Source organism: Tenacibaculum litoreum, assembly GCF_964513915.1.
Lineage (GTDB): Bacteria > Bacteroidota > Bacteroidia > Flavobacteriales > Flavobacteriaceae > Polaribacter > Polaribacter litoreum.
Window position 1 is genome coordinate 57,672 of sequence record NZ_CAZEQS010000004.1, and the last position, 115,343, is coordinate 173,014.

Consider the following 115,343-nt stretch of genomic DNA (forward strand, 5'->3'; position numbering starts at 1 on the left):
GATATATATAACTCACCTGCTATCCCTAAAGGAACAGGCTTTTGGTACTTATCTAATACATAAACTTGAGTATTTGCAATAGCTCTTCCTATTGGAACATTATTGCTTTTATCTACCAAAGGGTTATATTCATGTACTACACAACCAATTGTAGTTTCTGTAGGGCCGTATTCGTTAAATAGTTGAATTTTACCTTCAAAAAAGTCCATCATATCACTAGCTAACTGAGAATCTAAAGCCTCTCCACCTACAATCAATGTTTCTAATTTGCTTTGGGTTCTTTCTTTCTTAAGTAAAAAAGAATCTTTAATCATCTTTAAATGCGAAGGAGTCGCTTTTAATACTGTTACTTGGTTGTCTTCTAAAACGTTTTCTATCAAAAACTTTTCATCTGTTTCTTGATAAATTTTCAAAGTACTCCCTGAAATAAGTGGTAAAAATATTGACGTTAAAGTAAGATCAAAAGCAATAGAGGTATATAGAGGAAATGTTGAATTTTCATTAATGTTATAGGCCTTTGTTGCCCATTCTAAATAATTCATTAACGAACTATGTGCTACCTTTACTCCTTTAGGTTTTCCTGTAGATCCAGAGGTGTAAATCATATAAGCTAAGTGATTAGCTCCTTCAATAACATTCATTCCAACATCGTTAACTCGTTCTAACAAAACCACCTCTCTCTCTTCTATGCGTATAGGCTTCCAGCCTTCTGTGATGTATGAGTTTTTACTTATAGTTTCTGTAACCAATGCTATTTCTGCTCCACAATCTTCAACTATAAACTGAATTCTATCCTCAGGATAATTTGCTTCAATAGGAATGAAGCATCCTTCTGCTTTTAATACTGCTAAAACAGAAACTACAAAGTCTATGTGTTTTTCGAAAATAATTGCTACAGGAACGTTTCTTTTTACTCCTTTTTCTTGAAGTTTCTTCGCTAATAAGCTTGATTTTCTCTCTAAATCAGCGTACGATAACTCAGTGTTTTTATTCACTGAAACTGCTACTGAATTTAGACATTTTTTTGCCTTAGAACTTATAAGCTCATGTACTTTTAACGATGTATATTTTTCTGCTTTTTTATTCCTAAAAAAATAATTTTCCATCGTCTCTTCAGAAACTAATGTCAAATCAGCAATTGATCTATTTGGGTTGGTTACTACCTGATGTATCAACTGTTTATAATGTTCTGCAAAAGCGATGATACTTTCTCTTTTAAACAATGCTTTTGCAAACTCAATATAATATTCTATTTTCTCAGGCATCTCAATAATTTCTAAAGTCAAATCAAACTTTGCAATACCTGAATCAAAGAAATAAGACGTTGTTTTTAAACCATCCGTTTCCAGTATTGGAATGTCCATATTTTGATATACAAACATTGTATTAAAAAATGGACTACCACTAGGGTCATTCTTAATGTTTAAATCTTTTATGAGCTCACTAAAAGGATAGCTTTGGTTTGTTAAATCATTAAGAACATTCTTTTTTATTTGTTGAAGGTACTCTGTAAATGGTATTTCTCCTACTGGAAAATTACGAAGTACTAAATTATTTACGAACATTCCTAGTAGTCCTTGTAATTGATAATGTCCGCGTCCTGAAACAGGTACTCCTACAACGACCTCTTCTGACCTAATATATTTTGACAGCGTAATTGTATAAGCTGCCAACAGCACTACATATAAAGACACATTCTGCTTATGAGCTACTGCTTTGAGTTCATCTGTCAACTCTTGGTTTATACTAAAAGAATATTTTTCTCCTTCATAGTTAAAAATACTTGGTCTTTTAAAATCTGTAGGAAACTCTGATTTAGATAAGTCTCCACCTAATCTTTCTAACCAATATTTTTGCTGTGCACTCCCTTTTTTTGTTGCTAAGAAATTACTTCTCCATGCTGCATAATCTTTATACTGAATTTCTAGTGCATCAACAGAATTACCTTGATACACATTATAAGCTTCTTTGAGTAATAAACTCATCGAAATACCATCTATAATTATATGTGGTGCATCTATGAATAGAACATGTTTGTTTTTAGACTCTTTTAATAATTCTATTCGAAATAAAGGTGCTTGATGTAAATCAAATGGAATTACCCTATTTTTCAATTCCGAATCAAGATTCTTACTTTCTATTTCTGTTACCTCTAAAGTTAGGTTTACCGAATCAACATATGCCTGATATGGTTTCTGGCTTTTAAGTGTAAAATATGTTCTTAGCACTTGATGTCTTGCAACAACCTCATTAAAAGCTTTTTCTAATTTTTCAACATGTAGACGTCCATTAAAACAAATTGCCAAAGGCACATTATAAGCTGTAGCTTCCGGACTTAACTGCCAAAAATAATATAGCCTTTCTTGCATTGAAGTAAGTGAATACCATTCTTCTTTTCCTTGTATTGGAATTGTCTGATAAATAGTTCTACTTTTATTATTTTCTAATACCTCTACTATATCTTTAACCGTTTGCTTCTCATACAATTGATCATAACCTAATTCTATATCAAACTCTTTTTGAATGGTATTTAAAACCTGGGCTCCTTTTAGTGAATTTCCTCCTACCTCAAAAAATTTATCAGAAATTCCAAAATTCTTATGACCTAGCACTGTTTGCCACGCCTTAATTATTTTACTTTCTACAGGAGTTTTTGGTATATCATGATTTTCTTTTTCACTTAAGGCTTTATAACGCTCATCAATAATTCTTAAAACATCATCAAATTCTGAATTACTATAACGTTCAATTAATTTATAACGCTGTACTTTTCCACTTGTAGTTTTAGGAATCTCTTTTACAGGTATTATTACATCTGGTTCAAAGCCAAACACAAAATTAATTTTCTTCTTTACAGCTATAAGGGTATCGATAAATTTTTCAGGGGACTTTTTGAAATAAACAAAAACAATGGTTTTGTTTTCTCCTTTAGAGTTAACATGTCCTGCTACAACTACTTTTCCTAGTTCTATATCTAAAATACCATCTAAAATTTTCTCTAAATCATGTGCATAATAATTTTGTCCATTAATAAAAATTACATCTTTTAGTCTTCCACTAACAAAAAGATTTTCTTCATAAAAGAACCCCATATCACCTGTACTCAACCAACCATCTTTACCTATTGTTTTATGGGTTGCTATTTCATTTCCATAATATTCAGAAGTAACGTTATTTCCTTCTATTTGAATTTCTCCAATTACCCCTTCTTTTACTGGAACTTTACTTGAATCTACAATCCTAACACGACATCCTTTTATAGGTTTACCTACATTAACTAATGATAAAGATTTCTCTTTATTTATAACGTGAACACGGTCTCCCATTCCTAGATATTTCCTATCAACTTCAATAGACTTCACACATTCTATTGGGTTTGAAAATGTAACTGCTAAACTAGCTTCTGCTAATCCATATACTGGAAAAATAACATTACTTCGAAGTCCGTAATTAGAAAACACATTATAAAATTCATTACATAAATCAGCGGAAATAGGTTCGGCTCCATTAACGATTATACGCAGACTTGATAAATCAAGATTCTTAATACTATCTTTTTTAAATCGTCTTATGAGGTAACTATAACCAAAATTAGGAGAAGCAGAGAATGTTATTTTGTGCTCTGAAATTTTTTCTAACCATAACAAGGGACGTCTAATAAACAGACTTGTTGACATTATATAATGATTCCACCCGGCTAAAAAAGGGGTTAAATGAAACCCTATAAGCCCCATGTCGTGCGTTAAAGGCATCCATGAGAAAAACAAATCACCTTCTGAAGGAGCATTAATCCCATCTATTATCCCTCTGATGTTTGTTATTAAATTCTTATGAGTTAAAGTAACCCCTTTAGGGTTTCCTGTAGAACCTGATGAAAACTGTATATAAGCAATATCATCTTCTTTTATATCTGCAGCAATGGCTTCTTTTTCAACTGAGAAAAGATCCTCTATAAATAGCGTACTCTCTTTTATTGTTAAAAACAACTCCTCTGTTTTAGATAAAACTGCTTCCTTTGCTATTCGAGATAAATACTGTGGTGAAACTATCAAGTGTGGTTTCTTTAACAAACCCCATACTTTAAAAAGTTTATGAAAATGGTCCCCTGTTCTTCCTTGTGCAAGTGGTACAGGAATTATTCCTCCTAATAAACAAGCCCAAAATACTACAATAAAAGTTTTATTATCTTCTATTTGAAACACTAATTCTTCTTTCGGTTGAATCCCCTTACTTTGTAAAAAAGCTAAAACCTTGTTTGCTTTTTCTCGCAATTCTTTTCCATTAAAAAAAGTTTCGTTATTACTTCCTTCAATAAAAGTAACTAAAAGGTTATCGTTTTTTTTGTTATTTAAAACATCTATAAGAGTATACATTCTTGAGTAAATTGAGAGTTAAAAAGGAATTTATTCTACATGCTTATACTTAAGAGAGAGGTTATAGCCTCATTTTCAAGACTTCCATGTTTACTAAGTTTTTCTTTTGGATGAATAAACTCTAAAAACCTTTGGTAATCATTGAAACTCTTTTCTCCAAAAGTTACCGTTTCAAAAAGTTTGTAAAATTGATTTGTTGATTTTTGATTAATCTCAGCGTTTTTAAGTCTAAATTTTAGACTTAGCTGAATACGAATTCCTCCATCATGAAACCCTCTATGTAATTCAGACTGTTTAAATATTACGATATCTCCTGGTGTAGGGTTTTCATACTTATCTATACTGAGATTCTTTTTGGCTAAAGGTAGCACAAGTCCCGAAGCTACTTTTACAATTATTAAATCTGTGTCTTCAGGAATTGAATTTCCAAAAAAATGGTAAATCTCTTTAGAGTTTTCTCTAGAATAAATTACAGGAATCTCTGTAGGGTCTCCAAACTGAGTATATAATTCAGGGTTTTTACCCTCAGAAACAATCTCTAAACCTGTCGATTCAGAATCGTTATAAATAGGTATCCAAACATTATAACAATCACCATCTACTAACGAGCAGGTTCCGTCTGTATGCCACCCCATATTACTAGACTTCATTCTTGAATCCATTGTTGTACTACTCGCAAAAAAGATAAATGAATTTAAAAACTCTACCTCTTTCCCCAATTCTTCCTTAAAAAAAAGCTGTAACTTTTCATATATAGGATCTATATTTTTAAGTTCAATCATGTTTTTAGATTGAGAACTTTCTATGTTCTCCAAAACACTCTTCTTTATAAGATCTAACTCTTCTTGAACAAAAAAGTGTTCACGATGATATGTCGCATTATTTGTCATAATAGTAGTTTTTTTTGATAGTAAACTGTAAGTAGTAGTACTTAAATATGTTAGCTTAACAAAGCTTTTTCTTTTGTATCTGTTCTAGTAAGTGAGAAGGTATCACTGCAGTTATATTTTGACGTAATGAGTCAATTCTTACAATAAGTTTATTGTGATTGTCAGCTTTTATAATTTCACAATTTAATCCATTCAACGAACCATAAGAAATTCTCCTAATCTCTCCTACCTTAGGAAGTTTTGAGTCCGTTTCTATCTCAGAAATATTTTCATCCCCGATAAGTAGTTTTATTTGAGTAATTTCTTTCTCGTTAACACGAGCATAGTCTTTCCCAAAACGAATATATGCACAAGCTCCATTTACAGACAGGGCTTGATGAAATTCTAATGATGAATTAATATTTACAAAAACATATGATGGAAATAACGGTTTTAGAATTGTTTTTTTTCTATCACTCCACTGTCTAATCGTTTTTACTTGTGGTAAAAAAGATTCTAAAGAAATTTCTTTTAATGATTCATGTACCTTTTTCTCCCAACAAGATTTAACGTACAATACATACCAACCACAATCAAATTTCATAACAATACTTATTTACTAAAACACAGCTTCGCTATTCCCTATCACAGAGGGCTTATTTATTTTTTAAAAACGTGGTAAATATAGTTCTCAAAAAAAAAAAGAAAACTACACAAAAGGGTAGTTTTCTTTTTTTGTCCTAATTTACAGTAGTTTACTATCTATAATTAAGTGCTTATTTTCCTCATAAAACTCTATAAGTCCATTATAAGGTAAACTTATTGGTATCGTCTCTGATCCTAAGTAATTAACTGATTTTCCTACTACGACTGGTTTAATTCCTAATAAAAAAAGCACTCTTAATAATTTACTATCACATTCTGCAAAAGCAATATTGTTTTTATTTTTGCATACCGGAGCTATAGCACAAAGCATTAATTTTTTAAATAGGCCAATATCTTTTACCCCTTTTTTTATTGCAAATCGTCCTATATGCCATATTTCATGTAATTCTTTGTCCTCAACAACCATTAAAGGATTGATCCCAAAAATACTTTGGATTGGGAGTCTATCTACATAATTCCATTTTAAAACACGTATCGCTCCTGTTATTTCTCCAGTATGATCTTTACAAACAAAAATCTTAGAATTTTTTATATACCTTATCTCTTCTTTATAAACAGACAAAATATCTTTTTCTTTTATTAGTTCTCCTTTCCCCTCTGAATGATGTTTGAAGTTTTCTTCAACTACAAATTTTGATAAATTAAATATTTCTTTTGTTGACAGTCTTTCTAAATAGTTTTTCATGAGTATTGTTTTTTACACACTCAAAACTAACTAGTTAAAACCTTTAACTTACTACACAAAATAGTAGTTCATATTAATAAGAAAGCAACTTCTCTTCAGAAATAATGTTATATTAATAAAAAATATTGCTTATTACTAAATTATTTGCTTAATTTGGCACCAAAGCCCCCCTACTAATCTATGAATAACGTGAATGACTTTTTTTCATCGCGAAACACTGTATACCATGTTTCTGATGAGGAGAAAAAACAAACAGAAAACTATGTAGAGGCTATTAAAGCCTTTGCAAGGACGACTTACAAAAGTATTTATGTAATTGACTATCAAAAAAAAGGATTTGAATTCGTTTCTGAAAATCCTCTTTTTCTTTGTGGCCATTCAGCCAAAGAAGTCGAAGAAATGGGGTACCTTTTTTATTTTAATTATGTAATACCCGAAGACTTACAATTACTTTTAAAAATAAATACTATAGGTTTTGATTTCTATGAGGGAATACCTATTGAAGAAAGAAAATTTCATTCTATTTCTTATGATTTTCACCTGAAAAATAAGGAGGGGAAAGTTCTTTTAATAAATCAAAAACTTACTCCTTTATTTCTTACTAATGAAGGAAAAATATGGAAGGCTATTTGCATTATCTCTATTTCTAATGAGCAAAACTCTGGAAACATAAAAATATCTAAAAAAGGGGAAAACAAGATTTTTAAATATGATTTAAAAGGCGACTTTTGGAAAATAGAAAAGAAAATAGAACTATCAAATAGAGAAAAGGAAATTTTAAGATATTCCGTTAGAGGTTTTACGATAAACGAAATGGCTGAAACAATGTACGTTTCTCCCGATACAGTTAAATTTCACAGAAGAAAACTATTTGAAAAGTTAGAAGTAGCAAATATTTCAGAAGCAATTGTTTTTGCAACTAACAATAAACTAATTTAACTTCCGAACAGAGAAGAAAAATAAAACTCAGGAAAACTCTTAACCTCTCTTTTTGTAGCAATATTAAAAAGTATATGTACGCACATCCCTGCAACACTCCACGAACCTACCGATAATTGAGGGGGAGATAGTTTTTCTTTTTCGTTTATATAATCATGTATGATATTTTCCAACCATTCTTGAGGATCTCCCCAAAATCTCATATAACTAGAAACATATTCAACTACGCTTAATTCACTAAACTTTTCTCCTTTTTTAACTAAAGACTTTAAAGAAATACTATCTGGTGTAATTACCGTAACTAAACTACCCCAACCTAAATTATAAGGGTGTAAAACTGGAATATTTTTTTGTTGACAGGTTTCATCAAAAAGTAATGGAACATCTGATGAGAAGTCCAATGCATTAATAGCAGCCTTATGCCCATCTATTAATTCATTGATGTTTTCTTTTGTTAAAAAGCAATTATGAATTTTAATGTTTGCATTACTATTTATAGATTCTAACCTCTCTTTTAACGCCTCAACTTTATTTACTGATACATCTTTTTCTCTGTAGTTTTGTCTATTTAAATTAGAGCTTTCTACTTGATCTCCATCAACTATAGTTATATTTTCAAAACCAAAACGTAACGCACACTCAGCTATTATACTTCCTATTCCGGCTCCTCCTAATAAAACTGGAAAATTTTTAATAATTTCCTGTTCATTTTGATTAACATATAGCCTATTCCTATCATACCTGTGTTTCATAACAGTTAATTTTGATACAAAAATAGGTTATCAAGAAAAGAAATTCCTAAACAAAAGGGTAGTTTTTACTTTCACAATGAGAAAACAAAAAATAAACCTTTAAAAACCAAATATATAAATTATGACTCCTTATGTTAATTAACACAACATTAACAATCTTGTTTATAGTGAAAACCTTAAATACAAACTTTAAGACGTTAATTACTAATGTTAGTTTAATTTTTGTATTAAACTTCACATATTAATTTAACGCATATCATATCCTTTTACTTCTCCTAATAAAAAATTCAGCTACCTTTTTAAAAGATAGCTGATGAAGATTCTTTTAACTTGTTAGTTCAGTTAATACAAAAGTATTAGGACTTTATACACTTTTTCAATACTTGTTCTGCCCTTTGTACATTAAACTTAGGGTAAAATTTTTCTTTTATTATTTCCTCCTTACCTAACTCTATCGCCTTTTTAACATTATTACAAAAAGGCTCTGTAGATTGACCAAAAAAACGTGCTGCTCCCATATCTGACTCTGCTTTACTTAAAATAACTCTTGGATTGTTAGGTGCTATTTTAAGTGCTTTTTCATACAATCCCGCATTTTTCATCGACATGGTCATTCCATATTTCTGTCCATCAAAAGCCATATATGAAACATGTAATAATGCTTGTGTAATTAGTATTTCAGGGTTTTCAGGTGAAATCGATTTTGCGGTATCCAAAAACTCTTGTGCCTTATTTAATTTGGCAATTAACGTTGCTTCTTCTTTTATTTGAAAACTTTCTACTATATGAATCATTGCTGCATAATAAGACGGTAACCAATTTTCTTTTTCCGCTTTAGAAATACGCTCAAATAGTTGAGCCGCTTCCGTTGTTTTGTTTCCTTTCCATAACTCAAATGCCTTTACCATTCCTTTTTCATATTGACTTTGTGCTGATATGCTTACTGTAAATACTAATACTAAAACTGTAATAATTTTCTTCATGTTAATTGATTTTAATTGATACTTCAAATATCTTGTGATTGTTATTGTTTATATAAAATACTATACTGATCTGTTGTTTTTAGTGGCTGAATTGTTACTGCTTATAAGTTGTTTAACTGATTATCCTTTTTATCATCACTAATCGTCCAAAAGAACCCTACAAAGAAGAAACTATCAGCTGATGGTATCATAGCTTGTCGATTAAAGGTACCTGCAGAATTTGGCGTATTTTTATAATTATACCCAAACACATTTTGTGTTCCTAAAACATTGTTTACCGAGAAGTACAAGATTTTTTGCTGACTTATTAAGTACGCCCAATTTAAGCTTACTGAATTGTAGTTTTTGGTTTTCTGATTTAAAAATCCATTTATATTAGGATTTGTATAACTTCGTCCAGAGGCAAAGCTGTAACTCAATCCAACCTGACTTTTCCAATCTTCTATCCAATGTTTTGCAACAACTGACAGGTTATGCTTTGAGGCAAAATTAGGAGTTGCTTTTACTTGGTAGTTTTTATAATTTCTTTCAGTGTCTAAAAATGAATATGACACCCAATAATCTGTATTTTTTACATTTTTATTATCTCTCCAAAAAACATCTATTCCTTTAGAATATCCTTCTCCTAAGTTTGAGTAATTTGAATATGGTAACGCTCTTTCAGTATCATATTTAACTAAATCTTGATACTTTTTATAATACCCTTCTATTCTTAAAATCTGTTTGTTTTTTACATACTGGTAATTCGCTATAAAATGAGAAGTATTCTCTGCTTTAAATTGCGTGTTGAATTTTAGGTATTCATTTTTAGGGCTCTGATAAAAGCGTCCGTAAGCAAATGAAAACTGTGCATTTTCTCCCGGTTTATAGGCTATAGAAGCTCTTGGTGAAATGGTGAACTCATCTAACAATTCAGAGTTTTCCATACGTACACCTACTTTCGTTGCTAACTTTTTACTAAAAAAGACGTCTGCTTCAATAAAACTTCCAAAGATATTATTGTCAAACCCATAAGTAGCATTTCCATTCGTTTCACTAGCATAATCTTCAGAAAAATCAGTTAAAAAGTATTCTGCACCAAAATTCAGTTTAAACCGGTTTGAAAACCTCTTTTTCAATGTTACTTTAACATGAGCTGAGTTTTCATTATCTACAACCTTATCATCCAGTATATTCATCTTTGAATTATCATTAGTAAACGATGTTCCTCCTGAAACTGTCCAGTTATTCGCTAAATGTTGTTTATAGGATCCGTTGAAATACAAGTTTCTATTTTTCAATCCAAAACGAAATCCATCTTCATAATTAATATCATCTTGAATCATATCAAAATCAGCATAACTATATGCTCCATATAATTTTAACAAAGACTCGTTTTTAAACCTAAATCGGTATACAGCTTCACCATTTAGCGACTGAACTGGCTTATTCCAGCTATTTCTGTCAGGAAACAACTTTTGATAAGGTGCTAAATTGATATACGAAGCGTTCACACTTAGTGAATTCTTTCCAAATACTTGTGTGTTTCCTACTCCTAAACCAACTGTCATTAGTGAAATATCTGTCTTCTCTTTTATTGTTTCGTCATTAGTATTTAGTAATAAAACACTTGACAATGCTTGACCGTATTCCGCAGAATATCCTCCTGTTGAAAACGTAATTCCTTTAAATAAAAACGGAGAAAATCGACCACGTGTAGGAATGTTGGGTGCAGAAGGACTATACGGTGTAAACACTCGAATTCCATCAATAAAAATTTGTGTTTCATCCGCTTCCCCTCCACGAACAAATAAACGCCCATCTTCACTTACCGAGGAGGTTCCTGGTAATGTTTGCAAGGCTCCAACAAAATCTCCTAAAGCACTTGCGGTTGTTACTACATCTAGAGGTTTTAACGCAGTTACTTTTGCATTATCTCCTGCTTCAAAAGTTCCTGCATTTATAGTTACAGCATCCAACGTATTTACATCTTCACGAAGAATTATTTCCAAATTTTTAAACGTTGATACTTCAGCTGTTTTTATGTACGTTTCAAAAGAAATAAAAGACACTATTAATATTTGTTGTCCTTTTTCTGAAGTTGTGAAAGAGAAGGTTCCTTTTTCGTTAGACGAAGTTCCGTCATAGGTTCCCTCTAAATATATATTGGCTCCTTCAATAGGATTTCCTTTAGTATCAGTTACTTTTCCTGAAATAGTAGTTTGTGCAATTAATAATGTATGTATTAAAAAACATACAATAAGTAATAAATGTTTCATTCTTGTTAGTTTTTGACACTACAAAACTGCTTTCTTTTCAAACTTTAACACAAAAAGAAATACTCAACTGTATAATTTTACAGATGAATTGTTTCGCTTACCAAAACTAAGATTACTTAACTGCCTTCATTTTACCTTTCTTGCTTTTGATTATTCAAATCTTGCTAAATTTTAATACGTAACACCTACAATACTTTTGATAATGTTGTACTTTTACATAGTATAAATTAACAACAATGGCACACGATTTAAGTGACTATAGAAAATCTTACGAAAAAAGAGAGTTACTAGAGAATAACTGTCCTGAAAATCCTATTGAATTATTTAGAGATTGGTTTTTTGCTGCAGATGAATCTGAAATGGTAGATGAAGCAAATGCTATGACCATTTCTTCTATTGGGTTAGATGGTTATCCGAAAAGCAGAGTTGTTTTATTAAAAAAATACACTTGGGAAGGTTTTATTTTTTATACCAATTACAATTCAGAGAAAGGAAAGGCTATTTTAAATAACAACCATGTGTGTTTATCCTTTTTTTGGGCTGGTTTAGAACAACAAATAATTATTAAAGGAAAAGCAGAGAAGCTTGCTGAGAATTTGTCTGACGGATATTTCGAATCGAGACCAGATGGAAGTAAATTAGGAGCTTGGGCTTCTAATCAAAGTGAGGTGATTACCTCTCGTAATGAGCTAGATAACAATCTTGCTTCTTTTGAAAAAAAGTTTGAGAATCAAGAAATTCCTAGACCTAAACATTGGGGTGGTTTTTTAGTAAAACCAGTTTCTGTTGAGTTTTGGCAAGGACGTCCTAACCGTATGCACGATCGCATTAGATACACTTTACAAAAAGATTTTTCTTGGAAACTTGAACGTTTAGCTCCTTAGTTTTATATTTACATAGCTTTTTATAATTAAATGAAAACACTTTATATCGTTCGTCACGCAAAATCATCATGGAGTTATGATAGCGTTAAAGATATTGACAGACCTTTAAAAGAACGTGGTATTAACGATGCCCATCTTTTATCTAAATACCTAGCGAAAGAAATAAAAAGACCTGATGTGTTTCTTTCTAGCAGTGCCAACAGAGCGCTTCATACGGCTGTTATTTTTTGTGAAAACTTCGGATATCCTTTATCCAACCTTAAAATAAAACGTCAGTTGTATAGCTTTAGTGATGGCTATTTGGTTAAAACTGTAAAAGCTCTTGATGATAGCTTTGATAGTGCTATTGTTTTTAGTCATGACCACGGTATTAATAGTTTTGTAAATAAGTTTGGAAGTAAACCTATTGCACATGTAACTACTTGTGGTGTTATTGGAATAGAGTTTGATATAAAACACTGGAAAGATATTAAGAAAGGAAACACAATTTTAGTAGAGTTTCCTAAAAACCATAGATAAATTAGTACATTTTGAAGATAAAGAAGTACGGCGCTATTGATATTGGATCTAATGCAGTAAGGTTATTAGTAGCCAACGTTATTGAAGAAAAAAACAAAGAACCTCAATTTAAAAAATCATCCTTAGTTCGCGTGCCTATTCGTTTAGGAGCCGACGCTTTTGTCTCTGGGAAAATATCAGAAGCTAATACTCAAAGAATGCTTGACGCAATGCAAGCCTTCAAATTAATCATGAAAATTCATGGTGTTGAAAGATACAAGGCCTGTGCAACTTCAGCAATGAGAGAAGCCGAAAATGGTGAAGAAGTTGCCGCTACTATTTTAAAAAATACTGATGTTAAGATTGATATTATTGACGGAAAAAAAGAAGCTGCCATAATTTCATCTACAGATTTAAATCAATTAATAGAATCAGATGCCACCTACTTATATGTAGATGTTGGTGGTGGTAGCACAGAATTCACCTTATTTTCCAAAGGAAAAATAATCAACTCTAAATCTTTTAAAATAGGTACTGTACGTGTACTTAACAATACAAAACCTGAAAACAAAGCACTTTTTAAAAAGGTTCAAAAGTGGATTGAAGAAAATACTAGTGACTACAAACGCATTTCTTTAATTGGTTCAGGAGGAAACATTAACAAGCTATTTAAAATGTCTGGTAGAGATAGCGGTAAACCTATTTCTTACATCTATCTTAATGCTCAGTATCAATTTTTGAAAAAGATGAGTTATCAGGAGCGTGTTTCAGAATTAAGTTTAAACCCTGATAGAGCAGATGTAATTATTCCTGCTACAAAAATATACTTATCTGCTATGAAGTGGAGTGGTGCAAGAAAAATTTATGTTCCTAAAATTGGGCTTTCAGATGGAATCATCAAAAGCTTATATTTCAACAAGCTTTAAATATTATTTGTGACTCTTTTAAAATTATGGTGTCATATAATAGGTAATTGGAGTAATCTCTTATTTACTATGAATACTCTAACAAGTAATCAAAAAATTAAACCGAGCTGTACAGCTCGGTTTTTTTTATTTTATATAAGAATTTAAATTCTCTACACTCATCATTGGTAAAAACTCAATTAAACTATACTCAGCTACCCCTTCAACAATCAACGGATCTTTGCTCAATATCTCAACAATTTCCTCTTCTGTACATAAGTTAGATAATACAACTCCTCCTTCACGAGGTACTTTTGGTCCGCCAATCACAAAACTTCCTTTCTCATATTGTTTTGCTATATAGTTTCTATGTGATTCTGTGTATTTATTAACCTCTTCTATGGGTTTAATAAAGTTAAAATTGATAATAAACATATTTATTCTTGATTAAATTTTTCTGACCATTTTGACGACCATTCTCTTAAAGGCTCAAACAAAACAAATAGTTCTTCACCTATATCTGTTAGTTTATACCCTTCTACAACTTTTTCTATAATAAACGTTTTCTGAAGTTCTTTTAGCCTCGTATTTAATGTTGTTGGAGAAATGTCTCTGCAAAGTTTTTCTAAATCACTAAATGATTTTGGAGCGTCATTTAAATGCCAAATGATACTCATTGTCCAATTACGTCCTAACAAATCAAAAAGTGCCATAATAGGCTTTCCTGATTTAGAACCTCTTACTGATTTTCCTGGTTTTGGTATATTCATATTGATCTCAAAACTACAATTTTTGTAGTTAACTACAAAAATTGTAGTAGTTATTTTTTTAAAAAGCCGAATGAGTTATTCATTCGGCTTTTATAATATAATTTAGAAGACTATTCTATTTTCTTCGTATCTGAATTTTATCTGTCTTCAACTCTTTCTGTATCCAACTTCTTAACTCTTTTTCATTTTTGACAATTACAGAATCTTTGAGTTTATTATTCCACTTTACAGAAACTACAGTGGTTGTATCTACTTTTATAAAATCACTCGATGATAATACCTTTGCCAAACTCATTTCTTTAATATCATTAAATCGAATTTTTGCTTCTGTACTAATTTTACTAAAAGGAATTGAGTTTTTATCTCTATATAAAGCTTCTTGTTCAATAGTTTGATTTAGGTTAGAGATAGTTCTTTTCAAATCATCAATCTCCATATGTAAACCTTTTATCACATTATCTTTTTCATCCAATTCTTTTACAGCTCTATCATAAGCATCCACTACTCTATCAACACTTTTGGCTTTGTTTTCATTAATAACTAAAGAATAAGCATCTATTTTAGGAAAAGTTTTTAATTCGTTTCTCAAAAAAGATTCTGTTGCATCGCTTACATCTCCATTAAAAAATAATTTTATCGTTTTTTCTTTAACTTCTAGTTTCTCACGTTGTAACCATAAATTAGGGTTATCATACACCTTGGCTTTTAAGAATTTCTTATAACTCGCATCAATAACACTTTCATTATACACCCCTACAAAGGTAAATACAGCTGGAACCATTACTAAGAATGCAATAAAAGATGCGGTTTGAGCTATTCTTTTACGTTTGGCTGAGTTTACATAACGAATCATGGTAAACCCTAACAATTTCAACACTAAGAAAGTTGCTAAAGCAATAAAAATGGTGTTGATTGTAAATAAATACATGGCTCCTAAAAAGTAGTCAAAATTACCTATTGCCAAACCATATCCTGCAGTACATAAAGGTGGCATTAAAGCTGTTGCAATTGCTACACCAAAGATTACAGAAGCAATCGTACCTTTTTTAGTTCTTGCTATAATTAATGCCAAACCACCAAAAAAGGCTATTAATACATCACGAATATCTGGTCTTACCCTACCTAATAACTCCGAAGTTTCTTCACGAAGTGGAAATATAAAGAAAAACAAAAATGCTGTTAATAAACTTAACACAATCATTGTTGCTAGGTTTGTTAACGATTTTCGTAGCGTATCAATATCGTTAATAGCAATAGACATTCCTACTCCTAAAATAGGTCCCATTAGTGGAGATATTAACATGGCTCCAATTACTACAGCTGTTGAGTTTGCGTTTAAACCAATAGATGCCACAAAAATAGAGCAGATTAAAATCCAAGCTGTTGCTCCTTTAAAAGAAATATCGCTTTTTATTGCTTCTATTGTTTCATCTTGGTCTGTATCATCTCTAAAATCAAGAAGTTCTAAAATAAACTTCTTTATCTTCTCCCATAAACCTTTTGCATCCTGCTGTATCTCCTGCTTTGACTGCTCAGCAGCTTCTTCTTGTTTATTTTCTTCCATAAATTTTGATTTTTGTTAACTTTGGAAAGATACGAAATTCCCAAATTAGAAAAGATATAAAAAACGCTTGAAGATTCTAAGTCTCCAAGCGTTTTACATACCCTTAAAGAGTTTATTCTTATTTAATATCTAATTTGTTTTTCAACTTTGGTGCAATTGCATCTTTATGTAATAAAACAGATATTGTTTTTAATTTAAAGTAAGGAACTGACATATATACATAACCTTGGTTTCCCTGATTTTTACCCCAAGAATTCTTTACTTTAAAATAGGTGTTTCCTTTTTGGTCTTTTACCAAACCTACAATATGCATTAAGTGGTCGTCTGTTGTATTAAAGTTTTCAAACTCACTTTGACGTAAACTTGGTGTAATAGTTCTTTCTTCTACTATTTCAGTCAATGCTTTTTTGTTTTCTGTACTACTAGCGGGAATTACTGCTACTCCGTTTTTTGATGAAAATGTTTTTTCTGAAACATCACAATCTAACTCTACTGTATATCCTTTTTTAATTGCGTCTTCTGTTACTGCTACTAATTCATCTAAAGAAACATTATAAAATGCCCCGTTTGAAAAATTATCTGGAATGTTTAAAATGAATTGGTCGTATTTTTTTGCATGTTCAAAAGAGCTAATCGTTACATAATTTGAAGGATCAATATTTACATACTCTGCAAAAGACTTAGGAGTATATTTTTTTCCTTCAAAAGTAAACTCTTCTTTATTTTTTCCTAAGTATACATCCAAAACACTTTCTACTGATTGCTTCCACTTTGGACTTAATTCTCCTGCTGGATTTTTGATATAAGCATCCAACATCGATTTTAACACCGCAATCATTTCTGCATGATTATGTCTATCTTGTCCTAGATCTAAACCTGTAAAAACCTGCTCAGGCACTAACCCATATTTTTCTACAGAATTAATTACATCGTGCGCTAACCCACCTTCGCTAAATTGTGCTTTTCCTTGGCGGTATAAGTAATTATTTGCTTTATCAGAATACGTATTACGAACCGTATACATTTCAGATAAATCGATGTTTTTACCTGTTAATCTGATAATTTCTGATTCTAAAAAAGAGGTTGTAGAAAAACTCCAACACGTCCCTGTTCTTCCTTGGCTTTTTACTTCTGTATCTTCAATATCTTTTACTGTTGAGAATTGATATTTTTGCGCTGAAGTTGAAGTTATACTTAAAAAAGTGAATGCTGCTCCTAATAGAATTTTTTTCATATTTAAAAATCTTATGATAATTTAAGCAAGCAATTTACTCTTTTTAAAAGATTATTAAACTTCAAAACTGTTAAAAATCTACAATAACACCTATACGAGGTAAAGCTCTTCCTGTTGTGCTTTCTATTTCTTCTAACAAATATCTAGAACTATCATTAGGATCGGTTACTCTTCCGTTTTCGTCTTCAAGTGGTAATAAAAAAGGTTGTTGTTTAGAACTACTAGCATATATATTTTGAACATCTAAATACAAGTTAATAGCTGCTTTTTTTAAGAACCATGTTTTATCTACACGTATATCTAACTGTGTATATGTATCTAATCTTTTTGTATTGAGTCTAGAGTAATCTAAAATTCCTCCGTTTTGCACATCATAATTATCTTTTAAAGAAGAAGCTTGTAAATCATATGGTGTATAAGGTTTTCCTCCAACTAATCGAAATTTCGTTCCTATTTCCCAGTTTCTATTTAATTTTTTCCCTGCTGTAATTGTTAGTAAGTGTTTATTATCCCAAGTTGAAGGAATGTACTCTCCTTGCGCGCCTTTAAATTCACTTCTTACAAAAGTATATGATGCAATTCCGTACAATCCACTATACGATTTTTTTTGTGCTAACAACTCAAAACCATATGCCCTACCCTCAGATGTTGAACTTACTGCTTCGTTTCCTATAATACCAAAATCAGCACCTAAGTTTGCTAGACTTATCTGGTTTCTTATTGAAAATGGATAGTTTTTATATCCTTTATAAAACCCTTCAAAAGTTATTTTTGAACTTGTATCAGGCTTATAACTCAATCCACTTACAAAATGATCTGATTGTATATACTTCAATCCATTTTTATTCTCAAACTCACCTACATTATTTTTATATCCTAATACAGTATAGGATGGTAATTGATAATAACGCCCAACTGAAGAACTAATCGTCCATTTTTCAGATAAATTATAACTTAACGACAATCGTGGTGAAAACTGGTTGAATGGGTTTTTCATTTCTGAATTGTAATCAATTCCGTCCATTCTAAACCCATAAGAAACTCCTAGTTTTTCATCTAAATATCTTTTCGATACTTGTCCAAAAACCCCATATTTAACAAAATCTATAGCTGAGTTAAAATCGTAAATAATAACTCCATCTGAGTTAGCATTTTTCTGATAGTTACTATTCGTATACCTTGCTGTTTCTAGGTTAAAACCTAAGTTAAAATCAATCTTGTTAGCACTCTTAAAGCTATTTTCATATCTCAACTTGTTTTCTATCTCCTTTGATGAATAATCTAACAATAAGTTTGCTGGTATTTCTTCATTTAAAAAGTATTTTACTGCCTTGTTTTTCCACTCATTCCTACTTAACACAACCAAGTGTGTTGAGTTTGGAGCAAAGTACTTATAACTTGCTCCTACCGTATAATTCCATTGGCTGTTTACGGGAACAGAATTTAAAATAACTTTATTTCTCTTTATCGTTTCTAAATCTGTTTCTCCATCGTTTACCTCTTTATTAATTTCAAAATCATCAATGGCTCCCAAAGCAACTATTGATAATTCACTATTTTTTGATAATTGCGATTTAACATTTACTTGAAAATCGCTATAGGTTGGTAAAAAAGGTAGTTTTATCAACTTAAATAAAAACTGTAAATACGATTGACGTGCAGAAAACATAAAGGTTGTATTCTTTCCTAAAGGTCCGTCTAACGTAATTCCTGCATCTGAGGTTCCAATAGTAGCTCTAGTATTTAACGAAGTCGGATTACCTCTTTTTTGAGTAAACTCTATAACAGAACTCAAAGAGTTACCTCTATTGGCAGGAAATGCACTTGAATAAAAATCAACTTTACGGATTAAATCTGCATTCATAATTCCTACAGGTCCACCTGTAGCTCCTTGTGTTTGAAAATGGTTAATTACAGGAACTTCAATACCGTCTAAATAAAATTTATTTTCAGAGGTTGCTCCACCTCTAATAATAATATCATTTCTAAATCCAGGATTTGATGCTACTCCTGGAAAAGACTGAATTACTTTCAGCACATCTCTGTTTCCTCCAGGGTTCTTTTCTATTTCTGCTATACCCAAACTTTGAAGCGATAAAGGACTATCTACAGACTCTTTAAATAATGGTGCTTGTATTTGAACTTCTTTTAACTGTGTTGCATCTTCAATTAACTCTAAGGTTATATAAGGTGAGTTATCTTTTGTTACTAAATACTCATCTGAAATTAACGTTTTATAGCCCACAAACGAAGCTTGTATTTTATTATAGCCTAAAGGAACGTTATTCAAGACAAACTCTCCTTTTTCATTTGAAACTGCTCCTATTTCTGTTCCATACACTAAAACATTTACAAAAGGAAGTTCTTCTCTTGTTTTAGAATCAATAATCTTTCCTGATATTTCCCCACTATTTTGAGATACACCAACAAAAGACTGAAGTAAAACTAAGAGTATCAACACTTTTCTCATATCATACTATTTAAGACTTAACAAAAATACATATTTTGTTTAACAAAAAACAAAAAATATTAAACAATATAATTATACAAACAAAAAAACTCAATCGATATGATTGAGTTTTTGTGGGGAGAGCAGGATTCGAACCTGCGAAGTCGTAAGACAACGGAGTTACAGTCCGTCCCATTTGGCCGCTCTGGAATCTCCCCAAAGCTTTTAAAAAAAGCTTCTCAGTAAAATCGAGAAGCTTTACTAGTGACCGGGCTGGGGCTCGAACCCAGGACCCTCTCCTTAAAAGGGAGATGCTCTACCAACTGAGCTACCCGGTCATTTTTTGCTTTTGCTTTTCTGCGTTTGCGGGTGCAAATATAGAAGCTTTTATTGTTCCCACAAACATTTTTTAGAAGTTTTTTTGAAAAATTTTTAATGTTTTTTGTTACCTATTAATTAACAGAAAGTTACCTAAAGATCATTTAAGTATGCTTTTCTTACTTTTTTAAATAAATTCGATGAATACACAAAATCTACCACTGCTTCGTTATCTGTTTTGAAGATTTCTTTGTGTGATCCTTCCCATGCTTTGACTCCATTTTTTAGAAAAACAATCTTATCCCCTATTTCCATCACCGAATTCATGTCGTGTGTATTTATTACTGTAGTAATTTTATACTCATCGGTAATTTCTTGAATTAGGTTGTCTATTACAATAGATGTTTGCGGGTCTAAACCTGAATTAGGCTCATCACAAAATAGATATTTAGGATTCATTACAATCGCACGAGCAATTGCTACACGCTTTTGCATTCCTCCAGATAATTCAGCTGGGAACTTTTTATTCGAATTTTCAAGGTTTACACGATTCAGCACAAAGTTTACTCTATCTAACATTTCATCTTCTGGTTTCTTTGTAAACATCTTTAAAGGAAACATTACGTTTTCTTCTACTGTTTGTGAATCAAACAAAGCACTTCCCTGAAATACCATTCCTAATTCTTGACGAAATTGACGTTTATCTTCTATTGTCATATCAATATTCGCTAAACCGTCATACACGATTGTTCCTTCTTCAGGTGTATGCAAACCAATTAATGACTTTAAAAATACTGTTTTACCTGAACCACTTTGACCAATGATTAAACTTGTTTCTCCTGGTTTAAAAGATGTTGATATACCTTTTAAAATCTCAACACCATTAAATCCTTTATGTAAATTATTTACTTCTATCATTAGGTTAATAACATTTGGGTTAAGAAATAGTTCGCTATTACAATAAGCACTGTAGTCCAAACTACAGACTGTGTACTTGCTTTTCCAACTTCTAACGATCCTCCTTTTACATAATATCCGTGATACGAAGGTACTGTAGCTATTAAAAAGGCAAAAACTACTGTTTTAATTAATGCATAGGTTATAAGAAATGGGTCAAAATCCATTTGAACTCCTGCTATGTAATCTGCCCCAGAAAATAACCCTGATAAAACTCCAGCTACCCATCCTCCAAAAATTCCTAAAAACATTCCTAAGATTATTAAAAACGGATAAAAGAAAACTGTAGCTATTATTTTAGGTAAAACTAAATAGTTAAGTGAGTTAATTCCCATTACCTCAAGTGCATCAATTTGCTCTGTAACACGCATAGTCCCTATACTTGAAGTTATATATGAACCTACTTTACCTGCTAAAATAATAGAACAAAACGTGGGTGCAAACTCTAAAATCACTGATCGTTTCGCCGCAAAACCAATCAACGATTTTGGTATAAACGGACTTTCTAAATTCAATGCTGTTTGTAAGGCGATTACACCTCCAATAAAGAATGATATGAAGGCTATAATACCTATAGATTTATGCCCTAACTCATCTACCTCTCTAAATAAAGCTTCACGAAATACTCTTGCTCTTTGAGGTTTAGAGAAAACCTGCTTTAGCATTGCAAAGTATTTACCAATATGCTCAATGTAATTCATTAAACGAAATATATTTTCTTTTTTGCTAAAGTATTAAAAAACCATTAACTCATGGTCCTATTTACAAGTTTTAGCTTGCTTTTTATGTACCTTTGAGTTTTAATTTTGAAAAAATAAAATGAGAAAAATAGCTTTTTTAGCAGCTATAATATGTTTAACAAGCTGCTCTGTTAACAAAAAAACAAATACTCAAAAACCAAAACTTGTCGTTGGTGTTGTTATTGACCAAATGCGTTACGATTACCTAACTCGTTTTGCTAATAGATATGGAAATGATGGTTTTAAACGTTTACTTAAAGAAGGGTACTCTTTAGAGAACGCTCACTATAATTATATTCCTACCTACACAGCCGTAGGACATACTTCAATATATACTGGAACCACTCCTACCAATCATGGAATTATTGGTAATTATTGGTATGATAAATATTTAAAGAAAAGTATTTATTGTGTTGATGATAATAACTACAATACTGTTGGTAATGATGGTGAAGGAGGTAAAAAATCTCCTTACAGAATGTTCACCACAACAATGACTGATCAATTAAAATTAGCCCAGAACATGAATGGTAAAACTATTGGTGTTGCTATAAAAGATCGTTCTGCTATTTTACCTGCGGGTCATACTGCTAATGCTGCTTATTGGTTTGATGGTGGTGATAAAGGTCAATGGATTTCTTCTTCTTTTTATTTGAAAGAATTACCAACTTGGGTACAAGAATTTAATGCTTCTGGGAAAACAGACGAATACTTAAGTAAGCCTTGGGAAACTTTATATGATATTAGCACCTATACTCAAAGTATTGAAGACGACAACGATTTTGAAGCTACTTTTAAAGGACAAGAAAGACCTGTGTTTCCTCATGATATTCCAACCTTAAGAAAAAGTAATAATAATTACAGCATCATCAAGGCTATTCCTGCTGGTAATTCTATAACTACTGACTTTGCCAAAGCTTCTATTATTGGTGAAAATTTAGGAAAATCTGAGTACACCGACTTTTTGGCGGTTAGCTATTCTTCTACCGATTACGTTGGACATCAGTTTGGAGTAGCTTCTAAAGAAATTGAAGACACGTACTTACGTTTAGATCAAGATTTAGCAGAATTATTTAAGTTTTTAGATACACAAGTTGGAAAAGGCAACTATACATTATTCTTAACTGCCGATCATGCTGCAGTACAAGTTCCTTCATACTTAGAGTCTTTAAAAATACCAGCGGGTTATGTAAAACCTGTAGCTTTTAAAAACTTTTTAAATGAAATTACAGTAAAGCATTTTAATTCGGATGAAATCATTGAAAACATTTCTAACTTTCAAGTTTTCTTGAATAAAGATAAAATTAGAGAGTTAAAATTAGATTATGAAACTGTAGCACAAACTATTGCTGACGAAGCTATTAACCATAACAGAATATACAAAGCTGTGACTTCTAGAACCATGCAAACTACCACATTTACCAACGGGATTTTGCATGTTTTACAAAATGGTTACAACCAAAAACTTTCAGGTGATGTAATTTTAATTCCAAATCCATCAACTATTGCTAGTAGTTCAAGAAAAGGAACTACTCATGGTTCTGGATACTCATATGACACCCATATTCCTATGATTTTCTACGGAAATGGAATTAAACAAGGGGTTTCTAAAAAGAAATATGAAATTGTAGATATCGCTCCAACCATTTCTAATTTATTACAAATAGAATTCCCTAATGGATGTTCTGGAAAAATTATAGAAGAAGTTCTTGAATAAAGAATTTAGAAGGTAAAGACAAGAAAACAGAAAACGCCATTTTGACAAACTCAAAATGGCGTTTTTAATTAATTCATATTCTCAAATCAACACATCGTTTAATTTGGGTTGTTTAATATAATTAGTGCTGCAATAACTCCTGGAACCCATCCGCAAAGTGTTAGCAAAAACACTATAATAATAGATCCACAACCTTTACCTATAACTGCTAACGGTGGAAAAAAAATTGCTAATAAAACTCTTAATAAACTCATAGTACTTTTTTAGTTAGTATACTTAAAAGACGAGTTAATTAGAATTTTGTTACACTTATTTTAATAGTGTAAATAAGCCCCATCATAACAAGTGAAGTGATTATTCTTTTTATAATTCTATTTTGACTAAGTTTTAGCTTATTTTTTTGTGAAAATTTTAAAAAAATTTTTTATTCCTTCTAATCTATTTGGCACATAAATAGTTGTACCATGCTCTTCATTATCTTTTATTTGAAAATATGCTCCAATAGGTAATAACAACAATCCAGACCACCCTAGTATTGTTATAAAATACCCTAAACAAATAATTATTCCTTTCTTAACATTTGGAATACTCCCAAGAATGGTTTCTTTGTTTATAGCTAGATATACTAGCTTTTCTTTATTATAAATTACTTCTAAAGTGTTTATAAAACTTAACTCAACCGTATTAAAACTAATAGGAAGTGAATTAAAAAACTCTTCTTCATTTTTAATTAAGTTCTCTTTTTTTAAAACTCCTAATAAAGTTTTGTGCTTTTCATCTGGTATATAGTATTGAAAATGAACTATTTTTTTATTGGTTACTATATCAAGGTTTAACCTATTCCTCATTAATGGATGTATATCCAGGTTATTATATTTTAAATCAATCCTTTTTACTTTATTAAATACTTCAGGTTTTGTATTTATAGCTCTACCACCATTTAAAATATCTGGCCCTCCTATAAATGCTAATAAAGCAGCAATGCCTACATAGGCTAGCGTATATAAAATAAAATTACTTTTAGACATGTTAACTTTAGTTTTATTAGTCCTCTTTTTCTGGAGGAAATGGGTATTCATCTAAAGGTAACCAACTATCCCCTTTCATTGCTAAATACTTTTCTAAACTTCCTAATTGATATGCAAAGTCATAAATAAGTTCAATTGAGATTTCTTTGATATCTAAGGTTACAAAAGATATTCCATCTGCATAGTCAGTATTAATCAATTCAATTTCTGTATTATTATTATTATTATTATTATTATTAAATTTATAAACTAATTGTTCAACTGCTAAAGGCGAATAAACTACTTTTTTTATTTTCATTTTTAATATTTTAGACCATCTATTAATATAACTTTTACATTAGGGAACATTGTACTACAATCTTGTATCACTCCCTGATAAGACATACAGTAAGGTAGTTCTACCCTCCGCTCCCGTACGAATCCTTTCGTGTGGTAAAACGCTACACATCAAAATACGTTAGTTTAAACTATTTCAAAAATGACAATATAATCTAAAACTTCGGTAGTACTTTTTTTAATTCGCGTTGTCGGGTTTACATGAGTTTTATTACATAAATAAACTCCTTCTACATCAACTTTCCAAAGAAAATAGCATTCATCAATAATTTGTTAGTTCCAAACCAAAAACCTCTAAAATTGGTATTGTCTGTAAAAACGATTACCCTTCCACTACCTAAGCGCCCTACTTTAAACGGAACGGTGTTTTTCAATTCCTTTAAATTCTCTTTTGAAATATAACCACTCAATAACGGATTGTTAGTGTACTGAATTGGATTGTTATAACTCTTAGCGTCAGGTTGAATAAACTGTTTTGTATTTCTAAATAATGCTATTTTTTCATTCTTGTAACCAAAATTGATTGGGTGTGAACGATCAATCTTAGCTTCAAAAATAGCTCCTCCTATTACTTGCGCTCCCGATTGTAACGAACGGTTTTCAAATGACACATTCTTTATAGAATCTATTTTAGCTTTATTAAACTTTACATTAATAAACCCTCTGTTAGATAACCAATTTACTGCATTTCTATATCCTACTAACACTCCTCCATTACGAACCCATACTTTTAGTTTCTCTACTAGATTCTTATCAATAGAGCGACTATTAGGAACAATAATCGTCGTATACTTATCTAGGTTTACTCTCGGAGCATAATCGGTATCTAACTTTGTTAGTTTCATATCGTAACGTTGATCTAACAAATGCCAAATCTCTCCTGCATCGTAACTCGTTACTCCTTTTCCAACCAACATCGCTACTTTTTGCTTTTTAACAGCTTCAAAATTTCTACTTCCTAAATCAATTCCTTCATTCAATCCTGTAGATACTCCTTTAATTTCAATATGATTTTCATTCGCTATTGTACCTAAGAAATCAAATAATTCATTTCCATTTAATTTTTGATTTTGAGCTGGAATAAAAATAGTTCCGTAATCATACGAATTACCATCGTTTACAAACTCTTTCATCGCTACCTTCGCTCGCAATCCTTTTTCTAAAATCGTATTTAACGCTTTAGGTGTGTTGTACTCATTCCAAGAAAATAAGTAGCCTACACTACTTTTTTGTTGAATTATTCCTTGTTTTGATTGTAATTGAGTCACCTCAGCTCCTGCTTTTGATAATGAAACATTATCAGCAAAATCAACTCCAAATGCATAATTAAAAGTCCAAGCAGATACATCATAAAACAAACTATCTTTAAATGTAGTTCGTACATCAAACATTGCTTTTACCAACCTGTGATTTTTTTGATTCATAGGCACGACATAACTATACCCTTTTTTGAAACGTTTTCCATTCGATGTAAAATCTTCTTTTAACTCGTGAAGTTTTATTTGATGACGTTGTAAAACCTCAGCTAAATGATTTGTCTTTGCAGCATCTTTTTCATCACCAAACACTATTGCTTTTTTCGTTTCTGAGCTTCTTGAATTTTTATAAAAACCTTGTTGATATTGTAAGATTTTAGTTCGCATATTTTTAGCAGCTTCTAGTGTTGACAATGCTGCTGTAAACTGATTTCGAATTGTAAACGGAAAGGTTAATATTCCATTTTCACTTTCTTGTGCATGCCCGCGAGAACTTCCTTGTTCAAACAAAATTCCGATTCCTCCATTAATATCTGGAAAAGTTGATCCTTTTCCGTAGTAAAAATCATCAAAACTTTCCTCTGAATAATACGTTGAACCAATTTTATCAAATGCTTTTGCATGATACGTAGCAATTTCTTTAGTTAACTCTTGATTCATTTTTGGAGTTAAAGGATTGGTTCTACTAGGAATTCCTGGCTGGAAAAAGAAGGTAGAATTCGTTCCCATTTCATGATGATCAGTTAAAATATTCGGCAACCACTTATGAAAAGTTTGAATTCTTGCTCTACTCTCTGGTAATTGAACTGGCAACCAATCGCGATTCATATCAAACCAATAATGATTGGTTCTTCCTCCGGGCCAAACTTCGTGATATTCTCTATCATTTGGATCTGGATTAATATTATTTGCCTTATTCGTATTAGTCCAATAAGCAAAACGTTGTAAGCCATCAGGATTCATTGCTGGATCAAAAAGAATAACTGAATTATTTAGTAACTCCTCTATTTTCTGTCCTTCTGCTGCTGCTAAATAATACGCTGCTGCCAACGCTGCATTTGAACCACTTGCTTCGTTTCCATGAATAGAAAAACCTTGATACACTACAATAGGGCTATTAGAAACGTTTACAGAAGCATCATTTGTTGCTTTTATATGCCTCTCTCGTATCGCTTCTAAATTCTGATGATTTTTAGAAGAAGTAATTGTTAACAACACCAACGGTCTTCCTTCATAAGTTGTTCCTCTATTTTCAAGCACTACTCTATCTGAAGCTTTGGCTAATGCCTTCATATATTCTACCAACTTATCATGTGTTACATGCCACTCTCCTACTTCATGTCCTAAAACTGATTTTGGAGTCGGAATATTTTGGTTATATGAAATACCTTTAGGTAAATAATAACTCAAATCGACAGTTTGAGCTGTTAGTGTAGCACTGATAAATAGTAGTGATAGTAATAATTTCTTCATTTTTTTCTTGGTTTCATTTTGCGATTGATTATAAAATTAGGCAGTAAATAGCACTAATAAACAAAATCCCGCATAAACCGCGGGATTTATTATTCTTTAAATCTTTATCTATTTAATTATCTATTTCTTTTATCTTTAATAGAACAACCTATTGCTCTTGTATCTATTTTTGTTGGTTTTTTTCCTTTTATCAAAGCATCTACAGCATTTTCAACAAAACGTTCTTTTACATTGTTTTGATCTCGAGAGTTATCGTCAATAGCTCCAATATATTCTACAATTAATTTTTCTTTCTTTTTATTTAAAATATATACATGTGGTGTTCTTGTTGCTCCATATTTAGGGTATACTTTCTGCCCTTCATCAAACAAATAAGGAAATGTAAATCCTTTTTCTTTGGCACGTACCTTCATTGCTTCAAAACTATCTCCTTTTGATACATCTGGGTCATTCGGATTGATGGCTATTACAGGAAAACCTTTCTTTTTATATTTTTTATCTAGAGCAATTAATCTATCTTCATTGGCTACAGAATATGGACACATGTTACAAGTAAATACGACAATAAACCCTTTTGCATCTTTATAATCTGCTAAAGAAACCATTTTACCATCTATATTTTTTAATGTAAAGTCTGAAGCTTCATCTCCTACTTTATAACCTCTGGAGTTGTCATAAGTAAATGCTGAGATAGATGCAACCACCAATAACATCAATATTATTTTAATTGTCTTCATAATTATTTAATTTAAAAAGATTTGTAATTCGTTTTGTAACTCTACATAGCTAAAAGTTCGTTCATAAAATTTTCTCTTTTGACTATTGTAAATTAAGGTTGCTGGTATTGAACCTGACCAGTTTTCTGCAATATCTGGTATCCAAAATTGCTCATTTGAATCTTCAAAATGAAGTATTTTAGATTGTAGTTTTTTCTTTTGGATAAATGGTATAAGGTTCGTTTCTATTTGCTTAGAAAAATCTAAACTTACCAAAACAACCTCAACATTTTTATCTTTATATTTCTTATGAAGTTTTTCAAAAGCAGGTAGTTCTTTTACACAAGGCATACACCATGTAGCCCAGAAATTAACTACATAAGTTTTATCATTATTTTTATGTAAAAAAGGTTTTAGCTCTTCGTAATTTAACGTAGTTATTTTACTGTTTTTGGTTGTTTCCTTAACCTGAGCTTTAGCTATTGTTCCACTAAAAATAGCAATTACTATAATTATGAGTAAGAATTTACTTCTAAACATTTTTAAAACGATTTCTCTCAAAATTAACTGTTTATCACATTAAAAAGATAGAATTAACTAAATATTAACAAGAAAAAAGCTCGGAAATACAATTTCCGAGCCCTTCTTATTATCCTTTATTTGTTGTACTAACAAAAAATTTCATTCAGTAATTTAGCCAAACGTAAACCTCCTTTTTGTAACTGTTCTCTAACTACAGGAAAATATACATACGAATAACGATAGCGTAAATTTTCTCCAACTTCTACAGATTTATATACTTCCTTAGTAATCTTATGTGTATCATGCAACCAATCTACAACACTTCCTTTTTGAATTAATTTAATTTGCTCTTTTGATAAATCTCTAGCATTATCAGCAAGTTCAATATAACTCATATCCCACTTATTAATCAAGTTTTCATCCCAAACTCTATGTAAATTAGATCCTTTTCCATGCCATTGAACCTGAATTTTATTACCTCCTAAATCTTCTTTTTGTCCAACATGCATAGGTTGATGTAAATCACCTACCAAGTGTACTAACATCTTTAAATAAAAACGTTTGTCTTCAGTTGAACTATTTTCATCTTTTAATACTTTTACACATTGCTCTATACCAGTAATCATATCTCCTTTCGGATTTTTTTCAGTATCTTCATAACGAGCATCTAATGGCATATTTACATAATGCCAAGTATAAAACTTTCCATATTTCTTTCTATCAGATTTTATTTCATCTGCATAAGTAGATACAAATGCTAAGCTTTCACCTTGTAGTAATTTTTCAATTTTCTTTCTAGCTTTCTTAGTCAAGTGTTCTTCTGCAATCTTTCCAGTAGCTCTGTGACCTGTTGGCCCCCAAACATCTTTATTGTTAGCTATTGATGAAATACTCACTAACAATGCAACTAGTACTATTAAAAATTTTGTCTTCATGAATGGTTTAAATTAAAATCGGAAGCTAAATTATAAAATATAATCATCAAAAATTTGGATTTAACAAATTTTAATTTATATCTTTATGATATCATTTTAATATCACTTTAATTAAAACAAATATGAAGGCAGAAAAAATTATCAAACCAGCAAACGGGTACGTAATGTTTTTTATCGTACTTATTCTTTTTATTAGCGGAATCGCTTTAACAGTAAAAAACGAAAATCCAATATTTATATTAATCTCTGTATTAGCATTTATTTTGGCATTAGGTTTCATTTTGGTAAACCCTAATTCTTCAAAAGTTCTATTATTCTTTGGAAAATATGTAGGCACAGTAAAACAAAATGGTTTATACTGGGCTAATCCTTTATATAAAAAGAAAACTGTTTCGTTAAGGGCTAGCAATTTTGATAGTGAGCGTTTAAAGGTTAACGATAAACTAGGAAACCCAGTAATGATTAGTACTATTTTAGTATGGAAAGTTACCGAAACTTACAAGGCTGCCTTTGATGTTGATAATTATGAGAATTTTGTTCGTGTACAAACAGATGCTGCTGTACGCAAATTAGCTAGTATGTATCCGTATGACAATTTCGCAGATGAGGGACACGAAGAAGATATTACACTACGTTCTAGTGTAAACGAAGTAAGTGAAGCTTTAGAAAAAGAGTTAGAAGAACGATTAGCCATTGCAGGTATTGAAGTTTTAGAAGCACGAATTGGTTATTTAGCCTATGCACAAGAAATTGCAAGTGCTATGTTAAAACGTCAACAAGCTACAGCCATCGTTGCTGCTCGACATAAAATTGTACAAGGAGCGGTTGATATGGTAGAGATGGCTTTAGAAGAACTAAGCAAAAAACAAATTGTTGATTTAGATGAAGAACGCAAAGCTGCGATGGTTAGTAACTTATTAGTTATTTTATGTGGAGATAAAGAAGCTTCTCCTGTCGTAAATGCAGGGACTTTAAACCATTAAACTTAACTTACAAATGAAAGAATATAAAATTATACATAGAAAATTTAGTTGGTCTAATGGAAGACAAAAGTTTGAAGATGAGATTAACAACTATGCGAAACAGGGTTGGCGAGTTGCTAGCACATACCAAGTAAGTGATGGCAATATTGAAGTCATTTTAGAAAGAGATAAAAACCGATAAATGAAAGTTTTTAAAGAAGAACAACGGTTTACACAATCATGGTTAATTATTCTTATAACAATAAGTATAATTGTTCCTATTACTCTTATTATAAAAGAGTACATGAAAGAAAATTCAACTATGAGCTCAACCGAGTTTATATTAACGTCACTTGGTATTACCTTATCTATTACGTTTATATTCTTCTTTAAATTAACAACTAAAATAGATGAAATTGGGATTCATTACCAGTTTTTTCCTTTTCATCTTTCAATTAGAAAAATTACTTGGACAGAAATTAATAAAATACATGTTAGAAAATACGAACCAATTAGCGAGTATGGTGGTTGGGGATTAAAAGGTTGTTTTCTTTGGAACAAAGGAAAAGGAACAGCTATTAATGTTTCTGGAAATATTGGCATTCAAATAGAATTAAAAAACGGTAAAAAACTATTGATAGGTACCCAAAAAGAACAAGAAGTTAAACGTGTATTAGAAAACTATCAATACAAAATCAATTAACGTGACACAAGTTATAACAATCATTATAGTATATATCTTAATTTTTATGATCTCTTTACTATAAATTAAAAGAATTTTGAAATTGTATTTTTGTAACCATTTTTTGCGTTTCAAAAAAACACTATTATAAAACACAACATGGCAAAAAAGAAAGCTTTTGCACTCCGCATTAATGAAGAAATGTTAAAAGCCATTGAAAAATGGGCTTCTGATGAGTTTCGATCTACCAATGGGCAGATCGAATGGATGCTTATGCAAGCACTTAAAGAAGCCAAAAGAGAGCCAAAAAAGAAAGAAGAATAACAACAAATCTTAAGAACTTGTTAAAAAAAACGTCCAATTTTATTGGGCGTTTTCTATTTTGTACATTGTACAAACTTAAATTACAAGCAACTAACTCTTATGAAAAAACTTTTTTATCTATTATTTATAACCTTCTCTTGTGCTACTTTTTCTCAAGAATTCTCAATGGGTTTAGTCAAAAACATGAAACCCAGAAACATTGGTCCTGGTGGAATGAGTGGACGTGTCACAGCAATTGACGTTGTTGAATCCAATCCTGATATTATGTTTGTTGGTACAGCCTCGGGTGGGATTTGGAAATCTACTTCAGGAGGGATTAAGTGGGAACCTATTTTTGATAAAGAAGTAACAGCCTCTATCGGTGCTTTAGCCATACAACAATCTAACCCTAGTGTAATTTGGGCAGGAACAGGTGAAGGAAATCCTCGTAATAGTTTAAATGGTGGTTACGGAATTTTCAAGTCTCTTGATGGCGGAAGATCATGGAAATCGATGGGGTTAGAAAAAACACGTCACATACACCGTGTGGTGATACATCCAGATAATCCAGATATTGTTTACGTTGGTGCTATTGGATCACCTTGGGGGAAACATAAAGAACGTGGTGTATATAAAACTACCGATGGTGGTAAAACTTGGAAACAAATTTTATTCAACAATAATAAAACAGGTGCTGCCGATTTAATTATGGATCCATCCAATCCAAACAAATTAATAGCTGCTATGTGGGAACACAAACGTGATCCTTGGTTTTTTAAATCAGGTGGTAAAGGAAGTGGTTTATATATTACCCATGATGGTGGAGATAACTGGAAAGAAATTACAGAAAAGGAAGGTTTTCCAAAAGGAGAATTGGGGAGAATTGGAGTAGCAATCGCTCCTTCCAACCCAAACACTATTTATGCTTTGGTAGAAGCAAAAAAAAATGCCTTATACAAAAGTGAAGATGGTGGTTTTTCTTGGAAAAAAATTAACGATAAAAGAGGCATCGGAAATCGACCTTTTTATTACTCAGAAATTTATGTAGATCCTCAAAACGAACACAAATTATACACAGTTTTCACATATATAAATGTTTCTATTGATGGAGGAAAGAGTTTTAAGCAACTCATGCCTGCTTATGGTGTTGATAATGGTATTCATCCAGACCACCATGCTTGGTGGATTCACTCTAAAAATGGAAGATTCATGATTGATGGAAACGACGGTGGAATGAACGTTACCAAAGATGGAGGTAAAACTTGGCGTTTTATTGGTAATTTGCCTGTTGCACAATTCTATCATATTAATGTAGATAATGAGTTTCCTTACAATGTGTATGGCGGTATGCAAGATAATGGCTCTTGGCGTGGACCTGCTTACGTATGGAAAGATCAAGGAATTCGTAATTCATATTGGCAAGAAATTAGTTTCGGTGACGGTTTTGATGTTGTACCTGACAAAGACGATTCACGCTATGGATGGTCTATGAGTCAACAAGGTTATGTATCTCGCTATGATTACAAAACAGGAAATAATTACACCGTTCGTCCAACACATCCAGATGCTAACGTGAAACTACGCTTCAATTGGAATGCAGCCATTAATATTGACCCGTTTAACAACAGCACTTTATACTTCGGTAGCCAGTTTGTACACAAATCAACCGATAAAGGTTTAACGTGGAAAATAATTTCTCCAGACTTAACCACCAACAACCCTAATAAACTCAAACAATCAGAAAGTGGTGGACTAACTATGGACGCTACTGGAGCAGAAAATCACTGTACTATTTTAGTGATTGAACCTTCTCCTTTAGAAAAAGATATGTTATGGGTTGCTACGGATGATGGACAAGTGCATATTACTAAAAATGGAGGGGCTACTTGGACAAATGTTGCCAAAAATCTGAAAGGGTTACCTGAAAATAGTTGGATTACTCAAATAAAAGCATCTAATAAAAATAAAGGAGAAGCTTTACTAGTTGCTAACGATTATCGTCGTTTTAACTATAAACCTTATGCATACAGAACAAAAGATTACGGAACTACCTGGGAACGTATTGTTGACGAAAGTGATGTAAAAAGCTTTACACAATGTATTATTGAAGACCCAATTGAGTCAAATTTACTTTTCTTAGGAACTGATGATGGCTTGTATATTTCTATTGATGCAGGAAAAAAATGGACTAAATGGACGGAAGGCTTCCCTACAGTTCCTGTAAAAGATTTAGTAATTCACCCAAGAGAACACGATTTAGTTATTGGTACTTTTGGTAGAGCAGCTTGGGTTTTAGATGATATTCGTCCATTAAGAGCAATAGCTAAAAACCAAAATATTCTTGCCAAAAATATTGAGTTATTCACTCCTCCAACAGCATATCAAGCTGCCTATCAGCAACCCACTGGTAGCCGATTTGGAGCCGATGCCATGTTTAATGGTACCAACAGAAGTCGTGGTGCTTTAATTCAGTTTTATGTAAACAAACCGAAATCAACTAAAAAACCTGAAGAAAAAGACAAAAAATCAGTTAAAAAAGAAGATGAGAATAAAGTAAAATGGGACTCTATTAAGTTTGAGGTGTTTGATGGTAACAGACTTATTAGAACTCTTAAAAGAAAAACTCCTGAAGAAAATGGTATTCATAAAGGTGTTTGGTTTATGAGTGAAAAAGGTGTTGCCAGACCTTCTAGAACTATCAGAAAACAAAAAAGAGAGCCTAGAGGTGTTCGAGTAAAACCTGGAACCTACAGAATAAAAGCTACGTTTGGTACTCAAACATCAGAACAAAACATTACTGTAAAATTTGACCCTAGACTTCATATTTCTCAAAACGCAATCGATCAAAAATATGCAACAGCCAAAGATTTAGAGGCTCAACAAAAAATTATAACTGGTGCAGTAAAACAGTTAGTTGAGAGTAAAAATATAGCAAATAGTTTCAACCAAAAACTATCTAAAAAAGACAAACAACTTTATAAAGAGTCAATTAAAAACTCCAAAGATATTGTTAAGGAAATTGATACGCTTTTAGCTATTTATTTAGGAAAAGTAGATAAAAGACAAGGAATTACTCGAAACCCTGAAGTAAATGTTATTCAACGATTAGGAACTGCTAGTAGATATGTGAATAGTAGATTTGGTGAACAAACTTCTACAGAAAAACAATTAATCATTCAATTTAAAGAAACGCTAAAATCTGCATTAGAAAAAACCAATGCATTCTTTGATAAAGATTGGAAAGAATATAAAATTGAAGTTGAAAAAATAGATTTATCCCCTTTTAAAGAAACCAAACAATTTAGCTTAGAATAAAAAAGCTTGGTTAAAAACGAAAATTAATAACCCAAACATACACTTATGAAAAAACATTTCTTACTACTTGCCATTGCCATTTCGGTAATTGCTTGTAAAACGGATAAAAAAGATTCTGACAAAGCCATTATAGCTCTCAAAAAATATTCTATTGAGCAAATGATGGATAACGAAAATGTTTTTGGAGGAAGCTTTTCTCCTGACAACTCTAAATTACTAGTAACTAGTAATCGTTCAGGAATTTATAACATGTACACTGTTTCAACATCTGGTGGTGAATTAGAACCTATTACAAAATCAGATAGTTCTTCTGTTTTTGCAACATCTTATTTTCCAAAAGACGAAAGAATGTTGTTTAGAATGGATAATAATGGTGATGAAATTTACCACATCTTTTTAAGAGAACTTAATGGTTACATTAAAGATTTAACACCAACTAAAGGAGCTAGAGCTAGCTTTTTTGGATGGGGTAAAGATGAAAAAAGTTTCTTTTTTACTTCAAACAAAAGAGACAATCGTTTTATGGACCTATATGAAATGGATCTTGAAACGTTTACTCCAAAAATGATTTATGAAAACAAAGAAGGCTATAACGTTTCGGCTATATCAAACAACAAAAACATACTAGCACTAAGCAAAACGGTTAATACCAACGATAGTGATTTGTTTTTGTTTGATAGAACCACCAAAGTAATCACCAAAATTAATCTAACATTGAGCGGTAATTCTGCTGCTGATTTTTCTATTGATGATACTGAGTTCTATTATACAACAGATGCTGAAGGTGAATTCGCTACCTTAATGAAATATACTATTAGTACCAACGAAACAGAAAAAGTATTAGCCAAAGATTGGGATATTTCTGGAAGCTACTTTACTAACAATGGTACCTACAGAGTAACATACATTAATGAAGATGCTAAGAATGTAATTGAAGTTTATGATGTTAAAGCTGGTAAAAACATAGAGCTTCCTAATGTTGATGGAAAAAGCATTACTAGTGTTGGTTTTTCTAGAGACGAAAGCATGATGCGTTTTTATGCTGGTGGCTCTAACACTCCTTCAAACTTATATGTATACGACTTAAAAACTAAAAAACAAACGCAGCTAACTGATGTATTAAATAAAGAAATTAACCCTAATGATTTAGTAAAGGCTAAAGTAATTCGTTACCCTTCTTTTGATGGAGTAACTATTCCTGCAATTTACTATTTACCTCATCAAGCTTCAGAAGATAATAAAGTTCCTGCTTTAGTTTGGGTTCATGGAGGCCCTGGAGGACAATCACGTCAAAATTTCAGTTCTAGAATTCAATATTTAGTAAACCATGGCTATGCTGTTTTAGCTGTAAATAATCGTGGAAGTAGTGGTTACGGTAAAACCTTTTTTACTATGGATGATTTAAACCATGGAGAAAAAGATTTACGAGATTGTGTAGAAGGGAAAAATTGGTTGGCAAAACAACCAGAAATTGATGCTGAAAAAATTGGAATCATTGGAGGGTCTTATGGTGGTTATATGACCATGGCTGCTTTAACATATACTCCTGAAGAATTTGCTGTTGGTGTAAACATTTACGGAGTTACAAACTGGATGCGTACCTTAAAAAGTATTCCATCTTGGTGGGAGTCTTTTAGAGAAGCTTTATACAAAGAACTAGGTGATCCGCATTCTGCAGATTCAGTAAGACTAAAAAGAATTTCTCCTTTATTTCATACTGATAAAGTAACAAAACCATTAATGGTGTTACAAGGAGCTAAAGACCCAAGAGTTTTACAAGTTGAGTCTGATGAAATTGTTGCTGGAGTTAAGAAAAATGGGGTTCCTGTAGAATATGTTCTTTTTGATGATGAAGGGCATGGTTTTGTTAAAAAGGAAAATCAAATAGAAGCTAATAGTAGAATCTTACAATTTTTAGACACCTATTTAAAGAAAGAAAAACCTATAAAAAATGACGAATTATAAACAAGTTAGCGCAATTTTAACATCCTAATTTTTCGTAAGAAAAACCTGGTTTTTATTTTTGCTTATATAACAATTAAATCTCCTGCATATACATAATATGCAGGGGATTTTTAATATAACAAACAACCTCTTTAACAATTATGAAAAAGTTTTCTTTATTAATTATCACTTTATTTTCATTAAACAATTTCGCTCAACAATCAGTAACCCCAGACCCGACAAAAGAATTAGGTGTATGGTATATGTACAACGGATCTCATCAAATTTCTAATAAGTTTAGCTTAAAAACCATGGCACATTTTCGCTTCTTTGAAGTTGGAGATGACATGCAACAATTTATTGGACGTTTAGGTGGTAATTATAAATTTAATAAGACCATAAGTGCGACTGTAGGATATGCTTTCTTAAATACTGATAGAACTTTTGATGTTGATGCGGGTGATTTTAACGAACATCGTATTTATGAAGACCTAAATGTAAGTCATAAAATAGCTAGCTTAAATTTAGCTCATCGTTTTAGAGGAGAACAACGTTTTTTTGAATCGACCACTGGCAATTTCTTTCGATATCAATTAGCCTTGGGGCATCCTATCAATGAAAAATGGTCTACATATCTATACAATGAAACCTTTTTAGACTTTGAAGAAGACACCTATAATCAAAACTGGTTTGGCGCTGGTTTTAAATATAAAGTATCTGACATTGTAAAGCTCCAAGCTGGGTATCAACTAATACATGTAAACGAGATTGGTAACTTTAATAGAATTCAACTAGGAGTTGCAATCAGTACAGATCATAGAAAATAGAACTAACTAATATTTCATACTTTAGCGGCAAATTATTTTTTAAATGAAAGCACCTCTTTTTACAAACGATGCAATCGTATTCGGTATTTTAATGATTTCCTTAGGTTTTGTATTTTATACAGAATCAAAAACTTCAGGATTTTGGCATAAATTTTATAAAATAGTACCAGGTTTATTCATGGCATATTTTATCCCTGCTATATTTACTACTTTAGGAGTTATTTCTCCAGAGTGGGAAACTACCAGTGCTGCAGGTGAAGTAGTAAAAAACAAATCACAACTGTATTATGTTTCTAGTAGATTTTTATTACCAGCTGCTTTAGTTTTAATGACACTAAGCATTGATTTAAAAGCTATTTTCAACTTGGGTTCAAAAGCTTTAATCATGTTTTTTACAGGGACTGTTGGAATTGTAATTGGAGGACCTATTGCTATTTTATTAATTTCTGCCTTTTCACCAGAAACCGTAGGAGGAGCGGACTTTGATGCTGTTTGGAGAGGACTTTCTACATTAGCCGGTAGTTGGATTGGTGGTGGAGCAAATCAAACTGCTATGTTAGAAATTTATAAATACAATCCTGCTAAATATGGAGGAATGGTGTTTGTTGATATCGTAGTGGCTAATATTTGGATGGCTATCATTTTAATTGGAATTGGTAAAAAAGACAAAATAGATAAATGGTTAAAAGCTGATACCTCAGCTATTGAAGATTTAAAACAAAGAGTTTCTAACTTTACACAAAGTGTAAAAAGAACTCCTACATTGACCGACTTTATAATTATGCTTGCCATTGCTTTTGGTACTGTTGGTTTTGGTCATTTTGCAGGAGCGTATTTAAGCGACGTTTTTGCTTCTATAACTGCTAGTATGGAATCTCAAACTTGGAGAAACATCTTCTCTTTCTTAGGTTCTAACTTCTTCTGGTTAATTAGTATATCAACAATTGCTGCTGTTATCTTATCTTTTACCAAAGCAAAAAATTACGAAGGTACTGGAGCTAGTAAAATAGGAAGTATTTTTATTTATGTGTTAGTAGCAACTATTGGAATGAAAATGGATTTGACGTTGATTTTTGATAATGTAGGACTAATTGCTATTGGTTTGGTATGGATGGCTATTCATGCTGGATTATTAATCTTAGTGGCTAAATTAATCCGTGCTCCATATTTCTTCTTAGCTGTAGGAAGTCAGGCAAATGTTGGTGGAGCTGCTTCTGCCCCAATTGTAGCACAAGCTTTTCACCCTTCTTTAGCTACTGTAGGTGTTTTATTAGCTGTTTTCGGATACGCTATCGGTACTGTAGGTGCAATCCTATGTACAATTTTAATGGAAATAGCCTCAAAAGTTTAGGAGAAATCTGCATATTTGCAACAGACAAATTTTGAATTCAATGAAGAAAATTATTGCTCTTTTCGCAATTGCACTTGTTGCTTTTGCTTGTTCCTCTAAAAAAGAAGGAAACATGGTTGTTAAAGGTCAAATTAAAGGATTAAAAAAAGGTACTTTATACCTTCAAAAAATGAAGGATACATTATTAGTATCTGTTGACTCTATGGCGTTATTAGGTGATGATAAATTTATGCTAACAGATAACGTTGAGTCTCCTGTTATATATTACTTAACTTTTGATGGTAATACCACAGATAAACACATAATGTTTTTTGGTGAAGAAGGTGAAATTACCATAAACGACAAAATTGAAGAATTTGGTTTTAAACCTGAAATTAAAGGGTCAAAAAACCAAGAAGTAATGGATGAATACCGTAAAATAAATCAACGTTTTATAGATCAACGTTTAGATTTTGTTAAGAAAGAAGTTGAGGCTCGTCAAGCTCAGGATGAAGTACAATTAGAACAAGTAGAAGCTGATTATAAGAAAATGATTCGTCGTCGTTACTTATTCTCTACAAACTTCGCCATTGCAAACGCTGATAGTGAAGCTGCACCATATATTGCATTATCTGAATTATACGACGCTAACATTCAACTTTTAGATACTATTAATAACAGTTTAACAGATAAAGTTAAAAGCTCTGAATATGGTAAACGTTTACAAAAATTTGTAGATGATATAAAAGCTAAAGAAGAAAAGTAAAATTTACTTTTCTCTTAAAATATAAAAAACCGTTGTTCTTTTCAACGGTTTTTTTATTTTATTACATTTGAAAAAAATTAAAACTTATGAAAAATAAAAAAGAGATTATTACTTTCTGTTTACTGTTATTAGCACTATTTTCTTTTAGTCAACAAAAAACTATTTCGAGGGACTGGACTTCATTTACTCAAACCTTAAATATTAATTCTAAAAACAAAAAGAAGTTTAAAGTAATTGGTAGCATGAAGGTTAAAACTCTTGATAGAATGGCTTGGGGTGGTTTATGGGCTAGGGTTGACACCAAGGATGGTGAAGTTGGTTTTTTTGATAATATGAATAATAGAAGAGTGGTAAATAATCAATGGCAGAAATACACCATTGAAGGTTTTATAAACGAAAACTCGAAATCTTTAAATTTTGGCGGATTATGCTCTTACAATGGAGATTTTTATTTTGATGATATTAAACTTCTTATAGAAGATGAAAAAGGAAACTTCCAAGAGGTTAAATTTATTAACAATAACTTTGAAAAAACTATAACTAATAATAAAATAGTTGGTTGGAATGAATCAATAAATAAAAAAAACTCAGTAAGAGTTAAAGAATATTCTTTGGAATCTAGTAATGACAGCTTTTCTGGTAAAAAATCTCTACTAATAAAAGGTAGAGGTATTAAAGTCCCAGATCAAAAATGGGGTTACATAGGAAAAGAAGATGCGAAAAATCCTGAGATAGAAAGTATGATTTCTATGTTAGAAGATTTAAAAAGAAGAGTTGAAAGAACTGTAAAAAGTTTACCTCAAGAACACGTAGATCACTTACACGACCCTAAAGCTAACCGAATTGGTTCCTTAATTATGCATCTAGCTGCTGCTGAAGCCTATTATCAAAAATATACTTTTGGAGAGTCACTAATCGACAAAAAAAATAAAGAAGAATGGGAAGCAGGAATGGATCTAAATAATAAAGGAAGAGATTTATTAAAAGGTAAACCTATTAGTTATTATTTAGACATTTACAATAACGTTAGAAATAAAACTATAGAAGAGTTAAGAAAAAGAAATGATAAATGGTTTAAAAGTACTAATGCAGGGAATAGTATTTCTAATCAATATGCTTGGTTCCATGTTATGGAGCATCAATCGAGTCATTTAGGTCAAATATTATTTCTTAAAAAAAGACTTCCTGAATTAAAAAAAGAGGTAAAAATTAAAGAAACTATTAAAAACTAATTAAAAAAGCTCATTCAAATTGAATGAGCTTTTTATTTTCTGTGTATTAAATTTTAAAAGACAATACTGGTAACTTACTGTGGTTAGCAATATCTTCTGAAATACTACCTTCAAAAAAATGTGCTACTCCTTTTCTACCATGTGTAGCTACCACTAAAGCATCTGAGTTTATTTTATTGGCATAGTAAAACACTCCTTTTTCTACAGTGTAATCAGAAATAATTTTTACCTTCTGTGCGCTTTCATCATAACTTTCATTAGTCTGATTGAAAAAGCGCTTCATTCTTTCTTCTAACTCTTTCGTGCTTTTAAATTTAGACGTTGGTGTACTCACATACACTAGTTCCATATCTGCGTTAAACTTCTTAAGAAACTCTTTTGCATCTTTATATGGCTTTACATCGTCATCAGAAAAATCGCAAGCAAACAATACCTTTTCTATTTGTTTTACTATTGGCTCTTCTTTAATTACTAATACAGGTACATGTGCATAACGGATAACCTTTTCTGTATTAGAACCAATAAACATTTCTTTTAAACCACTAGCTCCTTTAGATCCCATAACTATTAAGTCTGCTCCTTCATTTCTTGCCAACTGATCTATTTCGCTAAAGATTTTAAAATGCTTTATAATTGGGGTTACTTTTATATCTGATAAATAATCTTTCTGTAAAAAATCTGCTAATTTCTTCTCAGTCATTTTTAAGTAAAACAGCATTTCTTGCTGCAAATAACTTTCTGATTGACTCAAGACAGCGTTAGATAACTCAAGCATATGCACTACCAATACCTCAGCATCTGATCTTTTTGCTAAAAAAGCTGCTGTTTGTAAAGCATTTTCAGAATATTCAGAAAAATCAACAGGGACTATAATTTTTTTCATGATTTATTACTTTTAGGTTTAATGTCTCCTATAAAGTTACCTAAATTTTATTAGTAAAACTATGATTTTTATCAGTTTATAAACTGCTATATATTCTATACATTTGTTCTCTTAAATTTTACATTTGTTATGGAAAAAAACTCTTCTAAATTTGCGGGCGTTATTGTACGTGCCTTTATTTCTTTAATGGTCGTTTCTATTTTAGGTATTTTATTAAAATTTTTTATTACCATACCCAATCGACTTTTTTTTAATAGACTTATAGCATATACCAGCACACATTATTCATATAAACCAGGACAAAATGGATGGACTTTTGATTTTTTTGTGTTAAATAATGATGGTTTATATGTAGCACTACCTTTACTTTTAGTAATTTTTATTGCTTTTATTTTTTACTTTGGAGTATTTTCTGCTATTGCTGCATTTTTAAATTTTAAAGCACAAAACACGCAATTAGCCAAAAGAGATTTTATTTTAACACTACTTGTTGTTAGCTTCTACTTTATGCCCAAGTACATAAATATTGAATCTTTTTTTAACATCAATGAAAGGGGTGCTTATGTACTTAAAGAGCGTATATATAATCCTAATAATGAAATTTGGGAAATAGGTATACAAAAAATAAAAGGTATTTATATTAAAGACCATAAAACAGTAAGCAATGATTCTTCATTTTTAGTTGTGAAAAAAATTAATACTACCAAGGTAGATACTGTTTTATTTGAAAAATTAGTTATTCCGGGTAGTAATATTTACACTTTTAATGCAAAAAACACTTTATGGCTACTTGAAGCTTCTAATAATTATTTAAAAGCTTTTAACATGGTTAATAGCAATATGGTTATAAAAAATAAGGAAGATTTAAACCGTATGATGCCTAAAAAATATCAAAATAGAGGTGTTGCTGAATTAAGTTACTCTACTGCTCAAAAAAATAGTATTTATGTAAAAACTAATTACGGTGAGGTGTTATACTTGCACACAGATGATAATTTAATCACTGATAAATACAAATACACTCACAACACATACTATTTAAGGCGTATAAACGAACATAGATATAAATTATTAGCAAAAAAGAAACAGCTAGCTACTACTTTACAAGAAGCTGTGTTTTTAAATGCTGAAATTATTTCTTACACAAATAATGTTGTTATCATTAGACACAAAGTCAACATAAAAAAAGAAACACCGTATACCATTTCGGCATATAATGCTATAACAGGTAATAAACTATGGGATTTTAATGAAGAGAACAATCCTTTTTTAAATGATGTTTATGGTAAAATTATTGTAGATGCAACTTTTTTACCAAACAAAACAATTCTTAGTTTTTATGATGCATTTACATTAAAAGGAAATGTAATAATAGATAATCATGGAAACCATATAACCCAAGGTATTGGTATAACTGAACTAACTAGCAAATAAAGATTTAAAAAACACCTTGTATATTACATATTTAGGCTGTTTTAAATTATGATTAATGACAGCCTTCAACTGAATTATGAATATCTGTTACAGGAAGTGGAGAAACATAAGGTATTCCTAATCCTAATCCTCTAAGAATAAACAATGCTCCAATAAAAACTACAACATAAGGTATTGCTTGTTGAACTCTTTTTCGCACCAAGCCATTTGCAAAATTACCTGCATATACTACAGCTGTCATTAATGGTATTGTTCCTAATCCGAAGAGAAACATATATAAGCTTCCTGATAACATATTAGTTGTACTTAACGCTCCAAAAACTGCCATATACACTAATCCGCAAGGCAAAAATCCATTTAGAAAACCAATGGTAAAAAAAGTATCGTTTCCTTTTTTCTTCAACTCTTTTCCTAAAGAAGATTTCACTTTCATTACCAACCTATTTATTGGATTTGAAAAGTTATATTTTTGAAAGGTTTTAGGCACTAGAATTGCTAAAATCATTAATACCCCTACAATAATTGATAGTTGTTGCTGAAAACCAAAGAAATAAAACCCTTTTCCTAGTAATCCGAATAAAAAACCTATTAAACTATAAGTAAATAAGCGTCCAAAATGATAACTGGTAATTTGAAAAAACTGCTTTACTTTATTAGTTCTATCTACAGGTAACATAAAGGCTATAGGACCACACATACCAATACAGTGGAAGCTTCCTAATAAACCAAATATGATTGCTGAAAGAAACATTAGTACACCAACTCTTTCTGAAATAAATAATCTTTACTTTTGTAGTTCCAGGAAACTGTTATGTTCCAACGACCACCCAACAAACGTTTCTCAGGCACGAGCAAATATGTTTCGGAGATCGAAATAGGCATTTCGAAATCCAATTGTTTATCAGATGGTCTGTATAGGAACACTTTTCCTTTTATATCTTTAGGATTAAAGTCCGTTGGAAAATGGACTTTAATTCCTTCAGTTACTTTTTCTATTTTAATATTGTCTTTTAATGCTTTTGCATTTTTAGTAGCATCTAATTTGTTCTGAAATTCTAATTCTTGTTGATAATATTTTTCAGTTACCAAATCGTGATTAAAATTTTTACCTGTACTCATTGTGATTACAAAATACATGATAAAGCCTATAAACCCTACAATTGCTATTACTATACCCGTGCCCCAGTTTAGTTTCATTTTATTTATTTTTTAGTCTTTAGTTTTTAGCTTTTAGTTGCACTGCGAACTAAAAAACTACTAACCTATCGACTGATTATCTATAACTTCTTGGTCCTAAAAAGTTGGTTGTAGTGGTTTCAATAAGTTTATCACCACTATACACTCCTATTTTTAGTTTTTCCTTTTCATTTTTCATTTCAGACTGATGTAACTCTATAAACAAAGTTCCTTCTGCTAATCCTTGTTTTGGTACTTCAAAATCTTGATGTGTTACAGTTTCTATCTTCCCTTTATGGGATAACAATCTATAACTCACATTATCAATTTGTTCTGTAGTTTTATTTATTACTTTAAAGGTGTAAATATTACTAATAATTCCGTCTTCTTTATGTTGATATAACTGACCAGGTAATCGTAAAATTGTTGCTTCTACATCATTCCTCAAAAACAGCATTCCTATTAAAATTCCTATTAAAATGAACAATACTGCTGAATATCCTTTCATCCTAGCTGTAAACTTAAAAGGTACTTTCTTAACAATGTTCTCCTCACTAGCATAACGAATTAACCCTTTTGGTAATCCTACCTTTTCCATCATGTGGTCACATTCATCAATACAAGCTGTACAGTTTACACATTCTAATTGCGTACCGTTTCGAATATCTATTCCTGTAGGACATACATGTACACATTGAAAACAATCTATACAATCTCCTTTTCCAGATGCTACTCTATCTTCTTTTTTATTAAACTTTCCTCTTCCTACTTTTCCTTCTCCTCTTACATGGTCGTAAGCAACATTTATCGTTTTATTATCTAACAATACTCCTTGTAATCTACCATAAGGACAAGCAATGATACATACTTGCTCTCTAAACCATGCAAAAATAAAATAGAAAACCCCTGTAAAAATTAGCAATGAGATTAAAGTGCTTAAATGATCTAATGGGTTACCTGTTATGTAACTTATAAGTTTATCACTTCCTATTAAATATGCTAAGAAGACGTTTGCTATAATAAAAGAGATGATAAAAAAGACAATCCATTTTAAAACTCTTTTTTTAATTTTTTCTGCATTCCAAGCTTGTTTTGCTAAACGAATTTGTTTTCCTCTATCTCCTTCTATTAAGTATTCGATTTTTCTGAAAACCATTTCTAAAAAAATGGTTTGTGGACAAATCCAACCACAGAAAATTCGGCCAAAAACAACAGTAAATAGAATGATAAAAACCACTCCTATTATCATTGAAATCACCATTAAGTGAAAATCTTGTGGCCAAAAAGGGAACCCAAAAATATTAAACTTACGCTCTAAAACATTAAATAGTAAGAACTGATTTCCGTTGATTTTAACAAACGGTGCTAGTAATAAAAAAGCTAATAAAAAATAGCTTACATAGCTTCGATATTTATAAAACTTTCCACTTGGTTTTTTTGGAAACACCCAAGCCCTTTTACCTTCATCATTTATAGTACCAATACTATCTCTGAATTGTTCGTTTTTGGGTGTTTCCATAATCAACTATTAAAAACTAATTTGTAACTATTATTTATTGAATGTTTTCTTATTGTTCTTCATCAGGCTCAGCTACAGCAGGAGCTGCTCCTTCTTCTTTGTATAACTCTCCTTGAGGCTCTTTTGGTTTTGCAGGAGTGGTTCCTTGTAAAGAAATAATATAACTCGCTACTTTTTGAATGTCAGCAGGTTTTAATGTTTTATTCCAAGCTACCATCCCTTTACCATCTCTACCTCCATTAGCAATAGTGTTGAAAATATTTTTCATACCACCACCTAAAATCCAGTAATTATCGGTTAAGTTTGGTCCAATACCACCTCCACCGTCAGCAATGTGACATGCTGCACAGTTTAAGTTATATACTGCCTTACCTCTACTTAAATCTCCAGCGTCTGTTAAAACAGTAGCCGTTTCTGCATCAATAACAGCTTCTTTTGAAGTTGATTTGAACGCTGCCAACTCTCTTTTAGCTTCAGCAACTGCTTGTGCATATTCCATTTCTTGATTATCTGCTCCTAGTACATGGTACCTTACTAAGTACACAGCTGCAAAAATGATTGTTGCATAGAACATATACAGCCACCATGGCGGTAAGTTATTATCTAACTCCTTAATTCCATCATAATTATGATCCAATATAATTTCATCCTCCTCTTCAATAGCCTTGGCTGCTGTCCATTTGTTTATAATTTTCTTAGCCCAAGCCCAATTGTCAACTTCCTCTGGCTGAATACCATCTTTTTCCATTTGAAGTTGCTCTGCTTTTTGTTGTGCTACGATATTTAAAGCCTCTTTTAACACAACTGCTGTTACGAGTCCTACAATTGCTATCCATACTAATGGATGTTCATACAGGCTGAATGGGTTTTCGTATGATTTAATTGCAGTAGCAATAGCAAAAAAGGTAACTGCAACAAAAACGATATATACTATAGATTGAAAATATTTTTTCATCTTGTTTAATTTTACTAATTATCTAAAGGTAATTTACTTACATTACTTATATATTCTCTTTTGGCTGTAAATACCCACCAAAACAACACTACAAAAAATGTAAAGAATATGGTTAGCGAAATAATTGGGTATATTTCAATACCTGCAATTGTTTCCATATGGTTTTTTACAAACTTTAACATAATTTCTAGTTTTTAGCGCTTAATTGGTCTTCAACATCTTTAATCTTAATATCGGTACCTAATCGTTGTAAATAAGCGATTAAGGCTACGATTTCTCTATCTTTCATTTCAATGAAAGTTTGTCCGTTTTCTTGAGCGTACTTTTTATCTGCTTCATAATTTGTTGCGAAATCTGGATCAGCATATAAGTTTTCTTGAATTTTAGCACCTTGTTCTTCCATACTTGCTTGTGCATTCGCTATATCTTCATCTGTATATGGAACTCCTAAGCTTACCATTGCTTTCATTTTACTTTCAGTATCGCTCTTATCTAACTCATCTCTTATCAACCATTGGTATGCTGGCATAATAGATCCTGGCGATGTACTTTGTGGATCATACATATGATTTAAGTGCCAGCTATCGTTATACTTTCCTCCAACTCTTAATAAATCTGGGCCTGTACGTTTAGAACCCCATAAGAATGGATGGTCGTATACAAACTCTCCTGCTTTTGCAAATTCTCCATAACGTTCTACTTCCGATCTAAATGGACGTACCATTTGTGAGTGACATCCTACACATCCTTCACGGATATAAATATCTCTACCTTCTAATTCTAGTGGAGTATATGGTTGTACACTTGTTATTGTAGGTATATTAGATTTTACTAATAAAGTTGGTATAATTTGAACAACACCTCCAATTAAAATCGCTATAGTAGCATAGATTGTTAATTTTACTGGTCTTCTTTCTAACCAAGTGTGCCAACCTTCTTTAGAAGTTCTGTATTTAGATACTTTTGTTAATGCAGCTGCTTCAGCTAACTCATCAGTTACTTCACTTCCTGATCTTACAGTTTTAACAATGTTATATAACATTACAAATGCTCCCAGGATAAATAAACTTCCTCCAATAGCACGCATCCAATACATTGGAATAATTTCGTTTACTGTTTCTAAGAAGTTACCATAAGTTAACGTTCCATCTGGATTAAATTGTTTCCACATTGAAGCTTGAACAAATCCTGCAACATACATTGGTAATGCATACATGATAATACCTAAAGTTCCAATCCAGAAATGGAAGTTAGCCAATGCTGTAGAGTATAATTTTGTTTTGAACATTCTTGGTACTAACCAATATAACATACCAAAAGTTAAGAATCCGTTCCATGCTAAGGCACCTACGTGTACGTGAGCAATAATCCAATCACTAAAGTGGGCAATTGCATTTACATTCTTTAACGATAACATTGGTCCTTCAAAAGTCGCCATACCATAACCTGTAATTGCAACTACCATGAATTTTAATACTGGATCAACTCTTACTTTATCCCAAGCTCCACGAAGTGTTAATAATCCGTTTATCATACCTCCCCAAGATGGTGCTATTAACATTACAGAGAATGCTACTCCTAAGTTTTGAGCCCAATCTGGTAAAGATGTATATAATAAGTGGTGAGGTCCTGCCCAGATGTAGATAAAAATTAACGACCAGAAGTGTACAATAGATAACCTATATGAATATACCGGACGGTTAGCCGCTTTAGGAACAAAGTAGTACATTAATCCTAAGAACGGAGTTGTTAAGAAGAATGCTACTGCATTATGTCCGTACCACCATTGTACTAATGCGTCTTGAACTCCTGCATACACTGAGTAACTTTTCATAAAGCTTACAGGTAATTCTAAACTGTTAAAAATATGTAATACTGCTACGGTTACAAAAGTTCCTAAATAGAACCAAATTGCTACATATAAGTGACGTTGTCTTCTTTGTAAGATTGTCCAAATCATGTTAGCACCAAAAGCTACCCAAACTAATGCTATGGCAATATCAATTGGCCATTCTAATTCGGCATATTCTTTTGAAGTTGAGTACCCTAACGGAAGTGTTATGGCTGCTGCAACAATTATTAACTGCCATCCCCAAAAGTTAAAGTTACTTAAAAAATCACTCGCCATACGGGCTTTCAGTAATCGTTGTAGTGAGTAATAAACTCCTGCAAAAATGGCGTTTCCTACGAATGCAAAAATTACTGCGTTCGTATGTAATGGTCTTAAACGTCCAAAACTTAACCACGAAATTCCGTCTGTTAAATTTGGGAATAAAAACATAAAAGCCAATAACAATCCTACTGAAAAACCTACTATTCCCCATAGTAAGGTTGCGTAGATGAATTTTTTTACGATCTTATTATCGTAATAAAATTGTTGCATTTCCATAATCTATTTGAATTTAATATCTATTGTTAATTGTTAGTTCTTTGTTTCTTCTTTTACCAGTTCATCATCAAACAACATGCGAACTGACGGCGTATACGAATCATCGTACTGCCCTTTTTTTACTGAAACAATAAATGCTATAAAGAAAATAATAGCCACTAAAATACTTAGTGATAGTAGTAAGTAAATAACGCTCATATCTTGCCTGATAATTATAGTTCAAAGGTAACTGTGAAGGTTTTCTTAAAATATGACTTTTGTCATGTTTCAACTTTTTTTTCAAAAAAATAAAGAGAACTTTTCGTTCTCTTTATTTAAGTAGTCTTTGCAGACCTAGCAGAAGGTTTTTCTCTAAAATAGCATAGCTACCATCTGATAAAAACAACTCTTTTATTTCTTCAAATAGTTTATTTATTTCTTCTTTACCGTAGTTTAAATTTTTAAGTGATTCATTAATTTTCTGAATACTTGCATAGTCATTGTCTTTCTCAAACTCATCGTGCATTTTCTTATATGTTTCTTGGTTTGTTTTTAACGAAATAGCTTCGAGTTCCTCTTTTGTTTCTTTATAATCTGCGTTTATACAATAGATAAAAAGATAGGTTTGTAACTCTTCTTTTGACCAATTTACTTCAAAGTTTTTCATGACGTACGGTTTTTAGGTTTACTCAAATTTAATCATTTTTTAGGTAGAAACACAATGATATTTATCATAAACCACTAAATAACAAAAAGTTAAATAGTCATTGAAAACAACTTTGTTTCTGGTTGTTTTTCGTGTAACTTCTTATCAAATGCCATGCATATATTACGTACATATGGTCTAGCCTTTTCTGGAACTGTTAACTTTTTCCCTTTAATAGAGACCAAACCATCATCTATCATTTCTTCTAATTTTTCTATATGTGTTTCTACATTTTCAATCTGTAATTGCTCTTCTTCCCACGAAGTGGAGAAATGACACATGATATTTAAAATATGCTTTCTAATTATTAAATCTTCTTCTGATAATATATGCCCCCTAAACACAGGAATTTCTCCTTCGTTTACAATTCTTTCATACTCTTTTACCGTTTTTACGTTTTGTGCAAATCCGTACCAAGAATCTGATATTGATGACATACCTAAACCAACCATTAACTGTGTTTTGTTAGCTGTATATCCCATAAAATTACGGTGCAGCGTTTTATTTTCTGTAGCTTTATATAAGCTATCAGTTGGTAACGCAAAATGATCCATTCCTATTTCTATGTAACCCATTTCTGCAAATAACTCCTTTCCTATTTCATACAACTCTCGCTTTTCTTCATTTTTAGGTAAATCGTCTTCATTAAATCCACGTTGCCCTACTCCTTTTACCCACGGAACATGTGCATAACTATAAAATGAAATTCTATCAGGTTCTAACTCTTTTGTCTTATTAATTGTATGAATTACATTTTCTTTTGTTTGAAACGGAAGTCCAAACACTAAATCGTGACTAATAGATGTATACCCTATTTCTTTTGCCCAATTATGTACTTTTTGTACATTTTCAAAAGGTTGTATTCTGTGGATTGCTTCTTGTACTTTTGGATTGTAATCTTGCACTCCAAAACTTACTCTTGTAAACCCTAAATCATATAGAGTTTGTAGATGTTCTTTTGTGGTATTGTTTGGATGTCCTTCAAAACTAAATTCATGCTCAGGATGTTTCTTTGCACTAATAAAGATTCCGTCTATTAATCTTTTTAATTGTTTTTCAGAAAAGAATGTTGGAGTCCCTCCTCCCAAGTGAATTTCTTTTATTATAGGTGTTTCATCTATCAAATTAACATATAACTGCCATTCTTTTAAAACAGTTTCTATATAAGGATCTTCCATTTCATGACGTTTTGTTATATGTTTATGACACGCACAAAACGTACATAAACTCTCGCAAAATGGTAAGTGAATATACAAGCTAATTCCTTCTGTAGAATTACTTTCGATAAACGATTGCTTAAATGTTGCTATCCATTTTTCTTTTGAAAAGGTATCATTATCCCAATATGGAACGGTTGGATAACTTGTGTATCTTGGTCCTGGAATGTTATATTTTTGAATAAGTGAATTCATGTTCTTAATACTATTTTGTTTCATTCTTCATCAAAACCTCTCAAAATAGCGGTTAAGCCAATTCTAAAGCGATTTCAATCATTTCTTTAAAGGTTTGTTCTCTTTCATCGGCAGTTGTTCTTTCTCCAGTAACTAAGCTATCTGATATGGTTAAAATTGATAGCGCATTTACTTTATGTTTTGCTGCAACTGTATACAATCCGTTTGTTTCCATCTCAACACAAAGCACTCCATAATCTGCCCATTTTTTATAGCTTTCAAATTCATCGGCATAAAACTCGTCTGAACTTAAAATATTTCCTGCTTTTAATGGGATTCCTTTTTCTTTCGCTGCTTCAATAGCTTTTTGGAATAGTTCAAAACTTGCTGTTGGTGCATAATCGGCTCCATTAAAACGTATCGTATTTAACCCTGAATTAGTAGAAGCTGCCATTGCTATAACAATATCACGTATTTCTACTTCTTTTTGATAAGAACCTGCTGAACCAACTCTTATTAAATTTTTGACTCCGTACTCATTAATTAATTCATGTGCATAGATTAACGCAGAAGGAATTCCCATTCCTGTTCCTTGTACAGAAATTTGTTTTCCTTTATATATTCCTGTAAATCCTAACATACCACGAACATCATTATAACAAACTGGATTTTCTAAAAATGTTTCTGCAATCCATTTTGCTCGCATAGGATCACCTGGCAATAAAACAGTTTCTGCTATTTCTCCTTTTTTTGCTTCTATATGTATGCTCATTCTTTGTTCTTTTAGGTTTTAAATTATTTAAAACTCGATTTTTAATACTGATTCTTATCTGAAACACCACTCGTTACTAAATCAACTCCTGAAGAAGTTCCTAAACGAGTTACGCCCATTTCTATATATTTCTTGGCGGTTTCTATATCTCTAACACCTCCTGCTGCTTTAATTTGAGCTTTTCCATCTACAACACTATCCATTATTACAACGTCTTCAAAGGTTGCTCCTCCAGTACCAAAACCTGTAGAAGTTTTTACAAAGTCGGCTCCTGCTTCTACAGCTAATTGACTTGCTATTTTTATTTGTTTCTTAGATAAGTAACAGTTTTCAAAAATCACTTTTAATATGTTTTCTCCTATTTCTTCTTTAATTAATCGAATTTCTTTTTCTACATAATTCTCATCACCATCTAACAACTTACCAATATTGATAACCATATCAATTTCTGAAGCTCCATTTTTTATGCAATCTTTAGCTTCAAAAACTTTAGCCTTGGTTGTCATTGCTCCTAATGGAAAACCTATTACTGCTGCTACTTTCACTTCTGAGTCTTGTAATTCTTTAGCTGCTAACTCTACATAACATCCATTTACACAAACTGCATAAAAATTATATTCTTTAGCTTCATTACATAACTTAACAATATCTGCTTTTGTAGCTGTGGCTTTTAGTAACGTATGATCTATGTATTTATTAATATTCATAATTATACTTCTTTTACTCTTTTTAAAGTGTCTAATTTTGATAATGATAACCTTACGATACTTTCTTCAGTAGCTGTTAGACTATGTACTACTTGTGGTTTTAATGAAATTATATCTCCAGTAACCATTTGTTTTACTTCTCCTGCAACTCCAAAATCTATAGATCCTTTTACTATTTGAACAATGATTGCAAATGGAGCTTGGTGATCTTCCATAGTTTGCCCTTTTTTAAATACCACTCGTATTTCTTTTGAGAAATCTGTATCTAATAATAAAGACACCGCTGGTTTAAGTTCATTAAATTTTATATCTTCTAAAAATGAGACTACTTGCATAATTTTTTATTTTATTTTTCTACCTAACATGTTGGTTGCTATAGTTGTAAATATTACTACACTAATTGAACTCAGCGGCATTAAAATAGCTGCTATTACAGGCATTAACTGCCCTGTTACCGCAAAATAAAGCCCTACAACATTGTACATTAAAGATAGTAAAAAACAATACTTTATAATTTTTATCGCTTTTTGTGACGCTTTAATATAACTTCCTATCTCACTAAATTTTGTAGCATCTAAAATAGCATCGCAAGCTGGTGAAAATACATTGATGTTTTCTGATAGTGCTACGCCTACATTACTTTGTGCTAATGCTCCTGCGTCATTTAATCCGTCACCAATCATCAATACACTTTTGTTTTTTTCTTGTAGTTCCTCTACATAATGTAGTTTATCTTGCGGCTTTTGATTGAATAAAAATGCTGTTTCTTTAGGTAATAACTCTTCTAAAAACTTCTTTTCTCCTTCATTATCTCCAGAAACAACTGATAAATCATACTTTTTATTTAAGTTAGAAAACAAGTTTTTAACTCCTTTTCTGTAAGCATTCTTAAATATAAATTTTCCTTTATACTCATTATTGACACTAATATGAACCGAAGTATCAAAGTTTGCTTGTTCTTCTGCATTTTTCACAAAAGAAGACGATCCTATTTTTAATCTTGTTTGTTGATAACTTGTCTCAATTCCTTTTCCTACATATTCTTGATAATTATCAACTGGTAACATTTCTTCTTCTAAAGAAGCATACAACATTCTACTTAATGGATGGTTTGATGACCTTAAAGAACTTTTTAATATTGACTTTTGAATTTTATTTAGATCTTCACCTTCATACGTTATTGTATTTTCTTTATTGGTAGTTAGTGTACCTGTTTTATCAAAAATAACTGAATTTACTGCTGCTAACTGTTCTACCACTGTAGCATTTTTTAAATAGAACTTCTTTCTTCCAAAAATTCGTAAGATATTTCCTAAGGTAAAAGGTGCAGCTAATGCTATGGCACACGGGCATGCAATAATTAATACTGATGTAAATACGTTTAATGCTACACTTGAATCATAGTACAACCAAAAGGTTGTAGACAAAAATGCTATTGACAATACAATTATGGTAAAGTTCTTACTGATTTTATCAGTTAACGTTTTAAATGATGAATTTTTATCTTTTTGAAATACATCGTTACTCCACAACTGCGTTAAATAACTTTGTGAAACCGAAGCTAACACTTCCATTTCTATACTTCCTGACAGTTGTTTTCCTCCTGCAAATAATTTATCTCCTGACTTTTTATTTACAGGAACAGCTTCACCTGTAACAAAGCTATAATCTATTTTTGCTTCTCCATTAATTAAAATTCCATCAACAGGAATTAATTCTTGATTTCTAATTAATAGTCTGTCTCCTTTTTTAACATCGTAAATTTGCGTGTTTTCTTCTTTTTTATCTGTAGTTATTTTTGTTACAGCAATTGGAAAGTACGATTTGTAATCGCGTTCAAATGACAAGAAATTATAGGTTTTCTGTTGAAAAAACTTCCCTAGTAGTAAGAAGAACACTAACCCTGTTAAACTATCAAAAAAGCCTGTTCCTAAGTCTAGCGCAATTTCTGCTGTGCTACGTACAAATAACACAAAGATTCCTAAAGCAATAGGAACATCAATGTTTAAAATTTTAGAACGAAGTCCTTTATAAGCAGAAATAAAATAGTCTTGTCCTGCATAAAAAACTACAGGAAGAGAAAATATAAACATCAACCAACGGAAGATTCCTTTGTATTGCTCTAACCAATATTCAGATACTTCAAAATACTCTGGAAATGATAAAAACATAACATTTCCAAAAGCAAAACCCGCTATTCCTAGCTTGTAAATTAAACTACGGTCTACCTTCTTTTTCCCTACCTCGTAGTCTTCAAGACTTATATAAGGTTCATAACCAATAGAACTTAACAGTAATATTATTTCTTTAAGTGATGTTTTTTCGGAATTATACGTAATTCGTACTGTTTTCTTAGGGAAATTAACTTGAGATGAAGAGACAAACTCCTGTAGTTTGTGTAGGTTCTCTAATACCCAAATACATGAGCTACAATGTATATGTGGAATGTATAAATTTACCACTTGTACATTACCATCGTTAAACTCTAATAGTTTATCTACAATGGATTCATTATCCAAGAAATCATATTTTCCTTGTATCTCTTCAGGTATTGCTCCTGGGTTGTTTTGAAAATCGTAATAACAAGTTAAATCGTTTTCTGAAAAAATTTCATAAACCGTTTTACATCCATTACAACAGAAAAATTTATCTTCTATTATAATTGTTTTTGTGTCGCACTCGTTACCACAATGAAAACATGTTGTGCTTTCCATATTTACTCTTTTGCCTAGTACAAATGTCTGATAAGATATCAAATTAAAACATGATAATTGTCAGGTTTTCCGTATATTTGAGTAGTAAAAAAAAGGGCATATTTATGAGCAAGTGTGAGCAGTGTATCATTCGAGAATTTAATTCTTTGAAGGCTTTAACTAAAGAAGAGTTGATAAGAATTACAGGATGTAAAACCTCTAAAAAAATAAAAAAAGGAGAAGTTCTTTTTGATGAAGGTGAATACATTAATGGTGTTTTTTGTGTTAAAGACGGTGTTTGTAAAGTGTCTAAAATGAGTGATAATGGTAGAGACCAAATTATTCATTTAATAAAAAAAGGAGATATTTTAGGTGAGCGTAGTTTAATAAATAATGAAGCTTCAAACTTAAAAGCTATTGCTGTAAATGACATGGAAGTGTGCTTTATTCCTAAAGAAGAAATTCTTAGAGATTTAGAGAATAACTCTAATTTTTCTATGGATGTTTTAAAAAAGATGGCAAATTCTTTAAAGAAAGCTGATGATGTTATTGTTGATATGGCACAAAAAACTGTAAAACAACGTTTAGCTGCAACTCTACTACTTTTAGATGCTAAGTTTGATAAAAATGAAAATGGCTCTATTAACATTAATTTATCGAGAGAAGATATCGCTAATATTATAGGAACAGCCACCGAAAGTGCAATTCGTTTGCTTTCTGAATTTAAAAAGAAGAAACTTATTGATTTAAAAGGAAAAGAAATCTTTATAACGGATATAAAAGCTTTAAAAGAGCTTTCTGAAGGTTTTTAACCTTCAAAAATATTATTACTAAAAAAAATCGTCTAAATAGACGATTTTTTTATTTTAAGCTTCACCAGTAGTTCCTCCAAAATTCATTGGAATTGGTGGTTGCTCATAATCTTTTATTTCTCCATGTGCTTGTTCAAACTTACGAATATTGTCTGCTAATGCTTTTGATAAACGTTTAGCGTGTTGTGGAGTTAATATAATTCTTGATTTTACTTTAGCCTTAGGAACTCCTGGCATAATATTAATAAAATCTACTATAAACTCCGAAACTGAATGGTTTATAATAGCTAAATTACTATAAGTTCCTTCTGCTATTTCTTGATCTAACTCTATATTTAATTGCGGCTCTTTCTTATTATCTTCCATAATTAAGTTTTAATATTATTTATTTAAAAAACAAGGGTTTAGAGTTCTAAGAACTCTAAACCCTTGATATTATTTATAAACTTAAGTTTTTATAAACTTTGTTCAATCTCATCCTTAGGTCCAACTACTATGTCTTCGTAAGCTCTCATTCCTGTACCTGCTGGTATACGTTTACCAACAATTACATTTTCTTTTAATCCTTCTAAGGTATCAATTTTACCGTTTACAGCGGCTTCATTTAATACTTTAGTTGTTTCCTGGAATGATGCAGCTGAGATAAATGACTTCGTTTGTAACGATGCTCTAGTAATACCTTGTAATACTTGCTCAGCTGTTGCTGGTTGTGCATCACGTGCTACTACTAAGTTTTTATCTTCTCTACGTAATAAAGAGTTTTCATCTCTTAATTGACGAGCTGTAACTATTTGTCCTGGTTTTAAGTTTGCAGAATCTCCTGAGTCTTCAACAACCTTCATTCCGTAAATAGCGTCATTTTCTTTGATGAAATCAGTTTTGTGAACTAATTGATTTTCTAAGAATAAAGTATCTCCTGAATCAATAATTCTAACTTTACGCATCATTTGACGTACTACTACTTCGAAATGCTTGTCATTAATCTTCACCCCTTGTAAACGATATACTTCTTGAATCTCGTTTACCAAGTATTCTTGAACTGCTGAAGGTCCTTTAATATTTAAGATATCGATAGGCGTAATAGCTCCATCAGATAATGGCATTCCTGCTTTGATAAAGTCGTTTTCTTGAACTAAGATTTGATTAGATAACTTAATTAAGTATTTCTTAATCTCTCCAGTTTTAGATTCGATAATAATTTCACGGTTACCACGCTTAATTTTACCAAACGATACAACTCCATCAATTTGTGCTACTACAGCTGGGTTAGAAGGGTTACGCGCTTCGAATAACTCAGTTACACGTGGTAAACCTCCTGTAATATCTCCTGCTTTACCAGACTTACGAGGAATCTTAACTAATGTTTTACCTGATTCTACTTTATCTCCATCACTTACCATTAAGTGTGCTCCTACTGGTAAACTGTACGAACGTAATGCATTACCATCAGCATCTTCAATAATTAATGAAGGAATAATCTTCTTATTCTTAGAATCTGTAATTACTTTTTCTTGGAAACCTGTTTGTTCATCTATTTCTACAGAGTAGTTAATTCCTTGCTCTAAGTTGTCAAACTTAACTTTTCCACCAAACTCAGAAACAATAACTCCGTTAAATGGATCCCATTGACATACTGCATCTCCTTTTTTAATTGTCTTTCTATCTTTATCAAAGATGATAGAACCATAAGGAATAATGTTGGTACTTAATACAATTCCTGTTTTCTTATCAGTAATTTTAATTTCTGCAGTACGAGAAATAACGATATCTACTTCTTCTCCTGCTGAATCTTTACCTTTTACGGTACGTAAGTCATCAATTGTTACAGAACCGTCGAATTTAGCGATTAACTTATTATCTTCAGAAATGTTTCCTGCTACCCCTCCAACGTGGAATGTACGTAATGTTAACTGTGTACCAGGTTCTCCAATAGACTGTGCTGCAATTACACCAACTGCTTCACCTCTTTGAACTTTTTTACCTGTAGATAAACTTTGTCCGTAACATTTTTCACAAATTCCTCTTTCAGATTCACATGTTAATGCTGAACGTACTTCTACTTTATCTACTCCTGAAGCTTCAATTTTATCTGCTAAAACAGGAGTAATTAACTCACCTGCTTCAACTAATAATTCATCAGACGCTGGTGCGTAAACATCATATAGTGCTGTACGACCTGTAATTCTTTCACTTAAAGGTTCAACGATTTCATCGTTTTTCTTTAATGGAGAAACTTCTAATCCTCTTAATGTACCACAATCTACTTCGTTAACGATAACATCTTGAGATACATCTACTAAACGACGTGTTAAATAACCTGCATCGGCTGTTTTTAATGCGGTATCGGCAAGACCTTTACGTGCACCGTGCGTTGAGATAAAGTATTCTAAAATTGATAACCCTTCCTTAAAGTTAGATAAAATTGGGTTTTCAATAATTTCTCCACCTCCTGCAGTCGATTTTTTAGGTTTCGCCATTAATCCACGCATACCTGTTAACTGACGAATCTGCTCTTTCGATCCACGGGCTCCAGAATCTAACATCATAAATACCGAGTTAAATCCTTGTTGGTCTTCACGTAAACGCTTCATAGATAATTCAGTTAATCGGTTGTTGGTAGATCCCCAAACATCAATTACCTGGTTGTAACGCTCTTTTTGCGTTAACATACCCATGTTATAGTTCATAACGATTCCATCCACTTCTTTATTAGCTTCAGCAATCATCGCATGCTTTTCTTCTGGAATAATAATATCTCCTAATGAGAACGATAAACCTCCTTGGAAGGCAAACGTATATCCCATACCTTTAATATCATCTAAGAATTTACCTATCGATGGAATATCTGTTACTTTTAAGATATTACCAATAATTCCACGTAACGATTTTTTGGTTAATACCTCATTAATATATCCTGCTTGCTCTGGTACTACTTCATTAAATAATACTCTACCAACAGTAGTTTCAATTATTTGAGTTACTAACTCTCCGTTTTCGTTGAAATCTTTAGTTCTTACTTTTATTCCAGCATTTAAGTCTACTCTGTCTTCGTTATAGGCAATAGTAACTTCTTCTGGAGAATAGAAAGTTAATCCTTCACCTTTAATAGGTACTTCTGGAGTTGACTTTCTTTCTTTTGTCATATAGTATAACCCTAAAACCATATCCTGAGACGGTACCGTAATTGGTGCTCCGTTTGCAGGGTTTAAGATATTATGAGAAGCTAACATTAATAATTGCGCTTCTAAAATAGCTTCAGGCCCTAATGGTAAGTGAACCGCCATTTGATCCCCATCAAAATCGGCATTAAATGCCGTACATACTAATGGGTGTAAACGAATTGCCTTTCCTTCAATTAATTTTGGTTGGAAAGCTTGGATACCTAAACGGTGTAAGGTAGGAGCACGGTTTAATAAAACTGGGTGTCCTTTAATTACATTTTCTAAAATATCCCAAACAACTGGTTCTTTTCTATCAATTATTTTCTTTGCAGATTTTACTGTCTTAACAATTCCTCTTTCGATTAACTTACGAATAACGAAAGGTTTGTATAATTCAGCTGCCATATCTTTTGGCAATCCACATTCGTATAACTTTAATTCTGGTCCAACAACAATTACCGAACGTGCAGAGTAATCAACACGCTTACCTAATAAGTTTTGACGGAAACGTCCTTGTTTACCTTTTAAACTATCAGATAATGATTTTAATGGTCTGTTAGACTCAGTTTTTACTGCTGATGATTTACGTGTGTTATCAAATAATGAATCTACTGATTCTTGTAACATACGTTTTTCATTACGTAAAATTACTTCTGGTGCTTTAATTTCCATTAATCGCTTTAAACGATTGTTACGGATAATTACACGACGATATAAATCATTTAAATCAGAAGTTGCAAAACGACCTCCATCTAATGGAACTAACGGACGTAATTCTGGTGGAATAACCGGAACTACTTTCATAATCATCCATTCTGGATTGTTCTCTCTATTCTTTTGAGAATCTCTGAATGCTTCAACAACATTTAAACGCTTTAATGCTTCGTTTTTACGTTGTTTAGAAGTTTCAGTGTTTGCTTTATGACGTAACTGATATGATAACTCATCTAAATCGATTCTTTCTAATAAATCAATTAAACACTCTGCTCCCATTTTAGCGATAAACTTATTAGGATCAGAATCTTCTAAGTACATATTTTCTTGTGGAAGTTCATCTACGATATCTAAATACTCTTCCTCAGTTAAGAAGTCCATTTTTTGTAATGGTTCTCCTTCGGCATTTTTAGCAATACCTGGTTGAATTACTACGTAACGTTCGTAGTAAATAATCATATCTAACTTCTTAGATGGTAACCCTAAAAGGTATCCCATTTTGTTAGGTAATGATCTAAAGTACCAAATATGTGCAACTGGTACTACTAAGTTAATATGACCTACTCTATCTCTACGTACTTTTTTCTCAGTAACTTCAACACCACATCGGTCACAAACGATACCTTTATATCGAATTCTTTTATATTTACCACACGCACACTCATAGTCTTTTACAGGACCAAAGATACGCTCACAAAATAATCCATCTCTTTCTGGTTTGTGTGTACGGTAATTTATAGTTTCTGGTTTTAACACCTCTCCTTTAGAAGCCTCTAAAATAGACTCAGGTGATGCTAAACCTATTGAAATTTTGTTAAACTTCTTAACAGTGTATTTTTCGTTTTTTCTTGCCATGATAATGGATTCGAATTAAAAATAAATGTCTTATAATAAGACTGATATTGAAAAAATGATTTGCCTCAGAGTTTTCACTCTGAGACATTTCACTGTGATTATTCTTCTAACTTAACGTCTAATCCTAAACCTTTCAGTTCGTGCATTAATACGTTAAATGATTCTGGTAAACCTGGTTCTGGCATTGCTTCTCCTTTAACGATAGACTCGTAAGTTTTTGCTCTACCTAATACATCATCAGACTTAACAGTTAAGATTTCTCGTAAGATACTTGATGCACCATATGCTTCAAGTGCCCAAACCTCCATCTCACCAAAACGTTGACCTCCAAACTGAGCTTTACCTCCTAATGGTTGCTGAGTAATCAATGAGTAAGGTCCAATAGAACGCGCGTGCATTTTATCTTCAATCATGTGACCTAACTTAATCATATAAATTACCCCTACAGTTGCAGGTTGATCGAAACGTTTACCTGTACCTCCATCATATAAATATGTATGTCCGTAACGTGGTATTCCTGCTTCATCTGTTAAAGCATTAATTTGATCAATTTTTGCTCCATCAAAAATAGGTGTCGCATATTTTTGACCTAATTTTTGACCTGCCCATCCAAGAACAGTTTCATAAATCTGACCAATGTTCATACGAGATGGTACCCCTAATGGGTTTAATACGATATCTACTGGCGTTCCGTCTTCTAAGAAAGGCATATCTTCTTGACGTACGATACGTGCAACAATACCTTTGTTTCCGTGACGTCCTGCCATCTTATCCCCTACTTTTAATTTACGTTTCTTAGCTACATAAATTTTAGCAAGTTTTAAGATTCCTGCTGGTAATTCATCTCCTACAGAAATTGTAAATTTCTCACGACGTAAAATTCCTTGTAAATCGTTTACTTTAATCTTGTAGTTGTGAACTAATTCTACAACTAATTGATTTAAGTCTTTATCGGTAGTCCAAGTTCCATGTAAATGTGTAAAATCTTCTACAGAGTTTAACATTTTTTGCGTGAACTTCTTACCTTTTGGTAATACTTCTTCTCCTAAGTCATTATATACTCCTTGAGAAGTTTTACCTGATACCAAGTTGAATAATTTTTCAACTAATACATCTTTTAACTCCTCAAATTTAGACACATAAGATGCTTCCAAAGCTGCAATTGCTTCTTTATCACGAGCACGCTTATTTTTATCTTTTACTGCGCGTTTAAATAACTTTTTATTTATTACAACACCTCTTAATGATGGAGAAGCTTTTAATGATGCATCTTTTACATCACCTGCTTTATCACCAAAGATAGCACGTAATAACTTTTCTTCTGGAGTTGGATCAGATTCTCCTTTTGGTGTAATTTTACCAATTAAGATATCACCTGGATTTACTTCTGCTCCAATACGAATCATTCCATTTTCATCTAAGTCTTTTGTAGCCTCTTCAGAAACGTTTGGAATATCGTTTGTTAATTCTTCAGCTCCTAACTTCGTATCACGAACATCTAATGAATATTCATCAATGTGAATAGAAGTAAAGATATCTTCACGAACTACTTTTTCAGAAATCACAATCGCATCCTCAAAGTTATACCCTTTCCAAGGCATAAAGGCTACTTTCATGTTTCTACCTAAAGCTAATTCTCCTTTTTGTGTTGCATATCCTTCACAAAGTACTTGTCCTTCTTCAACTCTATCACCTACTTTTACGATTGGTTTTAAGTTAATGTTTGTACCTTGGTTGGTTTTTCTAAACTTAATTAAGTCGTAAGATTTTTCATCAGAATCAAAGCTTACCATACGCTCTTCTTCTGTTCTGTCATACTTAATTGTAATTTTGTTGGCATCTACATACTCAACAACTCCAGCTCCTTCAGCGTTGATTAAGATACGAGAGTCTTTTGCTACTCTACGCTCTAAACCTGTACCTACGATTGGAGATTCTGGACGTAATAATGGAACTGCTTGACGCATCATGTTTGATCCCATCAATGCACGGTTCGCATCATCATGTTCTAAGAAAGGAATTAACGATGCTGAGATCGAAGCTATTTGGTTAGGTGCAACGTCCATATAGTTAATTGCTTCAGGGCTTTCAACAGGAAAATCACCTTCTTCACGTGCAATTACTCTATCTCTTTCTATCTTACCATCTTCCGCTATCGGTAAGTTAGATTGAGCAATCTTCATTCCTTCTTCCTCTTCTGCACTTAAGTAAATAGGTTCTTCACCTAATACTGTACCTTCTTCTACTTTCTTATATGGTGTTTCAATGAATCCCATATTGTTTACTTTAGCATAAACAGCTAAAGAAGAAATAAGTCCAATGTTTGGTCCTTCAGGTGTTTCAATCGGACATAAACGACCATAATGTGTATAGTGAACGTCACGAACCTCGAAACCTGCTCTTTCACGTGATAAACCTCCAGGTCCTAAAGCTGATAAACGACGCTTATGAGTAATCTCTGCTAATGGATTGGTTTGATCCATAAATTGAGATAACTGGTTGGTACCAAAGAAAGAGTTAATTACTGATGATAACGTCTTAGCGTTAATTAAGTCAATTGGAGTAAATACTTCGTTGTCACGAACATTCATTCTTTCACGAATAGTACGCGCCATACGAGCTAAACCTACACCAAATTGACCTGCTAATTGCTCACCAACAGTTCTAACACGACGGTTAGATAAGTGATCGATATCATCTACTTCAGCTTTTGAATTGATTAACTCAATCAAATACTTAATAATGGTAATAATATCGTTCTTAGTTAATACTTTTTGATCTAAATCTTCATCTAAACCAAGTTTAGTATTCATTCTAAAACGTCCTACCTCTCCTAAACTATAACGTTGCTCTGAGAAGAATAATTTTTCAATAATTCCTCTTGCAGTTTCCTCATCTGGCGGTTCAGCATTACGTAATTGTCTATATACATGCTCTACAGCCTCTTTTTCAGAGTTTGTAGGGTCTTTTTGTAATGTATTATGAATGATGGCATAATCTGCTTGTTGGTTGTCTTCTTTGTGTAATAACACAGTTTTAGCACCTGCTTCAATTATTTCATCAATATGTTCTTTTTCTATAATAGTATCACGGTCGAAAATTATTTCGTTACGCTCAATAGATACAACTTCTCCTGTATCTTCATCTACGAAATCTTCGTGCCAAGTTTTTAATACTCTTGCTGCTAATTTACGCCCTAATACTTTCTTTAATCCAGCTTTAGAAACTTTTACTTCTTCAGCTAAATCAAAGATCTCTAAAATATCTTTATCTCTTTCAAAACCTATGGCTCTGAATAACGTTGTTACTGGTAATTTTTTCTTTCTATCAATATAAGCATACATCACTTGATTGATATCGGTAGCAAATTCAATCCAAGAACCTTTGAATGGAATTACTCTTGCAGAGTATAACTTGGTTCCATTAGCGTGGAAAGATTGCCCAAAGAATACACCTGGTGAACGGTGTAATTGTGACACTACAACTCTTTCTGCACCATTAATAATAAAGGTACCAGAGTTTGTCATATAAGGAATTGTACCTAAATACACATCTTGAACGATTGTTTCGAAATCTTCGTGTTCTGGGTCAGTACAATATAATTTTAAACGTGCTTTTAGAGGTACACTGTGAGTTAATCCACGCTCGATACATTCTTGAATGCTATATCTTGGTGGATCTACAAAGTAGTCTAAAAATTCTAATACAAATTGATTACGTGTATCTGTAATCGGGAAGTTATCCATGAAAGTTTTATACAAACCTTCTTCTCCTCGCTCTTCAGCTTTAGTTTGCAATTGGAAGAAATCTTGGAAAGATTTTACCTGAATATCTAAAAAATCTGGATAATCAGCTCCTAACTGCGATGACGCGAAGTTAATTCTTTCAGTAGTATTTGTCGTTGCCAAAAGAGATGCTATTTTTAATTAAAAATATTATTTTTGAAACTTAACTGTTTCAATACTGCAATTTTAATTGCCTTTACTGATTAAAAATCAGCACTTTATAATCGTAAACTCACAATTAAAAAAATTGTGAAAAATAAAGAACGAATATATACACAAAATGGTTTAGGCCTAAAAACATGAGTTTTTAGTACCTAAACCTTTATTGTTTTTTCCCGTTTTTTTTATAATTCGGGAGTATAGCTTACTTAAGCTCTACCTCAGCTCCTGCTTCTTCTAAAGACTTCTTAAGACCTTCAGCCTCATCTTTAGATATACCTTCTTTGATTGGTGCTGGTGCGCTATCTACAATACCTTTAGCTTCTTTTAATCCTAATCCAGTTAATTCTTTAACTAATTTTACAACTGCTAATTTAGAACCTCCTGCTGCTTTTAAGATTACATCAAACTCAGTTTTTTCTTCTGCTGCATCTCCACCACCTGCTGCTGGTCCTGCTACTGCTACTGCTGCTGCTGCTGGCTCAATACCATACTCTTCTTTTAAAATATCAGCTAATTCATTAACTTCTTTTACTGTTAAGTTAACTAATTGCTCTGCGAAATCTTTTAAATCTGCCATTTTAATTGTTTTTTAAAAATTTTATTTATTTAGTTTATTAGTGCGCGAAATTATTTTTCTGATAATGTCTTTAAGATACCTGATAACTTACCACCACCTGATTGTAATGCTGAAACAACATTTTTCGCAGGAGATTGTAATAAGGTAATAATATCTCCAATAAGTTCTTCTCTAGATTTGATGTTAACAAGAGCGTCTAATTGGTCATCTCCAATATAAACTGCTTCTTCAACATACGCTCCTTTTAATAAAGGACGATCTTTTGATTTTTTTCTGAACTCTTTGATTACTTTTGCTGGCGCATTTGCTGCTTCAGCAATTAACATTGAAGTATTTCCTTTTAATACATCTGGTAACTCTCCAAAATCTTTATCAGAAGCTTCCATTGCTTTTGAAAGCAATGTGTTCTTTACAACAGCCAATTGTACGTTTGCTTTGAAACAAGCTCTACGTAAGTTAGATGTAGTAGTAGCATCTAACCCAGAAATATCTGCTAAATAGATGGTACTTGTATCCGCTAATTGTGCTGTTAAATCTTGTATTACTTGTGATTTTTCCTCTCTAGTCATAATTAAAAAGTTTTAACTGCCTTACGATACAGATTTTTCATCTATTGCAACACTAGGACTCATTGTTGAAGACATAAAAATACTCTTAATATAAGTTCCTTTTGCCGCAGTTGGCTTTAATTTAATAAGTGTTTGCAATAACTCGTTTGCGTTTTCTTCAATCTTTTTAGCATCAAAAGATACTTTTCCGATTGCAGCGTGTACAATACCAGTTTTATCAACTTTAAAGTCAATTTTACCAGCTTTTACTTCAGTTACTGCTTTAGCAACGTCCATTGTTACCGTACCTGTTTTTGGGTTTGGCATTAAACCTCTTGGTCCTAAAATACGACCTAAAGGACCTAATTTACCCATAACGCTTGGCATAGTAATAATAACGTCTACATCAGTCCATCCTCCTTTAATCTTTTGAAGGTACTCATCTAATCCTACATAATCAGCACCTGCTTCTTTAGCTTCTGCTTCTTTATCTGGAGTAACTAATGCTAAAACTTTTACATCTTTACCAGTTCCGTGAGGTAATGTTACAACTCCACGAACCATTTGATTAGCTTTACGAGGATCAACTCCTAAACGTACTGCTAAATCAACAGACGCATCAAATTTTACGTTTGTAATCTCTTTAACTAATGCTGATGCATCTTGTAAGCTATAAACTTTAGAGCTATCTACTTTAGCACGAGCTTCTTTTTGCTTTCTAGTAATTGCCATTTCTAAATATCTTTTAAAGTTTAAGCAGGTGCATCACCTGTTACTGTTAATCCCATAGAACGAGCTGTTCCGGCAATCATTCGCATTGCAGACTCAACTTCAAAGGCATTCATATCTACCATTTTGTCTTCTGCTATTCCACGAATTTGATCCCAAGAAACGCTTGCTACTTTTTTCCTATTAGGTTCTCCTGAACCTTTCTTAATTTTGGCCGCTTCTAATAATTGTACTGCGGCTGGTGGTGTTTTTACAACAAACTCAAATGATTTGTCTGTATAAACTGTAATAACAACTGGTAATACTTTACCTTGTTTGTCCTGTGTACGAGCATTAAACTGCTTACAGAACTCCATGATGTTAACACCGGCAGCACCTAAAGCGGGTCCAACTGGTGGCGACGGATTCGCTGCACCTCCCCTAACTTGTAGTTTAACTAATTTACTTACTTCTTTTGCCATTGTTTAAGATTTAACGATGTGTTTAAATTGGAAGCTTAAACTCATCTAAATATAGGTGTAACAATTATATTTTCTCTACTTGCATATAATTTAGCTCTAATGGAGTTTTTCTTCCGAAAATCTTAACCATTACTTCTAATTTACGCTTTTCTTCATTTACTTTTTCAACAGTTCCATCGAATCCATTGAAAGGACCATCAATTACCTTTACAGTTTCTCCAACTGAATAAGGAATTGCGATATTTTCATCTTTAACAGAAAGTTCATCAACTTTACCTAACATTCTGTTTACTTCTGATTTACGCATTGGTACAGGATCTCCTCCTTTTGTTTCACCTAAGAAACCAATAACTCCTGTTACTGATTTAATTACGTGAGGAACCTCTCCTGCTAAATTAGCTTCAACCATTACATAACCAGGAAAATAAACTCTTTCTCTGTTAATTTTCTTTCCGTTTCTTACTTGAATAACTTTTTCTGTAGGAACAATTACTTGGTTCACAAAATCAGACAACCCATGACGAGCAATCTCAGTCTCGATATAAGTTTTTACCTTATTTTCTTGACCTCCAATAGCTCTAACCACATACCACTTCATCACCGAATCAGCCATCATTAAAACATTTTAAAGAAGTTATCTAACCCTGTTTGAAAAACCTTATCTATCCCTGCTACAGCTAAAGCAAATACAATTGTAAATGCTGCAACTACTACAGTAGACTTCTGAGCTTCTTCACGAGAAATCCAAGTCATATTGGTATTTAATTCTTCAAAAGAATCTTTAATGTATTGTACAAAGTTACTCATATTTTATCCTTTTAACGAGTTGCAGTTTTCACCACAACTCGTTTTAGTTTTTGCACGGGTTGAGAGGCTCGAACTCCCGACACCTGGTTTTGGAGACCAGTGCTCTACCAACTGAGCTAAACCCGTATTTTAAAGGAGTCTCTCTCTTAAAAGAGACTCCTTATACTTTATTATTAAACTATAATTAGTCTAAGATTTCAGTTACCTGACCAGCTCCTACTGTTCTACCTCCTTCACGGATAGCGAACTGTAAACCTGTGTTTAATGCGATAGGTTGGATTAAATCAACTATAATAGTTAAGTTATCACCTGGCATTACCATTTCTACTCCTTCAGGTAAGGCAATGTTACCAGTTACGTCAGTTGTACGTACGTAGAACTGTGGACGGTAGTTATTATGGAATGGAGTGTGACGTCCACCTTCTTCTTTCTTTAAGATATACACCTCAGCTTTAAACTTAGCGTGTGGAGTAATAGAACCTGGCTTACAGATTACCATTCCTCTCTTAATCATAGACTTTTCAATACCTCTTAATAAGATACCTGCGTTATCTCCAGCTTCACCTCTATCTAAGATTTGACGGAACATTTCGATACCAGTTACAGTAGATGTTAATTTCTCATCTCCCATACCGATAATCTCAACAGGATCTCCAGTATTAACAATACCAGTTTCGATACGTCCAGTTGCTACTGTACCACGACCAGTAATAGAGAATACATCCTCGATTGGCATTAAGAAATCTTTTTCAGTATCTCTTGGTGGCTCTTCAATCCAAGTATCTACAGCTTCCATTAATTCTAAAACTGTATCAACCCACTTTTGCTCTCCGTTTAATGCACCTAAAGCAGAACCAGCTACAACAGGACCATTATCTCCATCATATTCATAGAAAGATAATAAATCTCTTACTTCCATTTCTACTAATTCTAATAACTCCTCGTCATCAACCATATCAACTTTGTTTAAGAAAACAACGATACGTGGAATACCTACCTGACGACCTAATAAGATGTGCTCACGAGTTTGTGGCATTGGACCATCTGTAGCAGCTACTACTAAGATAGCACCATCCATTTGTGCAGCACCAGTTACCATGTTCTTTACGTAATCGGCGTGACCTGGACAGTCAACGTGTGCGTAGTGACGGTTAGCTGTTGCATATTCTACGTGAGAAGAGTTAATTGTAATACCTCTTTCTTTTTCTTCTGGAGCGTTATCGATTTGATCAAAAGCTCTCTGCTCAGAATATCCAGCATCTGCTAATACTTTAGTAATTGCAGCAGTTAAAGTAGTTTTACCGTGATCTACGTGACCAATAGTACCTACGTTTAAGTGCGGTTTCGAACGATCATAAGTTCCTTTTGCCATGATTATTAATTTTAATTCTTAGTTAAATATATTTAGTGTTATTTTTAAACTCTTGTCAAATAAACTCTAAAATAGAGCCAACAACGGGATTTGAACCCGTGACCTCATCCCTACCAAGGATGCGCTCTACCAACTGAGCTATGTCGGCAACGAATTTAGAGCGGGAGACCGGGTTCGAACCGGCGACATTCAGCTTGGAAGGCTGACGCTCTACCAACTGAGCTACTCCCGCAATTTTGCTGTTAAGATTTTTGTGGGGAGAGCAGGATTCGAACCTGCGAAGTCGTAAGACAACGGAGTTACAGTCCGTCCCATTTGGCCGCTCTGGAATCTCCCCAAAAATCTTAAATCAAAATTTTAATGAACTTTTGTTCTTTTAGAGCCGATGGAGGGACTCGAACCCACGACCTGCTGATTACAAATCAGCTGCTCTAGCCAGCTGAGCTACATCGGCTTTTGCTATAAAAAAACAATCCGCTATTTCTAACGGACTGCAAATGTAAAAAGTAATTTTTAATTTTTAAAACTTTTTTAATTATTTTTTATCGTTTTTATGACACTAAGGCATCCTTTGATTTTTCTTTTGATTTTTGCAACTGTCTTTTTAACGATTCAACAGATACGCTAATTCCCTCTTCAAAGGTTTTAGTTTGTTTTTTTACTATTAATTCACTTCCAGGTATATTAATTTTTACTTCAGTTATTTTGTTTTCCTTTTCACTCGTTTTTTGCACTTTCAAAAACACTTCTGCATCAACGATCTTATCATGAAACTTTTCTAATCCTCCTACTTTTTTCTCAATGAAGTCTATTAGTTTTTTGTCTGCTGAGAAATTTACTGATTGCGTGAATACCTTCATAATTCTTCGATCTTTTAAGTTGACTCTCTAGGATGAGCCTTATTATACACTTTTTTTATTTGTTCCAAGCTATTGTGCGTATACACTTGGGTAGAGGCTAAACTTGAATGCCCTAGTAATTCTTTAACCGAATTTAACGACGCACCGTTATTAAGTAAATGTGTAGCAAAAGCATGCCTTAATATATGAGGGCTTTTTTTTGCTTTTGTTGACACCCTACTAAAGTACAAATTTATTATTCGGTAAACAAGAGTTTCATAAATTTTAACGCCTTTTTTAGTTACTAAAAGCACCTCTAAATCAACTTCTTCAATTCCTCTTTTTTGCCTTAAATATTCTTGTAAAGTTTTATATACTGACGGCAAGATTGTTACATACCTTTCTTTACTTCTTTTTCCTAAAACTTTTATTGTTTTACTAGTATGATCTATATCTTTTTCTTTAACATTTATTAACTCAACCCTTCTCATTCCTGTTGAGTACAACATTTCTACAATCAATCTATCTCTTACCGATTCAAAATCTGAACCCTCTTTTATTAGTCTTAAAACCTCTTCTACCTCGTTTTGATCAAAGGGGGTTTGTATTTTTTTTTGAACTTTTAACGCCTTATGATTTGAAAGCGGATTCACTGTTACTTCTCCTATTTTTTGCAGAAACTTATAAAAAGTTTTTAAAGAACTTACTTTTCTATTCACACTTCTATTTGACACATTAGCATTCACCAAACTAACAATCCATGTTCTAATTTGATTGTAATGAATACTCTCTAAATCCTCTTGATCAAACTCAACCTCACAAAAATCTTTAAACGCTATTAAATCTGTTTTATATGCTTGAATTGTATTTTTTGAATACTTTTTCTCAAATTCTAAATACTCTAAAAAAGCTTCTATTAGCATTATCTATCTTATTTATTAATTGAAGATACAAAAAAAACCTGTATTGATATCAATACAGGTTTTTTACACTTTTTAGGATGATTACTATCCTACTTCTTCTTGAGTTCTTAATCTCTGAACGTAAGATGCTTTAATCATTTGAGCACGTTTTGCTACAGATGGCTTAGTAAACTGCTTTCTGTTACGTAATTGCTTCATCGTTTTTGTACGATCAAATTTACGTTTATAACGTTTTAACGCTCTATCGATATTCTCTCCTTCTTTAACTGGAATGATTAACATATTTTTGCACCTCCTTTCATCGTAGTTTCTATATCTTTAAAAATCGACAACAATCAGTATATCAATTAATTATATTATTTTATTTCATTTTGGACGGCAAAGATACAAAGTATTCTTTAAAAATACATTATTTTATTTCTTTTTAGTTTAAAATGAAACAAATAAAAATCCTGCAAAAGCAGGATTTTTACTTATATATTTATCAAGAACCTATATGTAAGTTATTATTCTTTCTTATCAAGAATCCTTTTTACAAAAGGAATACATTATGTAGCTGGCCTATATTCCTTCTTATCGATTACCATTTTTGCAATAATTTCTTTCAAGATTTCTGAAGTACCCCCTCCTATTGGTCCTAATCGACTATCGCGTAATAAACGCGCCATTGGATACTCTTCCATATAACCATAACCTCCTAGTAATTGTAAAGCATCGTATATAACCTCATCAGCCATTTTAGTAGATAATAGTTTACTCATACTTGCTTCTTTTACCACATAAATACCATCATTTAAACGTTTTGCTATTGAATAGTTATATTCTCTACACATATCTACTCTACTAGCCATTTCCGCTACTTTATGACGTAAGGCTTGAAATTTATCTAGTGTTTTTCCAAAAGCTTCACGTTCGCTCATATATTGTACTACATAATCAACAGCATATTCCGCACGCGCATGGGCATTGATTCCCATTACTAATCTTTCTAAAGCAAAGTGCTGCATTATATATGGAAATCCTTTACCTTCTTCTCCCATTAAGTTTTCAGCAGGTATTACCACATTATCAAATGCTATTTCAGCAGTGTCTGAAGCTCTCCAACCTAATTTATCTAACTTAGTTGATGATATTCCTGGAGCATCTCTATCAACGATAAAAATACTCATTCCTTTATGCTTATCCTCAGGATTAGTTTTGGCGGCCACTACTAAGTAATCAGAATATACTCCATTTGTGATAAACGTTTTTGAACCGTTAAGTACATATGTATCTCCTTTTTTTATTGCTGTAGTACGCATTCCTGCTACATCACTTCCTCCAAAAGGTTCTGTAATACATAAACAACCTATTTTATCTCCTTCAATACTAGGCGTTAAGTATTCTTTTTTTATTCGATCATCTCCTTCTTTATTTACATGTGTCATTGCTAAATAAGCATGTGCCCACATGTTAGCTGCAAAACCTCCTGAGTTTATTTTTTGTAGCTCTTCTAAAAAAATAACAGTATAAAAAAGATCTAAACCTAACCCTCCATATTCTTCTGGTTGATTTAAACCAAAGTACCCCATTTCACCGAACTTCTTCCAGATAAAACGCTCTACCGTACCTTCTTTCTCCCATTTATCTATATGAGGAACTACCTCTTTTTGTAAAAAATCTCTAAAACTCTGACGAAAGGCTTCATGCTCTTCGGTAAAGTACATACTATTCATAGTGGTTTGTTTATTAAATTTTGTTGTTTGCTTATTTTGCTTCCAAATATAAGATTATTCTATCGTATTTATTTAATGGAAAATCTTTAATATTTCTTAATTCTGATATATCTTGTAATTCTGCTACTTCATCTCGATATTCAAAAATCTTTTTACATAACTCATAATTGACGTAAGGATTTTTCAATACTTCTTTAAACTTAGCTGTATTTACATTTACTTTTTTAATAGTTGGCTTTTTTACTACACTAAAGGTTTGCATGACTTTGTCTGCTACAACTTTATTTAAACCCCAAACTTCATATAATTGTTTTGAGAATGAATATCCTTGCAATTTCTTTCTATACTTTATAATTCGAGAAGATAACACTTCTCCCACACCACTAATAGTTTCAAAGTCTTGTTGAGTGGCTTTATTAATATCATTAGTAGAAATTTTATACTCCTTATTATATGTATGTTTTTCAATTAAACCTAACTCTCTTTTACTTTCCTTCTTTTGGTTTTGTTTTTTCACAACCCAATCTGGAAATTTAAAATAAGGAGCTATCCTATTCAATAGACTATCAGATATTTTTGTTACTTGTTTAAAATCTTTAGCTGAATTAATCCATTTATTTTGTTTTCTATAATTATGTAATCTATCAATCTCCTCTACTGACATCCCTAGTTGATAACCTTTAAAGTCTGTTATATAATTTGGATTAAATGAATATAATTTTGGTTTTCTTTTACCCAATTCAATTCTTCCCAAACTATCAATAGTATTTTGAAAAGCTACTAACTCTTTCTTATTTATGCCCTCCACTTTTCCTGAAGAAAAATCTACATATACATATATAAGTTGTAAAACAACTATTACAAGTAACAAAAAGAAAACCCCATTTCTTTGGCGTTTGTTATACCAGAAATGGGGTTTAAATATTTTCATTCGTAGTTAATTTTACATATGCTCTGTAACATCTACAGCTCCATCTTCGATCGCTTCTTCTTTCTTATTAATCGCATTCATATATTTAGTCAATTCCTTTTTTATTACCGGTGACAACATTACTACTCCAATAATATTCGGAACCACCATTGCAAAAATCATTGCGTCTGAAAAATCAATTACTGCTCCTAAACTAATAGATGCTCCAACAACAACAAAAAATAAAAATAAAATTTTATATACTAAATCAGTTATTTTTCCTTTACCAAATAAAAATTTCCAACCCTGCATACCATAATAAGACCATGATATCATTGTTGAAAAAGCAAAAAGTATTACAGCAATTGTTAGCACAACTGAGAAATGAGGTATTACAGAATCAAAAGCTACAGCTGTCAATTCAACACCTTCTTTAATTGGAACCCCATACTGCATAAACTGACCATCAAAATTCGTTATAATAATAACCAAAGCTGTCATTGTACAAATAACAACCGTATCAACAAACGGTTCTAATAATGCTACGATACCTTCACTTGCAGGATATTTTGTACGAACTGCTGAATGCGCAATTGCAGCTGAACCAACACCTGCTTCATTAGAAAAGGCTCCCCTTCGAATACCTTGTATCATAACTCCAATCAGACCACCTGCTATACCTAACCCTGAAAAAGCACCTTCAAAAATTAACCCAAAAGCATCATCTATCAACGTAAAGTTTGCAAATAAAATAATGATTGCTGCTAAGACATAAATTCCAGCCATAAAAGGAACCACTTTTTCAGTTACCGAAGCTATTCTTTTAATACCCCCAATAATTACTATTGCTACTAAAACAGCCATTACTAATCCAAAATACAACCCTGCATTAGGTCCTGTCAAGTCAAAAAGTTTAGTAAATTGAGCTGCAGCTTGATTAGCTTGAAACATATTTCCTCCACCAAAAGAACCTCCAATAACAAAAATAGCGAATAAGACCGCTAAGATCTTACCTAATTTACCAACACCCTTTTCTTTAAGACCTTTTGTTAAATAATACATTGGACCTCCATACACTACTCCGTCTTCATCTACATCTCTATATTTAACTCCTAAAGTACATTCGGCAAATTTAGAGGCCATCCCTAACAACCCTGCTAATATCATCCAAAAAGTAGCACCCGGACCACCTATTGACAAAGCTACTGCAACACCTGCAATATTACCTAAACCTACCGTGGCAGATAGTGCAGCTGTTAAAGCTTGAAAGTGAGAAACCTCACCGTCTGCCGAATCATCCCGAATAGTTTCAAAAACATCTCCTCCAGGAGTTTGATCTCCATACAATGTATCTACTCCATGCTTTTCAATGTCTTCATACTTTCCTCTTACAACTTGAATTGCAGTTTTAAACCCTACAAAATTGATGAACTTAAAATACAACGTAAAATACACCGCTCCACCTACTAAAACTATTAATACCCAAGGTATCTTAAAATTTTCTGAAAAAGGAATTTCATAAAATATTGCGTTTACAAACCACCCTGTATAATCTTTAAAGATTGAATCTATTTTTTCTGTTGTACTTTCAAATGCGAAAGTGAACATTGGTGCTAAAGTAAAAAGCAACGTTAGTAGTCTTTTATTCATGATTTGTATGATTAGATTTTGAATTAGTAGCCCGCAATATCATAAAAAAATGTACTTACAACAAGTTTTCGTTGTTAAATATAGTTTTTACGTTAGTTTTTCTTTAAATTTTTGTAAATCTTCTTGAAATGATTTTGGGTTTAACCCCAGATATTCTCTTGTTTTAGACAAATCAAAACCTGTTATAGCTGGTCGTTTTGCTCTTTGATTAAGTATAGCTGTAGAAATTGGTTTTATCAAGTTTTTATCTAACTTAAAAACCTCTGCTATTTGCTGTGCAATATCGTAAATACTCAACAATGTATTTGATGATATATTAAAAACTCCTAATGCTCTTTTATCTATTGATATTTTACATGCTAACGCCAAATCTTCTGCATAGGTTGGCATGCGAAACTGGTCGTTTACTATAGTTATCTCTTTCCCTTCTTCCAACGTTTGTTTTACCCATAAAACTATATTACTGCGAGACATATCATATACTTTTCCGTATACTAGTATTGTGCGCAAAATAGTGTAATCTGTCGTAGATTCTGTTAAAATTTCTTCTGATTTCAGTTTTGAAACCCCATAATAACTTAATGGGTTAGGTGTATCAGTCTCTTTATACGGACCAGCTTTACCATCAAATATAAAATCGGTTGAAATATGGATTAAATGAGTTTTATTTTCTTCAGAATAGTTTTTTAAATACTGGACTACATCTACATTTAACTTATCACAAGCTACCTTATTGGTTTCACAAGCATCAACATTTGTCATTGCTGCTGTATTAACAATAACATCTGGCTTGTACTCCGAAAGTTTATCATAAAACAAAGATTCATCTGTAATATCAATTGAAACATAATCGAAGTCATCTCTTCCACTTCTATTTTTCCCTCTTGAAAAACCTACAACCTGATACTTTTCTTTCTCTTCTAATAATAGATTTACTAAAGTTTGCCCCAGTAAACCATTACTTCCAGTTACAACAACTTTCTTCATTAAAAAATTCTTCTAAGCGTTTCTATTTGCTCAGGACGTCCTAAAACAATTAAATTCCCTCCTGCTTCCAATTTCACCGAAGCTTCAGGGTTAATAATATAATCTTTATCAGGAGTTCGATACCCTATTACTGTACATCCTGTTTTCTTTCGTAAATCTAAGTCTAGAATTGTCTTATCAATATATTTTTCAGGCAAACCATTAATAGCAACCTCTTCTAAATTTGCAGTAGTTTCACCTTCTATAGTTAATCTATCAACAAACTCTATAACATCGGGAGTAACCACTAAAGAAGCCATGTGTGACCCCCCTAACTTATCAGGCATTATCACATTATCTGCTCCAGCAATTTTTAATTTACTATACGAAGTTTCTTTTGACGCTCTACTTATTACTTTACAATCCTTATTTAGTTGTTTTGCTGTTAATACCACAAACAAGTTATCAGCATCAGAAGGTAGCGCAGTTATTAAGTTTTTAGCATTCATTATACCTGCTCTTAATAAAGTTTCATCAAGTGTAGCATCTCCTTGAATAGTTAGCGCTCCTTTTTCGTCTAATTGCCTCACTATCCCATCAGACTTTTCAACTATCACTATTTTCTTCTTATAATTCTTTAATTTTGAAATAGCTTGTTTACCATTTCTTCCATAACCACACACAATGGTATGCCCTTCTAATTGTTCTATTTGTTTTTGCACTTTTTTTACTTTTAGTTGATGGAAAAATTGTCCGCTAATTAAATATTCTGAAAATGAAGAAACCGCATAACCAAAAATAAATAAACTAGATATTATCAGCCCAATAGTAAATAGCTTTTCTCCTGTACCAAACGGATGCACTTCTCCAAAACCAATGGTACTAATGGTTATAATTGTCATATATAAAGCATCTATTAGAGAGTACCCAAAGAATACCATATAACCTAACACCCCCACCGAAACGATCAGTACAGAATAAGTTATTGCCTTATATAATCTTGACTTAAATACAGTGTTTATCATAAATCAAAAACAGAAGTTCTTTTAGTATAAATCATATCTTTTAAACGCAGTAAAAACGCCATGGTTAAATACAAGCCAAAAGACAAACCTACTGTTACAAACGATATGTATATAAAAAACAGACGTACGTTGGTAGCTCGCATACCTAAACGGTCTGCAAATCTAGAAGATACATTAAAACCATGTCGTTCAAAAAAATGTCGTACAGAATGGATAAATTTCATTACACTATTTTTTTCAAGATATAAAAATTCTCATTTAAAATTAAATCTTTTTCTAACTTCACTTCGTTATTATATTTTTGGGAAAGACTAAAGTAATTTTGATCATTTATTAATTCATAACTTTTACTTTCTCTATAAAAATCATCTTCAATCGTCTGCCAATCTGATGCTTCAGTTTTCACCATTTCTTTATTACAAAAGTCGAGTAATTTTTTAAATCCTTCTGACTTTTTTAAACCTTTTTGAAATGAAGCACTTCCTATATAATCTCCTTTTCCCTGCAAAACTGAAAAGAAATCAAAAAGCTTATCAGTGTCTTTTCTTGATAAAAAGAACAACACTCCTTCTATTAAAATAAATGAGGTTTTATTTTTTTTAATCGCTTTAATTCTTTTAAGTAAGCCCTCTACATAATCCTCATTAAAATCAACTCCTATAAAATGGATTGTTCTTTTTGGTAACTTTTCTTGATTTTGAAGCTCTTTAATTTTTTCGTTTTTATAATCAACAATCTCTTTCTTATCTATTTCTATATTAACTATATTTTTATCCAATAGAAAAGGATACATACTAAAACCTGATCCAAAATTAATAAGAACTTCTGGTTTCAGCCTTTCAATCTCTTCAAGAAAAAATCTATTTCTCAAACAATGCGCTGACACTTCTTCTAAACAAACTTGGTCAAGATATTTTTTCACTAAAACATTCGTTCTAGAATTATTCCAAAGTTTTGCATATACATCCTTACTCAAACCTTCGTTTAAAGACCTAAATATTGATGTAACAAACGCTGTTTCGTGTATTTCTATACCTAAACCACTCATTAATACGCAAGATACTACTTTCAGTTTATTTGTTGACAATCACTACTTCAAAATAAATTTGGTTTTGGTAACTTTGCTGTTTTTGGTAAAATCCTCACTTTGAAAGAACAAGAATACATAGAAGTTTACGGAGCCCGAGCTCATAATTTAAAAAATATTGATGTTAAAATTCCTCGTGAAAAGCTAGTTGTAATTACTGGTTTAAGCGGGAGTGGAAAATCTTCTTTAGCTTTCGACACCATATATGCTGAAGGACAACGTCGTTATATTGAAACTTTCTCAGCTTATGCACGTCAGTTTTTGGGTGGCTTAGAAAGACCTGATGTTGATAAAATAGACGGACTTTCTCCTGTAATTTCTATTGAGCAAAAAACAACAAACAAAAGTCCTCGTTCTACTGTAGGAACTATTACTGAGATTTACGATTTCCTTCGTTTACTATTTTCTCGTGCAGCAGATGCTTACTCATACAATACAGGTGAAAAAATGGTAAGTTATTCTGACGAACAAATCAGAAAATTAATTTTAAAAGATTTTGACGGAAAACGCATTGCCATTCTTGCTCCATTAATTAAATCAAGAAAAGGGCATTATCGTGAATTATTCGAACAAATTTCTAAACAAGGTTTTGTTCGTGTTCGTGTGGATGGAGAGATTCGAGAGATTGAAAAAGGTATGAAACTTGATCGTTATAAAACGCACGACATCGAAGTAGTTATTGATCGTTTGGCTGTGAATGACACTGCTGAAAAACGCCTAGAAGATACTATTAAAACTGCGTTGTACACGGGTGATAATATTTTAATGGTAATCGATGTTGATGATGAAAAACCTCGTTATTTTAGTCGTGAACTCATGTGTCCTACTACTGGAATTGCTTACCCTAACCCCGAACCAAACACTTTTTCGTTCAATTCACCAAAAGGAGCTTGTTCACATTGCAACGGACTAGGAATTACCAACGAGATAAACCATCAAAAAGTAATTCCAGACGATAGTATTTCTATAAAAAACGGAGGAATTGCACCTTTAGGTGAACAAAAAAATAGTTGGATTTTTAAACAGCTTCAAACTATTGCTGAACGTTATAGCTTTAAGTTAACCGACCCTATAAAAAGTATTCCAAAAGAAGCTATGGAGATTATTCTTCACGGTGGAAAAGAAAAATTTGAAATCCAATCAAAAACTGCTGGAGTTACCAGGAATTATGAGATTGATTTTGAAGGTATCATTGCCTTTATTGAGAATCAATATAAAAACTCAGAAAGCACTTCCATTAAACGTTGGGCAAAAGGTTTTATGGATGAAGTTACTTGTTCAGTTTGTGACGGAAAGCGTTTAAAAAAAGAAGCACTTCATTTTAAAATCACTGATAAAAACATTAGTGATTTAGCCCAAATGGATGTGTTAGAGTTAGCTAGTTGGTTTCAAAAAGTTGATAAAAAACTGTCTGAAAGACAATTAACTATTGCTTCTGAAATTTTAAAAGAAATTCGCACACGCATTCAGTTTTTATTGGATGTTGGCTTAGATTATTTAACATTAGATAGAACCTCAAAATCTCTTTCTGGTGGAGAAGCACAACGTATTCGACTTGCAACACAAATAGGTTCACAACTTGTAGGTGTCTTATATATTTTAGATGAACCTAGTATTGGTTTACATCAACGTGATAATCAAAAATTAATTGACTCTTTAATTAAACTTCGTGATGTTGGAAACTCTGTTTTAGTTGTTGAACATGATGAGGACATGATTAAGAATGCTGATTTTGTCTTAGACATTGGTCCTGGTGCTGGTCGTCATGGAGGAGAAATTGTTAGCGAGGGCAACTTTGACGAGTTAAAAAGTCATGATACTCTCACTGCTGACTATTTATCTAGAAGAAAAGAAATTGAGGTTCCCAAAAAGCGTCGTGAAGGAAACGGAAAAACAATCTCATTAAAAGGAGCCTCTGGAAACAACTTAAAAAATGTTTCCGTTGAATTTCCTTTAGGAAAAATGATTTGTGTCACAGGTGTTTCTGGTAGCGGAAAATCTACCTTAATAAATGAAACCCTCTACCCTATTTTAAACGCACATATTTATCGAGCAGTTAAAAAACCGATGCCTTACAAAAAAATTGAAGGTTTAGAACATATTGATAAGGTAATTGATATTGACCAGTCTCCTATTGGCAGAACTCCACGTTCAAACCCTGCTACTTATACTGGAGTGTTTAGTGAAATACGTAGTTTATTTGCAAAAACCCCAGAAGCCTCTATCAGAGGATATAAACCAGGTCGTTTTAGTTTTAACGTAAAAGGCGGACGTTGTGAAACCTGCCAAGGTGGTGGTGTTCGTGTAATAGAAATGAATTTCTTACCAGATGTTCATGTAGAATGTGAGACTTGTCAAGGAAAACGTTTTAACCGAGAAACTCTAGAAATTCGTTATAAAGGAAAGTCAATTTCTGATATTTTAGAAATGACGATTAACGAAGCTACAGCATTTTTTGAACATATTCCTAAGATATATAGAAAATTAAAAACAATTAAAGATGTTGGTTTAGGATACATTACACTCGGACAACAGTCCACCACACTTTCTGGTGGAGAAGCACAACGTATTAAATTAGCATCAGAGTTATCAAAAAGAGATACAGGAAATACCTTTTATATATTAGATGAACCAACAACCGGACTTCATTTTGAAGATATTCGTGTGTTGATGGATGTTTTAAATAAGTTAGCAGATAAAGGAAATACTGTTTTAATTATTGAACACAACTTAGATGTAATTAAACTCGCCGATTATATTATTGATATAGGTATGGAGGGTGGTAAAAAAGGTGGTAAAGTATTAACTTTCGGAACTCCTGAAGAAGTCTCTGAACACAAAAAAAGCTACACAGCAAAATTCTTAAAAAAAGAGTTAAAAAAGTAAGATAACAACATTTCTCATTAATAGATAATTTATTTTACACATATTTTTTTTGATTTTAAATTAGTTTATATAAATTTATGAGCTGATTTTTTGTAAAAGAATCAATTAAATAGTATTCCCCCGAAATTATTTAAACATGAGAAAAGAAAAACAATCTGCCTTATTAGCGGATAATTGCCCGCTTATTTGCGAAACGTACAAGAACATAATATCTAAAATAGCTAGATTAAACCCAAACTTTAATTTTAACACGGACATTACTTATAATTGTAATGGGGCTTACGATATTATAAAAAAGACAATTGAAAAAGAAACATCTTTAAACTTTGTTCTCTTAGACTTAAAACTTTCACCTGCTAAAAACAGAAAGATTCTATCCGGTGAAGATTTAGGACTTTTAATTAGGAAACTACTACCTAGCACAAAGCTTATTGTTTCAACTGATTGCAATGATAATTATAGAATTCATAACATTTTTAAAAGCTTAAACCCTGAAGGCTTTCTTGTTAAAAGCGACTTAACTTCAAAAGAATTGAAGAATGCTATAAAAAATGTAACAAACAATATTCCTTATTATAGCAAAACTGTTTTAAGTCTTTTAAGAAAAGAAGTATCAAATAATTTTTCTATAGACTCAATAGACCGACAAATTCTATATGAACTTTCATTAGGTTCTAAAATGAAAGACATGCCTAATTACATACCACTTTCTGCGGCTAGTATTGAAAAGCGAAAACGACATTTAAAAAAAATATTCAATGTTAAAGCTAAAGGAGACAGAGAGTTAATATTGGTAGCCAAAGAGAAGGGCTTTATTTAAAAAAATGAAAATTACGGTTTCCCCATACTTTTTTTATGGTTTTTTTTATAAAAAAACAATTATCAACACATAGCTTTGGGAAGATTAAAAATAGCTATCCTTAAAAACCTTTTTACTTTTGAAAGACACATTAATCAATTTAGTACAAAAATTACTTAAGAAAAATAGTATTTCTTTTGACAAAGAAGAATTAGCTTTTCAAATTCAAAGCCATCCTTCTTATCCTAGTTTACATGCAATTACAGGAGTTTTAGATCATTTTAATATTGAAAATGTTGCGGCCGATGTTCCTGTTAATTCAGAAACACTTTCTCAACTCCCCGACTGTTTTATTGCTCAAATAAATAGTGATTATGGTCAAGATTTGATTGTAGTAGAAAGAAAGAAGTCAGATTATATAATTTACGATTCTGAAAATAAAAAAACAAACCTTACTGAAAGTAAATTTCTAAATAAATTCACAGGAATTATTGTTGCTGTTGAAGAAACTGAAGACTATCAAACAACCAAAAGCAACTCCAAATTAGTTAAAACTATCGGTTTTTCTCTACTTACTGTTTTTGCTTTATTTTTTGTTTTTAACAATTCAACTTCATGGTACAACACTTTTTATTTCTTACTTTCTATAACAGGTGCTGTTATTAGTGTAGCAATTATAAAACAAGAACTTGGATTAAAAACTTCTATTGGTGATGCTTTTTGTTCAGGAACTGATGATAAAAAAGATTGTGATGCTGTATTAACCTCTAAAGGTGCTGAAATTTTAAAAGGATATAAATTAAGCGATTTTAGTATGCTTTATTTTATAGGATTATCTCTTTTAACTTTTACTCAAATTTCTAATCCTGTAATTTCATATACTATTAGTTTACTTGCAATACCTATAACATTATATTCTTTATACTACCAATACGCAGTAGTAAAAAAGTGGTGCCTTTTGTGTTTAAGTATTGTTGGTGTGCTTTGGTTACAAGCATTAGCTCCTGTATTAACAAACAACTACATTAATACTTTTATACTTAGTGATTTTGTTACTTTAGGTTTAATAGCTTCTTTTACTTGGCTAACCTGGAGTTACATAAAACCTTTATTCACTGAAGTTCAAGAGCTCAAAAAAGAAAAGATAGCAAGTGTAAAATTTAAAAGAAACTATGCGCTATTTGATAGTTTATTACAAAAGTCACCTCAACTTGACACTCAATTAACTAATAGTAAAGAAATCATTTTTGGAAACCTTAACTCCAACCTTGAAATAACAATAGTTACCAATCCTTTTTGTGGGCATTGTAAACCTGTTCACGCTCATGTTGATGAAATCCTTAAAAGATATCATAATAATGTAAAAGTTAAAGTAAGATTTAATGTAAATGTAGAAGACAAGAATAGTGATGTTGTTAAAATTACTAGTAGGCTCATAGAAATTTACAATACACAAGGAGAGAAAGAATGTCTCCAAGCCATGGATGCTATTTATGAAGGACAAAAACCTGCTGTTTGGTTAAAAAAATGGGGAGAGTGTTTTAACAAAGAAACCTATACTTTAGAGTTAGAAAAAGAGAAGAATTGGTGTACGGAAAATGCTATCAACTTTACTCCTGAAATCTTAGTAAACGGAAAGTCTTTTCCAAAAGAATATAACAGAACTGATTTAATATTATTTATTGAAGACTTGGAGGAAAACTCACAAACTTCTAATGTTTCATTAAAAACAGCATAAAAACAAAGCCCTAAAAAGGGCTTTGCGTTTTTGAACAAAATTCTCTCGCGAAGAATAGACACATTGGTGAGTGTCTTTAAATGTTCGCCGCAAAAGTAACCTTAATATTTTAATTATGAAAAAACAAATTCTAAATTTAGGTAAAGCTTTAAAAAAAGCGGAACAAGCCCGTATTAATGGCGGAAACGGAACTTGCACACCTCAACAATGTGCAGATGAATATAATAAAACAGCATTTGACCCACTTCCTTCTTCTGCTTTTAGATGTGAAAATAATAGATGTATAATAATAATATAAATTATGAAGAACTCAATTTTAAACTTAGGAAAAGTTTTACATAAAACACAACAAATGCATATTAACGGAGGAAGAAAACAATGTGATAAAGACAGAGACGGTATCTGTGAGGATTATGGAGTACACTGTGCAGAATTTCATTGTAGTTTTATCATATAACCAAAAAACTTAATCATGAAAAAATCAATTTTAAACTTAGGTAAAACCTTAAATAAAGCTCAACAAATCAATATTAATGGTGGTAGAAAAATGTGTGACACAAATAAAGACCGTATATGTGAAGACATAGGTGACCACTGTGCCGAAACATATTGTACTTTAGGCCCTCATCCTTTTTAAACCATTAAAAACTAAAATTATGAAAAAATCAATCCTAAATTTAGGTATCCCCTTAAATAAAACTCAACAAATCAATATTAATGGTGGTAGAAAAATGTGTGATACCAATAAAGATCGTATATGTGAAGATATAGGAGATCACTGTGCCGAAACATATTGTACTTTAGGTCCTCATCCTTTTTAAACCATTAAAAACTAAAATTATGAAAAAATCAATTTTAAACTTAGGTACCCCCTTAAATAAAGCTCAACAGACCCAAATTAATGGAGGTAGAAAAATGTGTGATACAAACAAAGACCGTGTATGTGAAGATTATGGTCCACATTGCGCCGAAATATATTGTAGTTTCATTTTAGACTAAAAAAAATGAAAAAATCAATTTTAAACTTAGGTGAACCTCTAAATAGAATTAAACAAATGCAGATTAACGGAGGTAAAAAGCAGTGTGATAATCATTACCAATGTGGTAGTGGCTATTGCTGTAATACTGCTGGATGGTGTCAGTTATTTGGTGATCAAGGTAGCACAGGATATTTGTGTGATGGAAGTATAATTTAACTAAACAAATTATGAAAAAATCAATTCTAAATTTAGGAAAACCACTTAATAAAACAGCTCAAAAATTAATTAATGGTGGCGGAGCTGTAGGCTTTTGTGACGGCCAAGGTAATTGCCCATCAGGCCAATATTGTGAGGGTATATACTGTTACGTAAATGATGGAGGCAGTGATGGCTCTGGTGATAATAACTGTACAGGACCATGGCAATTTTGCCCTAATGGCGGTATAAGCTGTACAGGCTGCTAACTAACCAATATAAAAATTAATATATTTTTTATGAAAAAACAAGTTTTAACCTTAGGCAACGTTTTGGATAAAACACAGCAAAAACAAATTAATGGGGGGCAACCAATGCCTGATCCAAGATGTAAATGCTTCTGTTATTTAAATTCAACAAAATACACAACAGATTGTCAATCATTATGTCCAAATGGAGACATACCCGGAGTGTATGAAGGAACACCTGCTTCTTGTTTTGGTGATTACCCTATATAATATTTTTTATCTAAAATTACACCCATTTAGATTCTGTATAGTGAGCGAGATTCTTTACAACAAGTTGGAAAAATTAGATATGTAACAACTATTCCAAGTCAAAGAAGATGTTTTTTCCAGTCGTACAATTTTAATACAATACTATAAAATTATTATTATTCAAATTGCACCTCTGAAAACACATCTTTAAAAGTTATTAATTATTTAGCTCTTAGTAATTTTAAAAACTAGGTTAGAAATTGTATATTCCTAGCCTAGTTATATCTTATACCAAAATTGAACTTGAAAAAATTCCCAAACTACAAACAAACCGAAGCAAAAGATTGCGGACCTACTTGTATTAAAATCATAGCTAAACACTATGGAAAAACTATTAACACACAACAACTTAGAAAACTTAGCGAAACTACACGAGAAGGAAGTAGCCTACTCGGCTTAAGTGAAGCTGTAGAGTCTATAGGTTTTAAATCTCTAGGCATAAAATTAGCTTTTAACAAACTTAAAGAAGCTCCTTTTCCTTGTATAGTTCACTGGAATAAAAACCACTATGTAGTTCTCTACAAAATAAAAAAGGACACTGTTTATATTTCTGATCCTGCTCATGGATTAATTACTTTCACAAAAGAAGAATTTATTCAGCATTGGATTGGTAATAATGCTGATGAAAACACTGAAGAAGGAATTGCTTTATTAGTGGAACCTACTCCTAAATTTTATCAAGAAGAGTTTGAAGAAGATGAAAAATTTGGGTTTTCATTTATTTTCAAATATTTATATAAATACAAAAAATTTATAGTTCAATTAATCATTGGGCTTCTTGCAGGTAGTTTACTTCAACTAATTTTACCTTTTTTAACTCAAAGTGTAGTTGACGTAGGTATCAAAAACCAAGATTTAAACTTTGTATACCTTATTTTATTTGCGCAACTGTTCCTTTTTATTGGAAAAGCTTCTTTAGAAATTATTAGAAGTTGGATTTTACTACACCTTAGTACTAGAATCAATATTTCTTTAATCTCCGACTTCTTTATAAAGTTAATGAAGCTACCTATCTCTTATTTTGATGTTAGGATGACAGGGGATTTACTACAAAGAATTAACGACCATAAACGTATTGAAAGAATTTTAACCACATCATCATTAACAGTATTATTCTCTTTCTTCAATCTTATAATTTTCAGTTTAGTTTTGGGATATTATAGCTTACAAATTTTCGGAGTATTTGTACTAGGAAGTGTGTTATATTTTGGTTGGGTATTATTCTTCTTTAAAAAACGAAAAGAACTAGATTATAAACGCTTCTCTCAAGTAAGTCAAGAACAAAGTAAAGTTATTGAACTTATTAACGGGATGCAAGAAATTAAGCTCCACAATGCTGAAAGACGTATGCGTTGGAATTGGGAGTATGTGCAAGCACGCTTGTTTAAAGTAGCTACCAAAAGTCTTGCTTTAGAACAAACACAAAGTGTGGGTTCTAATTTTATCAATGAACTTAAAAACATGTTCATTACCATACTTTCTGCAAAACTAGTTATAGATGGTCAAATTACCTTAGGTATGATGATGGCTATTAGCTACATCGTTGGTCAATTAAACGGTCCTATCACACAGCTAATTAATTTTATGAGAGATATACAAGATGCTCAAATCTCTTTAGATAGACTAGGCGAAATACATAACATGGAAGATGAAGAAAAACCTGGTGATGAAAAAGTAACTACAATCCCAGATAATGCGTCTATAAAACTAAATAATATTTCTTTCAGATATACAGGTGGTTTAGAACCTGTTTTAAAAGATTTATCACTTAAAATTCCTGCTAATAAAACAACTGCCATAGTAGGTGTTAGTGGTAGCGGTAAAACTACTTTAATGAAACTACTACTTGGTTTCTATCAAGTTGACCAAGGAGATATTATGATAAACAACTTCAATTTGAAAAATGTATCGCAAAAAGAGTGGAGAAGAAATTGTGGCGTTGTAATGCAAGAAGGGTACATATTTAATGATTCTATAGCTAAAAACATAGCTGTAGGTGAAGATTATGTTGATAAAGAAAAATTAGCCCATGCAATTGATGTGGCAAACATTGGTGATTACATTGAAGGTTTGCCTTTAGGCTACAACACAAAAATTGGTAGTGAAGGTAACGGATTGAGTACTGGTCAAAAACAACGATTATTAATTGCTAGATCCGTCTATAAAAACCCTAAATTTTTATTCTTTGATGAAGCTACTAGTGCATTAGACGCCAATAACGAAAAGGTTATTATGAGTAAACTTAATGAGTTCTTTGCTGACAAAACAGCTGTTGTTATAGCGCACCGATTAAGTACTGTTAAAAATGCACATCAAATAGTAGTCCTTGAAAAAGGAAAAATTATTGAGAAAGGAAGTCACGAAGAATTAATTAAACTAAAAGGAAGTTATTATCATCTAGTTAAAAACCAACTAGATTTAGGTAAATAAAAATATTCTCTCGCGAAGAATAGACACAAACCTTGAGTGTCTTTAAATTATTCAAGGATTTTATCAAATTTAAATTATTTTAAAATGAAAAAATCAATCTTAAACCTAGGAAAAACTTTAAACAAAGTACAACAAAGAGAAATAAACGGAGGAGGCAACCTCCCTTATACTAACAGTAGAGATTGCGAAAGCAATAATGGAATATGGTATGAATGTGTTCAACAATGTTACAATAGTTTAGAACCTCATTTTAACCCATGTCCTGGAGTACTATAACCCTTTTAAATTAAAGATCATGAAAAAGCAAATTTTAAACTTAGGAAAAAGCTTAAATAAAATAAAACAAAAATCAATCAATGGTGGAGGAACTCAATCATGCCCTCCTACTAACTGTTACTATGGTAATAGTGACACAGAGTTATTTGGTGGAGCTGTCTATTGTGGTAGTTGTGGTGACTACAACAACCTTCCTTCTAGCTGTCAAAACAAAGTTAGAGTTGGATATTATTGTTTTGGTATATAATTTAAAAAATAAGAAAATGAAAAAATCAATTTTAAACTTAGGAAAAGAATTAAATAAAAAAGAACTACAAAAATTACATGGTGGTTCCTCTAATAACAGTTGTTATATTATAGATGAAGGACCTTATGGTATTTTATGTTCAGATTGTTGTAAACTACAAGGAGACACCTGTGTTCCTGATTACACTCAAATCTGTCAACAATCCTAATAGTCGCTTTTTATCTCACAACTAAAATTAGTATAAAAATAATTTAATTATGAAAAAATCAATATTAAACTTGGGTAAAAACTTAAGTAAAGTAGAACAGAAACTTATTAATGGTGGTTATCCTTGTAAAACAGAAAAAGACTGTTACGATCAAGATGGTTCTGGAGACCCTTTAACACCTTGGGAATGCTATAACGGAATTTGTATCATGTCCTAATTAATAATTTATTTCATTGGTGCTCCTACTATTAATACAGGAGCACCTTTACTTTCTCTAATATGCCAAACAATACTCAAGATATAGAAATTCGTAGTGAAGAAGTACAAGAAATTTTAACTCATGTGCCTAATTGGATGATTCGTTGGGGCAATACCTTACTTCTTGGCCTTATAATAATGTTATTATTCATTTCATGGTTTGTTAAATACCCTGATGTTATATCTACGGAGGTAATGGTTACCACCTCTACTCCACCTGAAAAAATTTATGCTAAATCAACTGGTCAGTTTGAAACTTTTTTAACGAGTGAAGGTAAAAATGTTTCTGAAGGTGATGTTTTAGCGGTTATTGAAAACAGTGCTTCTTACAAAGATGTCTTACTATTAAAGAGTATTGTCGATACAATCGAAGTAAATCAACAAAAATTCTTTTTCCCTGTTGATAAAGTTCCACCTTTAATTTTAGGAGACATAACTTCTAGCTACTCTCAGTTTGAAAACGATTATTCTGAATATGTTTTAAACGAAAAACTAACTCCGTTTAAATCTGAGAACTTCGCAAACCAAATGTCTGTTATAGAAGCTAGAGGTAGACTACAAATTTTATTATCACAAAAAGAACTAAACTTAAAAGAGCTAGAGTTTAAAGAAAAAGACTTAGAGCGTAGTAGAAAAATGTTCGGGCAAGGAGTTATTTCTGCCAAAGAAAAAGATCAAAAAGAGATAGAATATTTACAAGCAAAACGATCATACAAAACTTTAGAGTCTTCAATTTCACAAATAAGAGAATTAATCAATAACTCTGCAAAAAACTTAGAAGGGACCTCTATAAAAAAAACACAACAAGATACACGCCTTAAAAAGAAAGCTATACAATCTTTCTTGTACTTAAAAAAAGCTATTAAAGATTGGGAAAAGCAATATGCTTTAACTTCTTCAATAGATGGTAAAGTATCCTTCTTATCATTTTGGAATAAAAATCAAACTGTTAATACGGGTGATCTAATATTCACCATTATTCCTAACAAAGGAAATTCATTTATCGGTAAAATAGAAGCACCTGCCGCTAACTCTGGTAAAATAAAGAAAGGTCAGAAAGTTCAAATTAAACTATTAAACTATCCTTCTGACGAATTTGGTGAATTAAATGGAAAGGTAAAATCTATCTCTCTTATACCTAATGAAAAAGGCAATTATCTGGTAGATGTAGAATTACCCCAAAATCTAGAGACCACATACAATAAAACAATTCCTTTTAGACAAGAAATGAAAGGAGCAGCAGATATAGTAACTGAAGATTTACGTTTGATAGAACGCTTTTTCTATCAACTTAAAAATATTATTAAATAAAAATTCTCTCGCGAAGAATAGACATAAACCTTGAGTGTCTTTAAACTGTTCAAGGATTAACTAATTTTAATTTTTTAATCATGAAAAAATCAATTTTAAATTTAGGAAAAGCTTTAAACAAGTCTGATCAAAAACAAGTCAAAGGAGGGACAAAATTAACAACACCTGGAGAATGTGACGCTATAGAAGGTAATATTCCTTACGGTTGTCCTTGTAAAAGTAATTGGTGTGCATCTGGCTTACATTGTGACACAACACAACAAAGCCATTTAGATGGTATATGCAGTTACAACTAATAACCTAAACTTTTTAACACTTATAAAGCTTCTAATTAATTTCGAGACTTTATACTCAAAATTTTAAACTATGAAAAAACAAATTTTAAACTTAGGTAAAAACTTAAATAAAACTGAACAAAAAACTATTAATGGTGGTAACCCCATCTGTCCTGAGGGCTATGCTCTAGAGCTTTTATGTCAATCACAACCTGAAAACCCTTGTTGCACATTTATTATGTTGTAATAATCTTAGGTAACTATACATAATTTTACACTAAAGGCATACTAATTACCTAATATTATTTTCATGTATAAAGAGTGAGTTTATCTCGCTCTTTTTTTATATCTCTCATCTCATAATTAATAAAAAAAGCCCTAAATTAGCAGGCTTGCTAAAAATCAAATATTAGCAGCTTAATTTGTTATTTAATATAAAAGTAGAAGAATTATGAGTCCGAATGATGACAGAAAAATTAGAGAAAAACTACAACAAAAAACTTGGAACGAAATAAAAACAAATGATTCTTGGGCAATATTTAAAATTATGTCTGAGTTTGTAGAAGGTTATGAAAAACTAAGTAAGATAGGCCCTTGTGTATCTATTTTTGGGTCAGCACGTACAAAAACAGATGCCTCTCACTACAAATTAGCAGAAGAAGTAGCTTTTAAATTAACACAAAGTGGTTTTGGAGTAATTACAGGTGGTGGTCCTGGTATTATGGAAGCTGGTAACAAAGGAGCTCATCGAGGAAAAGGTACCTCAGTAGGTTTAAACATTGATCTTCCTTTTGAACAACACGATAACCCTTGGATTGATAATGATAAAAACTTAAATTTTGATTACTTCTTTGTTCGTAAAGTAATGTTCGTAAAATACTCTCAAGGTTTTGTTGTTATGCCTGGTGGTTTTGGCACAATGGATGAACTTTTTGAGGCAATTACTTTAATTCAAACTAATAAAATTGGTCGCTTTCCTATTGTTCTAATTGGTAAAAAGTTCTGGGCTGGGTTATTAGACTGGATTAAAAATACTCTAATTGCAGAGGGTAACATTAGCGAAAAAGATTTAAATTTATTCAGAGTTGTTGATACTGCTGATGAAGCTGTTGAGCACTTTAATAAATTCTATGCTAAATATCAACTGAAACCAAACTTCTAAAAATATTTATCTTTAAAGCTCATTGAAAATTCAATGAGCTTTTTTATTTTCACGAGGTTTATTAAATTATAAATCTTCTTAAAAGACCTTATATAATATTGAAACAGAAAACACTCCTCTTATTATGTGCTACCATCTTGTATTGCTTTAAAATAGTAGCACAAGAAAACTCTGTTGAAATAAAAGCTAAACTAGATGTAAACAAAGATGTAGTTCATATTTTACAAAAAACAACTTTTTTCAATCATTCATCATCCAACTTACATCATATTTTCTTACATAATTGGGCTAATGGTTATAAAAATGATAACACCCCTTTAGCTAAGCGATTTATTGAGGATTATAAAAAAACATTTTACTTTTCAAAAGAGAAAGATAGAGGTCATAGTAAAATAAGAAACCTAACAATAAACTTCAAAAAAGTTTCATTTAAAGAAAGGAAAACTCAGCAAGACATTATTAAGGTATCGCTTAATAAACCTCTAAAACCAAAAGATAGCTTAATAATCCGCATGTCATATTCTGTAAAGGTTCCAAATGCAAAATATACAGGATATGGAAAAACAAAAACAGGATATCATCTACGATTCTGGTATATAACTCCTGCTATATATAATAAAAAGTGGGAATTAATGAGTAACTTAAATTTAGACGATTTATACGAAGAGCTCTCTAGTTATTCTATTTCCATAGATATTCCTAAAAATTATCACATAGAAAGTAACCTATATCAATATAAAACTGAAAAAGAAAACTACACCAATTACTATTTAGTTGGAGCAAAAAAGAAAGACATTATACTTCATATAGATACTGTCAGAACTTTTAAATCTTTTAAATTAAAAGATAAAGAGGTAAAAACAGATGCATACCTAAAAAAAATCCCTAATAATGAAACAACAAAAATCATAAATCGACAAATACAATTTATTGAAGACTTTATAGGAAAGCACCCTCATCCTGAAATACTTGTTGATTCACGAACCATTAACAAAAATTCGTTACATGAAATTTATGGTCTTCCCAGCTGGCTAAAACCTTTTCCTAAAAACTTTAGATGGGAAACAGGATTCTTTAAAGCCCTTACCCAAAAGTATTTTGATGATGTAATTATTCAGAATCCAAGAAAAGATTATTGGCTCACTGATGGATTACAAACATATTTAATGATGGAGTATGTAAAAAAATACTATCCAAATGTCACTTTTTTGGGAAAGTACTCCAAGTACTGGCCCATAAAAACCTACAACATTGCTAAATTAAAACAAAACGATAAATACCCTCTCGTTTATCAGTTTAGCTCTCGTAAATTTTATGACCAACCTTTAACAGCATCTAGCGACTCTCTTTCTAATTTTAACAGAAAAGTTGTTAGCAAATACAAAGCTGGTTTGGGTATTAAGTATTTACATGACTTTGTTGGAGACAGCATCTTAAGAGAATCTGTAAAAGAGTTTTACGTTAAAAATCAGCTAAAGCCTTCAAACAGTAAATCTTTTGCTGAAATTCTTCAAAAGAAAACTTCAAAAGATTTGCAATGGTTTTTTGGTGATTATATCAATACAGACAAAAAAATAGATTACAAAATAAGAAAGGTATCCTACACCAAAAATAAAGACTCTCTATTCGTTACGATTAAAAATAAAAGAAGCTTTACAGCTCCTGTAGCACTGTATGGTATTCAAAAGAAAAAAATAAAACATAAAACTTGGGTTACTGGTGTAGATTCTACTAAAACAATAAAAATTAAAAGAGGTGATTTTAACAAGCTAGCTTTGAATTATGAAAATAACTATCCTGAATTTAACTCTCTAAATAATTTTAGAAATGTAAATAATAACATTATAAACAAACCTCTTCAATTACGTTTTTTTAAAGATTTTGAAAACCCATACTATAATCAACTATTCTATTACCCTGATATTAAGTACAACTTGTATGATGGATTAATACTTGGGGTAAACATAAATAACAGATCACTCGTTAGTCATAACTTTCAATTTAGTTTAACTCCTAACTATGGTCTTAAAAGTAGAAACCTAACCGGATCTTTCTCTGTAGGATACAATCATTTTTTAAGAGACTCCAAGATTTACAAAATACGATATGGAATTTCAGGAAGTAATTTTCATTACGCACCTGAATTAGGGTACAATACTTTAAGTCCGTTTATTAATTTTCAATTCAGAAGAAATACACTCCGTGATATTGGTTCTAAGTTCTTAATAGCCCGTATGGTTAGTGTTCATAGAGAATTAGCTCTTAACAGTACTCAAAACGATCAAGATAAATATAACATTTTCAACCTGCGTTATATCAACAACAAATTTGATGCTATTCACAGAATTAGATATGCTGCTAACCTCGAGGTAAATTCTAATTTTAGTAAAATATCTACTGATTTTCGTTATAGAAAGTTTTTTACCGCTAACGAAAGTTTTGAAGTCCGTTTTTTTGGTGGACTCTTCCTATCTAACAAAACGGAAGGAAATTACTTTAGCTTCGGATTAAACAGAGGTAATGACTATTTATTTGAACAAAACTTATTTGGGCGTTCTGAAAATGAAGGCTTTTTCAGTCAACAATTTGTAGTTGGTCAAGGAGGCTTTAAATCTAAGTTTAAAGAACCTTACTTTGCGAATCAGCTTATAACATCTATTAACACTAGTGTGAGCGTATGGAAGTGGGCTGAAATTTATAATGACGTTGCTATGCTGAAAAACAAAAATACTTCTCCTAAGTTTTTCTATGAAAATGGTATTCGATTAAACTTCCTTCCTGAAATATTTGAATTTTATCTTCCAATTTACACCAACGAAGGTTTTGAGGTTAACAAAAGAGCTTATCCTTCAAAAATTAGATTCATTATTACAACAGATATTGATAGAATTTACAACTTCATTAGAAGAGGTATATTATAGATACTTCAATAAAAATTGATTTTTCCTCTTTTTTTTGAAAAATATTCAATGAAAAGAGAAATTTTTAAATTTCAACTAAAAAACCTATCTTTGTAACCATACCTAAATTAGATGATTATGACGCAAAATACCGAAATAGCTAATACTCAACAGCTTTCTTTTCAAGATTTTAAAAGTGAAGTTTTAAAGGACTATAGAATTGCTCGTATTAGTCGAGAATGTAGTTTATTAGGAAGAAGAGAAGTTTTAACAGGTAAAGCTAAGTTTGGAATTTTTGGAGATGGTAAAGAAGTACCACAGTTAGCGATGGCTAAAGCTTTTCAAAATGGAGACTTTAGATCAGGTTATTATCGTGATCAAACATTTATGATGGCTATTGGAGAATTAACTCCACAACAATTTTTTGCAGGTTTATATGCTCATACTGATATTGATGTTGAGCCTATGTCTGCTGGTCGTCAGATGGGAGGGCATTTTGCAACGCATTCTATAGATGAAAACGGAAATTGGAAAAACTTAACAGCTCAAAAGAACTCATCAGCAGATATTTCTCCTACAGCAGGTCAAATGCCTCGTTTGTTAGGATTAGCACAAGCATCTAAAATTTACAGAAATGTTGAAGGTTTAGAAAAGCACACTAATTTTTCAATCAACGGTAACGAAGTTGCTTGGGGTACTATTGGTAATGCTAGTACTAGTGAAGGGTTATTCTTTGAAACAATTAATGCTGCTGGTGTTCTACAAGTTCCAATGGTAATGAATGTTTGGGATGATGAGTACGGAATTTCAGTACATGCACGTCACCAAACCACTAAAGAAAGTATTTCTGAAATCTTAAAAGGATTCCAACGTGAAAATGAAAGTAACGGATATGAGATTTTCGTAGTGAATGGTTGGGATTATGTTCAGTTAATTGACACTTACAATAAAGCTTCTCAAATTGCAAGAGAACAACATATTCCTGTATTAATTCACGTAAAAGAATTAACTCAACCACAAGGACATTCTACTTCTGGTTCTCATGAACGTTACAAATCAAAAGAACGTTTACAATGGGAACAAGAATTTGACTGTATTGCGCAAATGCGTAAGTGGATTTTAGAGTTTGAATTAGAAAATGAAGATGGAGAAACTTTAAAATTTATTGATTCTGAAGAAGACTTAATCAATATTGAAAAAGAAGCAAAAAAAGAAGTTAGTAAAGCTAAACGTGATGCTTGGAGTGCATATACAAATGAAATAAAAGTAGAAGTAGCTGAAGCCATTGCTCTGCTAGATACCATTGCACAAAAAAGCAACAATGGATCATTCATTACAAAATATAAAAATGATTTAGCTGCTATTTCTGAACCTATCAGAAAAGATATTTTGGTTGCTGCTCGTAAAACTTTACGTTATTTACGAGATGAGGACTTTGCTGAAAAAACAGCTCTTCAAAACTTTATCAAAGCTTCAATAGATAAAGCTGCTGTAAAGTATTCAGCACATTTATTAAGTGAAACTGAATTAGCAACTGAAAATATTGCTGCAGAAGCTCCAACCTATGCTTCAGAAAAAAATATCGTAGACGCACGTATCATTATGCGTGATAATTTTGATGCTATTTTAGCAAAGCATCCTGAAGTATTAATTTTTGGTGAAGATGCTGGATATATAGGTGATGTAAATCAAGGATTGGAAGGCTTGCAAGAAAAATTTGGTGAGTTACGTGTTTCTGACACAGGAATTCGAGAGGCTACCATTTTAGGTCAAGGTATTGGAATGGCAATGCGTGGTTTACGCCCAATTGCTGAAATTCAATATTTAGATTATTTATTATATGCCTTACAAATTATGAGTGACGATTTAGCAACGCTACGTTACCGTACTTTTGGAAAGCAAAAAGCTCCATTAATTATCCGTACCCGTGGACATCGTTTAGAAGGAATTTGGCATTCAGGTTCTCCAATGGGAGGAATTATAAACAACGTTAGAGGTATTCATGTATTAGTTCCTCGAAACATGACTAAAGCTGCTGGATTCTATAACACTTTATTAGAGGGTGATGATCCTGCTTTAGTAGTAGAATGTTTAAATGGATACCGTTTAAAAGAAGAGTTACCAACAAACTTAGGAGACTTTAAAACTCCAATCGGTGTTGTTGAAACGATCAAAGAAGGAAACGATATTACCATTGTTTCTTATGGTTCTACCCTACGAATTGTCGAAGAAGCTGCTAAAGATTTAGCGCAAGTAGGTATAGATGTAGAAATTGTAGATGCGCAAAGTTTATTACCTTTTGACTTGAATCATGACACTGTAAAATCAGTTGCAAAAACAAATCGTTTATTAGTTGTTGACGAAGATGTTCCAGGAGGAGCTTCAGCATATTTATTACAAGAAATTGTTGAAAATCAAAATGGTTACAGACATCTAGATAGCAAACCACAAACCTTAACTGCTAAAGCACATAGACCTGCTTATGGTACTGATGGAGATTATTTCTCTAAACCATCTGCAGAAGATATTTTTGAAAAAGTATACGAAATTATGAACGAAGCAAACCCTGCTAAATTTAAGAGTTTGTATTAATAATTATTTTTCAAAATAGATTAAAATAAAAAAACGATTTTAGAATATTCTAAAATCGTTTTTTTATTGGTGTTTTTTTATAATTATTCAACTGTTTTCTCTGCTACTTCCTCAGTAGCTGCTTCTGCTTCCTGAGCATCTAAAGGCTGATTTTTAGATTCGTAGTCTTCTATTTTATTCTCTATAACTGGAATAAACTTAGAAGAAGATAAATCTAAATTATTTATAACATCTTTTAATGCCTTTATTCTTTCTGTCATTGTTGGTTGAGAGTTTGCTATCCCAGCAAATTTAGCAGCTGCTATATCAACTTCATCATTCGTTATGTTAGAAGTTTTTACCCAACCTTCTTCAATATATTTTCCTTCAGACCTTTTTCCTTTAACCTTAATCCAATTTCCTTGAGTTTCAGTTACAGCAATAATATCCATAATACTGTATTCTTTTTCTGTTTTAGTAAGTAAATCTGGTCTTTTATAAACTACAGCATTTTCTAGCATAGCTCCAACCTTACCATTTACAGCTAAAAAGGTAGACCTAGTCCATCCCTCTTTTCCGTCAATCAACTTTACCTTGTAATACTCTTTCTTCGAAACAGAATCAATAGTTTCTTCCCCTGTTAAGGTTACTTTTTCTCCTAAACTAATAGAAGTTATCCATTTCCCTTTAGCAGAAGCATTTTCTCTAATAGATAACTTATCTAATAAACAAATTGCTGAAGCAGTTTTTTCTTCTTTTTCACTAATAGACTCTTCAATTGCTGAAGTTTCTCCTTTGTTTTCTGAATTTTTGTTGTCTTTACAACCTACACAAATAGTAGATACTAATGTAATAGCAATTAATAATTTTTTCATTTTTATAAATTTTTGTCGCAAATATATCATTTTATTAATTAAATAATTTGATATACTTTTTTATATTGATACTACTACAGCTGCAACAGAAATTAAAAATAAAAAAGCTGTTAAAGCTACTAGAAAAAAATAATGTTTTAAATCAATAATAGTAGCTTTACTCATGTCCTTTTTGTGTACATAAACTTTTATCGTTTCTCCTTCCATGCAATGCATTTTAAACATATGCTTTTTTGCGTCGCTATTCTCCGTGTACTCATACAGTTTGCCTTTTACATTATATTTATATGTTATTCTTGCTGTTGGTACTTTAGTTTTTATTCCTACAACCTCATACTTTACGTCAACAACCTTTCCTTTAACCTCTATTCCAAACTTAAAAAGAAGATAATTACGTAATGTATAAACAAACGCTAGGAAGGACAAAGCACAAACTACAACTATCATATATTTTTATTTTTTCAGCAAATCATTTCCTATCCTACAACTCAAACACCTTGTATTTACACAATAATTATTTTTCAGTTCTAATAAAGCTTGAGATTTAAAAGCATTTTTTGCCTTAATTTTTAACTCAGCAAATTTATTTATAATTGAATTTTTTTCAGGGTGTAATTGTTGTATCAATTTTAACAAACCTTCTTCATTAACCTCTCCTCTGTCCTGTTCATAAACAAACTTTAAAGGAATAATTGTATTAATAATCAACAAGTCAATAAATGATTTTGTAAGTCTTTTAACTGATTTCTTTGATTCTGACTCAAATGTATAATGTGTTTTCCAAAACTCATTTACTTCAATTGTAAATAAATTATAAAAATCCTCTATTCTATTTACATCCATTAAACTTGAAAACAAACTTTGATATTTGTTATATAAAGCCCCTAATTGTGCTATTCTAACCGTAGGAAAGTTATTCGGTCTCATTCTAAAAAACTGAAACCTATGCTTAGCCATTGCTCTTAACCTATGCTTGTGCTGTAGGTAAGTATATTCTTTTTGTAATTGTTGATAATAGCTATCTTCTACTTCATCATCTAAAAATCCAGCTTGTCCAAATAATAAAGCCAATAATTGCTCTTCATCGAATCGTACTTTACGTAACACTGAAAAATCAAACGATTGTGCTAGTTCTAGAAAAGCCGCTCCATTAACTTTCAATCCGAAATTCTTAGCCAATAACTTAAACAACACCGCTTCATAATCATTATTTGATTTTTGCAGCAGCTCTTTTATTACAACCGATTTATTCTCTAATCGTTCAAAGTACAAACGCTCTAACCAGTTATTTAATAAAAAAGAATTGATTTCTCCTATTTCTTTTTCACAAGGAATCCATCGTTGTTCTTTTAAAAACAACTTTCTATAATTTGCCAATACATCTTCCTGAACAAATCTTTGTAATTCTACCGTTGGTAATGGATGGTTATTTTTCATAAACACGTTTGTATCGTGCTCCCACACAACGTGCAAAATAACCGCATCGTAATTCTTATCCTTTTCATGATGATGTGCATACCAATCTGATGATTTTATGTGAATTTCAACATTCCCTACCCATAACTGATCATCAATCTTTAATTTTGAGTTTAAAAAATCTGGTCCTGAATTCGTATTATAACTTCCTGAATCTAGAACTTCAACGACTCCTCCTTTTACTGATGTTAAGTTTGCTTTGTTAAATAATTTGTATTGCCACAAAAAGTGTAAAAATTCTTCTTTCATACGCTTTCTTTTTCACTTTCAATGTACAAAATATTTCTATGATACTATCAATATTAATTATTCAAAGTATTTTTAGGCAACTTTTTATTCCTCTATTTTTGTCAAGAAATTTATCTTATAAAAATCAATAAGCTAAATCTTGAAATATTTTAACCCTCGGTTATCGAGTAAAAATTAAACCACATGAATAGTATAGAAAATTTACAATGGCGTTACGCTGTTAAAAAATTTGACGAGCATAAATTTCTTTCCGAAGAACAAATTAATATTTTAAAAGAAGCTTTTAACTTAACAGCCACTTCTTATGGGTTACAACCTGTAAAAATGGTAGTAATTAAAAATAAAGGTTTACAACAACAATTAGTTGCACATTCTTGGAATCAGCATCAAGTTGCTCAAGCTTCACATTTATTAGTATTATGCATTCCAAAAGAGTTAACCTCTGAGCATGTAGAGAGCTACTTTAAATTAGTAAAAGACATACGAAATACACCAGACGAAATTTTAAATCCTTTTAAGGAGTATTTAACAAACGACATTGATAATAAATCTCCAGAAGTATTATTTCATTGGATGAAGAATCAAGCTTATATTGCTTTAGGAAATCTAATGACTGTTGCTGCCAACGAAAAAATTGATAGCTGTCCTATGGAAGGTTTTGTTCCTGAAAAGTATGATGAAATTTTAGGGTTAGACACTTATAACTTACAATCTGTTTTAGTACTACCTGTTGGTTTTAGAGCAGAAGATGACTACATGAAAGACTTGAAAAAAGTTCGTAGAAAAACCGAAGAAGTGGTTATTGAGCTTTCTTAGACAATGCTAATTATGAATTACGAATGATAATTTTAGTACATTCGTAATTCATAATTTAACTATATGCAACCATTACATATACTACTCCTTATTTTAGCTTATTTTGGTGTATTAATTCTTATCTCATACATCACAGGTAAATCAGCAAACAACCAAACATTTTTTAAAGCAAATAACTCCTCACCTTGGTATTTAGTTGCCTTTGGTATGATTGGCGCATCGCTTTCAGGAGTAACTTTTATCTCAGTTCCAGGTTGGGTTGAAGGTGATAAAATGAGTTATATGCAAATGGTACTTGGGTATGTAGTAGGTTATGCCGTTATTGGACTCATATTACTTCCTCTTTATTATCGGTTAAATTTAACCTCAATTTATACTTATTTAGAAGGACGTTTCGGTAGGCATTCATATAAAACAGGTGCCTCATTTTTCTTACTCTCAAGAACTGTTGGTGCTGCCTTTCGTTTGTTTTTAGTAGCAAATGTATTACAGTTAATTTTATTTGATGCTTATGGAATTCCGTTTTGGGTAACAGTAACCATTACTATTTTACTTATTTGGTTATATACTTTTAAAGGAGGAATTAAAACTATTGTATGGACAGACACTTTACAAACGTTGTTTATGCTGATTGCTGTTGGTGTATGTATTGTGATGATAAAAGACGAAATGCAAATAGATAATTTATTTTCGTACGTAGCAGATAATAGCTTATCAAAAACCTTCTTTTTTGATGATGTAAAAGCAGGAAATTATTTCTGGAAGCAGTTTTTTTCTGGAGCTTTTATTTCAATTGTGATGACAGGTTTGGATCAAGACATGATGCAAAAAAACTTAACCTGCCGCAACTTAAAAGATGCTCAAAAAAATATGTTTTGGTTTACCATCGTGTTGGTAATTGTAAACTTTTTCTTTTTAGCTTTAGGTATTTTATTAACAGATTATGCTACAGCAAATGAACTTAACGCTCACAAAGACAACTTATTTCCTACCATAGCTATGAGTGGCGATTTAGGTATAGCTACTTCCCTATTCTTCCTACTTGGTTTAATTGCAGCAGCCTACTCTAGTGCCGATAGTGCTTTAACATCGTTAACCACTTCATTTAGTATCGATATTCTTGAAATTGACAAGAAAGAAAACGAAGAAGAAAAAGAGAAAATACGAAAGAAAATCCATGTACTTTTCTCTTTTATTCTAGTCGCTACTATATTAATTTTTAAATATTTTATTGCTAATGAGAGTGTAATTGCTAAAATATTCCAATTTGCTGGTTACACTTACGGACCGTTACTCGGTTTATATGCTTTCGGGCTGTTTACTAAACTAAACATAAAAGATAAGTTAGTTCCTATCATTTGTTTAATTGCTCCTATTTTAACTTATATCATTAGTTTTTATAGCAAAGAAAAACTCGGGTTTGACTTTGGATTCTTTGTATTAATTTTAAACGGGTTCTTAACTTTCTTAGGATTATTAGCTATTAAAACATCAAAAAATGTCTAAAAAAGGGAAAGCTAAAAATACCGTTAACAAAGCGAAGCATACTCGCTTAATGAAACAAAAGGAGAATAAACTTCGTTTAGAAAAACAACGCACTAAGGAACGTTTAAAAGCAATTATTAAAAAAGTAAACGAACAAAAAGAAAATGACAGCTCAACAAATAATTAAAAAGTTTGACTTAACGGAACACCCTGAAGGTGGTTTTTATAAAGAAACCTATAGAAGTAAGGGGATTATTAAAAATGACCAACTAAGTTCAAATTTTAAAGGAGACAGAAATTACAGTACGTGTATTTATTTTTTATTGACTTCTGAAAAATTCTCTGCTTTTCATAAAATTAATCAAGATGAAATTTGGCATTTTTATAAAGGGAGTACTTTAAAGCTACATATGATTTCTCCAGAAGGAGACTATTCTTTTGTTCTTATAGGAAATAACATAGAAAATGATGAACAGCCACAATTTGTGGTTCCTGCTCGTTATTGGTTTGCCGCTGAAGTAAGTGAAGAAAACTCGTATGCTTTTACTGGTTGTACCGTTGCTCCTGGATTTGATTTTAAGGATTTTGTTTTACCTAGAAGAGAAGAACTCATACAATTATTTCCACAACATAAAGAAATCGTAACAAAATTAACTCACATTTAATGTTTCTTTTCATAAAGAAAAGCTATTTTTATTCCCTTTATTAAACAAATTAAATTACCATTATGAACAAGAAATTTTTATTATCAATTGCTTTTACTATTCTAATATCTTCTTTGGGGTTTTCTCAAAAAATAAAATTAAAAAAAGGAAAAGTACTAGTAGACGGAAAAGAAATTTTAAAATATGAAAAAAGAGGTCTTGGTACCGAAATAACTTTTTACTCTCTTATTAATGATAACGAAGTTGCAGATATGAAAATAGAAGATAACGGAACTCTTCATTTTCAAGACGATGATTATAGAAAAATGTTTTTCTCTGAAGATGAAATAAAAATTGAAACTAGTAGCTTCAATGGGAGAGGATGGAAATATGTTATAAAACAATTATTAAAAAGTAAAGTTCTTAACATAAAAGGAGAAATAGATTATGAAAGACTTAAGAAGTTTGCTAAAAAACATGATGAAAACATAACTAATAGAACTGTACGATTCTAAATTTAAAAAAACCTGAGTTATAACTCAGGTTTTTTCTTTTAAGCATTATCTACTATTACATAAACGCTATTTGCAGCCCCATCAATACAAATATTACTCCTGATACTTTGTTCAGTCTTACACCTATTTTTTCGTTCTCTTTTATTTTTGTTGAAAATAATCCCGCAAACGATGTTAAAACTAAATACCAAACAGTAGTCATTACCGCATAAATAACTCCCATTATTATAAAAGGAACTGGATTCTCTATTTCTGTTGGGCTTATAAACTGAGGAAAGAATGCTATAAAGAATAATGCAACTTTCGGATTTAATATATTTGTAACAAATCCTGACGCAAAACTACTTTTTGCTGAATTTTTCTTCTGTTCCTCATTCGTTTCTGTTATCAAACCTTTTTTTGACATCACTTTTACTACACCTAAATAAATTAAGTAAGCCGCTCCTAAATATTTAATCAATGCAAAAAACAATACTGATTTAGCTACCATAATTGACAAACCCAATGCTCCAAACAACGTATGCACTAAAGCACCAGTATTTAAGCCAAAACTAGTATATACACCAGACCTTCGTCCTTGACTAATTGACTTGTTAATTAAAAAAACGGTTTCTATTCCTGGTGTTAACACAAAAAGAATAGTTGCTACTAAAAATGCGATAAAATTCTCAATTCCCATTTCTTTACTTTTTAAAAATGATTACAAAGTTTTTTTATGCAAAGCAACTGCGGTTCTCTTTATTAAAAAATACTTATTTTTGACCAATTAATGCAAAAAACGCATTAAAATGACATTTCAACAGATTCGATATTTTTTAACTCTAGCAGAAGAGTTACATTTCTGGAAAACAGCAGAGAAAGTTTATACTTCTCAATCGTCGTTAAGTAGACAAATTCAATCTTTAGAAGAAGAGTTGGGTATAACCTTGTTTGAGCGAGATAAGAGAAATGTAAAGCTTACTGAGGCTGGTGTATTCCTTAAGAAAAAGTGGGACGTTTTACTAGACGAGTTTGATCGCACACATCAGCATGCTAAAAAAATAGATGAAGGTTCTTCCGGACTTGTTAGTATCGCTTACCCTGGCTCTATCTCATACAACTATTTACCAGAGTTACTCAAAATATTTTCAGAAGAGAAACCTGATTTAAAAGTAGAACTTATGGAGCCTACTGATATTACTCTTGAAAAACTTCTTTCTAGTTATCAAATAGACTTTGCTTTTAGTCGAAATGAAGTTTTAAATACTTCTATTTTATCTGAAAGACTCTATGCAGAACCTGTTTGTCTTGTGGTTCCAAAAGATCATTGGATAACAGAAGATTCTTTTGTAGATTTGAGGGATGTAAAAGACGAAAAGTTTATTCTTTCAGGCTTACACCATACCACCTATTTTTCTTCATTACTTCGTAATATTTTTAACACTTATAGTTTTGAGCCTCAAACTCATATTGAATCCGATTTTGGAAGTATGATTTTAAATTTAATTGGTAGAGGTTTAGGTATTTCTATTTTACCTTATTCGTACCAGTTTTCTTTAAACACAAATCTTCGTTTTATCACACTACCAGAAAATACTGAACTATATATTAATTGGCGTAAAAACGACAATAGAAAAATCATTAAAAATGTGATTGAATATTCCGTTAAATTGGGTAAAAACTACAATAGAAAGTTCATATAAAACCAACTGACTTAAAATACCTCAACCATAAATGCTTTTTTTATTGTAAATTGTAAGGTAGAAAAAGATAATTCGTTATTAATTATATAAATAACAAACCGATGAAGAAAATAATAACTATCTTCTTTTTAATAATAGGTTTAAACACTACCTACGCCCAAAACTGGCAAACAGACTTTTCAAAAGCAAAGGAAATAGCCTCTCAAGAAAACAAACCTATCATCCTTGTTTTTCAAGGATCAGATTGGTGTATTCCCTGTATGAAATTAAACAAGGAAGTTTGGAATACTAATACTTTTAAAGAATATGCAAAAGAGTATTATGTAATGTTACAAGCAGATTTTCCTAGAAAGAAAAAAAATAAATTACCTAAAAAACAACAAAACGCAAATGCTAAACTGTTTGAAACCTACAATAAAAAAGGATTCTTCCCCTTTGTTGTTGTATTAAACAAAGATGGAAGAGTATTGGGTGAAACAGGGTATAAAAAAATGACTCCAATATCATATATCGACGAATTAAATGCTTTCATTAAATAAATTAGTAATCTTTTTTCTACTTTTTGTAGTAGTTACTGGTTATGCTCAACAAACATATCAGCGTACACTCAAACTTATGGGAAGTCGTTTTGATATTACCGTGGTTGCTAATGATTCTATTCAAGGACACAATTATATTGATACTGCTATATTGGAAATTACAAGAATTGAAAAATTAATCTCTTCATGGGATGCAAATTCACAAACTTCTAAAATCAATAAAGATGCAGGTATTAAACCTGTTGTTGTTGATACCGAACTTTTTGAACTTATTAAAAGGGCAATCTCTATTTCCAAACTGACAGATGGTGCCTTTGATATTAGTTATGCTTCAATGGATCGTATTTGGAAGTTTGATGGTAGTATGACAGAGATGCCTACAATAAATAAAATTAATGCTTCTGTAGCGAAAGTGGGATTTCAAAATATTGTACTTAACAAAGACAAAAACACCGTTTTTTTAAAAAAGAAAGGAATGAAAATTGGCTTTGGTGCTATAGGAAAAGGGTATGCCGCTGATAAAGCTAAAGCTCTTCTCATCTCAAAAGGAGTTTCTGCGGGGATTATAAATGCTTCTGGAGATATGAATACTTGGGGAAACCAACCTAATGGAAAACCTTGGACAGTAGCAATCACTAATCCTATGAATAAAAATAAGGTCTTTGCACTCTTCCCTTTAATTAATAACGCTGTAGTTACTTCTGGAAATTATGAAAAATTCGTAAATTTAAACGGAAAACGATACACACACATTATTGATCCTAGAACCGGATATCCTTCTAGTGGAATTATTAGTGTTACTGTTTTTGCTCCTAAAGCGGAGTTAGCAGATGCGTTAGCTACATCTATTTTTGTGATGGGAAAAGAGGTTGGTTTAAATCGTATTAATCAATTACCAAAAGTTGAATGTATTATTATTGATGAAAAAGGTAACATTTCAACTTCAAACAATATAACAATAGAGAAAATATGAGAAATATAATATTTCTGTTTATTGGAATTTTCTTCTGTACAAGTTGTGTAGTTGTAAAAGAATATGAAAAAATAAACATTAACGATCCTGATATGGCGCTTATCGATAAGAATTGTGATCGCTATGTAACCACTATGCATTCCTATAGAGAAGCTGCTTCTGGTGCAAGTGGAGGTAGAACTGGAGGAGGTTGCGGCTGTAACTAGTGTACTATTTTACTAAACAATACTAACTCAATTGTAAATTGAAATATCTTTTATCTATAAGTCTTTTATTTGTATCACTTTATAGTTTTTCTCAACAAGTTAGAGATTCTACCAAAGTGTACAAAAAACGTGTCTTGGAAACTACTGAAGTAGACTTTTTAACAAGTTATTATAGTCAAAATGGAGATAATGCAGCAGTGACAGGTGGTAAAGGTACTGAAGAGTTAACCGATATTACCGCTGACATCATAGTTTCTATTCCTTTAAACGATGACGATGTACTTACTTTAGACACAGGTATTTCTGCCTACACCTCAGCTTCTTCAAGTAACGTAAATCCTTTTGACAAAAGCACTCCTGCCAGCCCTTTTCAAGCATCTACAGGAGCCTCAAGAACGGATTTATGGTTTAATTTCACAGGAAGCTATAGCCATAGTTCTGATGACAGAAACCAAATTTGGACAGCAAAGGCATCGGTTTCTTCAGAGTTTGATTACTCCTCAATAGGTTTCGGTGGAAGTTATACGAGACTTTTTAATGAAAAAAATACTGAACTTAATATTAGTGCTAATATATACTTAGATACTTGGAAGACTATTTACCCTTATGAATTAAGACCTTTTTCTGATGGTGGAGATGGATTAGGCGACGGGTTATTTGCTCAATATACGATTATTGGCAACCCTAATTACAATCCTATTTTTAATGAGTTTTCTGACAAAAACAGGAATTCTTATTCCTTTGGAATAGGTTTTTCTCAAATTCTACATAAAAACATACAAGGCTCTTTAGCTTTTGACCTTATTAAGCAAAGTGGTTTACTTTCTACCCCTTTCCAAAGAGTTTATTTTAGTGATATAGACGACTCGTTTATTGAAAATTTTCACTTAGCAGATGCCAACGAAAAACTTCCCAGCAACAGACTTAAAATTGCCTTAGGTGGTAGACTAAATTGGTACTTAAACGAATTACTTACAGTACGAACTTTTTATCGTTATTATTTTGACGATTGGGGTATCCATTCTCACACAGCTAGTATTGAAGTACCAATAAAAATTACAGATAAATTTACACTATACCCTTCATACCGATTTTATAATCAAACTGCGGCAGATTATTTTGCTGCTTATGAAGAACATTTATCTACAAGCAAGTTCTACACCTCAGACTTTGATCTTTCTGAATATTCTGCTAACCAATTTGGCTTTGGTGTTTCTTACAGAGATATATTTTCAAAAGCACATATATGGAAATTTGGTCTCAAAAGTATTGACTTAAAATATTATAAATACGACAGAAACTCAACTTTTAATTCTGGAATTCTTACAGCTGGGTTTAAATTTATTATGGATTAGTAAAAAACACTCTTCTATAAAATTTATTTAAACCTTAAATCGTAAGAAACACCTAGTGTATACAATAAAAAATACTCTCCGCGGTCAAAACTCTTTTCTTCTCGTAAAATATTTACTGAGGTTTTCCATGCGTGCTTCTTATTAGAAGAAGTAAATGCATATTCACCACTTATTTTTTGTGTTTTTAAATCAAAAACCACTACTTGTTCTGTATTTACAGGAAATCTATCTATTTCTGGAGAGAACCCTGCCCCTATTGCAACACCAAAGTAATTATCAGCATCACTATAATATCTACGATACGTTAGTGTAACGGATTTACTTGTCCCATTATCATTAGGTGTAAAATAAGGTCTTAATGACCAATAACTATTTCCTGTATACCATCCTATGGATCCTGTATAAATAGTTGTTGTTTCAGAAAATTTCAAACCTCTAAAACCTAAAGAAACTTCTAAACCAAGTGGTAGCGACTTATACAATTCTGCTCCATAACGTACCTTAGGAAATAAACTAGAGTTTGAAAAGCCTGCACTCACATATGCATATAAACCATCTGTTATTCTTGGATATAAGTCCACTTCATATTGTATATTATCAGTATCAAAACGTCTTGAGTAGTTTATTTTAGCTATAATACTACCATATTTTGTTTGTCTTGTATAATTAAGTGTGCTGTAGTGAGATGCATCTCTTTCTTTTTTATGGTATAAAACTGTTGAATAACTCAATCCAACGCTATTAAAACGCAATGTATTGGTTAAGCTTTCTTGGTAAGAAATTGCATCAGAATTGTTAGCATCAATACTAATTATTTTATCTAGGGTTATTAAAGCTTCTTCTGGGTTCTGTAATTTCTCTTCCGACTTTGCCTTTAGATAAAGTAAATCTGTATCGTCTGGAAAATATGACAATGCTTTTTTCACCAAATCATTTGCTTTATATGGTAGCGAAGCATACAGTTCATTTTTAATTGTTGCCACCCAATCATTTTTTCTTTTAGGGTCTTTTTGTAATACATATTCAAATTCTTTTCTAGCTTCTTTATAGTTTCCATCCCAAGAATAGGTGCTTGCTAAAAAGGAACGTACATCTAAGTAATTTGGGTGTTTTGTTAAGATAAACCGTAACGTATCTTGCGCTTCCTTTCGTTGCTTATTAAAAGCCATTTCTCTTGCTTTTTCAAAAGCTGTGTCTGGGTTACCTTGAAATACTTTCTGCTGTGAGAAAACAGAACACACAAACAAAGTTAACAGTATACTAAAGTTATACTTTATACCTTTTAGGATCATTCTTTTAATACTTTTTCTAATTCTACGTACTCTTTATTGTCCGGATATATAGTTAAGAGGCTATCCATAATTTTTAATGCCTGTTTTTTTTGTTGTAATCGTTGATGTGCCTTCGCTAGCTTAAAACTTATATCTGGATTTTTAATTTCATTTACATAAGCTTCTTTGGCTACAATTATACTTTTACTTTCTTGACCTGACCACCAATATAAATCCAACAAAGCAGCATAAGCATCATCATAAAACGGATGCCTTTCAACTGCATTTAACAACAATTTTTCTGCTTCTTTATAGTTTCCATCCCAAGACAATGTCCTGCCTTTTAAAATTCTTGCATCTGCATGATTTGGCATGTTGTTTAAAATAAAATCACAAAGTAATCTTGCGCCTACTCTATCTCCATCAAAAGCTTTTGATCTTGCTATTAAGAACACCTCATCAAATGTTTTACTTTCTGTTATTCCTCTTATTATTTTTTGTTCTTCTTCTGTAAACGGAACCTTTTCCTGCTTTTTTTCATAGATTACACTTGGATAAATTTTATCCTGCTCAGTTACATATTTATTAATTGCTTTAAACTCTTCAAAAGACTTTTTTACCTCTTTCAATATTTTTTCATTGTTAATTTTACGAGTTTCAAAAGTGCTATCTATCTTATACAAATCACCATCAGAAAATAAATATTCACCATAAATAAAGTCTTTTAAACCTCCTTTATAACGCATTAACCCTATTTTATGAATATTTCTAAAACTCCTTGTAGTATCTAAACCTGTTCCTAACCAAGCGGTTTGTTTTAGTGATTCAAACGCATAATTATTCGTTAAAAAGGAATAAATACTCGGAGTAACATCTAAATGAGAAGAAATTGATTTAAAACGCTGTGCTTTTTTTAACATGGGACTGTATATTAGCAACGGAACGTGAAATCTACATAACTTGTCTTTTTGTTCTATCGGAATTAATCTGTGGTCACCCGTAATCACAAAAATTGTATTATTAAAATCTTCTCTTTGCTTATAACTCTCTATAAAGTTTTTTAAAGAGTTATCACTATAAAGTAGCGTTGCATAAATTTCTTTTTTACTTTCTATTTCTTTTTTAGAAACTCCAAAAGTTTGTGATGTTTTTAATATACTATCTACCTTATTTTCATAAGTATTTTTTTCAGGAAATACAAAAGGTTCATGATTACTAAGTGTTGCTATCACATCTAATCTAGGTTCCTTTTTGTCTTTTAGTGTGCTTACTACTTTTTTAAACATTTCTTCATCTGGATACCCCCAAGAAAAACCATCAACTCCTCCTGTTTTCACATATGAAGGTCCATATTTGTTTTCATCAACAATAAAATCGACATTGTTGTACTCTAAAAAGTTGACGATTTTATCAAAGCTGGATTGGGTTCCTGTATAATATGATGTTGTATACCCATTTGCTTTTAATATATTAAATAACGATAGGTGTGCTGGTGTGTTTTTTAGTTCTAAAAAACCTGTATCTCCAAAAGGTAGTGATCCAAGTAGTGAAGGTAATACCCCAAAGGTTCGTCCAGTGTTACTAACAAAATTCTCCCAATACAACGATTGTTGTATTAGGTTATCTAAATAGGGCGTAAATCCACTATATGAATTACCATCTACAAATTCAGTTCCTACTCCTTCCATTACAATAACAACTATATTGGGCTTTTTCAATGTTCTATTAAAAAAAGGTCCTAATACATCTTTTGTTTCTTCAGATGATTTTAAAAGAGGATACTCATCTGCTTCTTCAGGCTGATAATTATGTGTCTGTAATTTATCTAATTTAAATTTTAAAATATCTGTTGCTAAAAAACTGATCTTATTTTGATATTTGGCTTCATTAAATTCTGAACTAAAAAGCCTTAATAGTGCTGCCACTATTAGCAACCCTAAAATCGTTTTAAGAAAAAAGTTTTCTGGTATTTTCTTCTTGAATAGATATACAAGCACTAAAAACAATAAAGGAATAATTAAGAAAAGTAAATAATTAACGATAGAAAACGATTCGGAAGATGCAACAGTTTTGTAAATATCGTTATACGAATAACCTAAAAGATCTGCTCCTAAATTCAACAAGGTGGTTGCACTATACTTGACTAAAGAAAATTCTCCAATAACAAGAAGCACCCCTAAAGCTATAACTATTATTTCTGCTATTTTTTTACTCCCTAGCCCTATTAAATAATATATAGGCAAAAATAACACCCCCATTATTACAGCTGTTGTAAAAGCGTGTAACAGCTTATACATAACAAGTTTTATAACATAAATTACTGTATGTGTTTCTTTAAAACTAGCAAAAACCTCTACTACACCTAGTAACCAAAACATTACTAGTAATGCTGCAAGTACTTTTAAATATGTTAATAGGCTTTTTCTCATAGTCATTTATTACTCAATCCTTTTCTTGTCATTTTTCCCCATTTAAGCTTTTTATTAAAATAGTAGTCTTTATTTCCTTTTAAGGCAGCATATAAGACAACTGGATGTAGAAGAAATGGCTCAATAAAAGCTGATTTTATTAACTGAAATCCTACTCCCTTTTTTTTATATTGATGGAAGCTAAATTCTTCTGAAAAAATCGCTAATAAAGTGTAGATTACTGAAGAAAAATAGGCTGCTAAGAAAAATCCAAGTACATAATTCCAATGAACACTTCCTATAAAAAGTAATACTGTAAAGTATATAATTCCTAATACTTCAATTATAGGTGCCATTCGTTCAAAAAGAAACCAATAAGGGAAACTTAACATTCCTAAAACCCTGTATTTTGGGTTAAACCCTATTACTCGATGTGTTTTTAATGTTTCTATTGTTCCTCTCGTCCATCTGTTACGTTGTGAAATAAATGTTTTATAACTTTCTGGGGCTTCCGTCCAACATAGAGGATCTGGAATATAGGCTACTTTATATTTTTTGTTTTGTTCTTCCATATACCTACGCATTCGAACAACAATTTCCATATCTTCTCCAACAGTTTCCGTACTATACCCTCCTACTTTAATGGCTATATTTTTATCAAACATTCCAAACGCTCCTGAAATCACCAACAATCCGTTTAATTTACTCCATGCCATTCTACCTAATAAAAAAGACCGTAAGTATTCTAGTATTTGTAACCTTACTAAGGTTACTTTTGGGTAATTTATATCTATTAGCTTCCCGTTTTTTATAATACATGAGTTAGCTATTCTTATGACTCCTCCTGAAGCAATTACTTTCCTGTCTGTGTACTCTAAAAAAGGTTTTATCATTTTTTGTAATGAATCTTCCATTAACAAGCAGTCTACATCAATACAAGCCACATAATCATTCTTACTAATGTTTAGCCCTACATTAAGTGCATCTGCTTTTCCTCCATTTTCTTTATCAACTACAATAAGTCTTTCAAATGCTGGATTTTTAGACTTAAAAACTCCTGCTCTTATTGGCTTGGTTTTAATACGCTCATTAATTAGGTATTGTACTTTTTCTAGATTATAAGCTTTGATTAATTTTTCTAAACTATCATCTGTACTACCGTCATTTACTATAATTACGTCATAGTCTGCATAGTGTGTGGAAAGTAACGATCTTACATTCTCTACAATATTTAAACTTTCATTATAGGCTGGAGCTATAATTGAAATCCCAGGGGCTAATCTTGATGATAATATGTCTTTGTAATTAACAAAGCTATTTTTTCGTAAATACGAAATTGTTTCTTTTCTAGAATAAACAGCCAATATTCCATAGCATACTAAAACCAAAAATGAGTATCCTAAAAATAAAAAGTGAATAACCAGTAATATGTAATATGCAACGTTTGAAGTATCCATAATTTTCTTTTTTCCTTAAGGTGTATTTTCTAAAAAATCAATAACCTTAAAATTTCCTAGCTTACTTATTTCATCTTTAATGCCTGTAAATTTGGGAGCATCTATTTGTTTTAAAATTTTTAAGGCTAACACCTTTATTTCAAAAACTTCACTGGTAACATGTTTTAATACAAAAGACTCTTCTTCTTTTGCCCCCATATTTTCTAACAATTCAAACACTGCTATTTGTTCTTTTACCGTTAGAGTTTCATAAGTTTTAATTAGCAATTCTTTCGCCTCTATTATATATAGATAGTTTAAAACATTAATTGTTTTTAGACGAATCTCACTATTTTCATGTTGTATTAATTGTAGTAGTTCTTCTTGTGTTTCTCTTAAACCATAAACTCTCACTAATTCAAGAGCTAACAATACAACGTAATCATTTTTAGAACTTAACCATTTTCCTGCATCAGGTGTTTCTTGTGATTTTATACCTTGTAAGGCATCTAGAATTCCTATTCGATCCCAAATGGAAATTGAAGTTTTTAAGTTCCCTAAGAATTCAAGTCCTTTAAAACCAAATAAATTGATAAAGTATAAATATGCTTGCCTACGAACCTCCATTTTAGAATGATTAATGCACTTCGCTACTTCGTTTTGGACTTCTAATACTTTAAATCTTCTTAAATCTCTAATTCCTATTGCAACTATATGCCATTTACTACTTTTTAGTTTAGATAAGGCTCGTTGGTCTAACCCTAACTTTTTATATAACTGATTAATAACATCAATCATATTACCAGAAACTTCTCCTTTTAATTTTAAAAGTGTATTGACAAATACCTTTCTATTTATACTAGTTGTTAAAGTGTGCTTAATGTTTAAGATAAGTTTTTCTTGATCACTATTAAGTCCTTTGTTATCTTCATATGCATACAGATAATCCACAATGGATATTTCGTACTTTTCGCTTTCACTTTTAATATATGCTTCTCTTTTTCTTAAACGAAACCTTACCACTTTTAAAAAAAGGACAAGACTTAGTAAAACAAAAAAGAAGACTGTAGCAAGTATCCAGATTATTTTGGCAATAGACGGAAGATCTTTTAAAAAAGAATCGATAAATTGAGGGGGGACCATAAAGTTGAGGGATAAATTTATTTTACATAAGCATTCGTTTTACCCTTATCACCAACTCATTAGGCATTAATGGTTTTACCATAAAATCATTAGCACCTAAATTAAACGCTTGTGTTACCATTTCTTCTTGACCTGAAGCCGAAAAAACAAGAATAGGGACATCCATTTTTAATACATTTCTAACATGACTTATAACTTCCAAACCAGAAAGGTAATCCATCATTATATCGGTTAAAATCAAATCGGGTTGATGAGTTTCTATGAGTTCAATTGCTTTTTTTCCATCTTCAGCAACAAACAACTCATAACCTTCCTTTTCTAATTTCAATTTAATTAATAATAAAAACACTGAGTTGTCCTCAGCTATAACAATTTTCTTTTCCTTACCCATTAAATTATTATTTACATACTTTTTTTACTAATTTTATAGAAAAATCACACTTAATACTCAAATATAACAAAAATATGCTAGTTTAACTACTTAATTACCTGTATTAAAACCGTGTTTAAAAAACTGTCCCCCCATGTTAAAAAACAATTGTTTTCATAGTGAAATTGTTGATTTAGATTTTCTAAACAGGAATCTT

At 31.5% G+C, this 115,343-nt stretch carries 114 protein-coding genes and 7 tRNA genes (2 of these 121 cut by a window edge); 50 read left to right on the forward strand and 71 right to left on the reverse strand.

Translation table 11 applies throughout. The features are described 5' to 3' along the window. The 4 genes from ACKTTR_RS11665 to ACKTTR_RS11680 form a co-directional block, all read right to left on the reverse strand. Positions 1–4,373: the 5' portion of an amino acid adenylation domain-containing protein gene (locus tag ACKTTR_RS11665; RefSeq protein ID WP_408028026.1), read on the reverse strand. Its footprint begins 2,080 nt before the window's first position; only the first 4,373 of its 6,453 coding nucleotides appear in the window; its start codon is at positions 4,371–4,373; its stop codon lies off the left edge, out of view. A gap of 35 nt (positions 4,374–4,408) precedes the next feature. Further along, complete coding sequence (locus tag ACKTTR_RS11670) at positions 4,409–5,263, reverse strand: hypothetical protein (protein WP_408028027.1); 855 nt, start codon at positions 5,261–5,263, stop codon at positions 4,409–4,411. A gap of 55 nt (positions 5,264–5,318) precedes the next feature. After that, positions 5,319–5,846, reverse strand: a complete 528-nt coding sequence (locus tag ACKTTR_RS11675) for a UpxY family transcription antiterminator (RefSeq protein ID WP_408028028.1) — start codon at positions 5,844–5,846, stop codon at positions 5,319–5,321. Between the two features lie 141 nt (positions 5,847–5,987). Then, on the reverse strand, positions 5,988–6,593 hold the full coding sequence (locus ACKTTR_RS11680) for a hypothetical protein (protein ID WP_408028029.1): 606 nt from the start codon (positions 6,591–6,593) through the stop codon (positions 5,988–5,990). Positions 6,594–6,773: 180 nt separating this feature from the next. On the opposite strand from ACKTTR_RS11680, the gene ACKTTR_RS11685 reads away from it, so the two are divergent. Continuing rightward, positions 6,774–7,532, forward strand: a complete 759-nt coding sequence (locus ACKTTR_RS11685) for a response regulator transcription factor (protein ID WP_408028030.1) — start codon at positions 6,774–6,776, stop codon at positions 7,530–7,532. Here ACKTTR_RS11685 and ACKTTR_RS11690 read toward each other — a convergent pair. The 3 genes from ACKTTR_RS11690 to ACKTTR_RS11700 form a co-directional block, all read right to left on the reverse strand. After that, positions 7,529–8,284: a HesA/MoeB/ThiF family protein gene (locus ACKTTR_RS11690; RefSeq protein WP_408028031.1), complete on the reverse strand. Its 756-nt coding sequence runs from the start codon at positions 8,282–8,284 to the stop codon at positions 7,529–7,531. The two genes, ACKTTR_RS11685 and ACKTTR_RS11690, sit on opposite strands and share 4 nt — an antisense overlap. Before the next feature lie 356 nt (positions 8,285–8,640). Next, positions 8,641–9,267, reverse strand: a complete 627-nt coding sequence (locus tag ACKTTR_RS11695) for a tetratricopeptide repeat protein (RefSeq protein WP_408028032.1) — start codon at positions 9,265–9,267, stop codon at positions 8,641–8,643. A gap of 101 nt (positions 9,268–9,368) precedes the next feature. Further along, on the reverse strand, positions 9,369–11,525 hold the full coding sequence (locus ACKTTR_RS11700) for a TonB-dependent receptor (RefSeq protein WP_408028033.1): 2,157 nt from the start codon (positions 11,523–11,525) through the stop codon (positions 9,369–9,371). A 236-nt stretch (positions 11,526–11,761) separates the two neighbouring features. On the opposite strand from ACKTTR_RS11700, the gene pdxH reads away from it, so the two are divergent. From pdxH to ACKTTR_RS11715, 3 genes are read left to right on the forward strand one after another with little or no spacing between them, the layout of a single operon-like run. After that, on the forward strand, positions 11,762–12,409 hold the full coding sequence (pdxH, locus tag ACKTTR_RS11705) for a pyridoxamine 5'-phosphate oxidase (protein ID WP_408028034.1): 648 nt from the start codon (positions 11,762–11,764) through the stop codon (positions 12,407–12,409). A gap of 30 nt (positions 12,410–12,439) precedes the next feature. Next, positions 12,440–12,928: a SixA phosphatase family protein gene (locus ACKTTR_RS11710; RefSeq protein ID WP_408028035.1), complete on the forward strand. Its 489-nt coding sequence runs from the start codon at positions 12,440–12,442 to the stop codon at positions 12,926–12,928. Positions 12,929–12,936: 8 nt separating this feature from the next. Then, the gene (locus tag ACKTTR_RS11715; protein ID WP_408028732.1) at positions 12,937–13,833 is read left to right on the forward strand and encodes a Ppx/GppA phosphatase family protein; all 897 of its coding nucleotides are present in this window, start codon (positions 12,937–12,939) and stop codon (positions 13,831–13,833) included. Positions 13,834–13,959: 126 nt separating this feature from the next. On the opposite strand, the gene ACKTTR_RS11720 is transcribed toward ACKTTR_RS11715, so the two are convergent. The 9 genes from ACKTTR_RS11720 to ACKTTR_RS11760 form a co-directional block, all read right to left on the reverse strand. Then, complete coding sequence (locus ACKTTR_RS11720) at positions 13,960–14,247, reverse strand: YciI family protein (RefSeq protein WP_408028036.1); 288 nt, start codon at positions 14,245–14,247, stop codon at positions 13,960–13,962. Between the two features lie 2 nt (positions 14,248–14,249). Next, on the reverse strand, positions 14,250–14,582 hold the full coding sequence (locus ACKTTR_RS11725) for a winged helix-turn-helix transcriptional regulator (protein ID WP_408028037.1): 333 nt from the start codon (positions 14,580–14,582) through the stop codon (positions 14,250–14,252). 115 nt (positions 14,583–14,697) lie between these two features. Beyond that, a complete protein-coding gene (locus tag ACKTTR_RS11730) occupies positions 14,698–16,146 on the reverse strand; it encodes a DUF389 domain-containing protein (RefSeq protein ID WP_408028038.1) in 1,449 nt (482 codons plus the stop codon). 118 nt (positions 16,147–16,264) lie between these two features. Further along, positions 16,265–17,380, reverse strand: a complete 1,116-nt coding sequence (locus ACKTTR_RS11735) for a C1 family peptidase (protein WP_408028039.1) — start codon at positions 17,378–17,380, stop codon at positions 16,265–16,267. Positions 17,381–17,450: 70 nt separating this feature from the next. Further along, positions 17,451–19,850: a TonB-dependent receptor gene (locus ACKTTR_RS11740; RefSeq protein ID WP_408028040.1), complete on the reverse strand. Its 2,400-nt coding sequence runs from the start codon at positions 19,848–19,850 to the stop codon at positions 17,451–17,453. Positions 19,851–19,964: 114 nt separating this feature from the next. After that, positions 19,965–20,047 (reverse strand) — tRNA-Tyr (locus tag ACKTTR_RS11745). A gap of 47 nt (positions 20,048–20,094) precedes the next feature. After that, positions 20,095–20,167: transfer RNA gene (locus tag ACKTTR_RS11750), tRNA-Lys, on the reverse strand. A 133-nt stretch (positions 20,168–20,300) separates the two neighbouring features. Next, a complete protein-coding gene (locus tag ACKTTR_RS11755; RefSeq protein ID WP_408028041.1) occupies positions 20,301–21,065 on the reverse strand; it encodes an ABC transporter ATP-binding protein in 765 nt (254 codons plus the stop codon). Next, positions 21,065–21,805: an MlaE family ABC transporter permease gene (locus tag ACKTTR_RS11760; protein ID WP_408028042.1), complete on the reverse strand. Its 741-nt coding sequence runs from the start codon at positions 21,803–21,805 to the stop codon at positions 21,065–21,067. Before ACKTTR_RS11760 ends, ACKTTR_RS11755 begins: the two co-directional genes overlap by 1 nt. Before the next feature lie 118 nt (positions 21,806–21,923). Here ACKTTR_RS11760 and pafA point away from each other — a divergent pair, with 118 nt between their 5' ends. Next, positions 21,924–23,561 (forward strand): alkaline phosphatase PafA, encoded by a 1,638-nt coding sequence (gene pafA / locus ACKTTR_RS11765; RefSeq protein ID WP_408028043.1) that lies wholly within the window; start codon positions 21,924–21,926, stop codon positions 23,559–23,561. 98 nt (positions 23,562–23,659) lie between these two features. Here the strand turns inward: pafA and ACKTTR_RS11770 are convergent, their stop codons facing one another. From ACKTTR_RS11770 to ACKTTR_RS11800, 7 genes are all read right to left on the reverse strand, one after another. Further along, a complete protein-coding gene (locus ACKTTR_RS11770; RefSeq protein ID WP_073184478.1) occupies positions 23,660–23,815 on the reverse strand; it encodes a YqaE/Pmp3 family membrane protein in 156 nt (51 codons plus the stop codon). Between the two features lie 138 nt (positions 23,816–23,953). Next, positions 23,954–24,589, reverse strand: a complete 636-nt coding sequence (locus ACKTTR_RS11775; RefSeq protein ID WP_408028044.1) for a hypothetical protein — start codon at positions 24,587–24,589, stop codon at positions 23,954–23,956. 16 nt (positions 24,590–24,605) lie between these two features. Further along, a complete protein-coding gene (locus ACKTTR_RS11780; protein ID WP_408028045.1) occupies positions 24,606–24,887 on the reverse strand; it encodes a hypothetical protein in 282 nt (93 codons plus the stop codon). Positions 24,888–25,155: 268 nt separating this feature from the next. Then, positions 25,156–27,654 (reverse strand): M14 family metallopeptidase, encoded by a 2,499-nt coding sequence (locus ACKTTR_RS11785; protein WP_408028046.1) that lies wholly within the window; start codon positions 27,652–27,654, stop codon positions 25,156–25,158. A 116-nt stretch (positions 27,655–27,770) separates the two neighbouring features. Further along, positions 27,771–28,391, reverse strand: a complete 621-nt coding sequence (locus tag ACKTTR_RS11790) for a thioredoxin family protein (protein ID WP_408028047.1) — start codon at positions 28,389–28,391, stop codon at positions 27,771–27,773. Positions 28,392–28,397: 6 nt separating this feature from the next. Beyond that, positions 28,398–28,910 (reverse strand): TlpA disulfide reductase family protein, encoded by a 513-nt coding sequence (locus ACKTTR_RS11795; protein ID WP_408028048.1) that lies wholly within the window; start codon positions 28,908–28,910, stop codon positions 28,398–28,400. A gap of 128 nt (positions 28,911–29,038) precedes the next feature. Next, positions 29,039–29,827: a S1/P1 nuclease gene (locus ACKTTR_RS11800; RefSeq protein ID WP_408028049.1), complete on the reverse strand. Its 789-nt coding sequence runs from the start codon at positions 29,825–29,827 to the stop codon at positions 29,039–29,041. 122 nt (positions 29,828–29,949) lie between these two features. Here ACKTTR_RS11800 and ACKTTR_RS11805 point away from each other — a divergent pair, with 122 nt between their 5' ends. The 10 genes from ACKTTR_RS11805 (at position 29,950) to ACKTTR_RS11850 (ending at position 41,188) form a co-directional block, all read left to right on the forward strand. After that, positions 29,950–30,810 (forward strand): SPFH domain-containing protein, encoded by an 861-nt coding sequence (locus ACKTTR_RS11805; RefSeq protein WP_408028050.1) that lies wholly within the window; start codon positions 29,950–29,952, stop codon positions 30,808–30,810. A 13-nt stretch (positions 30,811–30,823) separates the two neighbouring features. Then, on the forward strand, positions 30,824–30,991 hold the full coding sequence (locus ACKTTR_RS11810) for a DUF4177 domain-containing protein (RefSeq protein WP_121148363.1): 168 nt from the start codon (positions 30,824–30,826) through the stop codon (positions 30,989–30,991). After that, positions 30,992–31,492 carry a hypothetical protein gene (locus ACKTTR_RS11815; protein ID WP_408028051.1) on the forward strand — a complete coding sequence of 167 codons (501 nt, stop codon included), beginning with the start codon at positions 30,992–30,994 and terminating at the stop codon, positions 31,490–31,492. It abuts the gene before it with no gap. Between the two features lie 138 nt (positions 31,493–31,630). Then, on the forward strand, positions 31,631–31,795 hold the full coding sequence (locus ACKTTR_RS11820) for an Arc family DNA-binding protein (RefSeq protein WP_408028052.1): 165 nt from the start codon (positions 31,631–31,633) through the stop codon (positions 31,793–31,795). A gap of 99 nt (positions 31,796–31,894) precedes the next feature. Next, positions 31,895–35,089 (forward strand): VPS10 domain-containing protein, encoded by a 3,195-nt coding sequence (locus tag ACKTTR_RS11825; RefSeq protein WP_408028053.1) that lies wholly within the window; start codon positions 31,895–31,897, stop codon positions 35,087–35,089. A 45-nt stretch (positions 35,090–35,134) separates the two neighbouring features. Then, positions 35,135–37,054 (forward strand): S9 family peptidase, encoded by a 1,920-nt coding sequence (locus tag ACKTTR_RS11830; RefSeq protein ID WP_408028054.1) that lies wholly within the window; start codon positions 35,135–35,137, stop codon positions 37,052–37,054. Positions 37,055–37,194: 140 nt separating this feature from the next. Next, a complete protein-coding gene (locus ACKTTR_RS11835; RefSeq protein ID WP_408028055.1) occupies positions 37,195–37,860 on the forward strand; it encodes a DUF2490 domain-containing protein in 666 nt (221 codons plus the stop codon). 43 nt (positions 37,861–37,903) lie between these two features. Then, complete coding sequence (locus tag ACKTTR_RS11840) at positions 37,904–39,211, forward strand: DUF819 family protein (protein WP_408028056.1); 1,308 nt, start codon at positions 37,904–37,906, stop codon at positions 39,209–39,211. 40 nt (positions 39,212–39,251) lie between these two features. Continuing rightward, complete coding sequence (locus tag ACKTTR_RS11845; protein WP_408028057.1) at positions 39,252–39,956, forward strand: DUF4369 domain-containing protein; 705 nt, start codon at positions 39,252–39,254, stop codon at positions 39,954–39,956. Positions 39,957–40,042: 86 nt separating this feature from the next. After that, positions 40,043–41,188, forward strand: coding sequence for a mycothiol transferase (locus ACKTTR_RS11850; protein ID WP_408028058.1), 1,146 nt, complete (start codon positions 40,043–40,045; stop codon positions 41,186–41,188). Positions 41,189–41,234: 46 nt separating this feature from the next. On the opposite strand, the gene ACKTTR_RS11855 is transcribed toward ACKTTR_RS11850, so the two are convergent. Beyond that, on the reverse strand, positions 41,235–42,071 hold the full coding sequence (locus ACKTTR_RS11855) for a universal stress protein (protein ID WP_408028059.1): 837 nt from the start codon (positions 42,069–42,071) through the stop codon (positions 41,235–41,237). 129 nt (positions 42,072–42,200) lie between these two features. Between ACKTTR_RS11855 and ACKTTR_RS11860 the strand changes: the two genes are divergently transcribed. Continuing rightward, entirely contained in the window at positions 42,201–43,505 is a 1,305-nt protein-coding gene (locus ACKTTR_RS11860) for a hypothetical protein (RefSeq protein ID WP_408028060.1), read from the forward strand. Between the two features lie 52 nt (positions 43,506–43,557). Here the strand turns inward: ACKTTR_RS11860 and ACKTTR_RS11865 are convergent, their stop codons facing one another. From ACKTTR_RS11865 to ACKTTR_RS11925, 13 genes are all read right to left on the reverse strand, one after another. Then, positions 43,558–44,256 (reverse strand): sulfite exporter TauE/SafE family protein, encoded by a 699-nt coding sequence (locus ACKTTR_RS11865; RefSeq protein ID WP_408028061.1) that lies wholly within the window; start codon positions 44,254–44,256, stop codon positions 43,558–43,560. Then, positions 44,256–44,702, reverse strand: coding sequence for a FixH family protein (locus ACKTTR_RS11870; protein WP_408028062.1), 447 nt, complete (start codon positions 44,700–44,702; stop codon positions 44,256–44,258). Before ACKTTR_RS11870 ends, ACKTTR_RS11865 begins: the two co-directional genes overlap by 1 nt. A 76-nt stretch (positions 44,703–44,778) precedes the next feature. Further along, the gene (gene ccoG / locus ACKTTR_RS11875) at positions 44,779–46,200 is read right to left on the reverse strand and encodes a cytochrome c oxidase accessory protein CcoG (RefSeq protein ID WP_408028063.1); all 1,422 of its coding nucleotides are present in this window, start codon (positions 46,198–46,200) and stop codon (positions 44,779–44,781) included. A gap of 49 nt (positions 46,201–46,249) precedes the next feature. After that, positions 46,250–47,155, reverse strand: coding sequence for a cbb3-type cytochrome c oxidase N-terminal domain-containing protein (locus tag ACKTTR_RS11880; protein ID WP_408028064.1), 906 nt, complete (start codon positions 47,153–47,155; stop codon positions 46,250–46,252). Between the two features lie 14 nt (positions 47,156–47,169). Beyond that, entirely contained in the window at positions 47,170–47,337 is a 168-nt protein-coding gene (locus ACKTTR_RS11885) for a CcoQ/FixQ family Cbb3-type cytochrome c oxidase assembly chaperone (protein ID WP_115902066.1), read from the reverse strand. A gap of 5 nt (positions 47,338–47,342) precedes the next feature. Further along, positions 47,343–49,544, reverse strand: a complete 2,202-nt coding sequence (gene ccoN / locus ACKTTR_RS11890; protein WP_408028065.1) for a cytochrome-c oxidase, cbb3-type subunit I — start codon at positions 49,542–49,544, stop codon at positions 47,343–47,345. A 33-nt stretch (positions 49,545–49,577) separates the two neighbouring features. Further along, a complete protein-coding gene (gene ccoS, locus ACKTTR_RS11895; protein WP_073184498.1) occupies positions 49,578–49,742 on the reverse strand; it encodes a cbb3-type cytochrome oxidase assembly protein CcoS in 165 nt (54 codons plus the stop codon). A 112-nt stretch (positions 49,743–49,854) separates the two neighbouring features. Beyond that, positions 49,855–50,190, reverse strand: a complete 336-nt coding sequence (locus ACKTTR_RS11900) for a hypothetical protein (RefSeq protein ID WP_408028066.1) — start codon at positions 50,188–50,190, stop codon at positions 49,855–49,857. An 89-nt stretch (positions 50,191–50,279) separates the two neighbouring features. Then, positions 50,280–51,641, reverse strand: coding sequence for an oxygen-independent coproporphyrinogen III oxidase (gene hemN, locus ACKTTR_RS11905; RefSeq protein WP_408028067.1), 1,362 nt, complete (start codon positions 51,639–51,641; stop codon positions 50,280–50,282). 52 nt (positions 51,642–51,693) lie between these two features. Further along, a complete protein-coding gene (gene deoD / locus ACKTTR_RS11910; protein ID WP_408028068.1) occupies positions 51,694–52,392 on the reverse strand; it encodes a purine-nucleoside phosphorylase in 699 nt (232 codons plus the stop codon). 41 nt (positions 52,393–52,433) lie between these two features. Then, complete coding sequence (gene deoC / locus ACKTTR_RS11915) at positions 52,434–53,099, reverse strand: deoxyribose-phosphate aldolase (RefSeq protein WP_408028069.1); 666 nt, start codon at positions 53,097–53,099, stop codon at positions 52,434–52,436. A 2-nt stretch (positions 53,100–53,101) separates the two neighbouring features. Next, positions 53,102–53,434 carry an AraC family ligand binding domain-containing protein gene (locus tag ACKTTR_RS11920; RefSeq protein WP_408028070.1) on the reverse strand — a complete coding sequence of 111 codons (333 nt, stop codon included), beginning with the start codon at positions 53,432–53,434 and terminating at the stop codon, positions 53,102–53,104. A 6-nt stretch (positions 53,435–53,440) separates the two neighbouring features. Beyond that, positions 53,441–55,813 carry a heavy metal translocating P-type ATPase gene (locus ACKTTR_RS11925; protein WP_408028071.1) on the reverse strand — a complete coding sequence of 791 codons (2,373 nt, stop codon included), beginning with the start codon at positions 55,811–55,813 and terminating at the stop codon, positions 53,441–53,443. A 146-nt stretch (positions 55,814–55,959) separates the two neighbouring features. On the opposite strand from ACKTTR_RS11925, the gene ACKTTR_RS11930 reads away from it, so the two are divergent. Then, on the forward strand, positions 55,960–56,604 hold the full coding sequence (locus ACKTTR_RS11930) for a Crp/Fnr family transcriptional regulator (RefSeq protein ID WP_408028072.1): 645 nt from the start codon (positions 55,960–55,962) through the stop codon (positions 56,602–56,604). Between the two features lie 54 nt (positions 56,605–56,658). On the opposite strand, the gene ACKTTR_RS11935 is transcribed toward ACKTTR_RS11930, so the two are convergent. The 25 genes from ACKTTR_RS11935 to ACKTTR_RS12055 form a co-directional block, all read right to left on the reverse strand. Beyond that, positions 56,659–56,970: a DUF3467 domain-containing protein gene (locus tag ACKTTR_RS11935; protein ID WP_047790111.1), complete on the reverse strand. Its 312-nt coding sequence runs from the start codon at positions 56,968–56,970 to the stop codon at positions 56,659–56,661. A gap of 89 nt (positions 56,971–57,059) precedes the next feature. Further along, positions 57,060–61,334 (reverse strand): DNA-directed RNA polymerase subunit beta', encoded by a 4,275-nt coding sequence (gene rpoC, locus ACKTTR_RS11940; RefSeq protein ID WP_408028073.1) that lies wholly within the window; start codon positions 61,332–61,334, stop codon positions 57,060–57,062. Positions 61,335–61,432: 98 nt separating this feature from the next. After that, complete coding sequence (gene rpoB / locus ACKTTR_RS11945) at positions 61,433–65,242, reverse strand: DNA-directed RNA polymerase subunit beta (protein WP_408028074.1); 3,810 nt, start codon at positions 65,240–65,242, stop codon at positions 61,433–61,435. Positions 65,243–65,483: 241 nt separating this feature from the next. Beyond that, on the reverse strand, positions 65,484–65,858 hold the full coding sequence (gene rplL, locus ACKTTR_RS11950; RefSeq protein WP_303508550.1) for a 50S ribosomal protein L7/L12: 375 nt from the start codon (positions 65,856–65,858) through the stop codon (positions 65,484–65,486). 50 nt (positions 65,859–65,908) lie between these two features. Next, the gene (gene rplJ, locus ACKTTR_RS11955) at positions 65,909–66,427 is read right to left on the reverse strand and encodes a 50S ribosomal protein L10 (RefSeq protein ID WP_408028075.1); all 519 of its coding nucleotides are present in this window, start codon (positions 66,425–66,427) and stop codon (positions 65,909–65,911) included. Positions 66,428–66,448: 21 nt separating this feature from the next. Continuing rightward, positions 66,449–67,138 carry a 50S ribosomal protein L1 gene (rplA, locus tag ACKTTR_RS11960; RefSeq protein ID WP_115902080.1) on the reverse strand — a complete coding sequence of 230 codons (690 nt, stop codon included), beginning with the start codon at positions 67,136–67,138 and terminating at the stop codon, positions 66,449–66,451. 20 nt (positions 67,139–67,158) lie between these two features. After that, a complete protein-coding gene (gene rplK, locus ACKTTR_RS11965) occupies positions 67,159–67,596 on the reverse strand; it encodes a 50S ribosomal protein L11 (RefSeq protein WP_047790105.1) in 438 nt (145 codons plus the stop codon). 64 nt (positions 67,597–67,660) lie between these two features. Next, on the reverse strand, positions 67,661–68,209 hold the full coding sequence (nusG, locus tag ACKTTR_RS11970) for a transcription termination/antitermination protein NusG (protein ID WP_047790161.1): 549 nt from the start codon (positions 68,207–68,209) through the stop codon (positions 67,661–67,663). Between the two features lie 2 nt (positions 68,210–68,211). Then, positions 68,212–68,403 (reverse strand): preprotein translocase subunit SecE, encoded by a 192-nt coding sequence (gene secE / locus ACKTTR_RS11975; RefSeq protein WP_047790104.1) that lies wholly within the window; start codon positions 68,401–68,403, stop codon positions 68,212–68,214. Positions 68,404–68,456: 53 nt separating this feature from the next. Further along, positions 68,457–68,529 (reverse strand) — tRNA-Trp (locus ACKTTR_RS11980). A gap of 58 nt (positions 68,530–68,587) precedes the next feature. Then, positions 68,588–69,775 carry an elongation factor Tu gene (tuf, locus tag ACKTTR_RS11985; protein WP_408028076.1) on the reverse strand — a complete coding sequence of 396 codons (1,188 nt, stop codon included), beginning with the start codon at positions 69,773–69,775 and terminating at the stop codon, positions 68,588–68,590. Positions 69,776–69,850: 75 nt separating this feature from the next. Next, a tRNA-Thr gene (locus ACKTTR_RS11990) sits at positions 69,851–69,923 on the reverse strand. 11 nt (positions 69,924–69,934) lie between these two features. Further along, positions 69,935–70,007: transfer RNA gene (locus ACKTTR_RS11995), tRNA-Gly, on the reverse strand. A 22-nt stretch (positions 70,008–70,029) separates the two neighbouring features. Continuing rightward, positions 70,030–70,112: transfer RNA gene (locus ACKTTR_RS12000), tRNA-Tyr, on the reverse strand. Positions 70,113–70,155: 43 nt separating this feature from the next. Beyond that, a tRNA-Thr gene (locus tag ACKTTR_RS12005) sits at positions 70,156–70,229 on the reverse strand. Positions 70,230–70,326: 97 nt separating this feature from the next. Next, the gene (hpf, locus tag ACKTTR_RS12010; protein ID WP_408028077.1) at positions 70,327–70,635 is read right to left on the reverse strand and encodes a ribosome hibernation-promoting factor, HPF/YfiA family; all 309 of its coding nucleotides are present in this window, start codon (positions 70,633–70,635) and stop codon (positions 70,327–70,329) included. Between the two features lie 14 nt (positions 70,636–70,649). Further along, the gene (locus ACKTTR_RS12015; RefSeq protein WP_408028078.1) at positions 70,650–71,537 is read right to left on the reverse strand and encodes a tyrosine-type recombinase/integrase; all 888 of its coding nucleotides are present in this window, start codon (positions 71,535–71,537) and stop codon (positions 70,650–70,652) included. Between the two features lie 84 nt (positions 71,538–71,621). Further along, on the reverse strand, positions 71,622–71,819 hold the full coding sequence (gene rpsU, locus ACKTTR_RS12020) for a 30S ribosomal protein S21 (protein ID WP_028892869.1): 198 nt from the start codon (positions 71,817–71,819) through the stop codon (positions 71,622–71,624). A gap of 266 nt (positions 71,820–72,085) precedes the next feature. After that, positions 72,086–73,252: an acyl-CoA dehydrogenase family protein gene (locus ACKTTR_RS12025; protein ID WP_408028079.1), complete on the reverse strand. Its 1,167-nt coding sequence runs from the start codon at positions 73,250–73,252 to the stop codon at positions 72,086–72,088. Positions 73,253–73,283: 31 nt separating this feature from the next. Further along, positions 73,284–74,183: a helix-hairpin-helix domain-containing protein gene (locus tag ACKTTR_RS12030; protein ID WP_408028080.1), complete on the reverse strand. Its 900-nt coding sequence runs from the start codon at positions 74,181–74,183 to the stop codon at positions 73,284–73,286. A 12-nt stretch (positions 74,184–74,195) separates the two neighbouring features. Next, positions 74,196–75,812 (reverse strand): alanine/glycine:cation symporter family protein, encoded by a 1,617-nt coding sequence (locus tag ACKTTR_RS12035; protein WP_408028081.1) that lies wholly within the window; start codon positions 75,810–75,812, stop codon positions 74,196–74,198. 87 nt (positions 75,813–75,899) lie between these two features. Beyond that, positions 75,900–76,799, reverse strand: coding sequence for an SDR family oxidoreductase (locus ACKTTR_RS12040; RefSeq protein ID WP_408028082.1), 900 nt, complete (start codon positions 76,797–76,799; stop codon positions 75,900–75,902). Beyond that, entirely contained in the window at positions 76,799–77,803 is a 1,005-nt protein-coding gene (locus ACKTTR_RS12045) for a potassium channel family protein (protein WP_408028083.1), read from the reverse strand. The genes ACKTTR_RS12040 and ACKTTR_RS12045 overlap by 1 nt, the downstream gene beginning before the upstream one ends. Further along, complete coding sequence (locus ACKTTR_RS12050; protein WP_099214064.1) at positions 77,800–78,027, reverse strand: PspC family transcriptional regulator; 228 nt, start codon at positions 78,025–78,027, stop codon at positions 77,800–77,802. Before ACKTTR_RS12050 ends, ACKTTR_RS12045 begins: the two co-directional genes overlap by 4 nt. Next, positions 78,027–78,851 carry a class I SAM-dependent methyltransferase gene (locus ACKTTR_RS12055; protein ID WP_408028084.1) on the reverse strand — a complete coding sequence of 275 codons (825 nt, stop codon included), beginning with the start codon at positions 78,849–78,851 and terminating at the stop codon, positions 78,027–78,029. The genes ACKTTR_RS12050 and ACKTTR_RS12055 overlap by 1 nt, the downstream gene beginning before the upstream one ends. A 99-nt stretch (positions 78,852–78,950) precedes the next feature. On the opposite strand from ACKTTR_RS12055, the gene uvrA reads away from it, so the two are divergent. From uvrA to ACKTTR_RS12165, 22 genes are all read left to right on the forward strand, one after another. Continuing rightward, entirely contained in the window at positions 78,951–81,776 is a 2,826-nt protein-coding gene (gene uvrA, locus ACKTTR_RS12060; protein WP_408028085.1) for an excinuclease ABC subunit UvrA, read from the forward strand. A gap of 136 nt (positions 81,777–81,912) precedes the next feature. Further along, on the forward strand, positions 81,913–82,596 hold the full coding sequence (locus tag ACKTTR_RS12065; protein ID WP_408028086.1) for a DNA-binding response regulator: 684 nt from the start codon (positions 81,913–81,915) through the stop codon (positions 82,594–82,596). A gap of 118 nt (positions 82,597–82,714) precedes the next feature. Next, positions 82,715–84,313 (forward strand): vitamin K epoxide reductase family protein, encoded by a 1,599-nt coding sequence (locus ACKTTR_RS12070; RefSeq protein WP_408028087.1) that lies wholly within the window; start codon positions 82,715–82,717, stop codon positions 84,311–84,313. Positions 84,314–84,428: 115 nt separating this feature from the next. After that, positions 84,429–84,611, forward strand: a complete 183-nt coding sequence (locus ACKTTR_RS12075) for a hypothetical protein (protein WP_408028088.1) — start codon at positions 84,429–84,431, stop codon at positions 84,609–84,611. A 3-nt stretch (positions 84,612–84,614) separates the two neighbouring features. Further along, positions 84,615–84,770 carry a hypothetical protein gene (locus tag ACKTTR_RS12080; protein ID WP_408028089.1) on the forward strand — a complete coding sequence of 52 codons (156 nt, stop codon included), beginning with the start codon at positions 84,615–84,617 and terminating at the stop codon, positions 84,768–84,770. 15 nt (positions 84,771–84,785) lie between these two features. Continuing rightward, positions 84,786–84,950 carry a hypothetical protein gene (locus ACKTTR_RS12085; protein ID WP_408028090.1) on the forward strand — a complete coding sequence of 55 codons (165 nt, stop codon included), beginning with the start codon at positions 84,786–84,788 and terminating at the stop codon, positions 84,948–84,950. Positions 84,951–84,969: 19 nt separating this feature from the next. Further along, complete coding sequence (locus ACKTTR_RS12090) at positions 84,970–85,134, forward strand: hypothetical protein (RefSeq protein WP_408028091.1); 165 nt, start codon at positions 84,970–84,972, stop codon at positions 85,132–85,134. 19 nt (positions 85,135–85,153) lie between these two features. Next, complete coding sequence (locus ACKTTR_RS12095; protein WP_408028092.1) at positions 85,154–85,312, forward strand: hypothetical protein; 159 nt, start codon at positions 85,154–85,156, stop codon at positions 85,310–85,312. A gap of 5 nt (positions 85,313–85,317) precedes the next feature. Further along, the gene (locus ACKTTR_RS12100) at positions 85,318–85,509 is read left to right on the forward strand and encodes a hypothetical protein (RefSeq protein ID WP_408028093.1); all 192 of its coding nucleotides are present in this window, start codon (positions 85,318–85,320) and stop codon (positions 85,507–85,509) included. Positions 85,510–85,520: 11 nt separating this feature from the next. Beyond that, positions 85,521–85,757, forward strand: coding sequence for a hypothetical protein (locus tag ACKTTR_RS12105; RefSeq protein ID WP_408028094.1), 237 nt, complete (start codon positions 85,521–85,523; stop codon positions 85,755–85,757). A 30-nt stretch (positions 85,758–85,787) separates the two neighbouring features. Further along, positions 85,788–86,006 carry a hypothetical protein gene (locus tag ACKTTR_RS12110; protein ID WP_408028095.1) on the forward strand — a complete coding sequence of 73 codons (219 nt, stop codon included), beginning with the start codon at positions 85,788–85,790 and terminating at the stop codon, positions 86,004–86,006. Between the two features lie 282 nt (positions 86,007–86,288). Continuing rightward, positions 86,289–88,475, forward strand: a complete 2,187-nt coding sequence (locus ACKTTR_RS12115; RefSeq protein WP_408028733.1) for a peptidase domain-containing ABC transporter — start codon at positions 86,289–86,291, stop codon at positions 88,473–88,475. Positions 88,476–88,559: 84 nt separating this feature from the next. Next, complete coding sequence (locus ACKTTR_RS12120; RefSeq protein WP_408028096.1) at positions 88,560–88,751, forward strand: hypothetical protein; 192 nt, start codon at positions 88,560–88,562, stop codon at positions 88,749–88,751. Between the two features lie 19 nt (positions 88,752–88,770). After that, positions 88,771–88,998, forward strand: coding sequence for a hypothetical protein (locus ACKTTR_RS12125; protein ID WP_408028097.1), 228 nt, complete (start codon positions 88,771–88,773; stop codon positions 88,996–88,998). 16 nt (positions 88,999–89,014) lie between these two features. After that, positions 89,015–89,206: a hypothetical protein gene (locus tag ACKTTR_RS12130; protein WP_408028098.1), complete on the forward strand. Its 192-nt coding sequence runs from the start codon at positions 89,015–89,017 to the stop codon at positions 89,204–89,206. Positions 89,207–89,255: 49 nt separating this feature from the next. Continuing rightward, positions 89,256–89,423 carry a hypothetical protein gene (locus ACKTTR_RS12135; RefSeq protein WP_408028099.1) on the forward strand — a complete coding sequence of 56 codons (168 nt, stop codon included), beginning with the start codon at positions 89,256–89,258 and terminating at the stop codon, positions 89,421–89,423. A 62-nt stretch (positions 89,424–89,485) separates the two neighbouring features. Continuing rightward, positions 89,486–90,775, forward strand: coding sequence for an HlyD family secretion protein (locus tag ACKTTR_RS12140; protein ID WP_408028100.1), 1,290 nt, complete (start codon positions 89,486–89,488; stop codon positions 90,773–90,775). Positions 90,776–90,855: 80 nt separating this feature from the next. Further along, on the forward strand, positions 90,856–91,071 hold the full coding sequence (locus ACKTTR_RS12145; RefSeq protein WP_408028101.1) for a hypothetical protein: 216 nt from the start codon (positions 90,856–90,858) through the stop codon (positions 91,069–91,071). Positions 91,072–91,141: 70 nt separating this feature from the next. Continuing rightward, positions 91,142–91,297: a hypothetical protein gene (locus ACKTTR_RS12150; protein ID WP_408028102.1), complete on the forward strand. Its 156-nt coding sequence runs from the start codon at positions 91,142–91,144 to the stop codon at positions 91,295–91,297. Positions 91,298–91,501: 204 nt separating this feature from the next. Further along, complete coding sequence (locus ACKTTR_RS12155) at positions 91,502–92,212, forward strand: LOG family protein (RefSeq protein ID WP_408028103.1); 711 nt, start codon at positions 91,502–91,504, stop codon at positions 92,210–92,212. Between the two features lie 98 nt (positions 92,213–92,310). Beyond that, positions 92,311–95,133, forward strand: a complete 2,823-nt coding sequence (locus tag ACKTTR_RS12160; RefSeq protein ID WP_408028104.1) for a gluzincin family metallopeptidase — start codon at positions 92,311–92,313, stop codon at positions 95,131–95,133. Positions 95,134–95,250: 117 nt separating this feature from the next. Beyond that, positions 95,251–97,704, forward strand: a complete 2,454-nt coding sequence (locus ACKTTR_RS12165; protein ID WP_408028105.1) for an alpha-ketoacid dehydrogenase subunit alpha/beta — start codon at positions 95,251–95,253, stop codon at positions 97,702–97,704. An 83-nt stretch (positions 97,705–97,787) separates the two neighbouring features. Here ACKTTR_RS12165 and ACKTTR_RS12170 read toward each other — a convergent pair whose 3' ends face one another. The 3 genes from ACKTTR_RS12170 to ACKTTR_RS12180 are packed head-to-tail and all read right to left on the reverse strand — an operon-like array spanning position 97,788 to position 100,283. Beyond that, positions 97,788–98,558, reverse strand: coding sequence for an SH3 domain-containing protein (locus ACKTTR_RS12170; protein WP_408028106.1), 771 nt, complete (start codon positions 98,556–98,558; stop codon positions 97,788–97,790). Between the two features lie 60 nt (positions 98,559–98,618). Continuing rightward, positions 98,619–99,005 (reverse strand): DUF3592 domain-containing protein, encoded by a 387-nt coding sequence (locus ACKTTR_RS12175; RefSeq protein WP_408028107.1) that lies wholly within the window; start codon positions 99,003–99,005, stop codon positions 98,619–98,621. Positions 99,006–99,011: 6 nt separating this feature from the next. Further along, on the reverse strand, positions 99,012–100,283 hold the full coding sequence (locus ACKTTR_RS12180) for a DUF2851 family protein (RefSeq protein ID WP_408028108.1): 1,272 nt from the start codon (positions 100,281–100,283) through the stop codon (positions 99,012–99,014). Positions 100,284–100,466: 183 nt separating this feature from the next. Here ACKTTR_RS12180 and ACKTTR_RS12185 point away from each other — a divergent pair, with 183 nt between their 5' ends. The 5 genes from ACKTTR_RS12185 to ACKTTR_RS12205 all read left to right on the forward strand — a co-directional run bounded on the left by ACKTTR_RS12185 (position 100,467) and on the right by ACKTTR_RS12205 (position 103,743). Next, a complete protein-coding gene (locus tag ACKTTR_RS12185; RefSeq protein ID WP_408028109.1) occupies positions 100,467–101,099 on the forward strand; it encodes an NAD(P)H-dependent oxidoreductase in 633 nt (210 codons plus the stop codon). A 63-nt stretch (positions 101,100–101,162) separates the two neighbouring features. Next, positions 101,163–102,605, forward strand: a complete 1,443-nt coding sequence (locus ACKTTR_RS12190; RefSeq protein ID WP_408028110.1) for a sodium:solute symporter — start codon at positions 101,163–101,165, stop codon at positions 102,603–102,605. Continuing rightward, positions 102,598–102,771 (forward strand): hypothetical protein, encoded by a 174-nt coding sequence (locus ACKTTR_RS12195; protein WP_408028111.1) that lies wholly within the window; start codon positions 102,598–102,600, stop codon positions 102,769–102,771. Before ACKTTR_RS12190 ends, ACKTTR_RS12195 begins: the two co-directional genes overlap by 8 nt. Next, positions 102,749–103,249 carry a cupin domain-containing protein gene (locus tag ACKTTR_RS12200; RefSeq protein ID WP_408028112.1) on the forward strand — a complete coding sequence of 167 codons (501 nt, stop codon included), beginning with the start codon at positions 102,749–102,751 and terminating at the stop codon, positions 103,247–103,249. The genes ACKTTR_RS12195 and ACKTTR_RS12200 overlap by 23 nt, the downstream gene beginning before the upstream one ends. 62 nt (positions 103,250–103,311) lie before the next feature. Further along, positions 103,312–103,743, forward strand: coding sequence for a hypothetical protein (locus ACKTTR_RS12205; protein WP_408028113.1), 432 nt, complete (start codon positions 103,312–103,314; stop codon positions 103,741–103,743). Positions 103,744–103,798: 55 nt separating this feature from the next. Here the strand turns inward: ACKTTR_RS12205 and ACKTTR_RS12210 are convergent, their stop codons facing one another. Then, the gene (locus tag ACKTTR_RS12210; RefSeq protein ID WP_408028114.1) at positions 103,799–104,422 is read right to left on the reverse strand and encodes a LysE family translocator; all 624 of its coding nucleotides are present in this window, start codon (positions 104,420–104,422) and stop codon (positions 103,799–103,801) included. Between the two features lie 109 nt (positions 104,423–104,531). Between ACKTTR_RS12210 and ACKTTR_RS12215 the strand changes: the two genes are divergently transcribed. From ACKTTR_RS12215 to ACKTTR_RS12235, 5 genes are all read left to right on the forward strand, one after another. Continuing rightward, positions 104,532–105,425 carry a LysR family transcriptional regulator gene (locus ACKTTR_RS12215; RefSeq protein WP_408028115.1) on the forward strand — a complete coding sequence of 298 codons (894 nt, stop codon included), beginning with the start codon at positions 104,532–104,534 and terminating at the stop codon, positions 105,423–105,425. Between the two features lie 101 nt (positions 105,426–105,526). Then, positions 105,527–105,964 carry a thioredoxin family protein gene (locus tag ACKTTR_RS12220; protein WP_408028116.1) on the forward strand — a complete coding sequence of 146 codons (438 nt, stop codon included), beginning with the start codon at positions 105,527–105,529 and terminating at the stop codon, positions 105,962–105,964. Continuing rightward, the gene (locus tag ACKTTR_RS12225) at positions 105,948–106,937 is read left to right on the forward strand and encodes an FAD:protein FMN transferase (RefSeq protein ID WP_408028117.1); all 990 of its coding nucleotides are present in this window, start codon (positions 105,948–105,950) and stop codon (positions 106,935–106,937) included. Before ACKTTR_RS12220 ends, ACKTTR_RS12225 begins: the two co-directional genes overlap by 17 nt. Next, positions 106,934–107,143: a DUF4266 domain-containing protein gene (locus ACKTTR_RS12230; RefSeq protein ID WP_408028118.1), complete on the forward strand. Its 210-nt coding sequence runs from the start codon at positions 106,934–106,936 to the stop codon at positions 107,141–107,143. Before ACKTTR_RS12225 ends, ACKTTR_RS12230 begins: the two co-directional genes overlap by 4 nt. Positions 107,144–107,199: 56 nt before the next feature. Continuing rightward, entirely contained in the window at positions 107,200–108,498 is a 1,299-nt protein-coding gene (locus ACKTTR_RS12235; RefSeq protein ID WP_408028734.1) for a DUF3570 domain-containing protein, read from the forward strand. A gap of 23 nt (positions 108,499–108,521) precedes the next feature. Here ACKTTR_RS12235 and ACKTTR_RS12240 read toward each other — a convergent pair whose 3' ends face one another. The 5 genes from ACKTTR_RS12240 to ACKTTR_RS12260 all read right to left on the reverse strand — a co-directional run bounded on the left by ACKTTR_RS12240 (position 108,522) and on the right by ACKTTR_RS12260 (position 115,147). Beyond that, positions 108,522–109,667 carry a YaiO family outer membrane beta-barrel protein gene (locus ACKTTR_RS12240; RefSeq protein WP_408028119.1) on the reverse strand — a complete coding sequence of 382 codons (1,146 nt, stop codon included), beginning with the start codon at positions 109,665–109,667 and terminating at the stop codon, positions 108,522–108,524. Positions 109,668–109,786: 119 nt separating this feature from the next. Continuing rightward, on the reverse strand, positions 109,787–112,198 hold the full coding sequence (locus tag ACKTTR_RS12245) for a sulfatase-like hydrolase/transferase (RefSeq protein WP_408028120.1): 2,412 nt from the start codon (positions 112,196–112,198) through the stop codon (positions 109,787–109,789). A 2-nt stretch (positions 112,199–112,200) separates the two neighbouring features. Further along, the gene (locus ACKTTR_RS12250; protein WP_408028121.1) at positions 112,201–113,634 is read right to left on the reverse strand and encodes a glycosyltransferase family 2 protein; all 1,434 of its coding nucleotides are present in this window, start codon (positions 113,632–113,634) and stop codon (positions 112,201–112,203) included. Positions 113,635–113,649: 15 nt separating this feature from the next. Continuing rightward, positions 113,650–114,756 carry a HEAT repeat domain-containing protein gene (locus tag ACKTTR_RS12255; protein WP_408028122.1) on the reverse strand — a complete coding sequence of 369 codons (1,107 nt, stop codon included), beginning with the start codon at positions 114,754–114,756 and terminating at the stop codon, positions 113,650–113,652. Positions 114,757–114,778: 22 nt separating this feature from the next. Continuing rightward, complete coding sequence (locus ACKTTR_RS12260; RefSeq protein ID WP_408028123.1) at positions 114,779–115,147, reverse strand: response regulator; 369 nt, start codon at positions 115,145–115,147, stop codon at positions 114,779–114,781. A 133-nt stretch (positions 115,148–115,280) separates the two neighbouring features. Between ACKTTR_RS12260 and ACKTTR_RS12265 the strand changes: the two genes are divergently transcribed. Then, positions 115,281–115,343: the 5' portion of an Hpt domain-containing protein gene (locus ACKTTR_RS12265; RefSeq protein ID WP_408028124.1), read on the forward strand. Its footprint extends 318 nt past the window's final position; only the first 63 of its 381 coding nucleotides appear in the window; the start codon lies at positions 115,281–115,283; its stop codon lies beyond the right edge, outside the window.

What these genes read in the sequence shown, in the direction of transcription:
- ACKTTR_RS11935 (WP_047790111.1), bottom strand. Translation starts at nt 56,970, where the DNA reads ATGGAAGATAATAAGAAAGAGCCGCAATTAAATATAGAGTTAGATCAA.
- ACKTTR_RS11770 (WP_073184478.1), bottom strand. Translation starts at nt 23,815, where the DNA reads ATGAGTTTATTAAGAGTTTTATTAGCAATTTTTTTTCCACCGTTAGCA.
- ACKTTR_RS11810 (WP_121148363.1), top strand. Translation starts at nt 30,824, where the DNA reads ATGAAAGAATATAAAATTATACATAGAAAATTTAGTTGGTCTAATGGA.
- deoC (WP_408028069.1), bottom strand. Translation starts at nt 53,099, where the DNA reads ATGAATATTAATAAATACATAGATCATACGTTACTAAAAGCCACAGCT.
- hpf (WP_408028077.1), bottom strand. Translation starts at nt 70,635, where the DNA reads ATGAAGGTATTCACGCAATCAGTAAATTTCTCAGCAGACAAAAAACTA.
- ACKTTR_RS12110 (WP_408028095.1), top strand. Translation starts at nt 85,788, where the DNA reads ATGAAAAAACAAGTTTTAACCTTAGGCAACGTTTTGGATAAAACACAG.
- ccoN (WP_408028065.1), bottom strand. Translation starts at nt 49,544, where the DNA reads ATGGAAATGCAACAATTTTATTACGATAATAAGATCGTAAAAAAATTC.
- ACKTTR_RS12205 (WP_408028113.1), top strand. Translation starts at nt 103,312, where the DNA reads ATGAACAAGAAATTTTTATTATCAATTGCTTTTACTATTCTAATATCT.
- pdxH (WP_408028034.1), top strand. Translation starts at nt 11,762, where the DNA reads ATGGCACACGATTTAAGTGACTATAGAAAATCTTACGAAAAAAGAGAG.
- ACKTTR_RS11815 (WP_408028051.1), top strand. Translation starts at nt 30,992, where the DNA reads ATGAAAGTTTTTAAAGAAGAACAACGGTTTACACAATCATGGTTAATT.
- ACKTTR_RS11685 (WP_408028030.1), top strand. Translation starts at nt 6,774, where the DNA reads ATGAATAACGTGAATGACTTTTTTTCATCGCGAAACACTGTATACCAT.
- ACKTTR_RS12260 (WP_408028123.1), bottom strand. Translation starts at nt 115,147, where the DNA reads ATGGGTAAGGAAAAGAAAATTGTTATAGCTGAGGACAACTCAGTGTTT.
- ACKTTR_RS12095 (WP_408028092.1), top strand. Translation starts at nt 85,154, where the DNA reads ATGAAAAAATCAATTTTAAACTTAGGTACCCCCTTAAATAAAGCTCAA.
- ACKTTR_RS12240 (WP_408028119.1), bottom strand. Translation starts at nt 109,667, where the DNA reads ATGGCTTTTAATAAGCAACGAAAGGAAGCGCAAGATACGTTACGGTTT.
- rplK (WP_047790105.1), bottom strand. Translation starts at nt 67,596, where the DNA reads ATGGCAAAAGAAGTAAGTAAATTAGTTAAACTACAAGTTAGGGGAGGT.
- ACKTTR_RS11855 (WP_408028059.1), bottom strand. Translation starts at nt 42,071, where the DNA reads ATGAAAAAAATTATAGTCCCTGTTGATTTTTCTGAATATTCTGAAAAT.
- ACKTTR_RS11795 (WP_408028048.1), bottom strand. Translation starts at nt 28,910, where the DNA reads ATGTTTAGAAGTAAATTCTTACTCATAATTATAGTAATTGCTATTTTT.
- ccoS (WP_073184498.1), bottom strand. Translation starts at nt 49,742, where the DNA reads ATGAGCGTTATTTACTTACTACTATCACTAAGTATTTTAGTGGCTATT.
- pafA (WP_408028043.1), top strand. Translation starts at nt 21,924, where the DNA reads ATGAGAAAAATAGCTTTTTTAGCAGCTATAATATGTTTAACAAGCTGC.
- ACKTTR_RS12215 (WP_408028115.1), top strand. Translation starts at nt 104,532, where the DNA reads ATGACATTTCAACAGATTCGATATTTTTTAACTCTAGCAGAAGAGTTA.
- ACKTTR_RS12175 (WP_408028107.1), bottom strand. Translation starts at nt 99,005, where the DNA reads ATGATAGTTGTAGTTTGTGCTTTGTCCTTCCTAGCGTTTGTTTATACA.
- ACKTTR_RS12135 (WP_408028099.1), top strand. Translation starts at nt 89,256, where the DNA reads ATGAAAAAATCAATATTAAACTTGGGTAAAAACTTAAGTAAAGTAGAA.
- ACKTTR_RS12050 (WP_099214064.1), bottom strand. Translation starts at nt 78,027, where the DNA reads ATGAAATTTATCCATTCTGTACGACATTTTTTTGAACGACATGGTTTT.
- ACKTTR_RS11800 (WP_408028049.1), bottom strand. Translation starts at nt 29,827, where the DNA reads ATGAAGACAAAATTTTTAATAGTACTAGTTGCATTGTTAGTGAGTATT.
- rpoC (WP_408028073.1), bottom strand. Translation starts at nt 61,334, where the DNA reads ATGGCAAGAAAAAACGAAAAATACACTGTTAAGAAGTTTAACAAAATT.
- ACKTTR_RS12155 (WP_408028103.1), top strand. Translation starts at nt 91,502, where the DNA reads ATGAGTCCGAATGATGACAGAAAAATTAGAGAAAAACTACAACAAAAA.
- ACKTTR_RS11840 (WP_408028056.1), top strand. Translation starts at nt 37,904, where the DNA reads ATGAAAGCACCTCTTTTTACAAACGATGCAATCGTATTCGGTATTTTA.
- ACKTTR_RS12210 (WP_408028114.1), bottom strand. Translation starts at nt 104,422, where the DNA reads ATGGGAATTGAGAATTTTATCGCATTTTTAGTAGCAACTATTCTTTTT.
- ACKTTR_RS12190 (WP_408028110.1), top strand. Translation starts at nt 101,163, where the DNA reads ATGCAACCATTACATATACTACTCCTTATTTTAGCTTATTTTGGTGTA.
- rpsU (WP_028892869.1), bottom strand. Translation starts at nt 71,819, where the DNA reads ATGTTAATCATTCCAGTTAAAGAAGGAGAGAATATCGATAGAGCGTTA.
- ACKTTR_RS11880 (WP_408028064.1), bottom strand. Translation starts at nt 47,155, where the DNA reads ATGAAAAAATATTTTCAATCTATAGTATATATCGTTTTTGTTGCAGTT.
- secE (WP_047790104.1), bottom strand. Translation starts at nt 68,403, where the DNA reads ATGAGTAACTTTGTACAATACATTAAAGATTCTTTTGAAGAATTAAAT.
- ACKTTR_RS12045 (WP_408028083.1), bottom strand. Translation starts at nt 77,803, where the DNA reads ATGATAAACACTGTATTTAAGTCAAGATTATATAAGGCAATAACTTAT.
- ACKTTR_RS12100 (WP_408028093.1), top strand. Translation starts at nt 85,318, where the DNA reads ATGAAAAAATCAATTTTAAACTTAGGTGAACCTCTAAATAGAATTAAA.
- ACKTTR_RS12125 (WP_408028097.1), top strand. Translation starts at nt 88,771, where the DNA reads ATGAAAAAGCAAATTTTAAACTTAGGAAAAAGCTTAAATAAAATAAAA.
- ACKTTR_RS11885 (WP_115902066.1), bottom strand. Translation starts at nt 47,337, where the DNA reads ATGTTAAAGTTTGTAAAAAACCATATGGAAACAATTGCAGGTATTGAA.
- ACKTTR_RS11780 (WP_408028045.1), bottom strand. Translation starts at nt 24,887, where the DNA reads ATGAAAATAAAAAAAGTAGTTTATTCGCCTTTAGCAGTTGAACAATTA.
- ACKTTR_RS12255 (WP_408028122.1), bottom strand. Translation starts at nt 114,756, where the DNA reads ATGGTCCCCCCTCAATTTATCGATTCTTTTTTAAAAGATCTTCCGTCT.
- ACKTTR_RS12225 (WP_408028117.1), top strand. Translation starts at nt 105,948, where the DNA reads ATGCTTTCATTAAATAAATTAGTAATCTTTTTTCTACTTTTTGTAGTA.
- ACKTTR_RS12230 (WP_408028118.1), top strand. Translation starts at nt 106,934, where the DNA reads ATGAGAAATATAATATTTCTGTTTATTGGAATTTTCTTCTGTACAAGT.
- ACKTTR_RS11735 (WP_408028039.1), bottom strand. Translation starts at nt 17,380, where the DNA reads ATGAAAAAAATTCTATTAGGAGCAGCATTCACTTTTTTAAGTATAACT.
- ACKTTR_RS12145 (WP_408028101.1), top strand. Translation starts at nt 90,856, where the DNA reads ATGAAAAAATCAATTTTAAATTTAGGAAAAGCTTTAAACAAGTCTGAT.
- ACKTTR_RS12195 (WP_408028111.1), top strand. Translation starts at nt 102,598, where the DNA reads ATGTCTAAAAAAGGGAAAGCTAAAAATACCGTTAACAAAGCGAAGCAT.
- ACKTTR_RS12130 (WP_408028098.1), top strand. Translation starts at nt 89,015, where the DNA reads ATGAAAAAATCAATTTTAAACTTAGGAAAAGAATTAAATAAAAAAGAA.
- ACKTTR_RS11775 (WP_408028044.1), bottom strand. Translation starts at nt 24,589, where the DNA reads ATGTCTAAAAGTAATTTTATTTTATATACGCTAGCCTATGTAGGCATT.
- ACKTTR_RS12140 (WP_408028100.1), top strand. Translation starts at nt 89,486, where the DNA reads ATGCCAAACAATACTCAAGATATAGAAATTCGTAGTGAAGAAGTACAA.
- ACKTTR_RS11730 (WP_408028038.1), bottom strand. Translation starts at nt 16,146, where the DNA reads ATGGAAGAAAATAAACAAGAAGAAGCTGCTGAGCAGTCAAAGCAGGAG.
- ACKTTR_RS12030 (WP_408028080.1), bottom strand. Translation starts at nt 74,183, where the DNA reads ATGAAAATATTTAAACCCCATTTCTGGTATAACAAACGCCAAAGAAAT.
- ACKTTR_RS12200 (WP_408028112.1), top strand. Translation starts at nt 102,749, where the DNA reads ATGACAGCTCAACAAATAATTAAAAAGTTTGACTTAACGGAACACCCT.
- ACKTTR_RS12185 (WP_408028109.1), top strand. Translation starts at nt 100,467, where the DNA reads ATGAATAGTATAGAAAATTTACAATGGCGTTACGCTGTTAAAAAATTT.
- ACKTTR_RS12040 (WP_408028082.1), bottom strand. Translation starts at nt 76,799, where the DNA reads ATGAAGAAAGTTGTTGTAACTGGAAGTAATGGTTTACTGGGGCAAACT.
- ACKTTR_RS11710 (WP_408028035.1), top strand. Translation starts at nt 12,440, where the DNA reads ATGAAAACACTTTATATCGTTCGTCACGCAAAATCATCATGGAGTTAT.
- ACKTTR_RS12120 (WP_408028096.1), top strand. Translation starts at nt 88,560, where the DNA reads ATGAAAAAATCAATCTTAAACCTAGGAAAAACTTTAAACAAAGTACAA.
- ACKTTR_RS11700 (WP_408028033.1), bottom strand. Translation starts at nt 11,525, where the DNA reads ATGAAACATTTATTACTTATTGTATGTTTTTTAATACATACATTATTA.
- ACKTTR_RS11805 (WP_408028050.1), top strand. Translation starts at nt 29,950, where the DNA reads ATGAAGGCAGAAAAAATTATCAAACCAGCAAACGGGTACGTAATGTTT.
- ACKTTR_RS12165 (WP_408028105.1), top strand. Translation starts at nt 95,251, where the DNA reads ATGACGCAAAATACCGAAATAGCTAATACTCAACAGCTTTCTTTTCAA.
- ACKTTR_RS11835 (WP_408028055.1), top strand. Translation starts at nt 37,195, where the DNA reads ATGAAAAAGTTTTCTTTATTAATTATCACTTTATTTTCATTAAACAAT.
- ACKTTR_RS12220 (WP_408028116.1), top strand. Translation starts at nt 105,527, where the DNA reads ATGAAGAAAATAATAACTATCTTCTTTTTAATAATAGGTTTAAACACT.
- ACKTTR_RS11900 (WP_408028066.1), bottom strand. Translation starts at nt 50,190, where the DNA reads ATGAAAAACTTTGAAGTAAATTGGTCAAAAGAAGAGTTACAAACCTAT.
- ACKTTR_RS11920 (WP_408028070.1), bottom strand. Translation starts at nt 53,434, where the DNA reads ATGCAAGTAGTCTCATTTTTAGAAGATATAAAATTTAATGAACTTAAA.
- ACKTTR_RS11725 (WP_408028037.1), bottom strand. Translation starts at nt 14,582, where the DNA reads ATGAATATACCAAAACCAGGAAAATCAGTAAGAGGTTCTAAATCAGGA.
- ACKTTR_RS11790 (WP_408028047.1), bottom strand. Translation starts at nt 28,391, where the DNA reads ATGAAGACAATTAAAATAATATTGATGTTATTGGTGGTTGCATCTATC.
- ccoG (WP_408028063.1), bottom strand. Translation starts at nt 46,200, where the DNA reads ATGGAAACACCCAAAAACGAACAATTCAGAGATAGTATTGGTACTATA.
- ACKTTR_RS11870 (WP_408028062.1), bottom strand. Translation starts at nt 44,702, where the DNA reads ATGAAACTAAACTGGGGCACGGGTATAGTAATAGCAATTGTAGGGTTT.
- ACKTTR_RS12105 (WP_408028094.1), top strand. Translation starts at nt 85,521, where the DNA reads ATGAAAAAATCAATTCTAAATTTAGGAAAACCACTTAATAAAACAGCT.
- ACKTTR_RS12055 (WP_408028084.1), bottom strand. Translation starts at nt 78,851, where the DNA reads ATGAGTGGTTTAGGTATAGAAATACACGAAACAGCGTTTGTTACATCA.
- ACKTTR_RS11740 (WP_408028040.1), bottom strand. Translation starts at nt 19,850, where the DNA reads ATGAGAAAAGTGTTGATACTCTTAGTTTTACTTCAGTCTTTTGTTGGT.
- ACKTTR_RS11720 (WP_408028036.1), bottom strand. Translation starts at nt 14,247, where the DNA reads ATGTTTATTATCAATTTTAACTTTATTAAACCCATAGAAGAGGTTAAT.
- ACKTTR_RS11845 (WP_408028057.1), top strand. Translation starts at nt 39,252, where the DNA reads ATGAAGAAAATTATTGCTCTTTTCGCAATTGCACTTGTTGCTTTTGCT.
- ACKTTR_RS11820 (WP_408028052.1), top strand. Translation starts at nt 31,631, where the DNA reads ATGGCAAAAAAGAAAGCTTTTGCACTCCGCATTAATGAAGAAATGTTA.
- ACKTTR_RS11760 (WP_408028042.1), bottom strand. Translation starts at nt 21,805, where the DNA reads ATGAATTACATTGAGCATATTGGTAAATACTTTGCAATGCTAAAGCAG.
- deoD (WP_408028068.1), bottom strand. Translation starts at nt 52,392, where the DNA reads ATGAGCATACATATAGAAGCAAAAAAAGGAGAAATAGCAGAAACTGTT.
- ACKTTR_RS12180 (WP_408028108.1), bottom strand. Translation starts at nt 100,283, where the DNA reads ATGAAAGAAGAATTTTTACACTTTTTGTGGCAATACAAATTATTTAAC.
- rplL (WP_303508550.1), bottom strand. Translation starts at nt 65,858, where the DNA reads ATGGCAGATTTAAAAGATTTCGCAGAGCAATTAGTTAACTTAACAGTA.
- hemN (WP_408028067.1), bottom strand. Translation starts at nt 51,641, where the DNA reads ATGAATTCACTTATTCAAAAATATAACATTCCAGGACCAAGATACACA.
- ACKTTR_RS11755 (WP_408028041.1), bottom strand. Translation starts at nt 21,065, where the DNA reads ATGATAGAAGTAAATAATTTACATAAAGGATTTAATGGTGTTGAGATT.
- ACKTTR_RS11690 (WP_408028031.1), bottom strand. Translation starts at nt 8,284, where the DNA reads ATGAAACACAGGTATGATAGGAATAGGCTATATGTTAATCAAAATGAA.
- rplA (WP_115902080.1), bottom strand. Translation starts at nt 67,138, where the DNA reads ATGGCAATTACTAGAAAGCAAAAAGAAGCTCGTGCTAAAGTAGATAGC.
- ACKTTR_RS12170 (WP_408028106.1), bottom strand. Translation starts at nt 98,558, where the DNA reads ATGAAAAAATTATTAATTGCTATTACATTAGTATCTACTATTTGTGTA.
- ACKTTR_RS12090 (WP_408028091.1), top strand. Translation starts at nt 84,970, where the DNA reads ATGAAAAAATCAATCCTAAATTTAGGTATCCCCTTAAATAAAACTCAA.
- ACKTTR_RS11865 (WP_408028061.1), bottom strand. Translation starts at nt 44,256, where the DNA reads ATGTTTCTTTCAGCAATCATATTTGGTTTATTAGGAAGCTTCCACTGT.
- ACKTTR_RS11825 (WP_408028053.1), top strand. Translation starts at nt 31,895, where the DNA reads ATGAAAAAACTTTTTTATCTATTATTTATAACCTTCTCTTGTGCTACT.
- ACKTTR_RS12035 (WP_408028081.1), bottom strand. Translation starts at nt 75,812, where the DNA reads ATGAATAAAAGACTACTAACGTTGCTTTTTACTTTAGCACCAATGTTC.
- ACKTTR_RS11830 (WP_408028054.1), top strand. Translation starts at nt 35,135, where the DNA reads ATGAAAAAACATTTCTTACTACTTGCCATTGCCATTTCGGTAATTGCT.
- ACKTTR_RS12085 (WP_408028090.1), top strand. Translation starts at nt 84,786, where the DNA reads ATGAAAAAATCAATTTTAAACTTAGGTAAAACCTTAAATAAAGCTCAA.
- ACKTTR_RS12250 (WP_408028121.1), bottom strand. Translation starts at nt 113,634, where the DNA reads ATGGATACTTCAAACGTTGCATATTACATATTACTGGTTATTCACTTT.
- ACKTTR_RS11860 (WP_408028060.1), top strand. Translation starts at nt 42,201, where the DNA reads ATGGAAAAAAACTCTTCTAAATTTGCGGGCGTTATTGTACGTGCCTTT.
- ACKTTR_RS11695 (WP_408028032.1), bottom strand. Translation starts at nt 9,267, where the DNA reads ATGAAGAAAATTATTACAGTTTTAGTATTAGTATTTACAGTAAGCATA.
- ACKTTR_RS11785 (WP_408028046.1), bottom strand. Translation starts at nt 27,654, where the DNA reads ATGAAGAAATTATTACTATCACTACTATTTATCAGTGCTACACTAACA.
- ACKTTR_RS11925 (WP_408028071.1), bottom strand. Translation starts at nt 55,813, where the DNA reads ATGGAAAGCACAACATGTTTTCATTGTGGTAACGAGTGCGACACAAAA.
- rplJ (WP_408028075.1), bottom strand. Translation starts at nt 66,427, where the DNA reads ATGACTAGAGAGGAAAAATCACAAGTAATACAAGATTTAACAGCACAA.
- ACKTTR_RS11850 (WP_408028058.1), top strand. Translation starts at nt 40,043, where the DNA reads ATGAAAAATAAAAAAGAGATTATTACTTTCTGTTTACTGTTATTAGCA.
- nusG (WP_047790161.1), bottom strand. Translation starts at nt 68,209, where the DNA reads ATGGCTGATTCGGTGATGAAGTGGTATGTGGTTAGAGCTATTGGAGGT.
- ACKTTR_RS12025 (WP_408028079.1), bottom strand. Translation starts at nt 73,252, where the DNA reads ATGAATAGTATGTACTTTACCGAAGAGCATGAAGCCTTTCGTCAGAGT.
- ACKTTR_RS11670 (WP_408028027.1), bottom strand. Translation starts at nt 5,263, where the DNA reads ATGACAAATAATGCGACATATCATCGTGAACACTTTTTTGTTCAAGAA.
- ACKTTR_RS11675 (WP_408028028.1), bottom strand. Translation starts at nt 5,846, where the DNA reads ATGAAATTTGATTGTGGTTGGTATGTATTGTACGTTAAATCTTGTTGG.
- ACKTTR_RS12075 (WP_408028088.1), top strand. Translation starts at nt 84,429, where the DNA reads ATGAAAAAACAAATTCTAAATTTAGGTAAAGCTTTAAAAAAAGCGGAA.
- ACKTTR_RS11680 (WP_408028029.1), bottom strand. Translation starts at nt 6,593, where the DNA reads ATGAAAAACTATTTAGAAAGACTGTCAACAAAAGAAATATTTAATTTA.
- ACKTTR_RS12065 (WP_408028086.1), top strand. Translation starts at nt 81,913, where the DNA reads ATGAGAAAAGAAAAACAATCTGCCTTATTAGCGGATAATTGCCCGCTT.
- ACKTTR_RS12015 (WP_408028078.1), bottom strand. Translation starts at nt 71,537, where the DNA reads ATGCTAATAGAAGCTTTTTTAGAGTATTTAGAATTTGAGAAAAAGTAT.
- ACKTTR_RS12150 (WP_408028102.1), top strand. Translation starts at nt 91,142, where the DNA reads ATGAAAAAACAAATTTTAAACTTAGGTAAAAACTTAAATAAAACTGAA.
- tuf (WP_408028076.1), bottom strand. Translation starts at nt 69,775, where the DNA reads ATGGCAAAAGGAACTTATGATCGTTCGAAACCGCACTTAAACGTAGGT.
- ACKTTR_RS12245 (WP_408028120.1), bottom strand. Translation starts at nt 112,198, where the DNA reads ATGAGAAAAAGCCTATTAACATATTTAAAAGTACTTGCAGCATTACTA.
- ACKTTR_RS12080 (WP_408028089.1), top strand. Translation starts at nt 84,615, where the DNA reads ATGAAGAACTCAATTTTAAACTTAGGAAAAGTTTTACATAAAACACAA.